This is a genomic window from Bacillus sp. ISL-55, from assembly GCF_018613155.1.
GTDB lineage: Bacteria > Bacillota > Bacilli > Bacillales > Cytobacillaceae > Mesobacillus.
This window is the reverse complement of the sequence record NZ_JAGGQU010000018.1, coordinates 57,554-172,896: the sequence shown is the minus strand read 5'-3', so window position 1 is coordinate 172,896 and position 115,343 is coordinate 57,554. Positions and strand designations below refer to the sequence as shown.

The following is a 115,343-nucleotide window of genomic DNA, read 5'->3' as shown; positions in this document are numbered from 1 at the left end:
GGACCTGGACATTCTTCTGGAATAACTCCCTCATCCAATCCTTTTTGCCGCGTTTGAATCCTCCACGAAATGGAACAGAAGTGATGCCATGCTGCTTCAAAAACCATTGAAGGTATAGCTGTGTGGCCCTGTATTCGGTAAAAATAATCACTTTGTCATCAATCTGCTTTATTAATTCAAGCGCTTTTTCAGCCTTAGAGTTTTTCGTAACCCCCTCGACGCGTTTTATCAGCTGGGCGATAGTATTCTGGAATCCCACTGATGGATTCTCCTGTCTTTGAAGCATGTTCCTGAGGGTGTAGAAAACAGCTTCCCTGCTGCTGCAAGCTTCCCGTTGAAGTGTCATTAACGAGAATTGACTGGAGCTGAGACCGGCTTCAGCACCTCTTAAGGTTTGAACCGAATCGTACAGTGCCCGCTCTTCTTCTGAGAAGTGGATAGGAATAGTCTCTACATGGCGTTTAGTCCATTCGATTCCGGTATCAGAGCGCCTGTTGCGGATCATTACTTTATTGACCAGTTCCCTAAGGTGTTCATCATCATTAACAGATCTGGCATCCTTCTTATACTTGTCATAGAATACCGATTCACTGCCCAGATGTCCTGGTTTTAAGAGTGAAACGAGATTGAAAATTTCTTCAATCCGGTTTTGTATCGGTGTTGCTGTAAGCAGAAGACAAAATCTCTTCTTAAGATTTTGGACAAATTCATAGTTTTTTGTTTTGTTATTTTTTAGCTTGTGAGCTTCATCAATAATGATAAGGTCATAATTTAAGTTGTTGATGATATCCTTGTGCGGCGCGCGTTTCGCCGTGTCAATTGAAGATACGACAACATCACACTGCTCCCAAACGTAGCTTTTCTTCTGGGCAATGGCAGGGATATGGAATTTGGTATTCAACTCCATGGCCCACTGAGAGACAAGGGAGGCAGGAACAAGGATCAATACTTTTTTGACCAGACCCCTGATCATGTATTCTTTTAAAATCAATCCAGCCTCGATTGTTTTCCCCAGACCAACTTCATCAGCCAGTATTGCTTTTCCGTTCATGTTCTCAACGACCTGCTTTGCTACCTCCAGCTGATGTGGCAAAGGAGTGAGTTCTGGCAAATGCGCCGGTGCCTGAAGTCCCTCGAATTCCGGGATAATGGTATGCTTTTCTATCTCAACGGCAAGCTTATAGAGCTCCCAATTTCCCCATGGGCCGTCATTCTCAATTCTTTCAGCCATTTCGTCCTGCCAGGAAGAATCAAAGTTAATTTGAACGGTCATTTTATCCACCTCTTTTAAAGTATAAATATATTGCCGAAATTGGCTCTCTAATGGTAGGATGAAGTTAGCTTTTGAATGTTTTGAAATTTGTCATTTTATAGCTTTAAATAGTCAGTTTACAGACATGTGTAATAACGTCTAGCATGCCCAATTGTGAAAATAATATAAATGCGGATGACAACAAGGGGAGAGACTACTTACGTAGCGCCGAAGGAGCAAGCAAACTTTGTGAATCTCTCAGGCAAAAGAACTCTTGTTTGACGCATCTCTGGAGAGCGCTTTATTAGTGGGAGCCACCCAAGGGGAAAGCCTAAACAGGTAAACTTTCAGGTGAAAGGACAGAGACCTTCTCAGATTCAGGGGGGGACTCTGTCCTTTTTTATGGTCCATTGACAGAGTATTTTGACTCACTAGAACGTGGGCGAAAACTGGTTTTTAGCTATAGGACGAAGGGGGATACATAATGAGTGAATTAAAACGAACACCGCTATTTGAAGTTTACAAGGAATACGGTGGGAAGACGGTTGATTTTGGAGGCTGGGAGCTTCCGGTCCAATTTTCAAGCATAAAGGAAGAGCATGAAGCAGTTAGGACAAAAGCTGGTCTATTCGATGTTTCTCATATGGGAGAAATCGAGGTGAAAGGCCCCGATAGTCTTGAATATCTACAAAAAATGATGACGAATGATGTTTCAAAGCTTAAAAACGGCGGAGCCCAATATACAGCAATGTGTTATGAGACCGGCGGCACTGTTGATGATTTGTTAATTTATAAACTCGAGGATGAGCATTATCTTCTTGTAGTGAATGCTTCCAATATCGAAAAAGATTTCGATTGGATGCAAGATCACCTTGAAGGCAATGTGCAAATTAAGAATCTGTCCGAAGGCATGGCGCAGCTTGCCCTGCAGGGACCGCTTGCTGAGGGAGTCCTTCAAAAGTTGGCAAAGGATCATGACTTAAGCACAATTGGTTTCTTCAAGTTCAGTGAGGAAGTTGACCTGAACGGCAAGAAAGCGCTTGTATCACGAACAGGATACACAGGCGAAGATGGATTCGAAATTTACTGCGATTCAAAGGATGCTGCAAACCTCTGGAAGGAAATCCTTGAAGCAGGCAAAGATGAGGGTGTCATTCCATGCGGCCTGGGTGCCAGGGATACACTTCGCTTTGAAGCTAATCTGGCTTTGTACGGCCAGGAGCTTTCATCTGAGATCAGCCCGCTTGAAGCTGGAATAGGCTTCGCGGTCAAGCTGAATAAAGAAGCTGATTTCATTGGAAAAGAAGCACTTAAGCAGCAAAAAGAAAATGGTCTGCCTAGGAAGCTTGTTGGTATTGAAATGATCGACAGGGGAATCCCGCGCCATGGTTATCCCGTTTTCAAAGGTGATACTCAGATTGGCGAAGTAACGACTGGCACGCAATCCCCGACGCTCAAGAAAAATATCGGGCTTGCACTGATTGATGCAAAAGAAACTGAGTTAGGTAACGAAGTGGAAGTTGAAATCCGCGGAAAACGCTTAAAAGCTGCTGTTTCAGCTACACCTTTTTATAAAAGAGATAAAAAGTAAAAGCCGGAGAGGGGAAAAAGTTATGAAGCATCGCTATTTACCGCTGACTGAAAGTGATAAAACCGCAATGTTGGAAAGCATCGGCGTTTCATCGATCGATGAACTGTTCAGCGATATTCCTGAAAAAGTCCGTTTTGCCGGAGAATACAACATCAAACCAGCCAAGTCTGAAACAGCTCTAATGAAAGAACTGACAAAGATGGCTGCAAAAAATGCCGATTTAAAAATGAATACTTCATTTATAGGCGCTGGTGTATATGATCACTACATTCCAGTAATTGTTGACCATGTTCTTTCACGCTCAGAGTTTTACACTGCTTATACACCTTACCAGCCAGAGATTTCCCAGGGTGAACTTCAGGCAATCTTTGAATTCCAGACGATGATCTGTGAATTGACTGGCATGGAAGTAGCAAATTCATCCATGTATGACGGTGGAACAGCTCTTGCTGAAGCAGCGATGCTTAGTGCAGGCCATACAAGACGTAAGAAAGTCTTGATTTCAAGTGCTGTCCATCCTGAATACAAGGATGTCGTAAAATCATACGCCAAAGGTCAATATATTGACGTTGTGGAAGTACCCCACAAGGATGGCGTAACGGACCTCGAAGCACTGAAGGATATGGCAAGTGAAGAAGTAGCTGCTGTCATCGTTCAGTATCCAAACTTCTTCGGCAGCATTGAATCAATGAAGGAAATTGAAGCAATCGCACATGAGAATAAATCATTGTTCGTTGTATCAAGTAACCCGCTTGCACTTGGAGCATTAACGCCTCCAGGGAAGTTCGGTGCTGATATCGTTACTGGAGACGCCCAGCCTTTCGGAATCCCGACAGCATTCGGCGGCCCTCACTGTGGATACTTCGCTGTATCAGGAAAGCTCATGAGAAAAGTTCCAGGCAGACTAGTCGGCCAGACAAAGGATGACCAGGGCCGCCGCGGATTCGTATTGACGCTTCAGGCGAGAGAACAGCATATCCGCCGTGACAAAGCGACTTCCAATATTTGTTCAAACCAGGCATTGAATGCACTTGCTGCCTCAGTAGCGATGACTGCTCTTGGCAAAAAAGGCGTTCGCGAAATGGCTGTGGCCAATATTCAAAAAGCTCATTATGCGAAGAAAGCTTTTAAAGAGAATGGCTTCGAAATCGCATTTGATGGACCTACTTTCAATGAGTTCGTTGTCAAGCTGAATAAGCCGGTAAAAGAAGTCAACCAAATGCTTCTTGAAAAAGGCATAATCGGCGGCTATGACCTTGGACGTGATGATTCCAATTTCGAAAACCACATGCTTGTTGCGATAACTGAATTAAGAACAAAAGAAGAAATCGATACATTTGTTAAGGAAATGGGGGATATCAATGCATAAGGAAGATCAGCCACTCATTTTTGAATTAAGTACACCGGGCCGTGTAGGATACAGCCTGCCGGAAATGGATATTCCAGAAGCCGACTTATCTGAGCTATTGCCAGAAGGATTCCTTCGCGAAGAAGAACCAGAACTTCCAGAGGCTTCCGAGCTTGATATCATGCGCCATTATACTGCACTATCCAAGCGCAACCACGGCGTTGATTCCGGGTTCTATCCGCTTGGATCATGTACGATGAAATATAATCCAAAGATGAATGAAAATGTTGCGCGCTTCAATGGTTTTGCACATTTGCATCCATTGCAGGATGAAAGTTCTGTCCAGGGTGCGCTTGAATTGATGTACGACTTGCAGGAACACCTGATTGAAATCACTGGCATGGACGAAGTGACTCTTCAGCCGGCAGCCGGTGCACACGGCGAGTGGACGGGCTTGATGATGATCCGCGCTTATCACGAAGCAAATGGTGACGACAAGCGTACGAAGGTAATCGTTCCTGACTCCGCTCACGGAACAAACCCAGCATCCGCAACAGTAGCTGGTTTTGAGACGATCACTGTAAAATCAGATGAAAACGGCCTTGTTGATTTGGAAGACCTGAAGAAGGTTGTCGGTGAAGATACAGCGGCATTAATGCTGACTAACCCGAACACTCTTGGTCTATTCGAAGAAAACATTCTTGAAATGGCTGAAATCGTCCATGGCGCAGGCGGAAAGCTTTACTATGATGGAGCGAACCTTAACGCTGTTATGTCGAAGGCACGTCCTGGCGACATGGGCTTCGACGTTGTTCACTTGAACCTTCATAAGACATTCACAGGCCCACACGGCGGCGGCGGTCCAGGTTCAGGACCAGTCGGTGTCAAAGCAGATTTGATTCCATTCCTGCCAAAGCCAATCTTGACAAAGCAGGATGGCGTTTATAAGTTCGACTACGACCGTCCGCAGTCAATCGGAAGGGTTAAGCCATACTTTGGCAACTTCGGCATCAATGTACGTGCATATACCTACATCCGCACAATGGGTCCTGATGGCTTGAAGGCCGTGACGGAGTATGCAGTGCTGAACGCGAACTATATGATGAGAAGACTTGCAGAGTACTATGACCTGCCATTCAACAGGCATTGCAAGCACGAATTCGTACTAAGCGGCAAGCGCCAGAAGAAGCTTGGCGTCCGTACATTGGATATCGCAAAACGCCTGCTTGACTTCGGCTATCACCCGCCGACAATCTACTTCCCATTGAATGTGGAAGAGGCAATCATGATCGAGCCGACAGAAACAGAATCTAAGGAAACCCTCGATGCCTTCATCGACGCGATGATCCAGATCGCCAAAGAAGCAGAAGAGAATCCAGAGATCGTTCAGGAAGCGCCACACTCCACAGTGGTCGGCAGAATGGATGAAACCACAGCTGCAAGGAAGCCGATTTTGCGCTACCAGAAAGCAGAATAGTATGATAAGAGTCCTGCCAGGTTTGTTATTGGCAGGACTTTTTTTATTGAACCTGTTGTGGTGATGTATCCTAGAGGCTTCGGACAAAGTTAGAAGAGGTAGCTGTGACTTTGTCCGAACCTAGTATGACTTCAGACAAAATGATGAGGAAACATTGAGATTTTGTTTGAAATTGGTGTCACTTCAGACAAAACAACGAGGAGAAGCTGAGATTATGTCCGAACCTAGTATGACTTCAGACAAAATGATGAGGGAACATGGAGATTATGTCTGAACTTGGTGTCACTTCAGACAAAACAACGAGGAGAAGCTGTGGTTTTGTCCGAACCTAGTATGACTTCGGACAAAATGATGAGGAAACATTGAGATTTTGTTTGAAATTGGTGTCACTTCAGACAAAACAACGAGGAGAAGCTGTGGTTTTGTCCGAACCTGGTATGTCTTCAGACAAAATTAAGAGGAAGCGCAGAGACTTTGTCTGAACTTGGTGTCACTTCAGACAAAACAACGAGGAGAAGCTGAGATTATGTCCGAACCTGGTATGAATTCAGACAAAATGATGAGGAAACATTGAGATTATGTCTGAACTTGGTGTCACTTCAGACAAAACAACGAGGAGAAGCTGTGGTTTTGTCTGAACCTAGTATGACTTCAGACAAAATGATGAGGAAACATTGAGATTATGTCTGAACTTGGTGTCACTTCAGACAAAACAATGAGGAGAAGCTGTGGTTTTGTCTGAACCTAGTATGACTTCAGACAAAATAAAGAGGGAAATCCGAGATATTGTCCGAACCAAGAGGAATTTTCCTTGGTCCGGTAAAAATTCAGTTTGATTATTTCCTGAATTAAAAAAGCTAAACCCCCCAGCATAGCTGAGGGGTAATTTTATGGGATTATTGCTTATTTAGCTTTGACTTTGCCGCCCCATTTTTTGAAGCCGCCTTGTAGCTGGTTGAGATCCTTATAGCCTTTTTTGTAAAGCATCTGTGCAGCACGTCCGCTGCGAGATCCGCTCTGGCAGTATAGGTAGACTGGCTTGTCCGGTCTGATTTCCTTCAGGCGTGTCTTAAGCTGGGTAAGCGGGATATTTCTTGCGCCTAAAATGTGTCCACCAGCGAATTCATTCGGTTCACGGACATCAATTAACTGCGCTTTACGGTAACCTGCAATAAATTCTTCCTCTGTCAGGGTCTTGAGGATTTTTTTCTGGCGGAAATACATAAACACAGAGTAAAGAATAACCGCAACTGTTAGGACGATTAAAAAGATAAGTGTATCCAAAACATATTTCTCCTTTCAAGCTTAGCTGAGCCACTTTTAATTATATAAGCCTTCATGGCAGAGAGCAAAGGAAATTAGTAAATTTCTTTAAATCAACTTGCTTTGCTTTTGAAATTTATTTTGTTAGACTAAAAAAATCTTAGCTTTAAACTATTTTAAATGGGGTAAAAATTTTATGAATAATGAGGTATGGGGATTTATTGATTCAGGAGACTGTTCACCTTCTTTTAATATGGCGCTGGATGAGGCCTTGCTTGATTGGCATGGTGCAGGGAAAATTCCTCCGGTGGTCCGTTTTTATGGATGGAACCCGGCGACACTATCCGTTGGCTATTTCCAAAGGATTGAAAGAGAAATTGATATGGAAGCGGTGAAGCAGCACGGTCTTGGTTTTGTAAGGAGACCTACTGGCGGCAGGGGCGTTTTGCATGAACATGAACTTACATACAGCGTGATCGTATCTGAAGAACACCCAGAAATGCCGAAAACAGTAACAGAAGCATACCGTGTGATATCGGAAGGGATTTTACAAGGGTTCCAGAAGTTAGGACTGGAAGCTTATTTTGCTGTACCGAAAACTTCTACTGAAAAAGAAGCATTGAAAAACCCGCGGTCGGCAGTTTGTTTCGATGCTCCAAGCTGGTATGAGCTTGTTGTTGAGGGACGAAAAGTGGCAGGCAGCGCACAGACCCGGCAAAAAGGGGTTATCCTTCAGCATGGCTCTATTTTGCTTGATTTAGATGAGGATAAGCTTTTCAGTTTATTCAAGTATCCGAATGACCGAGTTAAGGAGAGAATGCAGAAGGCCTTTAAGACAAAAGCTGTTGCCATTAATGAGATCAGCAACCGCAACATTAATCTTGAAGAAGCGAAGAAAGCATTCAAGGAAGGTTTTGAAGATGGTTTGGGAATTATTTTGGAGCCATACACCTTAAGTGACGAAGAATTGGATTATGTAAATGAACTGGCCAAAAATAAGTACGAATCTGATGAGTGGAATTTCAAAAGATAAAATATTTAAAAGCGGATTTTCCGCTTTTTTTGTTTGTATCCAGTATTTTCTAGGCTCTGAGGATTTATAAAAAAGTGCAACCCTCGAAATTTGTTGTTTTTTATCATTTACTGGAGAAATTCTATCTTTCTCTCTTTATATCTCTATTTTTTAATAGTTTTCATGTTTGACAAAAACACCATCCTTTGACCTTAACACCATATGTAGTGTTGTCGAAAATAAAAAATACACTATATATTGATTTTTGGTGTTTCGATATGATAACGTAAGGGTAATTCAAAAATGCAGCTAGAATTACATACTTCTAGTAATCCATTAGAGAAAAGATTTAAAACCGTAGAAGGAGTTGTAGAAATGTCTGTAACTATTGGACAAAAAATGAGCCTGGATGTAGAAAGTCTGAACAAGGATATTAAGCTGTTCCCGCAGGTTCACCCGATTACCTCTGACATGAAACTTACCCACAAAGGCGTCTCCCGACTAGTCATGCTGGACCGCTATACTTTTAAAGACACTGAAAAAATTACTCTATCAAATGGTGATTTCGTCGTCCTTACCATCAAAGAGGATCCAAAATTTCCGGCACGCGGACTTGGATTCATACAAGATATTGATTGGGAAAATAAAAAAGCCAAAGTGCTTGTAGACGAAGAATTCCGCGGTGTGCTGGATGACCCGGAAGAAGCAGCAACCGGCGTGATCACAAAGTCACTGGACGTCATCGAAAAGCCGCTGGAAATATTCTACGAGCAAATCGCAAAACGTAACGCCACAGGGCTGGCAGCTGTGGAAAAAACAGAAGAGAAGCGCCAGGAATGGTTTGAGAAGTTCTATCAAGAGCTTGTATCAATGAACTTCATCCCGGCAGGACGTGTTCTCTACGGAGCGGGCGCGGCAACAGACGTGACTTACTTCAACTGTTATGTAATGCCGTTTGTAAAAGATTCACGCGAAGGAATTTCCGAGCACCGTAAGCAGGTCATGGAAATCATGAGCCGCGGCGGCGGAGTCGGAACGAACGGTTCAACATTAAGACCGCGCAACACACTAGCCAAGGGCGTAAATGGAAAATCTTCCGGCTCGGTTTCATGGCTTGATGACATCGCCAAGCTGACGCATTTAGTAGAGCAGGGCGGGTCAAGACGCGGCGCACAGATGATCATGCTTTCTGACTGGCATCCTGACATTGTGGAATTCATAATTTCAAAAATGCAAAACCCAAGAATCCTTCGCTTCCTGATTGAAAGCACAAATGATGAATCAATCAAGAGAATGGCGAAAGAGAAATTAAAATTCACACCGCTGACTTTGCAGGAAGAAGCAATGTACCAGGGAATCGTGAACTATAAGAGCATCCCGGGTTACGGTGGATTCAGCGCAGATATCATTAAAGCGGCTGAAGAAAAGCTTGCAACAGGCGGAACCTATACAGTCCATAACTCCGAATTCCTTACAGGTGCAAACATTTCCGTCACATTGACGAAGGATTTCATGGACGCAGTCGATAACGATGCAGATTATGAACTTCGCTTCCCAGATGTCGAAAGCTATGATGCTGAGACAATGAAGGTTTATAACGAAGAATGGCATAAGATCGGCGACGTCCGCGAGTGGGAAAAGCTCGGATATAAAGTGCGCACTTATAGAAAAATCAAAGCAAAAGAACTATGGAACCTGATAAATATCTGTGCGACATACTCAGCTGAACCAGGCATTTTCTTCATCGACAATGCCAATGACATGACAAACGCACAGGCATATGGACAGAAAGTTGTAGCAACAAATCCGTGTGGTAGAGTAGCTTAGTTTGCCTCACGTTAAAAATTGCGGAATAAAGCGGGAACCCTGAGATGGGAATCCGAACCGAAGGCCTTGGTTAAAAACAAGGTCAGGGGCAACGCATAGATGGTGAACCTGCTTGAGCAGAATATAATCCATCCACGAGGCCGCAACATTACAACACAAAAAATAATGGAGAGGTTTTTATGAATAGAGGCTATGCAGGCTACTATAAAGGTTTCTATTTAAGAAGTTCCTATGAGTATGCATACGCCGTATATCTGGACTATTATAAGGTCAATTGGACTTACGAAGCTAAAACCTTTGATATAGGATATAAGATTTATAAACCTGATTTTTTCATCTTCGATCAAAACGGCTCTTTGTCAAAGATTGTTGAAATAAAATCTCGGAACAGAGAAGCTAAAAAATGCGCCAGGATGGCTTTAGAAAGAATAAAAACTCTATATGGAATAGATGGTGAATTGATTTCCTATGAAGAACTTTTAAACTTATATGAATACCTACCTTTCACTTTAAACTCTGTTATAACGAATTGGATTAAATCAAAAGATACTACTATTAACAAATCGTTATCAGGGTCATTGAATGGGCACTTTAATGTAAAACATTCTCCAGCTACTAAGAGAAAAATCGGGGAGCATACAAAACAATTATGGAATTCTAATAGTCCAGCAAAACAAAGAATGTTAGACGGGTTAAAAAAATCAGGTCTTTCACAAAAAGGCAAGATCAAAACTCCGAGGGAAAAAAGAAGATGCTTGATTTGTAACTCCGAGTTTATAACCCTTGTAAGTTCCCCTAAGAAGTTTTGTAATAAAGTATGTGCTGGAAAAAGTGCAATTCAAAATGCAACTAATATATATGTTAACAAGAGAAAGGTTCTTCATAGAGAAATTAAGCAATTCATTGTCGAATGGTCAATTGCCAATTCAAGTTTAGTTTTAAGTACTCCTTTAAATAAGGTTAGTACTACAATTAGTAGCATGATTGACCAAATTGAAAGTTCATTTGGAGTTAAGGATTTAAGAGTTATTTCTAAAGCTGTATTTGGAGAAGATCGAGGAAGAAAAGAGCTCCTGCTATTTATGAAAAGTGTTTGTAATGAAAAGATATGCTGAACTAACGGGAAACGAACCGTTAGAACTAAGGGATAAAAAGCCTTTAGGGTAACAAAATGGAACAGCCTCTCGCACCAAATTCTGTCTGCAACCTCGCTGCTGTGAACCTTGCAGAAATGGCGGACAAGGAAACAAAAACAGTTAACTTTGAAAAATTGAAGCGTACTGTAGAAGTTGGCGTGCGCATGCAGGACAATGTCATCGATGCGACTCCCTACTTCCTAGAAGATAATAAGAGACAAGCATTGGGTGAACGCCGTGTCGGTCTTGGTGTAATGGGACTTCACGATCTTCTGATCTACTGTGAAACAGAATACGGTTCTGAAGAAGGAAACCAGCTTGTCGATAAGGTATTTGAAACAATTGCGACTTCTGCCTACAGAGCATCTGTGGAATTGGGCAAGGAAAAAGGAAGCTTCCCATTCCTTCAAGGCGGTACAGAAGAAGAAACAAACAGGCTTCGTAAGGCATTCACGAACACTGGTTTCATGAAGAAAATGCCTGAGGATATTCGCGAGTCGATTCTTGAAAACGGAATTCGCAACTCACACTTGTTGACTGTGGCTCCCACGGGATCAACTGGAACAATGGTTGGCGTTTCAACTGGACTTGAGCCTTACTTCAGCTTCTCTTACTTCCGAAGCGGCCGTCTTGGCAAGTTCATTGAAGTGAAGGCTGATATCGTTCAGGAATATCTGGACCGCAATCCGGATGCTGATCCTGAGAACCTGCCGAACTGGTTCGTTTCCGCGATGGAATTGGCGCCTGAAGCACATGCTGATGTTCAATGTGTCATCCAGCGCTGGATTGACAGCTCAATCAGCAAGACGGTCAACGCGCCGAAGGGTTACAGTGTAGAGCAGGTTGAAAAGGTATATGAGCGCCTGTATAAAGGCGGAGCGAAGGGCGGAACCGTTTATGTAGACGGCTCCCGCGATTCTCAAGTATTGACGCTTAAAGCGGAAGAAAACACGATGGAAGAGGAAATCGACAAGAAAGAAAGACAAAAGCAGCATGTTGTCCTTGTCGACACGATCAATGAATTGCGTTCAACCAACGTAACAATCGGCTCTGAAGTCGGAAACACATGCCCAGTCTGCCGCAAAGGTGAAGTAAAAGAAATCGGCGGCTGCAACACATGTACAAACTGTAACGCACAGTTGAAATGCGGTTTATAATATGGTACCTAAGAGGATGGAAAAATTTTTCCCATCCTCTTTTTTCATTTCTGCCCATACTAACCATATTGACAATATGGAATGAAATGAGGAAATTGAAATGAAAGCTTTTGTACCACAGCTTGTATACATTGAGCCAAGGGCTTTGGAATACCCGCTTGGGCGGGAGCTAAAGGAAAAGTTCGAAAAGATGGGACTGGAAATCAGGGAGACTACTTCGCATAACCAGGTTCGCGGCATCCCTGGAGAGAATGAACTACAGCAATACCGGAATGCGAAATCAACTCTTGTTGTTGGTATCAGAAAGACATTGAAATTCGATACCTCCAAACCCTCTGCTGAATATGCGATCCCGCTTGCTACCGGGTGCATGGGCCATTGTCATTACTGTTATCTGCAGACGACGCTTGGAAGCAAGCCTTATATCCGCACATACGTAAACCTTGATGAAATTTTCGATCAGGCGCAAAAATACATGGACGAAAGAAAACCTGAAATCACAAGATTTGAAGCAGCATGTACATCAGATATTGTGGGTATTGACCATTTAACCCACGCTCTAAAGAAAACAATCGAATTTTTCGGGGAGTCGGAATATGGACAATTAAGGTTTGTGACCAAATACCATCATGTCGATCATCTGCTTGATGCAAAGCATAATGGTAAAACAAGATTCCGGTTCAGTGTCAATGCCCGTTATGTGATCAAAAACTTTGAACCAGGAACTTCTTCCTTTGATGAAAGATTGGAGGCAGCAAGAAAGGTGGCAAAGGCAGGTTACCCGCTTGGGTTCATCGTTGCGCCAATTTATATACATGAAGGCTGGAGAGAGGGCTATCACGAATTATTTGAAAGACTCAGCCATTCCCTTGAAGGAATCGATCTGACTGGCCTTAGCTTTGAACTTATCCAGCATCGTTTCACTAAGCCTGCAAAAAATGTGATTCAAAAACGATATCCTAAATCCAAGCTTCAAATGGATGAAGAGAAACGAAAATATAAGTGGGGACGTTACGGGATAGGGAAGTACGTCTACCAGAATGATGAAGCAAAGGACCTTGAGTCAACGATCCGGGGTTATATCCATTCTTTTTTCCCAGAAGCCGAGATCCAATATTTCACATAAAGCTGAAATTTTTAACCTGTACGCCGTACTATTTTGTAAATTGAGCGCTTAAAGATGTAAAGATGGGATTACATCGACGGGAGTGGCTCATATGTATATTGACGGCGTTTTTTCCGGCGGAGGAATTAAAGGATTAGCATTGGTGGGTGCCTGTGCCGCAATCGAAGAACGGGGATTCCGTTTTAAAAGGGTTGCCGGAACCAGTGCGGGTTCATTGATAGCTGGCCTGATCGCCGCTGGCTACACTAGCACAGAGATGGCCAATCTTTTGGATGAACTCGACCTGAAGAAATTTCTCGATTCAAGAAAAACGGTCATCCCATCCGCGTTGACCAAGTGGCTTTTTGTATACTGGCGGCTGGGACTTTATAAAGGTGATGAATTGGAGTGCTGGATAGCGGATGTATTGGCTGCCAGAGGGCTGCGCACTTTTGGGGATCTTGCTCCGGATGCATTAAGGATTATCGCGTCAGATCTTACGAATGGCCGGCTGCTAATCCTCCCAGATGATTTGCCAAAATACGGTGTTGATCCGAGAACCTTTCCTGTAGCAAAGGCAATCAGAATGAGCTGCAGTCTTCCGTTCTTCTTTGAGCCGGTAAAGCTGCGTGACCGGGTTGGCATAAATATCGTTGTGGATGGTGGAGTGTTAAGCAATTTTCCAATGTGGTTATTTGATAAAGATAACGTGAAAAAAGTCAGACCGGTACTTGGAGTCAAGCTGAGCCAAAATTTGATCCAGCAGCCTACCAACAAAATCAAGAACGCCTTGAATTTGTTCGAAGCTTTGTTCGAAACAATGAAAGATGCGCATGACTCCCGATATATTTCCAGGAAGCTTGAAAAGAATATCATTTTCATTCCGACAGAAGGCAATTTGACAACTGAATTTCAGCTTTCAGATGAAAAGAAACAGGAACTGATTGATCTTGGTAAAATGAACACAGAGAAGTTTTTTAAATCCTGGTGTTATTAGCTTATAAAACACAAAAAATCGAGCTTAAAACGAAGCCCGATTTTTTTTTCTGCTCTTTTTACCTTCTATGACCGTTAAATGTGACGCATCCTTCTTTTTGTTGCGCGCGGATGCGAGCGACTTTATTTTTGACCGTTTAGAGGAAGTATTTGCGTCTTTTGTCTGAAACCGCTTTTTGGAACGCTTTGCAGCCTTTTGGAATGCACGTTGCTGCTGTCTTCCCGAACTCGAAATTGTCAGGCGGGTAACAAGGAAATAAATTAACGCACCAACCAGGGCGATTGTTGCAAGCATAATTAGAATACTTAATGGATCGGTAAATAACTTAAAGGCGAAACCAAAGATTGCAAGAATGATCAGTCCTGAAACAATATACGTAGAAGCCCGATTCTTCAATGAAAGCCACCTCCCTACTAGCATCATGAGCAATTTTTCCAGCTTTTAAACTTGCCAACGATTACTTTATACAAATTCTCCGATTTTATACTCTTCTCCTGCTACTTTTTCCTTTTTAAAAGCGCTTTAAACGAGAGATTCTCATTTCATATTATGGCAGCCACTTGTTCTGTTACTCTTATTTTACTAAAAATTAGCACAAACCTCTATATAGTGGACAGCCTATGCAACAATTTTTCCAGTTGTGCAATTGATTGGTCTGTCCGGGACATACTAAGGTTGGAGGTGCAACTAATGGCAGAAAATCATGAAAACCTTGAACAGAATCAAAGGGAAAAACCAATGTCTTTCATCACGATGAGCATCGTCACCGGGTTGTTTGGAGGGATTTTTTGGAGTGCGCTTGCCTATTTAGCCTATATCTTTCACTTTACTGAAATCCGTCCGAATGTCATCCTCGAGCCATGGGCACTTGGAGAATGGAAGGAGCAATGGCTTGGTACTGTTATATCTATTGTAGTGATTGGTCTTTTTTCAACGGGCGCGGCTCTTGTGTATTATGCAGCAATGAGAAAGCTTAAGTCCTTATGGGCTGGTGCAGCATTCGGGCTGGCGCTGTTTTTCCTTGTTTTCTATGTGCTCAATCCGTTGTTTCCCGGTATTAAACCGTTCTGGGACTTGTCAAAGAACACGTTGGTCACATCAATTTGCATTTATGTTCTTTACGGTGTTTTTGTTGGTTATTCCATATCATATGAAGAAAATGAAAATCGCAACAGTGAGAATAATCAGCAGGAAGTTACCTCCTGAGCGTCTCATGGTAGTTTTAGCGAAATCAATTGTGATAGAATGTTCTTATTGAACATTCTTTTTTTACGGGAGCCTGTCATGAAAAAAATACTTATGCTCAATGGCCCAAACTTAAACCGTTTGGGGAAAAGAGAACCCGGAATATACGGTGTCAGATCTTTGGAGGATTTGGAAAAACGGATGGTCCAGCTGGGAGTGGAAAGCCAGATTGAGGTTGTTTGCTTCCAATCGAATCATGAAGGAGATCTGATAGACAAACTCCATGAGGCAGAAGACACTGGTATGGATGGCATTATTTTTAACCCAGGAGCCTTCACGCATTATAGCTACGCCATCAGGGATGCGATTGCAGGGATTAACTGTCCCGTGATCGAAGTACATATTTCCAATGTTTATCAAAGAGAGGAATTCAGGCACAAATCGGTGATTGCTCCAGTATCAAAGGGGCAAATTGCTGGTCTAGGCTTTCTTGGCTATGAACTGGCGCTTGAAGCATTCAAAAGAGAAGCAAAAGGGGAGGAATAGGTTATGGAAAAAATTCAAAAATTGCGTGAGAGCTTTCAAAGGCTCGGAATCGATGGCATGCTGGTCACAAGTGATTACAATCGAAGATATATGACAGGGTTCACTGGTTCTGCCGGCATGGTGTTGATCAGTGCAGAAAAAGCATTATTCATCACGGATTTCAGGTACACTGAGCAGGCTGCAAAACAATGCGAAGGGTACGATGTGGTCCTGCATAAAGGACTGATTCAGGATGAAGTGGCTTCACAAGCCAAAAACCTTGGAATAAAAAAGCTCGGCTTCGAAGAAAACCATGTTACATATTCAGCTTATAAAACTTTCGATAAGGTCGTGGAAGCTGAATTAGTGCCCGTATCAGGTGAAATCGAAAAGTTACGCTTGATTAAGACCGATTCAGAGATTAAGATATTAAAGGAAGCAGCAGCCATCGCAGATGCTGCGTTTACACATATAATTGAGTTTATCCGTCCGGGCAGAACAGAGCTGGAAGTATCAAATGAACTGGAATTCTTCATGAGAAAACAAGGAGCAACATCCTCTTCATTCGATATCATTGTAGCTTCCGGCTACCGTTCAGCACTTCCACACGGAGTAGCAAGTGACAAAGTGATCGAGGCAGGAGACTTTGTAACCCTGGATTATGGGGCATATTATAATGGATATGTATCCGATATTACCCGTACATTAGCAGTAGGCAGCCCTTCAGACAAGCTAAAGGAAATCTATGATATTGTACTTGAAGCTCAGCTCCGCGGAATGGCAGGCATCAAGCCGGGCATGACGGGCAAGGAAGCTGATGCGCTTACCCGCAACTTTATCACGGAAAAAGGATACGGAGAGTATTTTGGCCATTCTACAGGCCATGGAATTGGACTGGAAGTACATGAAGGACCTGGTCTTTCTTTCAGATCCGATACCGTCCTTGAAACTGGCATGGTTGTGACTGTTGAGCCAGGAATCTACATTGCTGGACTTGGCGGAGTAAGAATAGAGGATGATACTGTTATTACGAAAGACCATAATGAGTCACTGACACATTCTACTAAGGAACTCATCATACTATAGGACACATTAGGAGGACGAATAATGATTTCAGTTAACGATTTCCGTACCGGATTAACAATCGAAGTGGACAATGGCATTTGGCGTGTCCTTGATTTCCAACACGTAAAGCCAGGAAAAGGAGCGGCTTTTGTTCGCTCAAAGCTTCGCAACCTTCGTACAGGAGCGATCCAGGAAAAAACTTTCCGCGCTGGTGAGAAAGTAGCGAAAGCACAAATCGAAAACCGCAAAATGCAATACCTGTATGCTAGCGGCGACCAGCACGTATTCATGGATAATGAATCCTACGAGCAAATTGAATTGCCAGGTTCTTCTATTGAATATGAGTTGAAATTCCTTAAGGAAAACATGGAAGTATACATCATGCAATTTGGACACGAAACTCTTGGTGTCGAGCTTCCAAACTCTGTTGAACTTGAAGTAACAGAAACAGAACCTGGTATCAAAGGTGACACTTCTTCTGGCGGTACTAAGTCTGCTACATTGGAAACTGGCCTTACAGTACAGGTTCCTTTCTTCATCAACCAGGGCGACAAACTGATCATCAACACAACTGATGCATCTTATGTATCTCGTGCTTAATTCATAATCTAAAAACCTGCTGAAAAGCAGGTTTTTTTATATGCAAAAAGCATCTCTTCTTAACGAGATGCTGATTGATTTGCGTCGCCTGTCCCGGCTGCCAAGGTGCATTCACTTTTCTTATTGCTCAATCTCAAACTTCCACTCATTCATACCGCCGGTCATATTGTAAATATTCTTGAAGCCATTTTTCACCAGGATTCCGCTTGCCTCCGTAGAGCGGTTGCCGCTGCGGCAGACGACTAAATATTTTTGGTCTTTATCCAGCTCGGAAAGCATGCTCTCAATGACTTGCAATGGAACTAATTTCGCACCTGGAATATGTCCTGCTGCGAGTTCTTCAGGTGTACGTACATCCAAAACCTGTACATCTCCACTATCTATCAATTCTTTTGCCTCATCGACAGAAACATCAGTATAGGAACCGCCGCTCGAACAGCCGGTAATCAACAATAGTAACATAAATGCCGCAATTAATTTCTTCATGATCATCTCTCCTTGATAAATACATATAGAGGTATTTTAACCTAAAAATTTTTAAGTGGATATAGACAAATTGTGTCAGCTGAGCTTTGCATGTTCATCTTATACTGTCATACCACAAAAAAGCCAGGCAATAGGCCTGACTTTTGCAGAGTTATTAACCAATATATGTTCCTGTAACTGTTGCTTTGATTTCCAGTTGTCCTGGTTCAATCGGCGTCCCGCTTCCGCTGCTTGTATCTAATGAAGCAACCAGGAAGGGGCCTGGTGAACCTTTCTGTGTTTCTTCGGTAATCGTGAGAGGGGAAATGGCAGTTTGGATTCCGATTGTCCTGGCTACAGTTTGGGCTTTGGTGTATGAATCGACCACTGCCATGGAAAGTGCCCGATTGTACAATTCCTGAGGCTCTGCAACTGAAAATTGTATGTTCATGATCTCGTTTGCACCATTTTCAACAGCAGTGTCGATGATCAGGCCTGCCTGTGCAAGGTTTCTGATCGTGATACTGTACAGATGTGTGACGCGATATCCCTGAAAGAACTGCTTGCCGTCCTCATAGGTGTAAATCGGATCGATCCGGAAATCGGCCGTTTTAATATCATCCTTTGCAATCCCAAGTTTTTGTATGGCTGCTAACATTCCATTAGATTTTTCGGCATTTTCAGCCTGTGCAGTTTGCAGGTTTTGATTTTCTGTCCGAACGCCAACCGTTGCTGTCCCCCTGTTTGGCGCAGCGAACACAGAACCTTCTCCACTAACAGTGATCTTCTTTCCATTTCCGTTACTGTTGCCACGGTAGCCTGTATACAATCCATTACCCATCCATTATCCCTCCACACTACTTTTTCTATTACCTATTTCTATGTTGTTATTGAAAAACAAATAACGGTCATAGAAAAAAGCATGGACTGGATAAAAGGAACTGAATGTATTACTCTCCAGCTCCAGGTGATTTGTCAGTGTCATTCTTGTTGTTATATTTAGGGTCTGTCATCGGTGATTCCTTTGGACTTCTGCCACCCCCAAGATAGGAAGCACGGTCGTCTCTCTGGACTTTCTGGAACTTCTTGTGATCCTCATTCATAGTGATCAACTCCTTTCGATACTATTCTTTTCGTTTAAAAGAGATATTATTTCGTTTTGCGCGATGCAGCAAAAAGCTTTTCTGAAAAATAGCTCACCATCATATTTAATCAAATTCAATAAAATCTCTCTATCAACCATTCGCGAATCTGCCGGTCATAAAGTGGCCAAGCAGGCATACATATTAAGTAAGCGTATGTCAGGAGGATCGATGATGGACGATATCTTATCTTTTTTGCCGAAACGAATTGCGGAATTGCTGGATGCAGTGCCTCCTTATGACAAAGATGGAATGGAAGAAGTGCGGATACGGATTAACCGGCCGCTTGAAATAACGGTGAGAGGAAAGCCACAATTCCTGCCGTATATCATTCCGCCTGAGGATGCTGTCCAGCTATTGAACAAGCTAGGGCATTTTTCTATGTATACCTTGGAGGAAGAATTAAAGCGTGGCTATATCACTATTGCTGGAGGCCATCGTGTCGGTCTTGCAGGAAAGGTAATTCTTGAAAATGGCTTTGTCAAAGCAATCAGGGATATCTCCTCCTTTAATCTGAGGATAGCAAGAGAAAAAATCGGGATCGCAGAGCCGTTGCTTCCATACATTTACCAGAATGGCTGGAAACATACGATGATCATCGGGCCGCCACAGACAGGAAAAACCACGCTGCTCAGGGATATAGCAAGGATGATTTCCAGCGGAATTCCAGATAAAAAATTACCTCCTCTAAAAGCTGGCATTGTGGATGAAAGATCGGAAATAGCTGGGTGTGTAAAAGGAGTTCCTCAACTTACATTTGGACCAAGAGTTGATATCCTGGATTCTTGCCCCAAGGCCGAGGGGATGATGATGATGATCCGCTCAATGAGCCCCGATGTTCTGGTCGTTGATGAGATTGGCCGCAAAGAAGACGGAGAAGCAATTCTTGAAGCCGTTAATGCGGGAATAAAATTAATCATGACAACACATGGAGATTCACTCGAGGATATAAAAAAAAGGCCAACTTTGAAGCCAATTTTGGAGATGGGGATTTTTGATAGGTTTGTGGAGCTTGGAAGGATTTCTGGCCCGGGAACAATTACCTCGATCAGGGAAGCAAGCGGGAAAGAAATTCGCCAAAAAGTGAGAGTGACATAAATGGTAAAAATAATTGGCGCTATTTTAATTATCCTGGCCACGACTTGGACAGGTTTCGAGGCATCAAGGCATCTTAGCGAGCGTCCAAGACAGCTTCGGCTCCTGAAGTCGGCATTGCAATCTTTGGAAGCAGAGATCATGTATGGTCACACACCGCTGCATGATGCCTCAAGAAAACTCGCTGCCCAGATGTCTAAGCCTTTATCCTGGTTTTTTGAAGCCTTTTCTAAAAAGCTGACAGAATCAGATACAACGGTGAAAGCCGCATGGGAAGAAAGCTTGAAAGAAGTATGGAAACTGACAGCCTTCAAACAGGGAGAGTTTGAAATTATGAAGCAATTTGGTGAGACGCTCGGCAGGCATGACCGGCATTCTCAGCAAAAACAAATCCTGCTGACGATCTCGCATCTGGAAAGAGAAGAAGCAGATGCCTGCGAAAAACAAATGAAGTACGAAAAAATGGTGAAAAGTATCGGCTTTTTATCTGGCTTACTATTAATCATCTTACTGATATAGCGTATAGGAGGAGGACAAGATGGGTCTTGAAGTGGATATTATTTTTAAAATCGCAGGTGTAGGCATCGTCGTTGCATTTTTACACACTATTCTCGATCAGGTGGGAAAGAAGGAATATGCGCAGTGGGTAACCTTGTTTGGGTTCATCTACATCCTTTTCATGGTCGCTTCGATTGTCGACGACCTCTTTCAAAAAATTAAATCTGTTTTCCTATTTCAAGGGTAAGGGAGGGCTTTGCCATTGAGATCCTTCAAATAACAGGTGTAGCACTGATTGCGACTTTCCTGGCCTTGATTGTCAAGGAACAAAAGCCAAACTTTGCCTTCTTACTGATTGTGTTCACTGGTTCGGCCATTTTCCTTTTTCTGGTTGACCAAATCTACCAGATCATATCAATGATCCAGAAGCTGGCGGCGAATGCAAAAGTAAATCTCGTTTATGTTGAAACAATCCTGAAAATCATCGGAATCGCCTATATCGCCGAATTCGCGGCCCAAATCACAAAAGATGCAGGCCAGGGAGCTATTGCTTCCAAAATAGAATTAGGCGGGAAGATTCTTATTCTGGCAATGGCTATTCCGATTCTCACTGTAATGATCGAAACAATCATTCGCTTGATTCCGGGCTGACCCAGGCCTTTTCATAAGGCTGTTTTCGTAAAGATTGTTGTTAAAATCCTAAAGCCGATTTTAACCTAATATAAGGCCATTTTGCAGTTCGGAATAAAGTTTGCATGCTCTTTTCTCATAAAAAAGACAACTTTACCAGAAAAATGGTCATAAAATCCTGTTTTGTAGTCAAATAGCAACGAAATTTGAGAAAAGAGCCTTTCATAAAGAGGTGAAAAAGTTGAAGCAGCGTTTGCAGTTCATACTTGGCATTGTATTGATCCAGTTATTTTTTCTCACTCCGGGTGTACAAGCTGCTGGAGATGAAGAGAAAACCAGCTCTTTGATCAATCCGGATAAAATCGCCGGAGCCCAGCTTGAGGACTTGAATATCGATGAACTGAAAGCATTCTGGGAGGATATCATCAATAAATATGATGGCTATTTACCAGAAAGCCAGAAAGGCAGTCTATATGATTTCATCAGCGGTGAAAAAAAGTTTTCACTGAAAGAATGGTTCAAAGGCATACTGAACTTTGCATTCCATGAGTTTATCGTCAATGGGAAATTGTTAGGATCGCTGATATTGCTCACCGTATTCAGCATGTTTCTTCAAGCCCTGCAAAATTCCTTTGAAAAAAGCACCATAAGCAAAGTTGCCTATTCAATTGTGTTCATGGTTCTCATCATAATTGCGCTCAACAGTTTCCATGTTGTAGTAGATTACACAAATGACACGATAAGTACAATGATTCAATTCATCCTGGCTTTGATACCGCTGCTCCTGGCCCTGATGGCAACTTCTGGCGGCCTGATATCCGCAGCTTTTTTCCATCCAGTTATCCTTTTCATGATGAACACGAGCGGGCTATTCATCCAGTATGTGGTGCTGCCACTTTTGTTTCTCTCCACACTTTTAAGCATTGTCAGTGTCCTGTCGGAGCATTACAAGGTCACACAGCTGGCCAGTATGCTCAGGAACTGGAGTGTCGGACTGCTGGGAATTTTACTGACCGTATTCCTGGGAGTCATTTCTGTCCAGGGGGCGTCTGCGGCAGTGACAGATGGGGTGACAGTCAAGACGGCCAAATTCATTACCGGAAACTTTGTACCAGTAATTGGCAGAGTGTTCACGGATGCGACGGACACTGTCATTAGCGCCTCGATGCTGCTTAAGAATACAGTCGGTCTTGCGGGTGTGGCCATTTTGCTAATTATAGCTGCCTTTCCAGCAGTAAAAATCCTGATGGTCGCATTTATTTATAAATTCGCAGCCGCCATCCTGCAGCCTTTGGGAGGCGGGCCAGTCATTACCTGTCTGGATATTATCAGCAAAAGTATCATCTATGTATTTGCAGCGCTGGGGATTGTTTCATTGATGTTTTTCCTGACGATCACGGTCATTATTGCCGCTGGAAATCTAACGATGATGGTGAGGTAAGGGGGGAGAAGAAATGGATTTTATTAAAGAGTGGATTACCAATATTATTATCTTCATTCTCCTGGCGACTGTCCTTGACATGCTGCTGCCTAATTCCAGCTTCCAGAAATATACGAAAATTGTCACCGGATTGATTTTAATCGCCATCATCCTGTCTCCGGTCATGAAACTGTTTACTTCTGACTTTGAATCAGCCATCGCTTCAATGGGCCAATTCAATAGTTTGGAGGATGAAAATATAAAAAATTCAATAGAATTTCAGAAAAAAGAAATACAAGCATCCCAGCATGCATATATTTTAGAAACAATGGCTGTCCAATTGCAAACAGCCGCAGAGGAGGAGTTGATGGAACAGCAAGGAATGGAGATTGCTAAGATCGAACTTGAAGTAAATGATCAGGATCAGCGGCCTTTCCCTGAAAACCTGAAGTATGTCATCGTGCATGTAAAAAAAGCCGAAGATGAGGGAGAGACTGTGGCAGTAGTAAGAGAAGTAGAAATTGATACGGACGCACCCCTTCCATCAAAACAAACCTCTCAGAATACAGATCAAATATCTTCTCTTCTGTCAGAGAAATGGAATGTTCCTGAAAAGTCTATTCAAATAATGATAGAAGGGGGGAGTGACGAGCATGGACAATGAGAAGGGTCCACTAAGCTGGCTTAAGAAGCAATTGAGCGGCAAGGAAGGACCGCCAGAAAAGAAATCTGGCAAATACCAATACTTAATGATTGTCGTCCTGTTCGGGGCAGCAATCATGCTCATAGGCAATATCCTTGGAGATCAAAAGCCTGATATGGCAGTTACAGCCACTAAGGAGACAGAGACTGAAGAGGATGCGGCGGTATTCGGGCAAAAGAAATCGGCAGGAAATGACATCATTTCCGAGTATGAAGAGGCTTATGAAGCTCAGCTTACAGAAATGCTCGAAGGTATAAATGGCGTCGGGGATGTCACAGTCCTCGTAAACGTAGATGCCACTGAAAAAAAGGTTCTGGAGAAGAACACGGTGATCCAATCACAGACTACGGATGAAACCGACCGTGAAGGCGGCAAACGCAAGGTTCAGGACGCTTCACAGGATGAGCAGCTGGTCATTATCCGTAACGGTGAAAAAGAGGTTCCAATCGTTCTTGAGACAAAGAAGCCGGAAATCAGAGGAGTCCTCGTTGTAGCCAATGGTGCCGAAAATATACAAGTGAAAAAATGGATTATCGAGGCCGTCACAAGGGCTTTGGATGTACCGAACCATCGTGTGGCAGTCATGCCTAAAAAATCTAAGGGGGAATAATAGATGTTATTGAAAAAGCAAACAGTTTGGTTATTGACAATGTTAAGTCTTGTAGTGGTGCTGTCTGTGTATTATATTACTGCACCTGAACAGCAAAAAGCAGATTTGGCCGGTGTTGAAGAACAGAAGGCAGAAGGAACAGAAACGGCAGCAACTGAATCCAAGGATGGCAAAACAGTTATCTCTGGCGTTGCTAGCGATGAAAAGTTTGAGGCACTTCGCATGAAGCTTGAAGAACAGCGTACTAAAATGAAGGAAGATCTTCAGGCTATCGTGGCTTCCACTGATCTGCCGGCTCAAGACCGCAGCGATGCTATTGAAAAGATGAACGAGCTTGATGAAGTAGCACAAAAGGAAGGCGTACTTGAAACTTTAATCAAATCAATGGGCTATGAAGATGCCCTTGTCCGTGCAGACGGAGAGAATGTGAGAATCACAGTGAAGGCTCAGGAGCATTCAGCATCTGCAGCCAATGAAATCATTCAGATGGTGCGCACAGAGCTTGGGTCATTACAGCCTGTCGCTGTACAATTTGAGCCTGTAAAATAATAGAACAATAAGTAAAAGGGAAGGCGGTGGCCTTCCCTTTATTTTTGCTGCAACTTAATTAAGTTATCAAGTGATTGATGTGCTGCTTCAACGGATTTAAATAAATGTTCGTGATGTTCACTCTGCGAAATAGCTGCTGCTGAGATTTCCTCCAGCGCAGCGCTTGCCTGCTGGATGACGGAGCTGAAGCCGGTAATGGAACTTTCAATTGTCATCGAGGAATCCAAAATGGTATTTGTCAGTCCCTCCTGCTCAGAGATATCACTTTTCAAGACTTTGAAAGTTTGGTGTATTGTTTCAAATGCTTCCATTGTCTCTGCTGCTAATTCGAGGTTTTGGGTTAGTTTTTCAGCTGTCAGGTTGACTCCTTCTTTTGTTTTAGAAGTATCACTCATGACGCTTTTTAAGTTTTCGGTAATTTGGGTTGCTGTATTACTTGTGATGTCAGCGAGTTTCCTTACTTCTTCGGCAACGACAGCAAATCCTTTGCCGCTGTCTCCTGCACGGGCGGCCTCAATCGATGCGTTCAGTGCGAGCAAATTAGTTTGGGAAGCAATCCCCTGAATATCCGATGCAAAGCTGGTTGTTTCCTTGATCAGGGAGGAAAGAGACAAGATGTGTGTATTGACATTTTGCATATTTTCATAGGAAGCTGTCAATTCTGAAATAAGGCTGGACATTAGCTCATCGCCTTTATCGGAGACTTTCTCAGCCGCCATTGAGTCCTGATGCAGCTTTTTGACAAGTTGAGATGTCCTGGAGATGACCTGATTAGTTTTTTCAAGGGATTGGGTAATGTCCACAACTGAATCCGATTGGATATTGATCCCTGCAGAAATCTCTGTCACCGACTGGGTCATTTCAATGGAAGATTGATAATTTTCCTTACTCTTGAATCTAACATCATCAATCAGCTTTGCAATGCTCCTCGTATTGCTTTCGATTACTTTGCGTGTCTCTAAATCTTTCATCAATAGACTCTCTGTTTCCTTTTGTGCTGACTCAATCGTTTGAGCGAGTTTTTTGGAGATGGAAAACTGGAAGCCAAGCATGATCGTGACCAGCATATACAATAGATAAATGGTTACATAATTTTTCGCTTCCAAAGGCAGCTCGTGGTTATGCATCAATGTGAATGCCGTAATAATTACAAACCCAAGGCCGGAAGCCAGTATCAGTAATTTCCTGTCCATATAGATCGCTGCCGCTGCAAGAATAAAATAAAGAAGGGTATAGGCTGTAGGTGAAACGCTAGTTTCCATAATTAAAAACAGTACAGCGGAAACTATGACAACGGAAAGATAAGGGATGAAATTCGTCAGCTTTTTTGTATAGTGAAGCATTGCGACAACTCCGACTCCGGCTCCACCTCCAACAATGATTGAAAGAATCACTGCAAGTTCCTTCTGCATTGCAATATCAACAACTGTTGCCAAAATGACAGACACCAAAGTGGCTTTGACGATTAATGAATTTTTTCTTTCCAAATCATCTCTCTTAATTTCTTCAATACTTTTCATCGATTGTATTCTCCTCTAAATATCAAACTAATGTTATATTCGCTAGAAATTTCACGATTCCTGTCGTATGAATTCACTTTTTTTTCAGAAAATATTAAAATAGAGAAGGAAGACAAGAAACAGCGTTACATATTGAATTTTTACATGGTATTATCGTATAGTGTTAGTATCTAGTCTTAATTATGAAATGGACAAGGGGTGCCTAAAGATGTTAAAAGTACAGGAAATCAGAGAGTTAATCAAATTAGTGGACCAATCAAGCATTGACGAATTTTCATATGAATATGAAGGATCAAAAATCAAGATGAAGAAGCATGGAGAGGTCAAATCTGTAGTTGAGCACGTTCAGCCAGCTGCGCCAGCACCTGCGCCACAGCCAGTACCGGCAGTTCAGGAAGCGCCACGCACTGAGCCTAAGGTCGAAGCGGCAGCAGTGCAGGAAGTGAAGCAGGAAGAAGTCCAGGATACTTCCAATTTACATAAGATCGTTTCACCAATGGTTGGGACTTTCTATCAATCTTCTTCACCTGAAGCAGATGCGTATGTAAAAGCAGGTTCAAAGGTCAGCAAAGATTCAATTGTATGCATAGTAGAAGCCATGAAGCTCTTTAACGAAATCGAAGCAGAAGTGAATGGGGAAATTGTTGAAGTTCTTGTTAAAGACGGCCAGCTGGTTGAATACGGCCAAGCTTTATTCCTGGTCAAGCCCGAATAAGGAGCGATATTGATGATAAAAAAATTACTGATAGCCAATAGAGGAGAAATCGCAGTCCGGGTCATCCGTGCCTGCAGGGAATTGGGAGTCGAATCTGTAGCTGTATACTCTGAAGCTGACAAAGAATCACTCCATGTACAGCTTGCTGATGAAGCATATTGTATTGGTCCGAAAGCTTCAAAAGATAGCTACTTGAATTTCACTAATATTATCAGCGTAGCGAAATTGACTGGTTGTGACGCCATCCACCCTGGATATGGTTTCCTTGCTGAAAATGCAGATTTCGCTGAGCTTTGCAGAGAGTGCAACATCATTTTCGTCGGACCATCCCCTGAAGCAATTCAAAAGATGGGAACTAAAGATGTTGCAAGGGAAACAATGAAGCATGCAAATGTTCCAATCGTTCCGGGATCACAGGGGATCATAGAGAGCACAGAAGATGCTGTCAGCCTTGCTAACGAAATCGGTTATCCTGTCATCATCAAAGCGACTGCTGGAGGCGGAGGTAAAGGGATCCGCGTTGCCAGGACGGAACAGGAGATGATCAAAGGAATCAATATCACCCAGCAGGAAGCGATGACAGCGTTCGGGAACCCGGGTGTTTATATTGAAAAATATATCGAAGACTTCCGCCATGTTGAAATCCAAGTGCTTGCAGACAGCTATGGCCACACTATTCATCTCGGCGAGCGTGATTGTTCGATCCAGAGACGCCTTCAAAAGCTTCTTGAGGAAACACCATCACCCGCGCTTGACGGAGAAGTCAGGGCTGAAATGGGCGCTGCTGCAGTCAAAGCGGCAAAAGCAGTTGATTATACAGGAGCAGGCACGGTAGAATTTATTTATGATTATCGCAATCGAAAATTTTATTTCATGGAAATGAATACGCGGATACAGGTTGAACATCCTGTAACTGAAATGGTAACAGGCGTCGACTTAATCAAGGAACAGATCAAGATTGCCTCTGGTGAAAGGCTGAACCTTAAGCAGGAAGACGTACAGTTCAATGGATGGGCGATTGAATGCCGTATCAACGCAGAAAATCCTGCGAAAAACTTTATGCCATCAGCAGGTAAAATCAAAATGTATCTCCCTCCAGGCGGATTTGGTGTTAGAATAGACTCAGCGGCATATCCTGGTTATACAATCCCGCCTTACTATGATTCAATGATTGCGAAGGTCATTACTTATGGAAGCAGCCGGGAAGAAGCGATTGATCGCATGAAGAGAGCGCTTGGTGAGTTTGTGGTTGAAGGCATCCACACAACCATCCCGTTCCATCTCAAGCTGCTGAATCATGAGAAGTTCGTGGAAGGGCAGTTCAATACTAAATTTTTAGAAATGCATGATCTTATGACAGAAGAATAATAGGAGGTCTAGCCATGAGTGAACAGCAACATTTACTTGAAATGAGCCATGATGAGAACGGCTTAGGGAAAGTGGAAATTGCACCTGAAGTAATCGAAGTCATTGCAAGCATCGCTGCATCCGAAGTAGAAGGTGTCACGCAAATGCGCGGCAGCTTCGCGGCTGGAGTGGTTGAAAGACTAGGCAAGAAAAATCACGGCAAAGGTGTAAAAGTCGAGCTTGCCGAAGAAGGAATCAAGGTTGACGTTTATTGTGTCATGAAGTTTGGCGTTTCCATTCCTGTGGTTGCCCAAAAAATCCAGGATAATATCCGCCAGGCATTATTGAACATGACTGCACTCGATGCAACTGAAGTAAATATCCATGTAGTCGGCGTCCAGTTCGAAAACCAAAAAGTAGAACCTGAAGTAGAACAAGAAGTTTAACCACCGAACCAAAGGCATAATTATGCATGCCTTTGGTTTTTTTGTTGGTTGAGGAAATTTTCCTTCAAAGTTTAGGATTAAGTAATCGACAGTTAGCTAAAGTTCGGATAAAATCTCATGCTGTAGAGGGAAAGCTGTCTGAAGTAGGCCCATGTTCGGACAAAATCTCATGCTGTAGAGGAAAAGCTGTCTGAAGTAGGCCCAAGTTCGGACAGGATTTCGTGCTGTAGAGTGAAAGCTGTCCGAAGTAGGCTCAAGTTCGGACAAAATCTCATGCTGTAGAGGAAAAGCTGTCCGAAGTAGGCCCAGGTTCGGACAAAATCTCGGGGTGTAGAGGAAAAGTTGTCCGAAGTAGGCCCATGTTCGGACAAAATCTCATGCTGTAGAGGAAAAGCTGTCCGAAGTAGGTCCAGGTTCGGACAAAATCTCGTGCTGTAGAGGAAAAGCTGTCCGAAGTAGGCCCAAGTTCGGACAGGATTTCGTGCTGTAGAGTGAAAGCTGTCCGAAGTAGGCCCATGTTCGGACAAAATCTCATGCTGTAGAGGAAAAGCTGTCCGAAGTAGGCCCAGGTTCGGACAAAATCTCGGGGTGTAGAGGAAAAGTTGTCCGAAGCAGCCCCAAGTTCGGACAAAATCTCATGCTGTAGAGGGAAAGTTGTCCAAAGTAGACCCAGGTTCGGACAAAATCTCATGCTGTAGAGGGAAAGCTTTCCGCAGCAGACCCAGGTTCGGACAAAAAAACCGTGCTCACCTGCAAAAGCTGTCAAAACTACTCCCGGGACCTTATCTCACACCGAAATCCCTTAGCTTATAGGAGATATTTTCTTTTGTTTTGATTAACTTTTTTCTAAAAAGTGAAAAATAATAGGAAATCATGCGTAAAGAGATATGATATGCTATTATTTTGTTAGAATCAGACAAGCCGTAAAGGAGCTAAGGAATTAAATGAAAAGAAGAACAGCACGAGAAAAGGCATTACAAGCCTTATTCCAGATTGATATAAGCAAGGTGGAAATTTCAGACGCGATTGAACATGTGCTTGAAGAAGAAGCCGGGGATGATTATTTGAACAAGCTTGTAAACGGCACAGTGGAGCACCAGCAGGAAATTGACGAGGAGATCAAGGTCTACCTGGAAAAGTGGTCCCTCGACCGACTTGCAGCGGTTGACCGTAATCTCCTTCGTCTGGCCGTATACGAGTTGAAGTATTGCAACGAAGAGGTACCGATGAATGTCGTTCTTGATGAAGCGATCGAAATTGCTAAATTATATGGGGATGACCAATCAAGCCGATTTATTAATGGTGTTCTGTCTAAAGTAAAGCAGAGCATATCCTAAAACCATTGGAAGCAGGCAGGTTGGACCTTCCCTGAACACATAGGGGGAGAAAGTATGGCTGCTATTATTATTGATGGAAAAGAAATTGCTAAAAAGAAGAAACTTGAAATCGCCGACCAGGTCCAGGAGTTGAAAAAACAGGGAGTAACTCCAGGCCTGGCTGTGATTCTTGTCGGTGATAACCAGGCATCGAGAACGTATGTCAACAGCAAGCAAAAAACGGCAAGGGAACTTGGTATGCATAATGTCCTGATTGAGTATCCCGTCTCCATTACTGAGCAAGAGCTACTGGCCAAGATAGACGAACTCAATAAGGATGAAGATATTCACGGGATTTTAGTGCAGCTTCCGCTTCCGGATCATATCAGTGAAAAGAACCTGATTGAAGCTATTTCTCCTGAAAAAGATGTTGATGGCTTCCATCCAATCAATATCGGCAGGATGATGACTGGCCAGGATGCTTTTTTACCATGCACGCCATATGGTGTAATGGTCATGATGAATGAAATAGAGATGGATCTTTCCGGGAAGCATGTGGTTGTCGTAGGCAGGAGCAATATTGTCGGCAAGCCTGCAGGGCAACTCTTCTTAAATGAAAATGCAACCGTTACATATTGCCATTCGAGGACAAAAGATTTAAAAGAACATACGAAACAGGCAGATGTAGTCATTGCAGCAGTCGGGAAAGTGGACTTGATTACAGCTGACCATATCAAGCCGGGCGCTGTGGTCATCGATGTTGGCATGAACCGCAATCAGCATGGCAAGCTTTGCGGTGATGTAGCTTATGATGAAGTCAAAGAAAAAGCCGGGTATATCACTCCTGTGCCTGGCGGAGTCGGCCCTATGACCATCGCCATGTTGATGTACAATACATTAAAGTCTGCAAAGAACCATATGAACAGACTTCAAAACTCAAATCTATAAGGCGTGATTCTGTCCATATCTGTTATAAGTTAGAAACTGAAAATCCACTTATGTTAAGTGACGAATCGGGATTCTAAATTTATAATGGGTATGGGCAGTTTTTTTGAGATCAAAGCACCACAAAAGGAGTTTACCAATGGATAATCAGCGTTATCTAACCGTCAACGCGTTAACCAAATACATAAAACGAAAATTTGATGCCGATCCGCATCTTCAGGGCGTTTATATCAAAGGGGAAATTTCCAACTTCAAAAGGCATTCGAGCGGGCATATGTATTTTACCCTCAAGGATGAGAAAGCACGAATACTTGCTGTTATGTTCGCGGGTGCTGCCAGGTCCATGAAGTTCAAGCCTGAGAATGGCATGAAGGTTCTGGTCAGGGGAGATATCTCTGTGTACGAAGGCAGTGGCCAGTACCAGGTATACATAAAAGAAATGAAAACCGATGGTGTGGGCGATTTATTTGTTGCTTATGAGCAGCTGAAGAAGAAGCTTGAGCAAGAAGGGCTTTTTTCTCCAAAATATAAGCAGCCTATTCCGAAATATCCAAAAGCAGTCGGCATTGTTACATCTCCAACTGGGGCAGCAATCCGCGATATATTAACAACGATTAAAAGAAGATATCCTGTTACGAAAGTAATGATTTTCCCAGCCCTTGTTCAGGGAGACCAGGGAGGTCCATCGATTGTGAAGGCAATCGAGAAGGCGAATGCAAGAACAGATATTGATGTTCTGATCATCGGCCGCGGGGGCGGATCGATTGAGGAGCTATGGAATTTTAATGAGGAATCAGTTGCCAGGGCAATTTTCGCCTCGAAAATTCCTATTATTTCAGCAGTCGGCCATGAAACAGACTTCACGATCGCTGACTTTGTCGCAGACATGAGAGCGCCGACGCCAACTGGAGCTGCAGAGCTGGCCGTCCCTCATATCCAGGAGCTCATTGAGAGGGTTATGAACAGGGAAACAAGGCTGATGAGGGCGATGCGGGAAAAAGTATTCTTCCAGCAGGAGCGGTATCAGCGGCTGATCAGGTCATATGCCTTCCGTTATCCTAGGAAGCTTTATGAACAAAAACTTGAACAAGTGGACAAGCTGACGGAATCGCTGACCCGAGGAGCTGGAAAACTGTATTCTTCAAAAAATGATGCGCTTCTTCAGTTGAAACGGAGACTGGAACGAAGTCACCCAGAAGAACTGAGGAAAGTGTCTGCTGAAAGGCATATAAGGACTGCGAGGGCTTTAAACAGGGCCATGACGGCCGTCTTATCTGAAAAGCGAAAAGAGTTCAATGGAATCGTATCTACGCTTGAAGCCTTAAGCCCGTTAAAGATCATGGACCGTGGCTATAGCCTTGCATACACAGAAGATGGGGAACTAATCAAAACGGTCACCCAGGTAAAACCAGAACGGAAAATAAAGGTAAAGCTTTCTGATGGAAGCATTCAATGTGTCGTGACAGATATCAAGGAGAGTGAAAATGATGGCAGATGAAAAAAAACTAAGTTTTGAACAGGCGATGGAGCAACTGGAAACTATAGTTGAAAAACTTGAAGAAGGCGACGTGCCTTTGGAAGAAGCGATCTCTTTTTATAAAGACGGAATGGAATTATCCAAGCTTTGCCATGATAAGCTAAAGAATGTGGAAGAACAACTGGCCCAGATCATTACTGAAGATGGACGGACTGAAGGTTTCTCCATAAATGAGGAGGAATAGTATTGCATCCTGTATCACTTGATTCTTTTTCACAAAAATATAAGACACTCGTAGAGGAACGGCTAAAAGAGGCTGTTGATACCCTGGAGACACCGGAGAATCTTGCCAAGGCAATGCTTTATTCATTGCAGGCAGGCGGGAAAAGAATCCGTCCGCTACTCGTTTTCGCTGTATTGGAGGCATTCGGAAAAGACCCGCAGGATGGACTTGATGCTGCCGCGGCAATTGAAATGGTCCATACCTATTCACTTATTCACGATGATTTGCCGAGTATGGATGATGATGATTTGAGAAGAGGGAAGCCGACGAACCATAAAGTATTCGGTGAAGCGACTGCCATCCTTGCAGGGGACGCTTTACTAACCTTGAGTTTCAACATGCTGGCGGATATCCCTGAGACTGCCGCAACTGCAACGGTTAAGCTTGCCTTGATCAAGGGATTATCAGCTGCCGCTGGTGCTCCGGGTATGGTGGGCGGTCAGGTTGCGGATATGGAAGGGGAAAATAAAGAGCTGACTCTCGATCAGCTTGAATACATCCATATTAATAAAACTGGGAAATTGCTCGAGTACAGTATCATTGCCGGCGCAGAAATTGCCGGGGCAACTGCGGAGCAAAAGAAAGTACTGTCCAAGTTTGCCTATCATATTGGCCTTGCATTTCAGATACGTGATGATATCCTTGACCTTGAGGGTACTGAAGAAATGATCGGCAAGCCGGTGGGCAGCGATACAGCTAACGAAAAAAGTACGTATCCTGCTTTGCTTGGATTAGCAGGAGCTAAAGAAGCGCTTGATTACCATTTGCGAAGCGCGAAAGATTCACTTGCCAAAAGCGGACTTGAGGTAGGGATTCTTGACCAGATCACCGATTTGATTGGACTGCGCAACCATTAGAGCAGTCATTGAGAATAGTACAATAGTGTGCTATAATTGGCTGTTAGCACGGTAGTGTTGACAGTTTTTTTTATAAGATAGGAACGTATAGTTTTCACTTCGAGAATTGTCCAGCTCCAGCGCCTAGCCCCTCGAGTCGCTTGTCTAGTGTCGCCTCCTAGAAACTCCGAAACTTCAACTCCGCCGGCAGAAGCANNTATACATTTCTATTTCGGTCCGCCCGATAAAGTCAAAGAACGACTTCACTGTTCGGCCCTCCGAGGCACACGATGTGATAGACCCGCCAGCCACAGGACGTGGCGTTCTTTGGCGGGCAGCGCTTGTCGGGCTGAACAAGGCGCTTGCGCTTTTCTTATACATAAATCTGAAAATAGACGCCATATTTACAGCTAGTGCTTGAAAACCTTTCTTTACTTAATATATGTTATTACTAACAACTTTTTCAGAATATGATTAAACAACCCGGAATAATAAGTCAGAAATGAAAGTGAGTGGTCCGAAATGGATCTTTTATCAATAAAAGACCCTTCCTTCTTGAAAAATCTTTCGAACAAGGAATTGGAAGAGTTAAGCGGGGAGATTCGGCAGTTTTTAATTGAAAAACTATCAGTTACAGGCGGACACATAGGACCTAACCTCGGTGTTGTCGAATTAACGATTGCCCTTCATAAGTGTTTTGACAGCCCGAAGGATAAATTTCTTTGGGATGTTGGCCACCAATCATACGTACATAAAATCCTCACCGGAAGAGCGTGTCAATTTGATACATTAAGGCAGCATAAAGGACTGTGCGGTTTTCCAAAGATGATTGAAAGTGAGCATGATGTCTGGGAAACAGGCCATAGTTCAACTTCTCTATCAGCTGCTATGGGGATGGCGATTGCCCGAGACTTAAAGAGGGAAAATTCCCACATCGTTCCGATTATCGGTGATGGTGCCCTTACCGGTGGAATGGCTTTAGAGGCCTTGAATCACATCGGGCATGAAAAGAAGAAGCTGATTGTCATTTTGAATGATAACGAAATGTCGATTGCACCTAATGTTGGAGCTTTGCATAGTGTACTTGGCCGCCTACGGACTGCTGGGAAGTACCATTGGGTAAAAGATGAACTTGAATACTTGTTAAAAAAGGTGCCTGCTATTGGCGGTCAGCTCGCAGCGACTGCCGAAAGGATAAAGGACAGCTTAAAATATCTGTTTGTCTCAGGAATCTTTTTCGAGGAATTAGGATTCACCTATCTCGGACCAGTAGATGGTCATGATTACGACGACCTGTTTGAAAACCTTGCATATGCAAAAAAGCAGGAAGGTCCCGTGTTATTGCATGTCATTACGAAAAAGGGTAAGGGATATAACCCTGCGGAAAACGATAAAATTGGCACCTGGCATGGAACCGGACCTTATAAAATGGAGACCGGTGATTTTGTGAAGCCTGAATCGGCACCGCCGCCAGCCTGGAGCAAGCTGGTTAGTGAAACAGTAAGGAAAATCGCGAGGACCGATGAAAGGATCGTGGCTGTGACGCCAGCTATGCCTGTTGGTTCTAAGCTTGAGGGCTTTGCCAGCGAATTCCCTGACAGGATGATTGACGTCGGGATTGCTGAGCAGCATGCGGCTACGTTTGCAGCGGGCCTGGCAACGCAAAATATGAAACCATTCCTGGCGATCTATTCAACCTTCTTGCAGCGGGCTTATGATCAGGTGGTCCATGATATTTGCCGCCAGAACTTGAATGTCTTTATTGGCATTGACCGTGCGGGACTCGTTGGCGCAGATGGAGAAACGCATCAGGGTGTATTTGATATCGCCTTTTTAAGGCACTTGCCTAATATGGTATTGATGATGCCGAAAGATGAAAATGAAGGACAACACATGGTGTACACCGCTTTAAAGTATGACGAAGGCCCGATTGCGATGCGTTATCCACGAGGCAATGGGTTGGGTGTACCGATGGATGAAGAGTTAAAAGAAATCCCGATCGGAACCTGGGAAGTGCTTCGTGAAGGTGAAGATGCAGCCATCCTGACATTCGGAACAACGATTCCAATGGCTATGGAGGCAGCGGAGATTCTTGCTAAGCAGGGGATTTCAGTAAAAGTAGTCAATACCCGTTTTATCAAGCCTCTGGATGAAGAGATGCTCTCGGGCATCCTGAAAGATAACATTCCGATCCTTACCATTGAGGAAGCTGTCCTTCAAGGTGGATTCGGCAGCTTCGTGCTCGAAACATCACATGACCTTGGTTATCAGCATGTAGAAATCGACAGGATGGGTATCCCGGATCAATTCATTGAGCATGGCAGTGTTGATAAACTTCTTAAGGAAATTGGAATGACAACAGAAGATGTCGTCTTGCGAATGCAGAAGCTTGCGAGACAGAAACAAAAAAGGGCGTAGCAAATGAAAATCAAAAAAGAACGATTAGATGTACTGCTTGTTGAACGCGGCCTTGCCGAAACGAGGGAAAAGGCCAAACGGACAATCATGGCGGGGCTCGTCTACTCCAATGAAAACCGACTGGACAAGCCTGGTGAAAAGGTTAGCAGTGACATTCCCCTGACGGTAAAGGGAAATGTCCTGCCATATGTGAGTCGTGGGGGACTGAAGCTTGAAAAGGCATTAAAGGTTTTTAATCTTGATGTCCAAGGAAAAACGCTTCTGGATATCGGGTCTTCGACTGGCGGCTTTACTGATTGTGCCCTTCAAAATGGCGCTGAGATGTCTTATGCCCTGGATGTCGGCTATAACCAGCTTGCCTGGAAGCTGCGACAGGATGAACGTGTCGTCGTAATGGAGCGGACAAACTTCCGCTATGTGAAACCAGAGGACTTGATTAAAGGGATGCCAAATTTCGCAAGCATTGATGTATCTTTCATATCTCTGCGGCTGATCTTGCCTGTGTTAAAAACATTGCTGGTAACTGGCAGCGATGTTGTCGCACTCTTCAAGCCGCAATTTGAGGCCGGAAGAGAACAAGTCGGCAAAAAAGGTATCGTGCGTGACAGGAAAGTCCACGAACAAGTTTTGGACAGGATCATTTCTTTTTCGATAGAAGAGGGCTATGATGTTATGGATTTAAGCTTCTCGCCGATCACAGGCGGTGATGGCAATATCGAATTCCTGCTTCATCTGCAGTGGAATGGCACTGAAGAAGAAAAAGGGAGGCTGTTAATGAAGAACAAGCCTGAAGCAGTCGTGATCGAAGCGCATAATGAACTAAAATCAAAGCAAACCAGCGAAGAAGAATAGGCGGAATTAGCCTGTTCTTTTTTGTGTGATGGTAAAAGACACCTTAATTTTGAAATTTTCTTTTTTAAAATAGCAAGTTCACCACTTCGTCAATTCCAATGATATCTTTTGCCGAAAGTCCACGAATGATTGTACATTCTGTTGAAATCGGCTAACATATGAGTATATGAATGTTTCGGATATATCCAGGGGTGATATGAATGAATAAAGGACAGCGACATATAAAAATCCGTGAATTAATCGCGAGCAAAGATATCGAGACGCAGGATGAACTTGTCGATCGATTGAAAGCTGCCGGTTTTAATGTTACACAGGCGACAGTTTCACGTGACATCAAGGAGCTCCATCTTGTAAAGGTTCCTTTGATTGATGGGAGATACAAATACAGTCTTCCTGCAGATCAGCGTTTCAATCCATTGCAAAAATTAAAAAGGTCGTTAATGGATGCTTTTATCCGAATTGACCAGGCAGGCCATCTTTTAGTAATGAAAACTCTGCCGGGCAATGCCAATGCGATCGGAGCATTGATTGATAATCTCGATTGGGAAGATATTCTTGGGACGATTTGTGGAGATGATACCATCCTGATTATTTGCCGTACTCCAGAGGATACAGAGCAAGTCACAAATCGTTTTCTCGAAATGCTGTAAAAGAGGTGACGTTTCCTTGTTAAACGAATTATCAATACGAAACTTCGCAATAATTGAGTCATTATCCGTTTCTTTTAATAAAGGCCTTACCGTACTTACAGGTGAAACTGGTGCTGGGAAATCCATCATCATTGATGCCGTCCACTTGCTCGTTGGCGGGAGGGGCTCAGCAGAATTCGTCCGACATGGCGAAGATAAAGCTGAAATTGAAGGTTTATTCCATCTGGAAGGCGAAAACCATCCGAGCTATGGAAAAGCAGCTGAGTTTGGCATCGAGATTGAAGATGCGATGATTGTCTTAAGAAGAGATATTTCGGCGAGTGGAAAAAGCGTTTGCCGAATTAATGGCAAACTTGTCACAATCGCAACCCTGCGCGAAGTAGGTTCGACTTTGATTGATATTCATGGTCAGCATGAGCACCAGGAATTGATGGATGAGACAAAGCATATCAATCTGCTTGACCAATTTGGTGCAGATGAAATCCTGCCTGCCCTTCATGAATACCAGCAGGTTTTCCGTTCATATGAACAAACACAGAAAAAACTGAAAAGCTTAAGTGAAAATGAACAGCAAATGGCCCATAGACTTGATTTGATCCAGTTCCAACATGATGAAATCCTCACAGCGGACCTAAAGATGAATGAGGATGAGGAGCTTTTTGAAGAGAAGCGCAAGCTTGGCAACTTCGAAAAAATTTATGAGAGCATTCAGACCAGTTATTCCGCTTTGCAGGGTGAGCAAAAGGGACTTGACTGGGTTGGTTTAGCAATGGATAACCTTCAGAATGCGGCTGATCTGGATCAAGACTACAAAAATGTTGCGGACACTGTTGCGAACAGTTTTTATATGCTGGAAGACGCAGCAAGGACGATCAGGAATGAACTTGATTCTCTTGAATATGATCCGCAGCGGCTGATTGAAATCGATGACAGACTAAATGAAATCAATCAATTGAAGCGTAAATATGGGAAAACGATAGAAGAAATCCTGGAGTATTCCTCGAAAATCGAAGAAGAAATTGAGACGCTGCAAAATAAAGAAGTCCATATTGGCCAGATGGAAAAGGAGCTTGCATCGCTTAAGAAGGATTTGCGTATCGAGGCCAATAACCTGACTCAAACTCGCAGGAAATGGGCGAAAAAACTTACAAAGTTAATCCATAAAGAACTAAAAGAGCTGTATATGGAAAAGACAGTTTTCGACCTAAGAATCGACGCTAATGCTGACCATTTCCATAAGAAGGGTTCTGATAAGGTTGAATTTTATATCTCTACAAATCCAGGCGAACCACTGAAGCCTTTGTCAAAAATTGCATCCGGAGGAGAACTTTCGCGGATCATGCTCGCCCTGAAAAGTATCTTCTCAAAACATCAGGGTGTCACTTCGATTATTTTTGATGAAGTGGACACAGGAGTCAGCGGCCGGGTTGCACAATCGATTGCCGAAAAAATCTATAGTGTATCGGCTGGATCACAGGTTCTGTGCATTTCGCATTTGCCTCAAGTCGCCGCGATGGCAGATACACACCTGTATATCGCAAAAGTCATAAAGAGTGGAAGGACGAAAACATCTGTCACTCCACTTTCTTCCTCTGAAAAAGTAAAGGAAATTGTCAGGATGATCTCAGGGGTTGAAGTTACGGACCTGACGAAACAGCATGCTGAAGAATTGCTGAAGCTTGCCCAGAATATGAAGGCAGTTACATGAAAAGCTATCCATAATGGGTAGCTTTTTTATTTTTATACAGGTTATAAATGCGGGGAGTCGAGGCAAAATTAAAGATGTAGCCATTTTCGATGTGTGTGGACTAGAAGCGAGGAGAGTGAATGGATTTGAAAAAGGATTTTCTCAGAAAATTTATTGGTGGAATTCTCCTTGTTTCATTAATTGCTTTAGGATTTGCAAAACCAGTACATGAATATTTATCTATTCCAGGTGATATAACATTATTCGAGGGGCAAAAGCTTGATTTCCAGGCGAATGCAGTCCAAGTTTCAGCTCCCGTAAAAGACTCAAATATCGCAGTCGATCAAAACGGTGAAACCTTGTCTCTAGAGGCAAAAAGACATGGGAAGGATGAAATGGTCCTTGAACTAGCCGGATTCCCGGTTAAAAAAGTTGATGTCAATGTCTTGAAAGATTTCAAGGTCAGGCCAGGCGGTCAATCAATAGGAGTAAAGCTGAATACGGTTGGTGTCCTTGTGGTCGGGCATCACCAGGTACAGGCTAACGAAGGAAGAGTGTCACCAGGTGAAAAAGCAGGCATAAAAAAAGGCGACATTATTACAGAAATCAATGGACAGCAAATAGAAAAAATGGCCGACGTCGGCCCGTTTGTTAAGCAAGCAGGGGAAGACGGAAAGCCATTAGATGTTGTAATTAAAAGGGAAAATGAAAAAATCAAAACTCAACTACAGCCAGAAAAAGATGTTAATGAAAACACTTATAAGCTTGGGTTGTATATACGCGATTCAGCTGCAGGAATTGGGACGATGACTTTTTATCATCCTCAGACAAAAAAATATGGAGCACTGGGGCATGTCATTTCCGACATGGATACGAAGAAGCCGATCGTCGTTGGTGATGGGCAAATCGTAAGATCTACAGTTACTTCGATTGAAAAAGGCGGTAAAGGCAATCCGGGGGAAAAGCTGGCTCGCTTTTCATCTGACCGGGAAGTAATCGGGAATATCCGAAGGAACAGTCCTTTTGGAATCTTTGGCGAACTGAACAAAGATATTTCAAATGGCGTATTTGATAAACCCCTGCCAATTGCGCTTTCGCATCAAGTGAAAGAAGGTCCGGCGAAAATCCTGACGGTCGTGAATAATGACGAAGTAAACCTTTTTGATATAGAGATTGTCAGCACTATCCCACAGAAATTTCCAGCAACGAAAGGGATGGTCATTAAGGTAACCGACCCGGAACTGTTAGAAAAAACAGGTGGAATTGTCCAGGGAATGAGCGGCAGTCCGATCATCCAGGGAGATAAGCTAGTGGGAGCTGTCACCCACGTCTTTGTAAATGACCCAACAAGTGGATATGGTGTTCATATAGAATGGATGCTGAACGAAGCAGGAATAGACATTTACGAAAAACCAAGAGAGCAGGCAAGTTAATACCGGAATTCGGCGGCGGCAAATAGCCGCCTTTTCTTTGTGTGTGTGCATGATCAATAAAAGGAGACAGCCTGAAAACAAGATTATTCGACAAATTACCAGAAGCTTTTTTGTCAACTAGCGAAATAAGTCGAAAAACAAAGGAAAATGAAGCATTAATAAGAAAATATTACTTTTTTAAGAAAAAATTAAAAATAAGAGGAATTTCTGTTGCATTGTCGAATTAGTCATTTAGAATAGAATTTAGAGAAGATAATGTTTGTGATCATAATTGGATTGAGGAGGAACCAAGTAGTGAACAAAATAAAAGTATGCGTAGTTGATGACAACAGAGAATTAGTAGGTCTTCTTGAGGAATATATTTCCTCTCAGGATGATATGGAGATAGTTGGAGTTGCCCATAATGGCCAGGAATGTTTAGAAATGCTCGAAGATACAGATCCTGATGTCTTGCTTTTAGATATTATTATGCCTCACCTTGATGGTTTGGCGGTCCTGGAGAGACTTCGTGAAATGAAGAAGGGAATCATTCCAAATGTAATCATGCTGACTGCATTTGGCCAGGAAGATGTAACAAAGAAAGCAGTAGACCTTGGGGCATCCTATTTCATTCTCAAGCCGTTCGATATGGAGCAGCTGGCAGGCCATATCCGCCAGGTAAGCGGCAAGGCAAAATCAGTAGCGCGAAAACCATCGTCATCAATTAATTATGGCAGATCGAATGCGGAACAAAAGCCTAAAAACCTTGATGCAAGCATTACGAGCATCATTCATGAAATTGGCGTCCCTGCACATATTAAAGGTTATATGTACTTGCGTGAGGCCATTTCAATGGTATATAACGATATTGAACTACTTGGTTCGATCACAAAAGTCCTCTATCCAGATATCGCCAAGAAATTCAATACAACGGCAAGCCGTGTAGAACGTGCAATCCGCCATGCGATTGAAGTGGCATGGAGCAGAGGGAATATCGATTCCATTTCCTCGCTGTTTGGTTATACTGTTTCAATGACAAAAGCAAAGCCGACAAATTCCGAATTCATCGCAATGGTCGCTGACAAGCTTCGCCTTGAGCATAAAGCTTCTTGAAAGAGTTAGGAAAAAATTAGCTATTTATTCTTAATATTATATGGAACATCTTACTTTATCACGGTCTTACCGTACTAAAGTAAGATGTTTTTATATGCCTGGAAATTGGTAAACCATGAGTATGCATATTATCATGTATATGTAGCGAACGATTACATAAAAAAACGCCTAATAGGCGTTTTGAGAATTATTTTTCTTTTTCTTTTTCAAGTTCCGTTAATTTTTGAATAAGGATATGTTGGGGCATGTGCATGATTTGTTCAATAGGCACTCCGAGTTTTTCGGAAAGCTTAACAGCGGTCTCAGCGGAAATATGTAATGGTCTCATTGTTTATTTACCTCCAAATTGAAAAGATGGGTGTGATGGTTTATGACTCTTATTTTAGCACATCGCGGCTATGCAGCCGAATATCCTGAAAACACTTTGCTGGCATTTAAAGAAGCCGAAAAAGCGGGTGCTGAGGGGCTGGAACTTGATGTCCAGATGACAAGAGACGGTGAGCTAGTTGTGATCCATGATGAAAAGGTTGAACGAACAACCGATGGCTCTGGACTGGTAAAGGACTACAATTTAAAGGATTTAAGAAAATTGGATGCCCGTTTCAAATTCGAAGCTTTACCAAAAAAAGTACCGATTCCTACTTTAGATGAAGTACTGGAATGGCTATCAGCAACCAAAATGGTCTGCAATATTGAATTAAAAAATAGTATCATCCCTTATGAAGGCATGGAAGAAAAGGTCATAAATATGGTTAGGGCTTATGGCTTATCAGACAGGATCATCATTTCATCCTTCAATCATTACAGCATTGTCCACAGCTATTTGCTTGCGCCAGAGATTGAAATCGCACCTTTGCTTTCCGAAGGCTTATACATGCCCTGGATTTACGCACAGTCGATAAAAGCTAAAGGCTTTCATCCTCACTGGCGGGCTGCACCGGATCAAACCGTCAGAGCCTCCCTGGAGAGCGGGATTGAAGTGAGACCATATACTGTAAATAAAGAGACAGAGCTGGAAAGGTTGTTCAAGGTTGATTGCAGTGCGATCATAACAGATGACCCTGCAAAAGCAAGGAGAATAAGGGAAAAAATAAACAGGCCTGAATAAATCAAGGCCTGTTTTGCTTTTTATTGCTATCAGGTATTCGAAAAAATGCCTGGACTTTATTTCTTTTACGATCACGATGCAGGATAAAACCAGCGATGAACCCCAGTCCAGCCAGGAAAAAAAGAAGTCCCGCAAGGAATTGAAGCCACAAATACGGAAATGGCGCCTGCAAGATTCCAAACACCATGTCTCGCATAAGTTTTACCCCTAAAGCAGCAATGACGCCTGGTATCAACATAATGATTAATGCTATGATCCTGATCATTTGGTTTCCCCTCATTATTTGTCCTCTGTTAAAAAGTATACTTAACCCCGTGTTTTTCCGCAATATAAGTTATTCAAAGAGCATTACTTACAGAAGAGTTAGAATACAAAGAAATTTGTCAGCGCATACAAAAAGAATTACAATAATAGTGAAAGATTTTGCAGACTAGAAAATTGGACCCATGAAATATTTTTCCAGATATGTGGTGGATATTATGCAGAAAGTAATGATTGTAGGAGCGGGTAAGGGTGGAACTGCCATCCTGAACATTTTCAAACAGACTGCAGATGTGATAGCTGTGGTTGATCTTAATCCTGACGCCCCCGGAATTCTCGCGGCGCAAAATGCTGGCATCCAAACCGGAACAGATTGGCATCAATATATGTCAGATCATCTGGATATCATCATTGAAGTGACCGGTGAAGAGGAAGTCTTCAAGGAATTAAGGGAAGCCCGCGGTAAAAACACTGTACTGATTCCCGGCAGTGTCGCATTTCTATTGGCGACCCTTTTAGAGGAAAAGGAAGAGTTAATAAAAACTCTCAGAAAAATTACATATGAGCATGACTTGATTTTTAACTCTTCTGGAGATGGCATGGTAGTCATCAATACAGAAGGAATCATAACTTTGTTTAACAAAAGTGCTGAAAAAATTATCGGAACAACAAGAGAACAGGCAGAAGGGCATCATGTTTTAGAAATTATACCAACAAGCAAGCTTCTTAGAATTCTTAACACCAGAAAGACAGAGTCCAACCAGGAATTATTGCTTCCAAATGGGTCGAAAATCATCACTACCAGAATCCCAATTATTGATGAAAATGACCAACTGATTGGAGCGTTCTCTGTTTTTAAGGATATTACAGAAGTTGTGAATCTTGCGGAAGAGATAACAAATTTAAAAGAGATTCAAACAATGCTTCAGGCAATCATAAACTCCAGCGATGAAGCGATTTCTGTAGTAGATGAGGATGGCCGGGGGATTTTGATCAATCCTGCTTATACCAGGATAACCGGACTGAAGGAAGAGGAAGTAATCGGGCAGCCAGCCACCGCTGATATATCCGAAGGCGAGAGCATGCACATGAAAGTCCTAAAGACGAGAAGACCAGTTCGTGGAACAGCGATGAGGGTTGGCCCCAATAAAAAAGAAGTTGTTGTCAACGTAGCCCCGATCATAGTAGATGGGAAGCTAAAGGGAAGTGTCGGGGTTATCCATGATATGTCGGAAATCCAGAGCTTAAATCGGGAGCTGACACGCGCAAGGCAGATTATCAGGACCCTTGAAGCGAAATACTCGTTTGAGGATATTATCGGCCAAGCAGAAGAAATGACGATTCCGATTGAACAAGCGAAGCTCGGGGCGAAAACGCCTGCAACTGTCCTCCTTCGCGGGGAATCAGGAACAGGGAAAGAATTATTTGCACATGCGATTCACAATGCCAGCGACCGCAAGTTCAACAAGTTTATACGTGTCAATTGCGCGGCAATTTCTGAATCGCTGCTGGAAAGCGAACTTTTTGGCTACGAAGAAGGAGCGTTTTCAGGTGCCAAACGGGGCGGTAAACGCGGGTTTTTTGAAGAAGCCAATAACGGCAGTATTTTTCTTGATGAAATCGGTGAATTGCCTGCCAATACACAAGCCAAATTACTCCGGGTTTTACAGGAGAGAGAAATTGTCCGGGTGGGTGGAACGAAACCCCTACCAATCAATGTCAGGGTTATAGCCGCCACAAATATGAACCTTGAAAAAGCGATTGCGAACGGCAGTTTTAGAGAAGACTTATATTATCGTTTGAACAGAATGCCGATTCATATACCGCCTCTCAGAAGAAGGAAAGAAGATATTCCTCTCCTATGTGAAAGGTTGATCCGAAAAATTAATCAAGACTATGGACGTAACGTTGAAGGTGTTTCTGAGGATGCCATTAAAAAGTTGATAGATTATGATTGGCCCGGAAATGTAAGGGAGCTTGAAAATGTCCTTGGTCGCGCAATTATCTTCTTGAGTTATAGTGAAACGATCATCCGTATTGAGCATTTGCCTGAATTGCAGAACAGCCAACTAAAGGATAGTGATGATACGATAGGTCAGTCAATTCCGACTGAACCCCTTGCGCTCCAGTTGGACAAGTACGAAGCGAAGGTAATCAAATCAACTCTTAAGGCTGTAAAAGGGAATAAAACAGCTGCAGCCAAAGTTTTAGGTGTATCAGTCAGAAATTTATATTATAAGCTCGAAAAATATAATATTGAAGCAGATAGCATGCAATAATTTTCACACTCTGCAATTTTTTGCATAATATTTTTGGGCAAAAGTAAAGCGTTTTCAACATTTTAAGTTGGCACAGTTCTTGCATTAATTATTAGCGGTGATGCGAGAAGAACAGAAAGGGTTGAATCATTCATGAAATTAGACTCACTTATCAGCATGGCATCCCAAAATGACAGGAAAACAGTTGCTGTCGCTGCGGCTGAAGATGTTGAGGTATTAGAGGCAGTTGCTCAGGCTGTAAACCTGGAGCTTGCCGATTTTCTTTTATACGGAAACAAGGAAGAAATCAAAAGAATGATTACAGCTAAGCATCCAGAACTTACAGACAGCAAAGGGGTTAAGATCATTTCCGCGCCTAATAATAATACTGCCGCAGAAATGGCCGTGAAAGCAGTCAAATCGAAAGAAGCCAATGTCGTGATGAAAGGGAATATCCCGACTGCTGCGATTTTGAAGGCTGTCCTAAATAAAGAATATGGTCTGAGGACCGGCGCAGTGCTTTCCCACGTGGCTGTATTTGAAGTGCCTGGCTACGATCGATTTACCATCGTTACCGATGCAGCTATGAATATTGCACCAGATCTTGAGCAAAAAGCCCAAATCATCAAGAATGCTGTCAAGGTAGCTCATTCTATAGGGATTGAACTGCCAAAAGTGGCGCCACTCGCAGCGGTTGAAGTGATCAATCCGACCATGCAGGCCACGGTAGATGCAGCTTCATTAACGATGATGAACAAAAGAGGACAAATTCCCGGATGTATCGTGGATGGCCCGCTAGCCCTCGATAATGCGGTTTCACAGCTTGCCGCAGAGCATAAGGGGATAAAAAGTGAGGTCGCCGGCAGGGTTGATATCCTGTTAGTCCCAGCGATCGAGGTAGGAAATGTCCTTTATAAATCATTAATTTACTTTGCCAACGCAAAGGTTGGGGCAGTCATTGCCGGGGCAAAAGCACCAATCGTGTTAACATCCAGGGCGGACACTGCTGAGAGCAAGTTATACTCACTTGCATTGGCGTTATGCTCTGCTTCTAAATAAGTTACATAATCCAGGGGAGGAATTAGAAATGGAAATTTTCAAGTATCTAGAACAGTACGATTATGAGCAGGTTGTATTTTGCCAGGATAAACAGTCAGGATTGAAAGCAATCATTGCAATTCATGATACAACTCTTGGACCAGCTTTGGGCGGAACTCGTATGTGGACTTATGCATCTGAAGAAGCGGCAATCGAGGATGCACTTCGCCTTGCTAAAGGTATGACATACAAGAATGCTGCTGCTGGCCTGAATCTTGGCGGCGGAAAGACAGTTATTATCGGTGATCCGCGCAAGGATAAGAATGAAGAAATGTTCCGTGCTTTCGGCCGCTATATCCAGGGCTTGAATGGAAGATATATCACTGCAGAAGATGTGGGTACTACTGTGGCAGATATGGACTTAATCCATGAGGAAACTGATTATGTAACTGGTATCTCACCAGCATTCGGTTCATCTGGAAATCCTTCCCCGGTAACGGCTTACGGCGTATACAGAGGAATGAAGGCAGCTGCTAAGGAAGCTTTTGGCACTGATTCTCTAGAAGGAAAAACAATCGCAGTTCAAGGTGTGGGCAATGTGGCATATAATCTTTGCCGTCACCTCCATGAAGAAGGCGCACAGCTGATCGTTACTGATATTAACAAGGAAGCAGTACAAAGAGCTGTTGAGGAATTCGGTGCTAAAGCGGTTGAGCCGGATGAAATCTATAGCGTAGACTGTGACATTTACGCACCATGTGCATTAGGTGCTGTAATCAACGACGAAACAATTCCTCAGATCAAAGCGAAGGTTATTGCCGGAGCAGCGAACAACCAGCTTAAGGATACAAAACATGGAGATATCATACATGAAATGGGTATTGTGTACGCACCTGACTATGTCATCAATGCTGGCGGTGTAATCAATGTTGCTGATGAGCTTTACGGCTATAACGCTGAAAGAGCAATGAAAAAGGTTGAAACTATTTACAACAATATCGAAAAAGTAATTGAAATTGCTAAAAGGGATGGAATTCCTACTTATAAAGCGGCTGACCGTATGGCAGAAGAGCGGATTGAAAGAATGCGCAATTCCCGCAGCCAGTTCCTGCAAAACGGCCATCATATCCTTAGCCGCCGTTAATTTAGGCTCATATCGAGATAATTGTTGGTGTTAAACATGGTAACAAATGTTTATCAAGGGTAGGGCAAAGCCTCGAAGTCAATAATAATGGGGTTGAGTTATACAAATTGCAACAATGAATTCGAAAACAGCCTTTAAAAGGTTCCGCAGAGAGCGCTGAATATTTGTTTCGGCGCCTCTGCTGTTTCCTAAATGCTACTGACGTATTGCGGATTTTTGCATTCCGCGAGCAAATTGGAGGTTTAACTGTGCAACAAACAGAACATCGGATTCTAGTTATCAATCCAGGATCTACATCAACGAAAATTGGAGTATTTGACAATGAGGTTTCCGTTTTTGAAAAAACAATCCGTCATGATTCAGCTGTCATCAACTCCTATGAAACCATCATCGACCAATACGAATTCAGGAAGAATACGATACTTGAAACGCTTGATACTGAAGGGATCAACATTTCAAAATTGAGTGCTGTTTGTGGGCGCGGCGGGCTGTTACGGCCAATCGAAGGCGGAACATATGCAGTGAATAATAAGATGCTTGATGACCTGCGAGCAGGTTATTCAGGCCAGCATGCTTCAAATCTGGGAGGTATTCTAGCATATGAAATTGCATCAGGTTTGAATATCCCTTCCTTTATCGTCGACCCGGTCGTGGTCGATGAACTTGATCCGGTTGCGCGTGTATCGGGATTCTCGCTCATTGAACGAAAAAGCATTTTTCATGCATTGAACCAAAAGGCAGTCGCCCGCAGGGTTTCGAAAGAGTTGGGTAAAAAATATGAAGAGCTGAACTTGATTATTACCCATCTTGGAGGGGGTATCACTGTTGGTGCCCATAAAATGGGAAGAGTTGTTGATGTGAATAACGGTCTGCATGGCGATGGCCCATTCAGTCCAGAACGTGCAGGTACAGTACCAGCGGGTGACCTAGTTCAGCTATGTTTTTCCGGTGATTATTTCCGCGAAGAAATAATGAAAAAACTAGTCGGCCAGGGCGGCCTTGTAGGATACCTTGGCACGAATGATGCAGTTAAGGTCGAAAAAATGATCAAGCAAGGAAATGCTAAGGCAAAGCTTATATACGAAGCGATGGCTTACCAGGTAGCAAAGGAAATCGGTTCAGCTAGTGCTGTCCTTGCCGGGAAAGTGGACGCGATTGTACTGACGGGCGGCCTTGCTTACGGCAAAGAGTTCGTCGAGGAAATCTCTGAACGAATTAATTGGATCGCGGACGTTATTGTCCATCCGGGGGAAAACGAACTGCAGGCTCTTGCTGAAGGCGCCCTCCGCATCCTGCGCGATGAAGAAAAAGTAAAAGAATATCCGGGCAGATAAGAATGGCTGGGTTATAACACCAGCCAAAACTTGGAGTGGAAATCATCAATCAAATAAAAATATTAAACCATATATAGAGGAGGGATCCAGATGGCTCAAGAATATGATTTGGTCATTCTTGGAGGCGGTACAGGCGGATACGTAGCAGCAATCAGAGCTTCTCAGCTTGGCTTGAAAACTGCCATCGTTGAAAAAGGAAAGCTTGGTGGAACATGCCTGCATAAAGGCTGTATCCCAAGCAAGGCTTTGCTTCGGAGTGCTGAGGTTTATGCTACCGCAAAGAAAAGCGAAGACTTTGGTGTGACGACAGGTGAAGTTGGTGTCAATTTCGTAAAGGTACAGGAAAGAAAAGAGAAAATCGTCGAGCAGCTGCACCGTGGTGTACAGCACCTGATGAAACAAGGAAAAATCGATGTTTATGAAGGTTTGGGAAGAATCCTGGGTCCATCCATCTTCTCACCTATGCCAGGAACCATTTCTGTGGAGATGAACAATGGCGAAGAAAATGAAATGCTGATCCCTAAGAATGTCATCGTTGCAACAGGATCAAGACCAAGAACATTGCCTGGTCTTGAAGCAGATGGCCAATATGTAATGACTTCAGATGAAGCACTTGTGATGGAGGATCTTCCTAAGTCAATTATTATCGTCGGCGGTGGTGTAATTGGCATTGAATGGGCTTCCATGCTTGCTGACTTTGGATCTGCTGTCACTGTAATTGAGTATGCAGACCGTATTGTTCCAACCGAGGACAAGGAAGTTTCAAGAGAAATGCAGCGCGCAATGAAGAAAAAAGGCGTGAAGATTGTAACGAACGCAAAAGTCTTATCAGAGACCCTGCAAAAAGGCGATGGTGTCAAGATCAGCGCAGAGGTTAAAGGCGAAACGAAAGAATTCACTGCTGAAAAATTGCTTGTCTCTGTTGGGCGCCAGGCAAATGTAGAAGGAATTGGCCTTGAGAATACAGAAATTCAGCTGGAAAGAGGTTTCATCCAGACAAACGAATTTTTCCAGACAAAAGAATCTCATATCTATGCAATTGGCGATGTGATTGGCGGCTTGCAGCTTGCGCACGTGGCATCACATGAGGGGATAGTAGCTGTTGAGCACATTGACAATCAAAATCCACATCCAATCGACTATACGCTCGTCTCAAAATGTATTTACAGCTCTCCAGAGGCGGCCAGCGTTGGACTGACTGAAGATGAAGCAAAAGAAAAAGGTCACGATGTGAAGATAGGCAAATTCTCCTTCAAGGCAATCGGAAAAGCGCTTGTATATGGTGAATCAGATGGTTTTGTGAAAATCGTAGCTGACAAGGAAACCAATGATATTCTTGGTGTCCATATGATCGGCCCGCATGTCACGGATATGATTTCAGAAGCGGGACTTGCAAAGGTTTTAGACGCTACACCATGGGAAATTGCCCATACCATCCATCCTCACCCGACATTGTCCGAGGCAATTGGTGAAGCTGCCCTGGCAGTGGATGGCAAAGCAATCCATTCTTAATTTCTATTTTATAAACAAGAGCTCTTTTCCCTAGAAATGAGCCTTGTACGAACAATTGGGAGGTATAAAGATGGCAGAAAATCGTCACGCTGCACTTGGCTTAAGTGATGAAAAGGTTTTGGAAATGTATGAAACAATGCTGTTGGCACGCCGGCTGGATGAGCGGATGTGGCTATTGAACCGTGCCGGGAAAATTCCGTTTGTCATTTCCTGTCAAGGACAGGAAGCGGCACAGGTAGGAGCTGCTTTTGCTCTAGATCGTGAAAAGGATTATGTGCTTCCATACTACCGTGACATGGGAGTGGTCTTAACTTTTGGCATGACTGCAAAAGACCTGATGCTTTCCGGTTTTGCCAAAGCGGAAGACCCGAACTCTGGTGGCCGCCAGATGCCTGGACACTTCGGTCAAAAGAAGAATAGGATTGTTACAGGTTCTTCACCAGTAACAACACAGGTACCTCATGCTGTTGGAATCGCTCTTGCAGGTAAAATGGAGAAGAAGGACTTGGTAACATTCGTTACGTTTGGGGAAGGTTCATCCAACCAGGGTGATTTTCATGAGGGTGCAAACTTTGCGGGAGTCCATAAGCTTCCTGTCATTTTCATGGTTGAGAACAATAAATATGCGATTTCCATTCCTTACGAGAGGCAAGTTGCAGCCGAGAAGGTTTCCGACCGTGCAATCGGGTATGGCATGCCAGGTGTCACTGTTGATGGAAATGATCCATTAGAAGTTTATAAAGTTGTCAAGGAAGCGGCTGAGCGAGGACGCCGTGGTGAAGGGCCGACTCTTGTCGAGGCTGTATCCTATCGCCTGACCCCACACTCATCAGATGATGACGACAGAAGCTACCGTGCGCCAGATGAAGTTGCACAGGCAAAAACGAAGGACCCTATCATTACCTTCGGCGCTTATTTGAAGGAAAATGGCATCATGAATGATGAAAGTGAAAAGGAAATCAACGATCGAATCATGAAGCTGGTTAATGAAGCAACTGATTATGCTGAAAATGCACCGTATGCGGAGCCTGAACATGCTCTGAAATACGTATATGCTGAAGAGTAAGGGGGAACGAAAATGGCGGTAATTTCTTATATAGATGCAGTGACATTGGCAATCAAAGAAGAGATGGAAAGAGATCCGAGAGTTTTTGTCCTCGGTGAAGATGTTGGAAAAAAAGGCGGAGTATTTAAAGCGACACAAGGTTTGTTTGAGAAGTTTGGAGAAGATCGCGTTATTGATGCTCCGCTTGCAGAATCAGCGATCGCAGGGGTTGGAATTGGTGCTGCAATGTACGGCATGCGTCCAATCGCCGAAATGCAATTCGCAGATTTCATAATGCCGGCTGTAAACCAGATCATTTCTGAGGCAGCAAGAATCCGTTACCGTTCAAACAATGACTGGAGCTGTCCGATGGTCATCCGCGCTCCTTATGGCGGTGGTGTACACGGTGCCCTTTATCATTCTCAGTCTGTTGAGGCTGTGTTTGCGAATCAGCCTGGCTTGAAAATTGTCATGCCCTCCACTCCTTATGATGTAAAAGGATTATTGAAAGCAGCAATCAGAGATGAAGATCCAGTATTATTCTTTGAGCACAAGCGTGCTTACCGACTGATCAAGGGAGAAGTTCCTGAGGATGATTATGTTCTTCCGATTGGCAAAGCAGATGTAAAGCGAGAGGGAGAGGATATCACGGTTATTACTTATGGCCTTGCGGTCCACTTTGCTCTACAGGCTGCTGAAAGACTTGCGAAGGATGGTATTTCTGCTCATATTCTTGACCTTCGAACTGTATATCCATTGGATAAGGAAGCAATTATCGAGGCTGCTTCAAAAACAGGTAAGGTACTTCTTGTGACGGAAGACAACAAGGAAGGCAGCATCATGAGTGAAGTATCTGCAATCATCGCAGAACATTGCCTGTTTGAATTGGACGCACCAATCAAGAGATTGGCAGGACCGGATGTACCAGCAATGCCTTATGCACCAACAATGGAGAAATATTTCATGATCAATCCTGATAAAGTTGAAAAAGCAATGAGAGAACTTGCTGAATTTTAACATATTCATGTTGGAAATAGAATGATTGGAGAAGGAGGGTCAACCTGTGGCAATCGAACAAATCAAAATGCCTCAATTAGGTGAGAGTGTTACCGAGGGAACAATCAGTAAGTGGCTGGTTTCCGTTGGCGACAAAGTAAATAAGTATGATCCACTGGCAGAAGTCATGACCGATAAAGTTAATGCTGAAGTACCATCTTCATTTTCGGGTACAATCAAAGAATTGATTGCAGGTGAAGGGGATACATTGGCAGTTGGGGAAATAATCTGCACAATTGAAATCGAAGGCGGAGCTTCTGAAGAAGCACCAGCAGCTGATGCAGCTTCTTCAGATTCTGCATCTGCATCAAATGCAAGTGCAACTCCAGCACAGACACCTTCAGCGGATGAAGCCAGCAAGGCAAGGTATTCACCTGCAGTATTGAAGCTGGCTCAGGAAAATAACATTGATTTATCCCTGGTCAAGGGAAGTGGAGCTGGCGGAAGGATTACGCGAAAAGATCTTAAGCAAATGATTGAATCCGGTAATATACCTCAAGCCTCTGTTCAGACTAAAACTCCAAAAGAAGCGGCTAAGATTGAAACTACTTTAGCACAGCCTGCAGCACAAACACAGCCAGCAGCACAGGCACAAACAATTGCGCCTGCTCCGTCTGTCCCAGTTTCTGCCGGTGATATTGAAATTCCAGTGACTGGCGTGCGCAAGGCAATTGCAGCTAACATGCTGCGCAGCAAGCATGAAGCTCCGCACGCTTGGACGATGGTAGAAGTGGATGTTACGAATCTTGTAGAGTACAGGAATGGCTTAAAGGACGACTTCAAGAAAAAAGAAGGCTTCAATCTTACTTTCTTTGCTTTCTTCGTGAAGGCAGTTGCCCAGGCATTGAAGGAATTCCCGCAAATCAATTCAATGTGGGCCGGCGATAAGATCATCCAGAAAAAAGATATCAATATTTCCATTGCAGTCGCGACTGATGACGCACTTTTCGTACCCGTCATCAAGAATGCAGACGAAAAAACAATCAAAGGCATTGGCCGTGAAATCAATGAACTTGCTCAAAAGGTACGCGCAGGCAAGCTTCGTTCAGAAGATATGCAAGGCGGAACCTTCACTGTCAACAACACAGGTTCTTTCGGTTCCGTTCAATCAATGGGAATCATCAATTACCCGCAGGCAGCGATTCTCCAGGTAGAATCGATCGTTAAGCGCCCTGTTGTGATGAACAACGGCATGATCGCTGTTCGTGATATGGTGAACCTTTGTCTATCCCTTGATCACCGTGTACTGGATGGCCTGGTATGCGGCCGTTTCCTTGCAAGAGTTAAAGAGATCCTTGAGAATACGTCAAAAGAGACAACATCAATTTATTAATAACTGTAAAGCGTCCAGAAAATCTCTGGGCGTTTTCTTTTTGTTAAGGAAATTATAAAATTATTTAGGTAGGATAACTGCCTGTGGTTTTCTTAATCCAGCTCCAGCGCCTAGCCCCTCGAGTCGCTTGTCTAGTGTCGCCTCCTAGAAACTCCGAAACTTCAACTCCGCCGGCAGAAGCAAAAAGCGCTTCTTTGTCGGAGTCTCCAGTTTCTGCGTTTCTGGACAGTCGGCTATACATTTCTATTTCGAGCCGCCCATTGAAGTCAAAGAACGACTTCATTGGGCGGCTCTCCGAGGCACAGGACGTGCTAGACCCGCCAGCCACACGATGTGGCGTTTCAGGCGGGCAGCGCTTGTCGGGGCTGATCGAGGCGCTTACGCTTTTTGAACTTATACTGCCATCTTATGAAAATGTACTTCGTTGCTAGAAAAGCATTCGTATACTAAAATATAGTAGAGTATAAAAATTAGAATTTTACTACAATTATAGTGAAGGGGGGAAAGCTGTCTGAAATATGGACAGTAAGGTTTATGACGATTGAAAATATGAAAGCTACCTCGTTCAAAGATGCAACTTTTGAAGATTGGCAGGAAAAAGCTGCTGCTTCATTAAAAGGCAAGCCAATTGATTCTCTTTATACGAATACATATGAGGATATTACGCTTAAACCGCTTTATACAAAAGTGGATTTTCCAGATGGACTGGCAGGGGACCTGCCTGGTCAGCCAGATTTTAGAAGAGGCATCCATTCTCTTGGGTACCAGTCAAAATCCTGGCATATTGCAAACCGCGTCTTTTACTCTGATGTTGAAGACTTGAAAGGGAAACTTGATAACGCACTGTCAAAGGGACAAACAGCCATTTCCTTTGATGTAAAAACGGAGTTATTTTCGGATAATCGTTCATTGGTGTCAATTCTCTCTTCCTATAAAAATAAGTATCCTTTAAGCCTGAATGCTGGATTTCTTCAGGCGCCATTGCTTGCAGCTTTGGCTGCTGCCAGTAAGGATTCTGGTGGTGCAGAAAAGCTATCAGGTTTCGCTGCAGCGGATCCTGTTGCCGAAGCGAGTATGATTGGTGGACTGCCAACGGAGGAAAATGAATTTTTCACAGAATGGTCAAAGGTCCTTGAAGAAGCAGCACAGCAATTACCTGAAGTAAAGACAGTCCTGGTCAATACAGTCCCATACCATAACAGCGGCGCTAATGCCGTGCAGGAACTGGCTATTGCTGTTTCTACCGGAGTTTATCTTCTACAAAAGCTGCTTGACAATGGATGGGAATTAAAGAAAGCGTTATCAAAGGTCGTATTCCATTTTGCAATCGGTTCTAACTTCTTCATGGAAACGGCCAAGCTTAGAGCTGCCAGGCTCTTATGGAGTAAAACTGCAGAAGCTTTCGGCGCAGAAAAGGAAGACCGGAAAATGGTCCTATCTGCTGAAACCTCAAAGTTCACAAAAACTATTTTTGATCCTTACGTGAACATGCTTAGGGCTGGAAATGAGGCCTTTGCGGCTGTTTTAGGGGGAATCCAATACCTTCACACGGGAAGTTTTGACGAACCAGCTGGGACTGCGAATCCTTTTTCCGAAAGGGTTGCCCGAAATACACAACTGGTGCTTAAATCTGAAGCGCATCTTGAAAAAGTAGCCGACCCTGCAGGAGGTTCCTGGTATGTCGAGTCATTGACAAAGGAACTGGCAGAAAAAGCCTGGGAGCTATTCCTCGAGGTAGATCGCAGCGGCGGAATTTATGAAGCGCTGAAATCCGGCTGGCTCCAGGAGCAGATTGCGCAGACAGCTGAGGTTCGTGAACAGGATATTTCTACACGTAAAAAGAGCATGATAGGAACAAACGTTTATGCGAACCTTTCGGATGATATAAGTAATCCTGTTGACCAAGAGATACAAAGAGATTATATGATTGATTCTCTTGATGCTATCATAGGTAAAATTGCATCAGATAGCTCTCTCAAAGGTAGTTTTAAAGAGGTGAAACCTAGCTTTACACCGTTAAAATTAAAAAGGTTAGCTGAGCCTTATGAAGAAATGAGATTCAGGGCTAAGAAGCTGAAGAAAAAGGGTGTGCACCCTTCAGTCGGCTTAATTTGCCTGGGTGAGCTGAAGAAGCATAAAGTAAGAGCAGACTTCATTTCCGGTTTATTGTCAGCTGGTGGGATTCATGCTGAAAGAAGCGGGGAAGTGGACTCCAGTTCAGCAGCGATTCAATTTATTCAATCGTCGAATGCACGTCAGTTTGTTATTTGTGGCGATCAGTCTGCCTACAATTCTTTCGGGCCAGAGCTGGCGCAGGAGATTGCAAAGGAGCACAATGTTAAGCTTTACCTGGCAGGCATTCCAGACGAGAAACAAAGCGAATGGAAAACTTCGGGGATTATTGAGTTCCTGCATGTAAGAAGCAATGCAATACAGACTCTATCAGCTATGCTTCAGGAAATGGAGGTAGGCGCAAATGCAAAAGCCTGACTTTACCAAAGTACGTTTGTTTGCTGAGGAAAAGGAAGACAGCAAGGAAAAAGTGGATCAACATATTCAGCAAACCATCGATGATTTGTTATTTGAAACGAACGAGCAAATCAAAGTTAAACCAGTCTACACAAAAGAAGATATAACCTCTTCGGAACATATGGAAGGAATGCCTGGCCTCCCTCCTTTTACAAGGGGACCGTATCCAGCGATGTATGTGAACAGGCCTTGGACCGTAAGGCAATATGCAGGGTTTTCTACTGCGGAAGAAAGCAACGCATTCTACAGGCGAAACCTTGCGATGGGGCAAAAAGGTTTGTCTGTTGCCTTTGACCTGGCAACACACCGGGGCTATGATTCTGACCATCCTCGCGTCGAGGGTGACGTCGGAAAAGCTGGAGTCGCAATTGATTCTATATTAGATATGAAAATTCTTTTTGACGGGATCCCACTCGATCAGATGTCTGTGTCCATGACAATGAATGGTGCGGTCCTGCCAATCATGGCGTTTTTCATCGTGACGGCCGAGGAACAGGGTGTAACACAGGATCAATTATCCGGAACAATTCAGAATGACATCCTGAAGGAGTATATGGTCAGGAACACTTACATATATCCACCGGAAATGTCGATGAAAATCATTGCCGATATTTTCGAGTATACTTCCAAATATATGCCGAAATTCAATTCAATCAGTATTTCAGGCTATCATATGCAGGAAGCTGGTGCTCCCGCGGATATCGAATTGGCGTACACGCTCGCGGATGGTCTTGAATATGTGAGAACTGGCCTTAAGGCTGGCATCGATATTGATTCATTCGCACCACGCTTAAGTTTCTTCTGGGCGATCGGCATGAACTATTTCATGGAAGTAGCCAAAATGAGGGCTGCCCGCTTCATCTGGGCAAAAATGATTAAAACATTCAATCCGAAAAATGAAAAGTCGATGGCCTTGAGGACGCATTCTCAAACCTCAGGTTGGAGTCTTACTGAGCAGGATCCATACAATAATGTCATCCGCACATTAATTGAAGCACATGCAGCAGCCATGGGGCATACTCAATCATTGCACACGAATGCACTTGATGAAGCAATTGCGCTGCCAACTGATTTTTCAGCTCGCATCGCCCGTAATACACAACTATTTCTTCAGGAAGAAACCGGGATTACAAAGGTAATCGATCCATGGGCAGGCAGTTACTATGTTGAAAGCTTGACCAATTCACTCATCGAGCGTGCCTGGGAGCATATCGAAGAAATTGAAGGTCTTGGAGGGATGGCGAAAGCAATTGAAACCGGTCTTCCAAAAATGCGCATCGAAGAAGCTGCGGCAAGGAGACAGGCTCAGATTGACTCTGGAAAAGAAACAATCATCGGCGTAAATAAATTTAAGCTCGATCAGGAGGATCCTCTGGAAATCCTCGATATTGATAATACAGCCGTTCGTGCGAAACAGCTGGAAAGGCTAAAGCAGCTGAAAGAAAAGCGTGATGATGAAAAAGCTGAAGCAGCTTTAAATGATTTAGCCAGGGTCGCAGAAACAGGTGAAGGCAACCTGCTGGAATACGCAGTTAGGGCGGCTCGCGCAAGAGCGACACTTGGGGAAATTTCGGATGCAATCGAAAAAGCGGCTGGAAGGCACAAAGCAGTCATTCGGTCAGTCAGCGGAGTATACAGCACAGCCTTCACAAATGGTGAGGAAATTGCCGAAGTCCAACATATGACGCAGGAGTTTCTTGAAAATGAAGGACGCAGGCCGCGCATCATGATTGCGAAAATGGGACAGGATGGACATGACCGGGGAGCAAAGGTCATTTCAACCGCTTTTGCTGATTTAGGATTTGATGTGGATATTGGTCCACTTTTCCAAACACCTGAAGAAACAGCAATCCAGGCAGTTGAAAATGATGTCCATGCCATCGGAATCAGCTCTTTGGCAGCAGGACATAAAACATTGCTGCCACAACTAGTGAAAGAGCTGAAAAAATTAGGCCGTGAAGATATTGTTGTGATTGTCGGCGGTGTCATCCCGGCTCAGGATTATCAATTCTTGTATGATAATGGAGCAAGTGCGATTTTTGGTCCCGGAACGGTCATTCCTGTTGCGGCGCAGAAGGTTTTACGGACTATTTATGAGCGCCTGGGCTATGAGGAAGTGTCAGGCTAATGGCTGATGAGAAAAAGCCTGAATGGTTCGACCCCGAAAAGGCTGATTATTTTTCAAGTGTAGTGAAGCCTGGAGTGTCGGGCGGAAATGCCGAACAGCCGGCTGCAAAAGCCGGGCGTTTCGTTAAAAAAAAGAATTTACGCAAATGGGATCCAGCTTCCCTTGCTAAAGACATCAAATCAGGAGACAGGACAGCGCTGGCAAAAGGGATCACTTTGATTGAAAGCAATGCGGAGCATGACTTTCAGATGGCCCAGACTCTCTTACAGAAGCTGTTGCCTTACTCCGGACGTTCTATCCGGATTGGCATTACAGGTGTGCCGGGTGCTGGCAAGAGTACTTTTATCGAGAGCTTTGGCAGCTATTTATGCGACATGGGTCATAAAGTTGCTGTCCTTGCGGTGGACCCTACCTCCAGCTTGACTGGAGGCAGCATCCTTGGCGATAAGACGAGGATGGAAAGGTTAGCACGAAATCCAAGAGCATTCATCCGTCCATCACCTTCTGGAGGAAAGCTTGGCGGTGTCCATCGTAAAACACGCGAAACGATGCTATTATGTGAAGCTGCTGGCTTCGATATCATTCTTGTCGAAACGGTCGGCGTTGGGCAGAGTGAGGTCATCGTCAGGGATATGGTCGATTTCTTCATGCTCCTCGTCCTGACAGGTGCTGGCGATGAACTTCAGGGTATGAAGAAAGGAATCATGGAGCTTGCAGATGCAGTCATAGTGAATAAGGCAGATGGTCCAAATGAGCAAACAGCAAAAAAGACTAAAGAAGAGTACAATCGGATTCTCCATTTTCTGCAGCCTGCGACAAAAGGCTGGCAGACAGCAGCAATGACGAGTTCAGCATTACAGAACAAAGGAATTGATGAAATCTGGAATACTATTTCTGACTTTGAGAGTTTTACGAAACAAAGCGGAATCTTTGATGAGAGAAGGAGATTTCAGACAAAAGAGTGGCTGAATGATATGATAATCGATCAGCTTCAGGCAAATTTCTTTCATCACCCAGCAATAAAGAACTTGCTTCCTAAGGTGGAAAATGAAGTCATTTCGGGAAACAGGCCAGTAGCTTCAGGTGTCGAGGAGTTATTAAGAGCTTTTTTTGGAGATGAGAATTAATTTTGCCTGGAACGGAATGAGAATCAACGGACAATTATAACAAACAGCTAAAATAAGAAAGGGCGCACAAAAGTTTAATGTATTTTGGGTGCCCTCTTATTTTTCAAAATTGTATTCTAGAGATATTCATTATGATCAGAACTCAAAAAGCATTTACGTGATCAAGCAAAAAAAAGCGGACAACGGAATGTCCGTTGTCCTTCATCTAGGGAGTTTAGGGGTATGGATCTAGCTGTATTGTTAACTTTCCCGGAATCCATAAGAGTTAAACATACTTTGAAAAATTTATTTTAATTGGTATCATATATTTATGTACTAGTTACTATACAGCAGAGGAGAGATGTATCGATGAGCATGGATTTCAATTTTTTCATGAATGATGTAGTCCGCCAGGCTCGCCAGGAAATTGGTGCAGCTGGATATACAGAATTAACAACGAGCGAAGAAGTAGAACAAGCATTGGCCAAAGAAGGCACAACACTTGTAATGGTAAACTCAGTTTGCGGTTGCGCCGGAGGTATTGCCCGCCCTGCAGCAGCACATGCTGTTCACTATGATAAGCGTCCAGATCATCTTGTGACGGTTTTCGCCGGCCAGGATAAGGAAGCGACAGAAAAAGCACGAAGCTATTTCACTGGCTATCCGCCATCATCCCCATCTTTCGCATTGCTGAAGGACGGGAAACTTTGCACAATGGTCGAACGTCATGAAATCGAAGGCCACGATCCAATGCAAGTCGTAAACAAACTGCAAAATGCATTCGAAGAATATTGCGAAGAAATGTAAGTGCTGAAGAATCCCGTTTTGCCGGGGTTCTTTTTTTATGGATAAAATTCAGGCTATTTATATTTAAAAATATTATTGCATATTTATTAATATGTGTTAAAATACAATTTAGTTAATAAATATTAGTTAATATACAGATATTCAATAGGTTTATAGCTAATATATTAATAAAATTGTATAAAATTACAGAATAGACATTATAGGGGGAAAACAAAAGATGAAAAAGGCAATTTCAGTTTTATTGATGAGCATATTATTATTGGGAGTTCTCGCAGCATGCGGGACAAGCACTGAAAAAACTTCAGGCGAAGGTGGAGAAGAAAAGAAAGTCCTTAAAATGGGTACTTCAGCTGACTATCCGCCATTTGAATATGTAGAAACAGCTACAAGTGATGAAATTATTGGTTTTGATGTAGATCTGGCAAATCTGATTGCAAATGAACTGGGCTATGAAGTAGAAATCAAGGATATGGATTTCAACGGCCTTATTGGTGCGATCCAGGCAGACCGAGTTGACTTTGTCATGGCAGGCATGACTCCAACTCCAGAGCGTAAAGAGAATGTTGACTTCACTGATGTTTACTATACAGCGAAACATATGATCGTTTCTGCAAAAGATAGTAACATTAAATCAATCGAAGATCTAAATGGAAAGACTGTCGGTGTCCAACTTTCTTCTATTCAAGAAGAAGAAGCTGAAAAAATTGCTGAGACTGTGGAAATCAAGATTGAAAAACGCACAAGAATTCCTGAACTAGTCCAGGAAATCAAAGCTGGACGCATTGATGCAGCGATCATTGAGGATACGGTAGCAGTGGGGTATTTCAAGAATAATCCTGACCTTGCTGGATTTACGATTGAAGATGGGAACGAAGAAGAAGCCGGTTCAGCGATTGCCTTCCCTAAAGGAAGCAAGCTGACGGAAGAGTTTAACAAAGTACTTAAAGAAAAAATGGAAAATGGCGAAGTAGACAAATTGATCGTTAAATGGTTTGGCGGAGAAAAGTAAGAATCAAAACAGGCGTTCAGAATGCTTATGTCTTCTGGACGCCTTTCTCCTTCAAGAAATAGATAGAGAGGGCTGTTAAGACTATGAATCTTGATTTTACCGCCATCCTTCCTTCATTGCCATATATACTGAAGGGAATCGGCGTCACTTTAAAAATAGTACTTGTAGCAGGGCTGCTTGGCTTTGCTTTTGGGATTGTCCTGGCAATCTTCAAAATCAGTAAATCAAAGGCACTTAACTGGTTTGCGGATGCTTATACATCAGTTTTCCGCGGAACTCCGTTAATTCTCCAATTGATGATCATCTATTATGGACTGCCCCAGCTTATTGGATTCGAGATTGCCTCCTATACAGCTGCTGTAGCATCATTCTCTTTAAACTCGGCAGCCTATATTTCAGAAATCATCAGGGCAGGGATTTTAGCTGTCGATAAAGGGCAAAAAGAAGCCGCAATGGCACTGGGCGTTCCTGGAGAGAGAATGATGCGTGACATCATCCTGCCTCAGGCGATGAAAAACATCCTGCCGGCATTGATGAATGAATTCATCACTCTTACAAAGGAATCGGCGATAGTGACCGTCATTGCGGTGGATGATATTATGCGCAGGTCATATATTGTCGGCGGAGATCAGTACAGGTTTTTTGAACCGCTAATCTTTGCAGGGCTTATCTATTATGTAATGGTCATTACCTTGACAATGATTGGCAAGGCAGTGGAAAGGAGATTGAGACAAAGTGATTAAAGTACACGGCCTTCATAAATCATTTGGCAAACTAGAAGTCTTGAAAGGCATTTCTACAGAAATAGAAAATGGAGAAGTAGTCGCAATCATCGGCCCATCCGGTTCGGGTAAATCAACATTCCTCCGCTGCCTGAATTTACTCGAGCAGCCGACAAGCGGGCGGATTATGATTGATGGCGATGAAATTACTGATAAGAAAACCAATATCATGAAAGTTCGTGAAAACGTCGGTATGGTATTCCAGCACTTTCACCTCTTTCCGCATATGACCGTATTGCAAAACATCACATACGCGCCAATCAAGGTTAAAGGATTGGCGAAGGCTGAAGCTGAAAGTCACGGAATAGAGCTTCTTAAAAAGGTCGGTCTTTCCGAAAAAGCACATGAATATCCAAACAGACTGTCAGGCGGTCAAAAACAGCGTGTAGCAATTGCCAGAGCCCTTGCGATGGATCCAGAAGTGATGCTCTTTGATGAGCCAACCTCCGCCCTTGATCCTGAAATGGTCAAAGAAGTTCTTGAAGTCATGAAGTCGCTGGCTCACACAGGCATGACAATGGCAATCGTTACCCACGAAATGGGTTTTGCCCGTGAAGTAGCGGACCGTGTGCTGTTCCTTGATGGTGGAGTACTTGTTGAGGATGCACCTCCAGCAGAATTCTTCAGCAGCCCAAAAAGCAGCAGGGCAAAAGAGTTCCTCGAAAAAATGCTATAAGATGGATGCGGTGCTTTTATAAAGCATGACGTATCTGATAAACTAATGGATGATCATATCTTGAAGGTATGATCATCTTTTTATTTCCCGAGTGTAAGGCGGGATTTAAACGGTATAAGTTTTACTGATAGGAGAATAGAATGTGAAATTCAGAATTGGTTATCGGACGTTAAAAACAGCTTTGGGTACGGCGGTTTCAATCATTATTGCCCAGTACCTCGGCTTTGGAAATTATGTGTCTGCAGGTATTTTGACGATTCTTTGTATCCAGGTGACAAAGAAACGCTCACTGCAGGCCTCGTGGCATCGGTTCCTGGCCTGTATCATTGCGATGGCGTTCTCTGCGGTGTTTTTTGAGGGAATTGCTTACCATCCGATTGTCATCGGACTGTTATTGTTATTCTTCATTCCGACTGTAGTCATGTTTAGGGCAAAGGAAGGCGTTGTTTCTAGCAGTGTCATCATCATGCATATCTACTCGGCTGAAAAAGTAACTGGAGAACTTTTATTGAACGAACTGGGGATCATTACGATCGGGATTGGTGTTGCATTGATCATGAATCTATATATGCCAAGTGTCGATAACAAGCTGGAAGAGTACCAAAGAGGCATTGAAGCTCATTTCAAAAAGATTTTCGGTGAAATTGCCCTATACCTTAAAAATCAGGATTCAAGCTGGGATGGCCGGGAGCTTACCGAAACTGCGAGGCTGATTGAGAAGGCAAAGGCACTTGCCATCCAGGACGTAGAAAATCATTTTTTAAGAGATGAAAATTTATATTATCAATATTTTAAAATCAGAGAGAAGCAATTTGAAATCATTGAAAGAGTTCTTCCATCCATCACTTCTATTCCAAAACATGTGGAACAGGCTAATATTGTCGCTGAGTTTATCGAGTCGCTGTCGAAAGGGATTCATCCTGGCAATACAGTACTTATTTACCTGGATAAATTAATGAGGATGAAAACGGAGTTTGAGAATATGGAGCTTCCGAAAACAAGAGAAGAGTTCGAAGCGAGGGCCGCGCTGCTTCATTTTGTTAATGAAATGGAACAATTCCTATTGTTGAAACGGTCATTTAAAGGCTTGAAGACTAGGGAGGATAAAAGTGAGGCTGCCGTGACAAACTAACGGAAATAGACCACGGAGGGATTAACATGCCAGTGTTTATTTCTATGCTTCTAGCAGCGTTCATTTTTTCACCTATTTGGCCGCTGGGTACCAACCCGCTGCCTGGAGATCCATTTGTGATTGTGAATAAGCAGACAAATGAGGTCGCACTGATCAATGAAAACAGAGTCCAGACGGTGGTCAGCGCAGCAACTGGTAAATCAGAGGAGCTGACACCCGAAGGTTTATTTACCGTCACTGTCAAAGCTCCTGAACCATATTACCGGAAAAAGGATATTCCGGGCGGTGATCCCAACAATCCTCTTGGCAGCAGGTGGATTGGATTCGACGCTGAGGATACGGATGGCCGAATATACGGTATACATGGAACGAATGATCCCTCGAGCATCGGCAAAAAAATATCCCAGGGCTGCGTCCGCCTTCAAAATGAGGCGGTTGAGTCATTGTACGATTACATACCATTAGGAACAAAGATCCTGGTTACTTCAACTTCAAAGGATTTTACAGAGCTAGCAAAAGAATATGGAGCAATCAGGGAATGAAAAAGGGCTGTCAATTTAGTTGACAGCCCTTTGATTATTTAAAAGTTATTATAGGAATGTTGATAATCCCATAAGAAGGGTTGAAGCAAGCATAGTAAAGAGCATCACGTATACTACGACCTTCCTGATATTTGGCTTACGCATAATAGAAATCCCCCTTCCAAAGCTTACGCTATCTATCACTATTATTTTACAACCACTTATTGAATTCAACAACCCTTTTTAAGAGATGCATTTTTGTCAAATATTCTCTGATTTTTATGTTAGTGTAGTAGTATAAAACTGAACATGAATAGTATGTCAGCCCTTAATTCGATAATCAATATTTAAATAAGAAGGATTTGTGACATTTTTATAGAATATTAAAATGATTAAATATATTTAAATAGTATTTGGAGGGAATCACATGATTAAAAAGGTCGACCATATCGGCATTGCTGTCAAATCTATTGAGCATGCCCTCCCATTTTATACAGATGTGCTGAAGCTGCCGTTATTGGGGGTTGAGGAAGTAGAAAGTGAGAAGGTCAAAGTAGCTTTTTTAAAAGCCGGGGAAACGAAGCTTGAGCTCTTGGAACCTTTATCTGATGAAAGCGCTATCGCATCCTTTATTAAAAAACGTGGGGAAGGAATTCACCATGTCGCGCTTGGTGTAGAGTCAATCCAGGAAAGAATCAATGATATGAAGGAAAATGGCATCAAAATGATACAGGATGTTCCTAAAAAAGGTGCCGGGGGAGCGCTTGTCGCATTCATGCATCCAAAATCGACAGGAAGCGTTCTTTACGAACTTTGCGAGAAAAACGGGGAGGCTGAATAGAATGCCAGACATCTATGAGAAAATTAATGAACTATATGATCGCCGCAGGGAAATCGAACTAGGCGGCGGTGATGAGCGGATTGAAAAGCAGCATGAAAAAGGAAAGCTGACTGCTCGTGAAAGAATTGAGCTGCTTGTCGATCCAGGAAGTTTTGTTGAATTGAATCCTTTTATTCAGCATCGCAGCACGGATTTTGGGCTGGAAAACCAGAAGGGACCTGGGGATGGCGTTGTAACGGGTTACGGAAAGGTCAATGGCAGGCCGATTTATTTGTTTTCGCAGGATTTCACCGTGTTCGGAGGGGCATTAGGTGAAATGCATGCAAAGAAAATCGCCAATGTCATGGATCTGGCAGCCAAAAATGGTGCCCCATTTGTAGGGTTGAATGATTCCGGCGGAGCAAGGATTCAGGAGGGTGTCGTTTCGCTAGATGGCTACGGACATATTTTCTACCGCAACTCTATTTATTCTGGAGTAATTCCGCAAATTTCCGTGATTATGGGCCCGTGTGCCGGCGGGGCAGTATACTCCCCAGCTATTACGGATTTTGTTTTCATGGTCGAAAAAACGAGCCAGATGTTCATCACCGGTCCAAAAGTAATTGAAACGGTTACCGGGGAGAAGATTTCTGCAGAAGATCTAGGCGGTGCAATTGTCCATAATACGATCAGCGGCAATGCGCATTTCCATGGCCAGTCTGAGGAAGAAACTCTGGAGCAGGTCAGGCTGTTGTTAAGCTATCTGCCGCAAAACTATGAAGAAAAGCCTCCGCGCCTTGAAGCAGATGAAAAGGATGACTATCGTCCAGACTTGACGGATACCATTCCATTTGACGCGGTCCGTCCATATGATGTGCGCAAGGTAATTGAGCAGGTGGTCGACACCGATTCATTCCTTGAAATACAAAAGGATTTCGCAAAAAATATCGTCATCGGTCTTGCAAGGATTAAAGGAGAGGTCGTTGGCCTTGTCTGCAACCAGCCGAAGGTAATGGCAGGCGGACTTGATATCGATTCTTCCGATAAAGCATCACGCTTTATTAGATTCTGTGATTCCTTCAATATTCCGATTATTACATTTGAAGACGTGACTGGTTTCTTCCCAGGCATCAAACAGGAGCATGGAGGCATCATCCGTCATGGCGCGAAAATACTGTATGCTTATTCAGAAGCAACAGTGCCGAAACTAACTGTTATTTTACGAAAAGCATACGGAGGAGCATATGTTGCTTTGAACAGCAAGTCCATTGGTGCCGATCTTGTTTTTGCATGGCCGAATGCTGAGATTGCTGTAATGGGGCCTCAGGGAGCTGCCAATATTATTTTTGCGAAGGAAATCCAGAACAGCGACAATCCTGAACAGACAAGGCAGCAGAAGATCGATGAGTATCGTGAGAAATTTGCGAATCCATATGTCGCTGCAAGCCAGGGGATGGTCGATGATGTTATCGATCCGCGCGAAACGCGAATCAAATTGATTCAGTCGCTTGAAATGCTTCGGACAAAGAAGGAAGACAGACCGGGCAAGAAGCACGGCAACATCCCGCTATAGGATTTCGTATTTGGTGTTGAGATTCGATTAGCGTTATACTCTAATAGTATATACATAATTGGAGGTCGGCTAGGATGATTAATAACGAACGTTTATTGAATGAGTTTTTAGAGCTTGTCCAAATTGACTCTGAAACAAAGTATGAAACTGAAATTGCACGCGTCTTGAAGAAAAAATTCGAGGACCTGGGAGTAGAGGTTTTCGAGGACGATACAACTGCACAAACTGGTCATGGAGCAGGAAACCTGATCTGTACTTTGCAAGGTACAAAAGAAGGTGTAGATACAATCTACTTTACTTCTCATATGGATACTGTCATTCCTGCCAAGGGAGTTAAGCCATCGATTAAGGATGGGTATGTCGTGACTGATGGAACGACAATCCTTGGAGCTGATGATAAGACTGGACTAGCGGTCATGCTTGAGACAATTCGCGTCCTGAAGGAACAATCAATTCCGCATGGAACGATCCAATTCATCATTACTGTCGGAGAAGAATCAGGTCTCGTTGGCGCAAAAGCATTGGATTCTTCTTTAGTAAAAGCGAAATATGGTTATGCACTTGACAGTGATGGCAAGGTTGGAAATATTATTGTTGCAGCGCCAACGCAAGCAAAAGTTGCAGCCGTCATCCATGGTAAAACTGCTCACGCAGGTGTTGCTCCAGAAAAAGGTGTTTCCGCAATCACGATTGCTGCCAAGGCTGTTGCAAGAATGCCGCTTGGCCGCATTGATGAAGAAACTACTGCGAATATCGGCCGTTTTCAGGGTGGTACACAGACAAATATCGTCTGCGACCATGTAGAGATCCTTGCAGAAGCGCGTTCTCTTATCCCTGAAAAGATGGAAGCGCAAGTAGCAAAAATGAAAGAAGCATTCGAATCAGCTGCACAGGAAATGGGCGGAAAGGCAGATGTCGATGTCCAGGTAATGTACCCAGGCTTCAAATTCGGTGAAGGTGATCTGGTCGTTGAACTTGCTAAAAAAGCAGCCGCAAAAATCGGCAGAAGCTCAGAATTGCTGCACAGTGGCGGCGGAAGCGACGCAAATGTCATTGCAGGCTTCGGCATCCCAACCGTCAACCTTGCTGTAGGGTATGAAGAAATCCACACTACAAACGAAAGAATGCCTATCGAAGAGCTCAATAAGCTTGCCGAGATGGTCATCGCATTAATTGAAGAAGTAGCAGCACAATAAGAATTGAAGGGCTTCCTTGTCAGGGAGCCCTTTGTTTATTGGAATATGCACTATGTCTATGTCCAAGAGAAGAGGGATTATAGACATTTCCCAAAGTATGAGCCCTCAAAATGTCCAATGAACAGGGTTTAATAGACATTTTGAAAAGGGTGACTCCTGGAAATGTCCAATAAACGTGGTTTAATAGACATTTTGAAAAGAGTGATCCCTCGAAATGTCCAAAAAACAGGGTTTAATAGACATTTTGAAAAGAGTGATCCCTCGAAATGTCCAATAAACGTGGTTTAATAGACATTTTAAGAAGAGTGAGCTCTCGAAATGTCCAATAAACAGGTTTTAATAGACATTTCGGGAAGAGGAAGGCCGTGAAATGTCCAAGAAACAGGTTTTAATAGACATTTTGGGAAGAGAAAGGCCTCGAAATGTCCAAGAAACAGGTTTTAATAGACATTTTGAGAAGAGTGAGCCACCGAAATGTCCAAAAAACGTGGTTTCATAGACATTTTGAAAAGAATGAGCCATCAAAATGTCCAATAAAGATGCTTTAATAGACATTTTGGAAGATACACGAAATCAAAATGTCCATTAAAACATGCGCATGACTTAAAACTCCTAAAGTTGGACTTGTTGAAACCGATATAATACTTAGAATGGCTTGTATACCAACTACATCATTCATCAGCGAACCATTTAATCTACATACATAGAGTGATAGAAAAATTTTAAAAGGGTGTGGACTCACATGGCTGAGAGCAATAAGACTGTAGTCTTCGAAGCAGGGAATGAAGAATATGCATTTCCGATTCTTTATGTCGTTTCTATTGAAAAAATGGAAGGAATGACAGCAATCCCGCATATGCCTGATTATGTAACAGGAATCACAAAAGTAAGGGGAGAGTTGATTCCGGTCATTGACCTGGAAAAGGTGCTGTACAACCGGGATATTCAAGTTGAAGACAAAACCAGGCTGATTGTGATAGAGACAGCCGAAATTTCAATCGGCGTCCTTGTAAGGGATGCGAAGGAAATCCTTGAAATTCCGGCTGAGAATCTAAAACAGCCGGGCCTTCTCGCATATCAGAAGACAAGCTTCATTACGGGTGTAGCTAATTTTGATAAACGGATGATCATGTTGATCGACCCTGAAACATTGATCCAATCCCTTGAAGGCATCAAAGAAATAAAGGATTATATGCAAAACCAAAAGCAAGAGCTGCATAACTAGAGCAGTTATTTGGGAAAAAATTAAAAAACAAGCTGACCTCTAGGTCAGCTTGTTTTTGTCTATAACTTAAAACTGGAGAATGACTTTCTCAGGTCTTCGGCCATGCTTGACAGCTTGCTGGATGATTCCAAAAGCTCCTGCATCGTTGCATTCTGTTCTTCTGTTGTTGCTGCTACCTGCTCGAGGAATAGCGCGGATCTTGAGGATGCGGTAATCACTTCATTAGCAGATTGTGCCATGGATTCCATCTTTTCATTAGCATTGATGACTGCATGGCTTACCGTGTTGCCCTTTAGGCTTACTTCCTCAATTGATTCGGCGATCTCTGCGAAAATTGTGGCTACTTTCTCCACAAGCTCATTGCCTTTTAGTACGGTTGCCTGGCTTTCATCCATGACGCTTACAGCCTGGTTTGTTTCTTTGCCAGTCTGCTCAAGGATGGTGCGGATACTGTCTGCTGCACCAGCTGACTGTTCAGCGAGTTTGCGAACCTCCTGCGCGACGACACCAAACCCTTTTCCGTGCTCACCGGCCCTGGCTGCTTCAATTGCTGCATTCAAAGCCAGTAAATTAGTTTGATTTGAAATTTCAGTAATGATTTCAATAATTCTATGGATTTCCTGAGAATTGTTTTTCAAAGAGTGGATCACATTCGCTAACTCGGATACTTTGCCATTGATCTGATCCATTTGTTCAGTCACGTTAAACGCATACTGTTTGCCTTCTTCGATTTTATCCTTTGTGCTAGAGGTTGTATAAAGCGTCTCTTTTAAGGATCCGGTAACTTCGATTAATTGTGAAGAGACATTTTCTACCGCTTCATTTGTTCGTTCTGAGATTTTGACTTGTTCGTCAGATGAAGATGCCACCTGCATGATCGATGTTGTAATTTCATTGTTGGCCTCAGTTGTAGCTTCTGCATTAAGTTTTAGGTTCCGGGACATCTCAGTTACCTGGTCGGACGAGGACAGGATGTTTGAAATGGAAGTTTTCAGGTTTCCTGATAGCTGGTTCATGGCAATGATAATTTGTCCAACTTCATCCTTACTCTTTGCTTCCAATGCTTTAACATTTAATTCACCATTAGCGAGTCTTTTGCAATAAGCGACCACATTTTTGAGGTTCTTGCTGATGTTGCGTGACACAAAGTACATGGATACAGATGAAATAATGAATGCAAATATGATAAGGATAAAAGTGTTTCTGATCATCGAAGCTATCGAAGTATAGGTTTCCTTCATGATTTTTGTTCTGTCATCAAGGATCGTTAGCCTGATGGCACTTAACTTTTCGATGTTCATATCACGAATGGTTTCTGCTTTGTTCGTCAAGCTGATCTGGGTATAAATATCAACCTGTTCAAAGTTCTGTTGGAATTCTGAGACAGTCATCAAGATATCTTCTTCCCACACTTTATCCATATGCTGGTCTATTTTCATAATCGCATTAAGTAAAGTTTTTGCCTCTTTTGATTTCACATATTTTTGCAGCTTTTTTGATGAAGCACTAAATTGCTCAGCCTCTTTTTCATACGCCGTAAGCAGCTCCGGTTTTGGTTCAGTTATGTAGTCTGTAATAATAATATATTTCTGGCGGAAAGAAGATCCCATTTCACTTATCATAATCGCATAATCACTTTTTTCCTCGGCAAGGTTGATTGCATTCTGCAGGTTAGATAAAACAGTCGTCAAATAAATGAAGCTACCTAGAAAAATAACCATTATAAACGCGAAAACGGTTGCATACTTTCTGCCAATGGACCAATGCTGCATAAAAATTCCCCCATCTTTTCTATATCCTTATGATTATTTATCGGGTATTCCATCAAAATATTTAACGTTTTGCCGCTTTTCTTCACACAATGTTCAAAACTCGACTCTACCCTTAAAGAATCTCAATATAAGTAATGAGATCGTTTTTTTGATACACTAGAAGGGAACGTATATTTGGGAAGTGGGATCATGAAAGAAATGTATCCGAAAAACGGCAAAGTCATTTTGCATGTTGATATGAATAGCTTTTATGCCTCAGTAGAAATGGCTTACGATCCTGAATTGAAGGGCAAGCCATTGGCTATTGCCGGCAATCCAGAAGAAAGACGCGGAATAATTGTCACGTGCAGTTATGAAGCAAGGAAGTTCGGGGTCAAGACAACAATGCCTTTATGGGAAGCCAAGAAGCTATGCCCTGACTTAATCATAAAAAAACCCAATTTTGACAGATACCGTACAGCATCCGCTGCCATGTTCGATCTCTTGCGCCAGTACACAGATGTCGTCGAACCTGTTTCCATTGATGAAGGATATATGGATATAACGGAATGCTCCGACCTCGGAGCGCCTCTGGAAATAGCTGAAAGTATCCAAAAAAGAATCCTTGAACAGTTGGACCTGCCGTGCAGCATAGGTGTTGCCCCAAATAAATTTCTGGCTAAAACAGCTTCGGATATGAAGAAGCCAATGGGAATCACCGTCTTAAGAAAGCGTGACATCCCAAGGATCCTGTGGCCTCTCGAGGTCGGGGAAATGCATGGAGTAGGAACAAAAACAGCGGACAAACTAAAAAGTATTGGAATCCATACAATAGGCGGATTGGCGGCAGCAAATGAAATTCAGCTTAAAGGACTGCTGGGAATCAACGGATTAAGATTAAAAGAAAGAGCCAATGGCCAGGACAACCGCCAAGTGGATCCTGATTCTGTGTACGATTTTAAAAGCATCGGCAATTCGACTACACTGCCACGCGATATTTCGAATCAGCATGAGCTCCTGAAAGTTCTGGATAGACTGTCTGAGCAAGTAGCTGCCAGGATGAAGAGGAAGGAAGCGGTCGCCACAACCATTAGTGTAATGATCCGGTTCAAGGACAGGAAGACGATCACCCGAAGCCAGAAACTGCAGAATCCTGTATCTAAGCAGGAAGAAATAGCCACGGCAGCCAAAACGCTTTTTCTGAAGCACTGGAATGGAGATTCTATCCGGCTGCTAGGGATTACGGGCACCGACTTGCTTGAAGCGGACAAAGCAGTCAAGCAGCTCGACCTATTCTCCTATGAGCAGGATGCAAAAAAGGAACCTTTACTCAATACGATGAGCCAGTTGCGTGAGAAATACGGCAAAAATATCATTGAGAGTGCTGGCTCACAGGTGAAAAAGCCTCCGACTAAGGAGAATACTGGGGCAGGGACGAGTTTTAATAAGGATTTCCTCCAGGACCGCAGAAGAAGTAATGAGAGTGAGAAAAAAGATTTTTAATGGAGGTTTATCAGCTTCAGCTTAAGTCAAAATATAGAGGAACAAACCAGATTGTTTGCAACCTCATATGTCCATTGTTAAATTAATGAGTATGATTTAAAAAAACAGTTTCATAAAGGAGGAAGCAGAACTATGTCAAAACAGCAAATCGGTGTCATTGGTCTCGCTGTCATGGGGAAAAACCTGGCGATGAATATCGAAAGCAGAGGTTATTCTGTATCTGTATATAATCGATCGAGGGAAAAGACAGATGAAATGCTTGAGGAAACGAAAGGCACGAATATCGTCGGAACTTATACGATTGAGGAGTTTGTTCAATCGATTGAAAAACCACGAAAGATCCTTTTGATGGTCAAAGCTGGCGCAGCGACGGACGCGACCATCGAGCAATTGAAGCCTCATCTGGAAAAGGGAGATATCATCATTGACGGTGGTAATACATATTTTGCTGATACTCAGCGCCGAAACAAGGAATTGAGCGAGCTTGGGTTCCACTTCATCGGTACAGGTGTATCAGGAGGGGAGGAAGGTGCACTTCACGGACCTTCCATCATGCCTGGCGGACAAAAAGAAGCATATGACCTGGTTGCGCCGATTTTTCAGGATATATCTGCAAAAGTTAATGGTGAAGCATGCACGACTTACATTGGGCCGGATGGAGCAGGCCATTATGTAAAAATGGTTCATAACGGAATCGAATACGGCGACATGCAGCTGATTTCTGAATCCTACTTCATGTTGAAGCATGTTCTTGGATTAAGTGCCCAAGAGCTGCATGAAGTGTTTGCAGAATGGAATAAAGGTGAGCTTGACAGCTATTTGATCGAAATAACGGCTGATATTTTTACAAAGAAAGATGACGAGACAGGCAAGCCGCTTGTTGACATGATTCTAGATACTGCTGGCCAAAAGGGTACAGGAAAATGGACAAGCCAGAGTGCGCTTGATCTGGGAGTACCGCTGCCAATCATCACAGAATCGGTTTTCGCCCGCTTTATTTCTGCAATGAAGCAAGAGCGAGTGGAAGCTAGTAAAGTACTCTCTGGACCAGAAACATCGCCATTCAATGGTGACCGTGAGGCATTCATTGAATCAATCCGCAAGGCTCTTTACTTGAGCAAAATTTGTTCTTACGCGCAGGGGTTCGCGCAAATGAGAGCGGCGTCCGAAGAGTACGGATGGGATTTGAGTTATGGCGATATCGCGATGATCTTCCGTGGAGGCTGCATTATCAGAGCGCAGTTCCTGCAAAAAATCAAGGAAGCATATGACCGCGACCCTAATCTGAAAAACCTGCTGCTTGATCCATATTTCAAGGAAATTGCAGATAGCTACCAGCAGTCGTTACGTGAAATTATCTCAGCGGCTGTTATGAACGGAATTCCAGTGCCAAGCTTCTCTGCTGCCCTTTCATACTTTGACAGCTATAGAACAGAAACATTGCCGGCCAACCTGATTCAGGCCCAGCGCGATTATTTCGGAGCCCATACTTATCAGCGCATCGATAAAGAAGGTATTTTCCACACTGAATGGATGGAATAAGAACGCAGCACAGCGAATTCAATATTCGCTGTGTTTTTTTTACGCTCTTTTCTCAAAATTTGTTGCTATTGAATACAAAATCGTATATCTAGGTTAAAATCGGCTTTAGGATTTTAACAACAATCTTTACGAAGCCTTTTTTATTAGTAATTTTATTCATTCAGGGAGGGTTTTCAAAAGGCCCAGTCGAAACCTTTAAATGTGGTATTTAAGATTGGAGGGAAAGAGTATGGCAGAAAGTTATCGAGTTCTTGAAGGCGCAGAACCGTTTTATTTTGAGGGGAATTCGGTAGGTATATTGGTTTCCCATGGTTTTACCGGTTCTACACAGAGCATGCGGCCCCTGGGTGAGGCATATGCAGCTGCGGGTTATACCGTTTGCGGACCGCGATTAAGAGGTCATGGTACACATCATGAAGACATGGAACAAACAACATATCAAGATTGGATCGCATCGATTGAAGAAGGGTTTCAATGGTTAAAAGAGCGTTGTGATACGATCTTTGTGACTGGGCTGTCAATGGGCGGCAAGCTGACCTTGTATATGGCTGAAAACCATCAAGATATCAGAGGGATTGTCCTGATTAATGCGGCCATTGATATACCGGCAATGGAGCCAGTCCTCCAGCTGGAAGGAACACGATTCCTGGACGCTATCGGTTCTGACATCAAGAAGCCGGGAGTAACGGAGCTTGCATACGAAAAAACCCCGGTTCAATCAGTTAAAGAAATATTGCCATTTATGAAAACTGTAAAAGAAGATCTTTCGAAGGTTCTTTGTCCAGCCTTAATTTTTGTTTCCGACGAAGACCATGTTGTCCCGCCTGATAATTCACAAACCATTTATGATCTCATCAGCTCAGAAACAAAATTGATCCATCATATGAAAGAAAGCTACCATGTTGCTACATTGGATAACGACCAGCAAGTAATCATTGATAAAACGCTCGATTTCATTAAAAAACAACTTTAGAAGGTAAGTGAATGTAGTTGGCTTGCGGGCTCTGCCGCAAGCTTTTTTATTCTAAGTCCAGCTTTACAAATAATAAAAAACATTCATGAATCTGAATAAGAAGTTCTTTTATCTCCTTTTAGCCAGGTCCGCATGCAGAGCCAGGCAATTAAACTCCATAATACCAGTAAACTCTCCAATGAAAAAATGTACCATGGATAAGGTCCGAGTAAATCCATGAAGCTGGGACTTTGCGGTTTATGGCGTAAAAACCAGTAATTCCCGTCAGCTGCCTTATTGATGAACAGGATTGCTGGCAGCAGCAGATTAATAAAGAGAACAACTTTTATCACAGAACTGAAGGTTGGGTAATAACCTTTCGCCCATAGGAAATAAAGGGTCACCCAGACAATCATCAAATGGGCATAGAAAAAGTGAAAAAAACGGAAATGGGGAAAGTCATAGGTTAATGCAGGTGTGATGATGGCTTGTGTAGCTCCTAATAAAGCGATGAAAAACAAAAGCTCGAAAAATATTTTTTTCCTGGTCAGTAATAAACCTATTGCGAGCAAAAGGCCAATATTGCATAATTCAAGCGGCATTGACCGCCCTATTTTCCAGACAGCATGCTTGTACATCCAAAGATGATTGGTGATCTCAATTAAGATTAAGGACAATGCTGTTACCAGCTCCGCTTTCCTCCATCTTTCATCACTTAATTTTTTTCGGTTAGCAAAAATGATAGTATTAACCAAAACACAGATAACCAATATCGTATAATGACTCGCAGAAAACATATCGAAATTGAAGTCTTGATTACTGTGACCAAACCACTCCATGTTTTCACCTCTACTTTGAAAATAGAACAAACATAAGTTATCCCTTTTAGGTTTCTTTTATGTAGACTCTATTCGAAAAGCTTGCATCTTGCCCAACAAAAGTATGGCGAGATCAGAAGCTCCTTGGGCGAAAAAGTGAAACTAAATTTTACTTGATTCGTAAAAGTAACTATATCTTATAAAAGGGAGTTGGAATACATGAAAGGAAATGGTTGCATTAAGTGCGGAAGCACAGATGCAGGTCAGAAGGATGTGGCAATGACGGGAACGGGCTTGTCCAAGATGTTTGATATCCAGAATAACCAGTTCACTGTCGTGTACTGCAGGAATTGCGGATACTCGGAGTTTTACAACAAGGAAGCATCTGCCGGATCCAATCTCCTGGATTTCTTTTTCGGAGGCTGAGTAGTGCTTTACTTCAGCTAAAGAAATACAAAGAATCCCGCCTGGTTACCTGGCGGGATTTCTGGTTGTTAAGGAAATTATAAAATTATTTAGGTGTGGATAACTGCATGTAGTTTTCTTAATCCAGCTCCAGCGCCTAGCCCCTCGAGTCGCTTGTCCAGTGTCGCCTCCTAGAAACTCCNNATTTCTATTTCGAGCCGCCCATTGAAGTCAAAAAACGACTTCATTGGGCGGCTCTCCAGCGCTTGTCGGGGCTGAACGAGGCGCTTGCGCTTTTTGTTCTCGTATTAACAGTTTTCTACATCAATTTCAGTGATTGGCCACCAGAAGAATCCATCTTGCTCCAGAAGCTTGTCTGCAGCGTCGGGACCCATGGAGCCAGATGCATAGTTCGGGAATGATGGTTCCTTTGTGTTTTCCCAGACTTCTGAAATATTATCAACAAAGCTCCACGACAATGCGACTTCATCCCAGTGTGTAAAGTTCGTGGCGTCGCCGCGCAATGAATCAAATAGGAGTTTTTCATATGCTTCCGGTGTGTTCAGCCCGTCAATGCCTTTATTGGCATAATTCAATTTTACAGGTGTAGCGTCTGTACCCTGGCCAGATTTCTTGGCGTTCAAGTGAAGCGTGATTCCTTCTTCAGGCTGGATATGAATGACAAGAAGATTTGGATTGACCATTTTTTCTGGCCGATAATACAGATCCATCGGGATATCTTTGAATTGGATCACAATTTTAGTTGACTTGGCCTTCATTCTTTTTCCTGTACGGATATAGAATGGGACTCCAGCCCAGCGGAAATTATCAATCATCAGCTTACCAGCGACAAATGTCTCCGTATTGGATTCAGGATTGACCATTTCTTCCTGGCGGTATGCAGGGACATCTGTTTCGTTCATTCTGCCTTTATCATATTGGCCGCGAACAAAATATTCATTGACTTCCTCGCCTTTTACAGGACGAAGAGCACGGAACACTCTTACTTTTTCTGAACGGATTTCATATGTCGTCAGCTTGATAGGGGGTTCCATCGCAAGCAAGGAAACCATCTGCAGCATATGGTTCTGGACCATATCCCTTAGAGCGCCGCTTTTCTCGTAATATCGTCCTCGTTCTTCGACTCCAAGCGTTTCGCTTGATGTCACCTGAATATTGGAAATGTAACGGTTATTCCAGAGTGGTTCGAACATCGCATTTGCGAAACGGATTACCTCAATGTTTTGAACCATTTCCTTGCCTAGATAATGATCAATCCGATAGATTTCATCTTCAGAAAAAGCCTTGCGAATTTGCTTGTTCAACACTTTTGCAGATTCAAGGTCATGCCCGAATGGTTTTTCGATGACAAGGCGTTTGAACCCGGATACGTCAGTAAGCTTATCCTTCTTCAAATGTTCAGCAATCGTTCCAAAAAATTCAGGTGCCATCGCCAGGTAGAAAATTCTATTGCCATCAAGTCCATAATGGCTGTCCAGCTCTTCCGCAAGCTTTCCAAGAGCGAGATAGGAACTTGAATCAGTAACGTCATGGGAATGATAATAGAACTTGGAAACGAATTCGTCGATGTCAGCTTCTGTTTCCCCATTTTCCTTCACGGAATCTTTTACCCTCAGCTGGAACTCTTCATTTGAAAGGGAACGGCGGGCAACACCGACGACCGCGAATTTGTCCAGTTTTCCTTTTTCAAACAAATTATAGAGGGAAGGAAACAGTTTACGGTTTGCCAGGTCTCCCGTAGCCCCGAAGATCATGATTAAGGCTGTTGGTTTTTCGGTTTGTGCCACAATATAGAACCTCTCTTTTATGTGAATTTAAAAGTATGTATAAAAAACACTCTACAAATACAAAATTTTAGCCCTTTCGAGAACAATTAGCAACTGTTTAAACTGCACTTAGTGTTCTTCCAATTGCTTGGAACTATCCCCGATTGAGTTAAATCCAGCGTTTGGTTTAGATGAATAATGGCAGTTGTGATATATTGAAATGAATAATACCTGCCTGTAAGGATTGCAGGCATTTGGTACAGGAGGATATCAGGAATATGGATGTTTTTTTTCTTGGAACAGGGTCGGGCGTCCCAGCCAAGCTGAGGAATGTGACCTCAATCGCACTGAAATTGCTGGAGGAGCGGGGAGCTGTCTGGCTGTTTGACTGTGGAGAAGCAACCCAGCATCAAATTTTACATACAAGTATCAAGCCGCGGAGGATTGAAAAAATCTTCATTACACACTTGCACGGAGACCATATTTATGGCCTGCCTGGGTTGCTGTCGAGCCGTTCCTTCCAGGGAGGAGAGTCGCTGGTTACGGTGTATGGACCTCCTGGAATTAAAGAGTATATTGAGGTATCTTTGAAAATTAGTAAATCCTACTTGAAATATCCGATTGAAATCATCGAGCTGCAGGAAGGCATCATTTTTGAAGATAAGCAGTTTATCGTTGAAGCAAAACTTTTGGAGCATGGAATTCCCTCATATGGGTACAGAGTAAAGGAAAAAGATCGTCCCGGGACTCTTCTTGCCGACAAGCTTGAAGCAGCAGGGGTAAAACCAGGACCTGAATACAGGAAAATCAAGAACGGAGAAGAAGTCATCTTGGACGATGGAAGAGTCATCGATCCTGCTGAATTTGTCGGCCCCCCGCAGAAAGGAAGGATTGTCACGATTTTGGGTGACACAAGAATTTGTGAAAATGCTCAACTGCTTGCCCAAAATGCAAATCTTCTCGTCCATGAAGCGACTTTTTCAGCAGATGAAGGGACCCTTGCCTATGAGTATTTTCATTCGACCACTCTGCAGGCCGCAGAGACAGCATTGAATGCTGGTGTGAAAAAACTGTGCCTGACCCATATTAGCTCCAGGTATGACCGCAATGACTGGAAGGAGCTTGAAAAGGAAGCACGAACAGTATTTGCCAACACTGTTGTCTCAGAAGATTTTATGGAAATTACCGTACCTCATGAACATGACTGAAATAAGGGGTGTTTTGATTGAAAACAATCTATCTTGTACGTCATGCAAGTGCGGCTGGCCAGCCTGTAGACTCTCCACTGACTGAAAAGGGCAGGAAACAGGCGCTGGCACTAGTTGACTTTTTCAAACGAAAAGAAATAGATATCATCTATTGCAGCCCTTTTAAAAGAGCTGTCGATACAATTAAACCTCTTTCTGATTCAAGGAAGATAAAAGTTCTCGAAGATGACCGGCTCGGTGAAAGAGTGCTGAGTACAGTCAATTTTGAGGACTGGCGTGATAAGCTAAAGCAAACCTTTGAAGATTTTGAGCTTGTTTTTGAAGGAGGAGAATCCCATTCAGCTGCGATGAATCGTGCGAAATCACTGATTGAGGATTTATTATGTTCGGAACATGACCACATTTTGCTAGTCAGCCATGGTAACATGACCACATTGCTCATGCGGTATTTCAATGAAAGTTTCGGATACGACTGCCTGATGGAAATGACGAATCCGGATGTATTCGAACTTGTCGTTTCCAGTGAAAAAACGATGTTAAATAGGATATGGGATGACCGAATTTAGATTCTTTTAGTTTAAAAAAGAACCCAGAGGAAATTGGAAAGTGGTGGAACCATTTCCATTGAACCAACAACAGTAATACTGGGGGAATTATTTTGGAGTTTTTGCTTTTGTTCGGTCTTCATCTATTTATCATGGGATCACTTGTCCTATTGTTTAGTGGCATCATTACATTTCTTTTACCAAGGATGCATTTCCTCATCACGATTTCACTATTCGGAGCAGCTGGTTTTTTATATGCCGTCATCTTTGAAGTAATGGGTCTTGCGATATTCGCAGTTTTCTTCAATATGATTCTATCCTTGACCGCAGTTGGCCTTGTCAAATTAGGGTTTTACTTCAAGAAGGTTGCCGAACGCCAGGGTGAGAAAATAGCCTAACAGTAAAAACCAGGAGATTTCCTGGTTTTTTTTTATGGTTAAGGAATTTGTATAGTTATTGAGGTGTGGATAACTTCATGAAGATTTCTTAATCCAGCTCCAGCGCCTAGCCCCTCGAGTCGCTTCGGTCCGCCCATTGAAGTCAAAGAACGACTTCACTGGTCGGCCCTCCAGCGCTTGTCGGGGCTGAACGAGGCGCTTGCGCTTTTTGTTATTTTGTTTGACAATCAAACGGTCATTTGAATAAGATATAATCAAATGATCATTTGAATGAGTGGGGTGAGCAAATTGAAGGAGCAGGATGTCTGCCAGGTCAATTGCGTCCATGACGATAAAGTAGAGCAGGTGTCAGCAGAACTGAAAGAACAAAATACTTCTGCAGCAGCAAAAATTTTCAAAGCTTTATCAGATGAAACTAGGATTAAAATCGCATACTCACTATATGTAGGGAATGAGCTTTGTGTTTGTGATGTAGCTGCAGTCGTCAACTCTTCGACAGCAACTGCTTCACACCATTTGAGGTTGTTGAAAAATCTTGGGCTTGCTAAATACCGGAAGGAAGGCAAGCTTGTTTATTATTCACTGGTCGATGACCATGTAAAGCAATTGATTCACCTGGCGTTTGAACATCAAAAGGAGATGGAGTTTAATGACTGAAGCAGCGCAATCTGGCGAGAAAACAATCTATCGGGTACAAGGCTTCACCTGAGCAAGCTGTGCCGGAAAGTTCGAAGAGAACGTAAAGCACCTGGATGGTGTTTTTGATGCAAAAGTTAATTTTGGCGCTTCCAAGCTGACTGTTTTCGGTAAAGCCTCCATTGAAGAACTGGAGGAGGCTGGGGCATTTGAGAATCTGCGGCTCTACCATGATAAAGCAGAGATGATCCCTGAAAAAAAGAGGCCGTTCTGGCAGGAAAACGCAACGGTACTGATCAGCTTATTGATGATCGTTGCCGCTTATTTTTTCCAGTTTAATTATGGTGAAGAAAGCTTGCCCGCCATCCTATTATTTTTAGGAGCAATTATCGTAGGTGGCTTCTCCTTATTTAAAAGTGGGATAAAGAATCTTCTCAAACTCGATTTTGACATGAGGGCCCTGATGACTGTAGCCATCATCGGCGCTGCCATCATTGGTGAATGGAGCGAGGGTGCCGTCGTTGTCATTTTGTTTGCGATTAGTGAAGTGCTAGAGAGATATTCAATGGATAAGGCAAGAGCTTCTATTCGTTCGTTAATGGATATCGCACCAAAAGAAGCACTGGTCCGGCGTAATGGCAGGGAATACAGCGTTAATGTAAATGAAATAAAAGTCGGCGACATCATGATAGTAAAACCAGGCGAGAAAATTGCCATGGATGGGGAAGTGATCTCTGGATTCTCGGCTGTCAACCAGGCGGCGATTACAGGAGAATCTGTACCAGCTGATAAGAATGTTGGCGATGAGGTGTTTGCCGGTACTCTCAATGGAGAGGGTCTAATTGAGGTCGAAATCACTAAATTGGTCGATGATACCACAATCGCAAAAATCATTCACCTTGTCGAAGAGGCACAGGCGGAAAAGGCTCCTTCGCAGGCCTTCGTTGACCGCTTTGCCAAGTATTACACGCCAATAATTATCCTTGTCGCATTCTTGGTCGCTATTGTACCGCCACTTTTCTTCGGTGCAGGTTGGAGTGAGTGGATTTATCAAGGCTTGGCCGTCCTCGTTGTCGGCTGTCCGTGTGCACTGGTCATTTCAACGCCAGTTTCAATAGTCACTGCGATTGGCAATGCCGCAAAACATGGTGTGCTTGTAAAGGGTGGCATCCATCTTGAGGAAATGGGTGCACTGAAAGCAATCGCTTTTGATAAGACTGGGACGCTGACAAAAGGAGTGCCGGCTGTTACGGATTTCAAAATGGTATCAGGCGAAGATTCAAGCGGCCTTTATGCAGTAATTGCCGCCCTTGAAAATAAATCACAGCATCCACTTGCTTCTGCAATTGTCCGGAAGGCAGCAGCAGACTCAGTGCCATACATGGATATTGTAGTAGAAGATTTCACATCCGTAACCGGTAAAGGATTAAAAGGAACTGTTGCCGGAGTTACTTATTATATCGGCAGCCCTAAATACCTTGGGGAAATGGTTCAAGGCGGAATCCCGGTTGCGGTAGCTGAAGAAATTTCACGCCTGCAGACTGATGGCAAAACAGTGATGGTTGCCGGAGTTGATTCTAGAGTACTTGCTTTGATCGCGGTTGCCGACGAAGTAAGAGAGTCGAGCAGGGAAGTCGTTTCCCGTCTGCATGAGCTTGGTATTGAAAAGACCATCATGCTGACTGGTGACAACAAAGGAACAGCAGAAGCGATTGGCAGCCAGGCTGGTGTGTCGGATATAGAATCCGATATGCTTCCTGAAGATAAGCTTAATTTTATAAAAGACTTGCAGAAAAACCATGGAAAAGTCGCAATGGTCGGAGATGGCATTAATGATGCTCCTGCACTTGCCGCGGCGACAGTTGGAGTAGCGATGGGCGGAGCCGGTACCGATACGGCACTTGAAACGGCGGATATCGCCCTGATGGCAGATGACTTGAAAAAGCTGCCGTTCACGATTAAGTTAAGCCGAAAAACCCTCGCAATCATCAAACAAAATATCGGCTTCTCAATTGGCGTGAAATTGCTGGCACTGCTGTTGGTCATTCCAGGCTGGCTAACTCTGTGGATCGCGATTTTCGCCGACATGGGCGCAACCCTGATTGTCACTCTGAATGGCCTGAGGCTTTTGAGAGTAAAAGATAAATAAAGTTGCACATTACTGATTCAGGCTGGAGGATTCCCATGAATAATTCCTGGAATAAGCTCATTTACAAAGGCTGGGCCCCAATCTACGATAGATTCTTCAATGCTGGCCCATTTTCGAAAGCAAGAAACGTACTGTTCAACGACATCGAGTTTCGTCCGGGGGACAGAGTACTGGTCGTAGGGGTAGGCACTGGGGCAGACATCGAGAGATTACCCTATGACCAATTGGAGATTACGGCAATCGATTACTCAGAGGATATGCTGCAGAGAGCAAAAGACAAATTCAGGGACTCTTCGATAACCTTTTTAAAAATGGATGCCCAACAGCTTGAATTTGAACATGCATCATTCGATTATGTGATCGGAAGCTTGATATTATCAGTAGTCCCCGACAGCAAAAAGGCGTTCGCCGAAATGATCAGAGTTTGCCGCAGGGAAGGACTGGTGGTCGTGTTCGATAAATTTGCACAGCCTGGCAAAAGCCTCTCTTTTGTTAAAAAAGTGTTTAGAGATGTCATTAAACTGCTTGGCACCGACATCGGGGTATCATTTGAGGAAATCAGCTCAACAGAAAGAGCCAGAGTTAAGCTGATTTCAGATGAAGGAGTTATGTTCGGGGACATGTACCGCAGGATTTTGCTGGAGAAAGTCTGTTAAGAAGATGCTTCCATATTAGAAGAGGCTGTTTGCATAACAGCTTCTTTTTCTATGGTGTTAATATATTAAATCGCACAGGCTATGACGGACAGAAATTCACGGCAAACGCAAGAAAGTGTCCGTCATAAAGGCTATGACGGACAGAAATTCATGAAAAATACAAAAAAATGTCCGTCATTCATATTAAATTAAAAAGGTACAAAGCAAAAAAGAGGCCTCCCAAGCAATACTCTGGGAAACCTCTTTAGCAATCTTGATTGTTCAATCTTAAAAAATCCATCCTCGTTCATATTGCTTTGGTGATTCGATGCTTGTTCCAAGCTCCTTAGCTGCTGTCCTTGGCCAGTATGGATCTCGCAGGAGTTCGCGGGCGATGAAAATCAGATCGGCCCGATCATTCTGGAGGATTTCTTCTGCCTGGATTCCTGTTGTGATCAATCCCACCGCTCCGGTAGTAATATTAGCTTCATGCTTGATTCTTTCAGCAAATTTAACCTGGTAGCCTGGATAGGCATGGATTCTTGCTGGTACGACTGCGCCTGAACTGACATCAATCAAGTCAACTCCCAGTTCTTTTAGCGATGCGCCAATTGTTACATAATCATCAACAGTCAAGCCTTCTTCATGATAATCATATGCAGAAACCCGGACAAACAGAGGTCCATCCCACACTGTTTTTACCTCTTCAAGAACTTCCCTGAGGAAGCGGAAACGGTTTTCGGCTGAGCCGCCGTATTCGTCCTCACGTTTATTCGTAAGAGGGGAGAGGAACTGGTTGATCAAATATCCATGTGCAGCGTGAATTTCGATTACATCGAAGCCAGCACGCTTTGACCTTTCAGCAGCCATCCTGAACGCCTCGACAGTTTCCTTGATTTCTTCAACCGTCATAGCCTTCGGTTCTTTATACTTCTCGTCAAAAGCTATAGCAGAAGGAGCGATAATTTCATCACGCAATGCTGCTTTCCGGCCGGCATGTGCCAGTTGGATACCAGCTGCGGCACCGCTTTGCTTGATTTGTTGAGTCAATTTTGTCAGGCCGGATACATGCTCATCGCTCCAGATTCCCAAATCCTGATGGGATATCCTGCCCTGAGGTGTAACCGCAGTTGCTTCAAGGATGATCAGGCCCACTTGCCCGACAGCCCGGCTTACATAGTGGGTCATATGAAAGTCCGTGACAAGCCCATCTTCTTTTTCGCATGAGTACATACACATCGGAGCCATGACAATCCTATTTTTTAGTGTAAGATCTTTAATTTTATAAGGGGAAAATAATTTCTTTTCCAATCCAGAAGCCTCCTTTTATTTCGTTAACCAAAATATAATTCAAGTATAACAGGGCTTTCTGTGGAAAGGAAAAATTGTACTCACCGCAATGTGTTTTTTCTTAATTCCGCAAGCGTATATTTTGTTCCGCGCCAGATAATGCCGCCTCTTTTAAAAGTCAGGTAGCTTGCTCTCAGGATGGAGAAAATGAACAGCAGGGCCGTAAAGGGCAGGACAAGGAACAGCCATGGTGAAAATCGGGTCATTTTCCTTGTTACCATCACATACAGAAAAGCCAAGAATACGAGATTAACAGCACTTAAAATAGCTATTGCCTGATTTTTTGAAAAAAGAGTGAAAAAAGGCACGACCTGGGACACAAAGACACCGAACACCGAGAATAGCACCATGCTGATCCGGTAATGGAGGCCGGCAAATGTGTTCTTCTCAAGGCCTGCTAATGCATCTCTTAAGCTTTGATACCATTCCACTTCAATGAGCGTCATCGCTGTGACAATCCGCTGCTTGAGACCCATGCGCTTTACCAGCATTCCCAGCTGCAAATCATCATCAGGGCGCATCTTTATATATTCATGAGTGCCAACTTTTTCATAGGCCGACCTGGTGATCATATTGAATGCACCAATGCCGACCCCAGTTTTCGAACGCGGATTATTGCCGAGCCACGGTCTTTTATAATAGGAAAAGCCAAACAAGAAGAACGCAACGAAGGCCTTCAGCCAGAATGGCTTTGCACTAAGGTTAGGAGCCGCGGTCAAATGATCGAGGCTGTGTTTCTGAAAATAACCAATCGCTTTTGAAAAAGCCTCGGGACTATACAAAACATCAGCGTCTGTAAATAAAATCAGGTTGCCTGACGCGAGCTGGTAGCCTTTATGGAGAGCGTGGTTCTTGCCGAGCCAGCCTTCTGGCAAGCTATCGATATGAATCACTTTGATTCTTGAATCCAGCCTTACTAAGCTCTCCATCACTTTACCAGTACCATCCTCGGATCGGTCATTAACAAGAATCCACTCGGTATTTTTGTAGGTTTGGTTCAGCTGGGTACGAATGCTTTGTAAGATATGTTCTTCCTCATTCCTGGCAGCCACGATCACGCTGAGGAGTGGTCCCTGGCCGGCAGCTTCAGCTTTTTCGAGGGAGTCCAATTTCCTGAAACCAATCAAAGCGTCAATCGTCGCTGCAATCCAAATGACCAGAGTTAAAGAAAGTAAAATGATAAGCACCTTGCACACGTCCCTGCTGTTTTTCTCCATTGTAGAGAAACATAGGGCCAAAATGCAATTTTAGAGCGGGCGGTTTGCGGCTGCAAGTTCATTGCCAAGCAGTTGGCCAAGCCTTTTTGATTGGGCTGTGGCTTCTTTGATGCAGGATACGAAAGCAGTTTGGACGCCATGCTGCTCAAGGATGCTGATGCCTGCTTCAGTCGTACCGCCCGGGCTGGTCACCTCAAAGCGGAGCTGGGCAGGCTCCTTATCCGACTTTGTCAGCATTTCTGCTGCACCCAGCAGCGTCTGGATAATCAGCTGTTTCGCGGTTTGCTTTTCAAGACCGATTTCAGCGGCGCTTTTCTCCATCGCTTCGACAAGGTAATAAATATAGGCTGGTCCGCTTCCTGATAGGCCTGTGACGGCGTCAAGCTGAGATTCCTCAACGTTTGTTGTCAGGCCGATCGTGTTAAAAAGCTCCTGCACGATCATCTTTTGCGCTTCACTCACATGGGAATTCACTGCCAGGGCAGTTGCCGATTTGCCAATCGCGGCCGAGGTGTTCGGCATTGCCCTTACCACGGCCAATGATTTATCAGCAGCAGTTTCAATAGCGTCAATTGAAACCCCGGCGAGGACGGAAATCACAAGCATACCTTCAGACAGATAAGATTTGATCTCCTCGATCGCCACTGCTGCATCCTTTGGTTTCATCGCCAGGACGACTGCATCCGCGTCTTTAAAAAGCATTCCTAAGTCATATGTCGTTTTGATTCCATATTTCTGCTCCAGAGTTTTCAATCTGTCAGTATCCTGTTTATTTGTCACCCAAATTTGCTCTCCCGGAAGAAGCCCGCTTGCCCCTATCCCGGAAATCATTGCTTCCGCCATCGATCCTGCTCCAACAAAAACAAGCTTCTTCATCAAATTCGCCTCCATAAGTTTGTGTTTTCTGTTATTGAAATACAAAAAGGCCCTTCATCCATAAAAGGACGAAAGGCCATGCTCCCGTGGTACCACCTTCATTCACTTCTTCGGCCAACGCCAAAAAAGTGCAGCTCAACATCCGTTAACGCCGGTATACGTCCAGGTTTGCCTGGCAGCTCGCAAGGTAGGGTTCAACATGAAGAGGGCCGCGGAGCCTTTCAGCCGGTGGACTCCACTCTCTCACACCATTCCTGTCTACTCGTCTTGCTCAAATGCTTTTTAAGATTTTACGAAATTTTAATAGTGATTATGCAAGAAAGACAACCCTTATGTCAAGAGGAAGTTGATTAATTTTTAGTTTTTTCTGAAAATAAAATGTGAAAATAATGACATTTGCCCGCTTTAAAGGTAAACTTAATTTTATATTGAAAAAATACCAGGATCAATAAAGTTGAATGATTTCTTGAACGAATAATCACTTTACCTTATAGAAAAATAATGTTTTGGGGTGTATAGATACTATGACTGAATGGAAAGATGGAATTGCCAAACTGACTTTGCCGACTCCTTTCCCGGTCGGTGATGTGAATGCTTATTTGATTAAAGGAGACAGGTTGACACTTGTTGATGCCGGAACGAAAACAGAGGAGTCCTTGGAGTCGTTCAAGGCGCAGCTGGCCGATTTAAACCTGAAGCCGGAGGACATTGAGCAGGTGATCCTGACCCACGATCATCCTGATCACGTGGGAATGCTGGACTATTTATCACCAGGTCTTGATGTATATGGCCATCGCCTGAATGAAAGGTGGATCAACAGAACCCTGGAATTCGAGAAGGAGCATAAAGAATTTTATGAGAAATTCTTTTTACAACTGGCAATACCAGAGCAATATTTTGTGCCATCGATGAAAGTAATGAAGAAGACATTGGTATTTTCTTGTAATCGCTCATTGACAGGTACTATCAGGGAAAATGATATTCCGCCGGCACTGCCAGGGTGGAGAGTGATCGAGACACCGGGACATGCCCAGAGCCATATCGTGCTATTGCGTGAAAAAGACGGTACAATGATTGCCGGGGATACTATTCTTGCTGGAATCTCGCCCAATCCATTACTTGAGCCGCCGCTTCCTGGCGAAACTGACAGGCCGAAGCCATTGGTTCAATATAACTCGTCACTTAAAAAACTGCAGCAGTACCCGGTTGGACTGGTATACACCGGACATGGAACGGAGATAACAGAATTGCAAAGCCTGATTGAAAAAAGGCTTGCACGTCAGCATGATCGGGCCATGCAGGTAAGAGGAATGCTTGAGGGCAGGGAACTGACTGCATTTGAGGTTTGTAAAATGCTCTTCCCGACAGTCTATGAGCGTGAATTGAATTTAACTATTTCTGAAACCGTCGGACAGCTTGATTATTTACAATCCCTGGACTCCATTTCAGCCAGGGAAGAAGGAACCTCCTTCGTTTATACAGCAAAATGAGGTGAAAGTGGATGCCATCTTTAAAAGGTAAAAATATTATTATTACCGGTGCTTCCGGGGGAATCGGAGTCGAGATTGCCAAGCTTTGTGCGGCACGTGGCGCGAACCTTGTCATTCTCGCCCGGAGTATCGATAAACTTGAGAGTTTAAAAAAGGAATTACAATCAAAGTATGCCATCAATGTCCATGCCCAGCAGCTGGATGTGTCGGACCCTGAAGCAATCAAGCGGGTTTTCTCAGAAGTGCTTACTGACATCCGCTATGTTGATATATTGGTCAACAATGCTGGCTTTGGTATTTTTGATTATGCACACGAAGCGAAAATTGAAGATATCAAAACGATGTTCGACGTCAATGTCGTCGGCTTGATGGCATGCACCTCGATGGTACTGCCTGCTATGAAGCAGAGAAGAAGCGGCCATATCATTAACATTGCTTCCCAGGCAGGCAAGATTGCCACGCCGAAATCAAGTGTATATTCAGCGACAAAGCATGCGGTGCTTGGCTATACGAACAGCTTGCGAATGGAAGTTGCTGATGACAATATCTTAGTCACCGCAGTCAATCCCGGTCCAATCGCTACCAACTTCTTTGAGGTCGCAGATAAACAGGGAACCTACGTCAAAAATGTTAAACGTTTTATGCTGCAGCCTGAATACGTGGCAAAACAAGTAGTCAATCGCATGATGACGAGAACACGTGAAATCAATCTGCCCCGCTGGATGAGCCCAGGAAGCATTGTCTATACACTGTTTCCTCGCACATTCGAACTTTTTGGCAAAAGAGTTTTTAATCAGAAATAACTTTAGAATCAATTTTTTTAGTTACTCTCGAAATATCCTGGAAATATCTTCGTAGACCGCCTCGTAAATTTTTGGCGGTTTTTTTAATTTAGTAAAACTTTTTTCCAGCTTCAAGGTCTAATAGATAGATACAAAGTCAGGGGGAGACATTTTGGAGCTTCAAGAACTCGTACAGAGAGCTAAGAAAGGCGATGAAGCGGCTTTTTACGAATTGATGCAACTTCATAAAGTACGCCTATACCGAATTGCCCTCAGTTATCTGAGAAATAGTGAGGATGCAGTCGAAGCGCTGCAGGAGGTCACTTACAGGGCGTTCCGTTCGATTCAGAAGGTGAAGGAGCCGCATTATTTTACGACTTGGCTGACAAGGATCCTGATAAACTACTGCAATGATGAATTAAAGAAGAGGAAGAAAATGCTCGTCAGCGATGATCTCATCAGCCTGATGGGATTTGAGCACCAGTCCAGCTGGCTTGAGGTCGAGGAAGTCATCGGCAAACTTGATTCCAAAACGAGGCAGGTCATCGAACTGAAATACGTGCATGATTTTAAGATCAAAGAAATTGCCGAGATACTGGAATGCCCTGAAGGCACCGTGAAGACTTGGCTAAACAAAGGGCTGAAAGAGCTTCGCGGACAGCTCGAAGATAAGGGGGGATTAGGCTATGCTTAATGCCGAGGAGAAAAAGCTGAGCAAGGCACAGTCCGCGATTGAGAATATTGAAATTCCTGAACTCCAGCTGGATCAGGCTATCGCTGCCGGAATCAGCAAGGGAAAAAGGAAGCGGAAGAAAAACCTTTTGTACATGAGAACATTAGCGTCAGCAGCAATTCTGATTTTTGCTTTCACAGCGATGCTCCGGACGTCAGAGACATTTGCTTCGTTTGTCACCGCGATTCCGGGGATGGAGAAGATTGTGGAGCTGGTCCGGAATGATAAAGGACTGACTGCAGCCGTTGAAAATGATTTCGCTCAGAAAATCGGAGTATCTGATGAACATGACGGTCTTAAGGTTACATTGGATTCGGTGATTGTCGATGAGCAGATGATGGTGATTTTCTATAAAATTGATTCTTCAGGCGGGCACAAGGAGATTTCGGTTGAAAACCTGAGGCTGACGGACAGTACTGGAAATAACCTTGAAGAAACAGTATCTTCGTTCGGCGGCTGGGTAGAGGATTCACAGAATAACGATGAGCTGCTTCAGGCAACATACGAATTTTACGGGACGAAACTGCCTGAAAACCTGCAGCTGAGCATTGAACTCGCCGAAGGAAGGACAGAGGATGGCCAGCCCCTGGCCAAGCTTGCTGATACATGGGTGCTTCCATTCTCGATTGATAAAGATGCTTTCCTGGATAAAAAAGAAGTATTTGAGGTGAACGAAACAGTCGAGTTTGAAGGCCAGAAAATCACGATTGAAAAAGTGTCTATTTACCCAACGAGAATTGGGGTGACGGCCCATTTTGATGAAGGAAATTCAAAACAGATTTTTGGATTTGAAGACCTGACACTGGTTGATGAAACTGGTGAAGAATGGGCCGCGACCAATAATGGAACCACTGCCCGCCATATGGATGAGTATTCAAAGGAGTTTTTCTTGCAAAGTAACTTTTTCAAAAAACCAGAAGAGCTTCACTTGCGCTTCAATTCCCTGCGAGCAATGGATAAAGACGAGGCAGAAATCATTGTTGATCCCGATAAGATGGAAATCCTGAAGGCTCCAAGCGACGGCCGATTGCAGAAAGTGGGCAGGGAAGGGAACAACTTGTTGCTCAATTTCCGCAGAGGCTCTGAAGCAGGGCTTGGAAATCTATTACTTGATCAGGCAGTTGACCAAAGCGGCGATAAAATTGGTGATGGCTCACAAGCTGTCAGATGGAGCGGCGAAGGTGGATTTGTTGAAGTCTTGTTCCCTTATTTCGGTGAAGAAGCAGCACCAGGCCCGATTACCTTAAAGTTGAATGATTATCCCGCAACAATTAAAGGCGAGGCGAATATTAGATTAAAATAATCAAAGGCTGTCCCTGTTTAGCAGGGCAGCCTTTTCGCTCAACTAGTCCGAAGTTGGTCGATGTTCGGACAGCTTTCCTGGCACCTCCTCCAAAGCTGTCCGAAGTGGTTCGATGATCGGACAGCTTTTCTGGCTTTTCCCCCAAACCTGTCTGAAGTGGTTCGATGTTCTGACTTTTCGATTCTGTGTTTTTTTATGTAGCCAAAAATTCATACACCGCATCATTGATGATGTCATGCAAATCAGCTTCAGGCTCCTCATTTTTCTGTTTCACAATCCTTATATAGATTTCATCGAACTCTGCCTCGCCAAACGGCAGTGAATCATCATGCCGGTACTGCACGAAGCATTTCTGAACCATTTTGCGAATGAGTTTTTTATCCATGAAAAAGCACCTCTCCATCTGATTATACTGGGAATTCACCCTCAAAACACCATCCGGAAAAATCTCCAGACCTGGTATGAGTCGCCATTTTCGCCTTAATTAAGTCAGTCACCCGGAAAATTACCATTGAAACCGAACGCATATTCGCTTAACATAGTGGGTATAATGAAACGGAACAGATGTTCTTATTGTTAGTTGAGACTCACGCGGAAAGGAGAAAGGAAACATGGTCGATTACAGCGAAATGCCGCAAAGTAAAATTTTATGTGTGGATATGAAGAGCTTTTATGCGAGCTGTGCTGCCGTGATGCTTGGCCTTGATCCGCTTGACTGCTATCTGGCTGTCGTTGGGAACCTTGACCGGCCGGGAAGCGTCGTCCTCGCAGCCTCACCGCGTTTGAAAAAGGAGTTTGGCATCAAGACTGGATCACGAAAATTTGAAATTCCCGATGATCCGCGAATTATTGTCGTTGATCCGCAGATGTCCACCTACCTGCGAATCTCCACTGAAATCTCTCGCGTATTCAACCGCTATGTTCCAAAGGAAGCGATCCATACCTACAGTGTCGATGAAAGCTTCATAAAAGTGGATGGGGCCTCTAGGCTTTGGGGTGATGCAGCTTCAATCGCAAAAAAAATCAAGGATGATATCGAGCGCGAGTTCCAGCTTCCCTGCGCGATTGGAATTGGGCCGAACATGCTGATGTCGAAGCTCTGCCTTGATCTTGATGCCAAAAAGAAAGGCATTGCTGAATGGACCTATGACGATGTCCAGACGAAGCTATGGAACGTTTCGCCGCTCAGGGAGATGTGGGGAATTGGCCGCCGCGTCGAGAAAACACTGAACAGCATGGGGATTTTCACAGTCGGCCAGCTGGCCCGCTATGACCTTGAGAAACTGGAGAAAAAATTTGGTATAATGGGCAATCAGCTATACTGGCACGCATGGGGAATCGATTTTTCGGATATTGGTGCCCCGATCATGGAAGGGCAGGTCAGCTTTGGAAAAAGCCAGATTCTGCTTCGTGATTACAAGGAAGAAGAGGAAATCAAGCATGTCATCCTCGAAATGAGCGAGGAAGTCGCACGCAGGGCAAGGAGCCATGGGAAAGCAGGCCGGACCATCAGCTTCGGGATCGGCTATAGCCAGGATGAATTCGGCGGAGGCTTCCACCGCTCAAGGACAATTGAGGAGCCAACAAATATCACAATGGACCTGTATCGTGTCTGCCTCAAGCTTTTTGCCGAAAACTACACCGGAAAGACGGTGCGAAGCATTTCAATTTCACTCGGGAACCTTGTCACCGACAGCGAATTCCAATTGAATCTATTTGAAAAAAACGGCTGGAAAAAGAAAGAGCTTGGTTATGCAATGGACCGGATCCGCAGCCGCTACGGCTCGTCAGCGCTCTTAAGGGCGGTATCGTATACGGCAGCCGGAACAGCAAGGCATCGCGCTGCACTTGTTGGCGGGCATAAGGGTTGATAAAGGAGGAGAGCAAGATGATTCGCGACCGCGGAAGAATTAAATGGACGTCAATGATGCTTCCTGAGCATGTCAAGATGCTGCGAGACTGGGCACAGGAGGACGAATATGAAAAGGAAAAGCAGCTGGATGAACAGCAGCTTGAACTATTGAACGAAACAATCCTCGAAGCGATGGAGTATAACCGACCGCTCAGCATCACCTATTTCAGGCAAAGAAAATATGAATTGGTGATCGGGAAAATCCATTATTGGAATGAGCTTGGGCAGAAGCTCCATATTGTCGACAGATTCGAAGAAATCCATCGTATCGGGATTTCCCATATTGCTGATGTAAGGCTTGCGGATGAGTGGTAGTTGATTCACTGGAAAAATCCCTGTCACCCTGTTTAATAAAGGTCAACAGAAAGTTCCCCATAAAAAGAGCAATGGGATTGCCCATTGCCCTCAAAAAATTATTCCGTTTCATCAGCTTGCGGTGCACGCACGACTGATTCGAATTTCCCTTTATGCGAAGCATCGCAAAACGGCATGTTTTTGCTCATGCCACAGCGGCAAAGCGAGAACGCAGGCTTCGTTTCATATTTATTGCCGGCACCATCCAGCAGCTCAACATCACCGGAAATCCTTAATGAACCATTATCATTCACCTTTATTGTTACTTTTGACAAAATAAGCACCCCTTTCAAGTGTCACAATTATCTTTGATAGTAAAAGTTAATCGGGGAAATTGCAAGACTATTTTAAAATTGGCCAAGGGCTGTAAAACGAAAAAAACGTCTTCATATGGTAAAATGGGAAATCGGAAAGGGAGTGCAGTCATGAAAATTAAAATCACCGAAGCAGCGTTAAACAAACTGCAAGAAAAGGTTTCAGGAAAACAAGGGTATTTAAAATTGAAATATGATATAGATGGATGCGGCTGTGCAGTAAGTGGGGTAGCTGCCCTTTGGTTTGAAAGCGAACATTATGAGGAAGAAAACAAGATAGAGACAGGCGGAATTCCAATCTATATGGAAAAAGCCAAGGAAGTCTTTTTTGCTGAAGAAATGACGATCGATTTTAAGGATGCAGCAGGATGTTTCCAATTAAAGAGTCCGAATGAATACCTGAATCCAAGAATGAGCTTCCATGATAAAAGGAAGTTATGAGTTTACAAAAAATTGAAAAAAAGGTTAAATAAGAGAGAGGTATGTAGAAATACATAGAAGTTTGACGCGAAGGCAGGGGAGAAAGATGGGGAAATTGTGGAGGTCAGCCATATTGATATTGTGCATGCTCGTGCTGTCATCGTGCGCCTATAAGACTGCAGGAGAAGCAATCCAAAACGATATTCCGTTCAACATCAAACAAATCGTCCACAAGGAAAAAGTGGATGATGGATGGCTCATCTTATACACAACAGAGCAAAAAGAAGGCTCAAACACATTCGACGCACTGGCAGCAGCCTATATCAAAGGCAGCGAAAAAGAAGGCTGGGAAAATGCGGGACATAACCACTGGACTTATTATAAAAATGATTTCATAATCCTGTATGCCGACACTTTCACAACCTTTAAAGAAGACGGAACATTGGATACGAAGATTCCCGTGATTTTTGGGAAAGTCGTGAATCCTGATATCAAAACCATCGAAGCCGCAGGACCAGATGGCAAGTTTACCAAAATAGAAATCTTTGAAAAAGAAAACGAACGCTATTATTACGCAATAGGCGATTACAAAGAAGTCAGGGCACTGGACGCCGCAGACAAGGAAATCGATCGTCAGGGTAAAAAACAGTAAAAAGATTGGCTCGTCCGGGGATGAGCCAATCTTTTTTTTTGTCAAAGGACAAGTGACAAGGTCTATCGGACAAACAGAAGCGGGACCAGAAGGAAAGTGTCCGATAGAAAGGCTCTATCGGACAAACAGAAGCGGGACCAGAAGGAAAGTGTCCAATAGAAGGGCTCTATCGGACAAACAGAAGCGGGACCAAAAGGAAAGTGTCCGATAAAAGGGCTCTATCGGACAAACGGAAGCGGGACCAGAAGGAAAGTGTCCGATAGAAGGGCTCTATCGGACAAACAGAAGCGGGACCAAAAGGAAAGTGTCCGATAGAAGGGCTCTATCGGAAATACGGAAGCGGGATCAGAAGGAAAGTGTCCGATAGAAAACCTCTAACGGACAATCTCAAGCCCGGAAAGAAAAAAGTGTCCGATAGATTTATGCGTAATCATAAAAACAGTCACCAATAGCCTATTGGTGACATAACGTTACTGATCAACAACAACAGTATCGTCAACTGCATTCCGTTCCTGAACAAATCCGTATTCAACAAGAAATTCATCGAGCACTTTTTCATATTGTTCTCGGTTTTCGCTGTAGGATTGAGCATGGAGGCCATTTTCGGCCATGAATAATTTTTTCGCTCCTTTTTTTTGTTCGAACAAAGCTTCAGTCATCGATGGTAAAATGAAGTCGTCCTTGCGGCTATGGATGAAAAGGATCGGGTTTTTAATATTTTCGATAACTGCAATCGGAGATACCTGACTCAAAGAATATTTATCACGGATGCGGACGAACATACTGGCGACTGGCAGCAATAGTTTTGGCGGCAAAAATTTAACCTCTTCTTTGATGCGGTAAGCAAGCTGTTCGCTGAAGTCAGAGAATGGACAATCTGCAACATAAAAATCAGCTCCGTCTTCAATCATGCCGGCATAAAGGAGCAGGGTAGCGGCTCCCATTGACTCCCCGTGGATGCCAAGAAGTAGATCTAGACCTTTCACATCCCTCAGCCAGTCTACCACCGATTTCAGGTCGAATTTTTCATAATATCCGTAGCTGGTGGTCTTCCCGCCGGACTCCCCATGGCGGCGGTGGTCGTAGATAACCGCATTGAAGCCCCTGTTCAAAAACAAGTTCATATATTTCACGGAATTCGTCTTGCTCTGGGTAACCCCGTGGGCAATGATGATATAACGGTTTGTGTCATGCGGTTCAACCAAGACGGCCTTTAATGAGTAACCAAAGGACGAAGGAATGGTAACTTCCGTTTTGGGCAGTAAATCATATTCATCAGGCACGAGATGCCCAGCTTTCGTTTCCCGATTGAAGATTTCTTCGTCATCTTTCCTTCGTAAGAACATGACTTTATTGGATATAAAAACCCCGAGTGAGGTCAGGACAAACAAAAAAGAAAATAGCACGCGGAACGCTCTTCTCAAGCTCAACCCTCCGATAATTCGTTTTCTTTATTTTACCATTAGTCTTGGTAGTACAAACATTAAAAAGACCGCCGAATCAGGCGGTCCAACATCTTATTGCTGTGAATTTTGGCGCTTTGTTGGGTGAATCGCTTTTTCAAGATCCTCGGCGGCAATTTGCTGTTTTACTGTATCTGCGTTTGGCTTGCCTTGCTGGCTGTAGCCTTTGTCACGTTTTTGGCTCATGCAATATGCTCCCTTCTTCAAGATAACCTCATCTAATAAGATGGATTCAAGAGTGGAAGCTTATGCAAAAAGTTTAAACTGTAACAGAATTCAGCTTGAAATAGGTGCTCTCAATCGGCCTTGAGATATGAGGCTGGATCAGCTCGATGGCCTTGAGCATTTTTTTAAGGCTGACGCCGGTGTCAATTCCCATCCTGTGAAGCATATAGACGACATCCTCCGTAGCAGCGTTGCCTGCAGCACCTGGGGCGAACGGGCATCCGCCCAGACCGCCGGCAGAAGTGTCGAACCGGGTGATCCCTGCCTGGAGAGCGGCAAAAATATTCGACAGTGCCAGCTTTCTTGTATCATGGAAATGCGCAGTCAGCAGCACAACCGGGTAGGCATCCTTCAATTTGGAAAATAAAGAATAGGATTCATGGGGTGCCGCCATGCCGATCGTATCTGCGACGCTCAATTCATCGACCCCAGCCTCAACGAATTCACCGCATAGTGCAAGGACTTCACCTTCGTCAATCTTGCCTTCATAAGGACAATAAAAAGCAGTTGAGATGCATGCACGCACAAAATAATCCTTCGACTTAAGCTCTGCAATCAATGGCAGAACCTCAGCAAGGCTCTCGGCTGTCGATTTGTTGATATTCTTTTGGTTAAAGGTATTGCTGACTCCGACGAACACAGCGACCGCTTTGCAGTCAGTCATATAGACTCGTTCAACTCCCTTTTTATTGGGAGCAAGGACGATATTCCTGGTGGTGCTGTCAAGGCAGTCAGCAACGATCTCTGCGGCATCGCCCATTTGTGGCACCCATTTTGGGGATACGAAGGAAGTGAGTTCCATCTCTTTGACTCCGGCATCCTTCAAGGAACTGATAAAGGCTTTTTTTACATCCGTAGGAACAAAATTCTTTTCATTTTGAAGCCCGTCTCTCGGGCCAACTTCAATTATTTCAACCTTCTCGGGAAGTTGCAGCATTTGATATAACCCTCCTCTTAAGATATCTTAATTGTAAATAGAATATTTTTAAAAATGCAAGAATAAATAAAATTTTGATAAAATAAAAGGGATTTTATTAAAAGCAATAGAAGTAAATAAGATGTGAGAACCAGAGAAAGGGTGAGCAGTTTGAGCAAGAATGAAGCAGTAATCGTAGCTGCTGTAAGAACGGCAATTGGCAGCTTTAATGGCAGTTTGAAGAATATTTCCGCACCAGATCTAGGTGCCGCGGTAATTAAAGATGCATTGAAGCAGGCGGGCGTTGAGCCCGGTCAGGTAGATGAAATCATCATGGGCAATGTCCTTCAGGCTGGATTAGGGCAAAATCCTGCAAGACAGGCAGCGATTAAGGCGGGCATTCCTGAAAGCGCTTCCTCTATGACAATCAATAAGGTGTGCGGATCGGGCCTGAAGGCAGTACATCTGGCAGCGCAGGCCATCATAGCGGGTGATGCGGAAGTCGTCGTGGCTGGCGGAATGGAAAATATGAGCCAGGCTCCATACTTATTGAAAAACGCCCGTGACGGCTTTAAGATGGGTGACCAGAAGCTTGTCGACAGCATGACTTCCGACGGACTCACGTGTGCTTTCAATGACTATCATATGGGTGTCACAGCAGAAAACCTATGCTCACGTTATGATATCGGACGAGGAGAACAGGACGAATTTGCGGCAGCCAGCCAGGAAAAGGCAGCAAAAGCAATCGAAGAAGGCAAGTTCATGGATGAAATCGTTCCAATCGAAATTCCGCAGCGAAAAGGTGATCCGGTCGTTTTTGATACGGATGAGTATCCGAAAAAAGGGACAACAGCGGAGAAGCTTGGCGGCTTGCGTCCGGCATTCAAAAAGGATGGCAGTGTAACAGCGGGGAACGCGTCAGGAATCAATGATGGAGCTGCAGCCCTTGTTGTCATGAGCCGGGCAAAGGCGGAAGAACTTGGCCTGAAACCACTCGTGGTTATCAGGGCGAACGCAAGTGCTGGTGTTGATCCGAGCGTCATGGGCATTGGTCCAGTTGACGCAGTCAAGAAAGCCTTGAATAAAGCAGGCATGACTATGGACGAGATGGAACTGATCGAGGCAAATGAAGCTTTTGCAGCACAGTCACTAGCTGTTGATCGTGAACTGAAATTCAACAAGGATATCCTGAACGTGAATGGCGGTGCGATTGCGCTGGGCCATCCAATCGGGGCAAGTGGAGCCAGGATCCTTGTTACACTGATCCATGAAATGAAGCGCCGTAATGCGAAGACCGGTCTTGCTACCCTATGCATAGGCGGAGGACAGGGTGTTGCGACAGTTGTCGAGCTCGCTTAAACCTAGTAATCTTTTAACTTTTTTTTGAAATCTTGCACTGGCATTAGCCCGTGCTACCTATAGTCAAAGGGGGATTAATGATGAAAACAATTTGCACATCCTTTCAAGATGCCGTTACTGGGATCCATGATGGTGCAACCTTGATGGTTGGCGGCTTTGGTCTCTGCGGAATCCCGGAAAATGCCATACTGGCACTTGTTGAAAAAGGGGTAAAAGACCTGACAGTCATTTCAAATAACTGTGGTGTCGACGATTGGGGACTTGGACTGCTGCTAAAGAACAAGCAGATTAAGAAAATGGTAGGTTCCTATGTTGGGGAAAATAAAGAGTTCGAAAGACAGGTATTATCTGGTGAAATCGAAGTCGAATTGATTCCACAAGGAACCCTGGCTGAAAAAATCAGGGCAGGCGGTGCAGGAATCCCAGCTTTCTACACGCCGGCAGGAGTGGGAACACCGATCGCGGAAGGAAAAGAAACCCGCATGTTCAATGGCAAAGAGTATCTCCTTGAAGAGTCGCTGACTGCGGATTTTAGCATCGTCCGTGCCTGGAAAGGCGATAAAATGGGGAACCTTGTTTATCATAAAACGGCGAGGAACTTCAATCCAATGATTGCAGCGGCCGGCAGGGTAACGATTGCCGAAGTCGAGAATTTATATGAAGTAGGAGAATTAGATCCGAAAAGTATCCATACTCCAAGCATTTATGTCCAGACACTGATTGAGGGCAATCAGGAGAAACGGATTGAAAGGCTGACAGTGAGAAGTTAACTCTGGCTGATCATGAAAGGAGAAGGCATATGATAAAAAATAAAGGGAATGTCCGGGAAAAAATCGCGCGCCGGGCGGAAAAAGAAATCGAAAATGGTTTTTACGTTAACCTTGGCATCGGGATGCCGACATTGGTGGCAAATTTCATTTCCGACGATAAGCAGGTTGTCCTTCAGTCCGAAAACGGCTTGCTTGGGATTGGACCTTATCCAGCCGAGGACAGCGTCGATCCAGATTTGATCAACGCAGGCAAAGAAACAGTTACGGCAATTCCAGGTGCTGCGTATTTTGATTCGGCTGAGTCTTTCGCAATGATCCGCGGAGGACACATCAATATCGCCATCCTTGGCGGAATGGAAGTCTCTGAAGCCGGCGATCTTGCTAACTGGATGATTCCAGGAAAGATGATCAAAGGTATGGGCGGTGCAATGGACCTTGTCCACGGAGCACAAAAAATCATCGTCATCATGGAGCATGTGAACAAGAGTGGTGATGCGAAAATCCTTAAAGAATGCAGCCTTCCATTGACAGGAAAAGGTGTTGTCAACCGGATCATCACAGATATGGCTGTCATAGACGTAACACCTTTCGGGCTGAAGCTGGTTGAAGTAGCTTCCGGTTACACAGTCGACGATGTCATCAAATCAACGGAACCTGAACTCCAGGTAGACGACTCAGTCGTCTTAGACGCATATTGATAAAACGGGAACGTCCTTAAAAAGGCGTTCCTTTTGCTTTAAAGAGCAGCAAACTCAGAAAAATTTTAATTGTTAGCATCCGATGGTATAATTTCATCACAAGTGTTTGTAGTAAATTTAATTTATATTTTATAAGCCCTGTTGATTGGAGTGGAAGGCGCGTAGACTCCTGCGGGCTTAGCTGGTCAGGTGAGACCCCGCAGGAGCAAAGCGACGAGGAGGCTCAGCGCCAGCCCCGCGGAAAGCGAAGCGACTGGAACGGAAATCAACAGACTAGTTTAACCATCCAAAATAGGGCTCTGAGAATTTAAATCAAGTTATCAAAAACATAGAACCGAGGGATCGACAATGAAAAAGAAACAAAAACGCCAGCAGAAACAAGTAAAGAAGGAGGAAAAGCCAGCAACACTGGGCGATCTCCTGAACCAGGATATCATGCAAAAGCTAAAAGATCAGCAACAACAATTAAAGGAAGAAGAAGAGAAGAAAAAGCAGGCTGAATTGGAGCGCAAGAAGGAAGAGAAGCGTTTGAGGGAGAAAAACAAATCGTTTGAAGAATTGCTCACCGAAAGCGACATGGATTGGAAGAAATTCAAATGATCCGTAGAAGAGTGGAAGTAGTTCCATATAATCCTGAGTGGAAAACGCTTTTTGAATATGAGAAGCAGCTTCTTGAGTCCATCTTTTTACCGATAGAAGTTGAAGTCTACCATATCGGCAGTACATCTGTCCCCGGCCTTAGCGCCAAGCCGATCATAGACATCATGTTAGCAGCTGACAGACTTGAGCAAGTTGAAAAGGCAACACCTGCCATAGAGGCTGCTGGCTATGAGGCGAAGGGGGAGAATGGCATCCCGGGGCGGCGCTATTTTCAAAAACATGATGAAAACGGGATACGCAAAGTCCATTTGCACTCTTTTGAAAAAGGCAGCCGCCAATTATACAGGCATCTTGTATTCCGTGATTACTTAAGGTCTCATCCTCAGGAAGCCAGCAAATACGCTGATGTAAAAGAAAAAGCTGCCCGGAAATATGAATTCGACATCGATTCCTACATAGCTGAAAAATCTCCGACTGTGAAAGAGATTGAACAAAAAGCGATGGAATGGAGGCCGGTCAAATAACAAATGTTTTGCTTCTTGTGCTAAAGGGCAATTAGGTAAAAAAAGCAAAGGAGCAAAGCATTGTTACTTATTACTTTCATATTGGCGGCCGGATTCGTTTCAATCCATTTATTTTCAAGATATTTACCTTTCCTCGATAATGTACCTCGAAGCAGACTGCTTTCAGCTGCAGGAGGTATTTCTGTATCATATGTATTCATCCACCTGCTACCTGAGCTGAATAAACATAACCAGGTCCTCGACAGGAATTTCCAATCTGGTGCACTGGAGTTCTTCGAAAACCATACATATATTGTAGCGATGATTGGTTTGGCTATTTTTTATGGGCTAGAACGGATGGTAAAAACCTCAAAGAAAAAACAGCAAGAGGAAAATAACCTGGATCGGGCTTCCAAGGGTGTGTTTTGGATTCATATCTTCTCATTTTTCCTTTATAACAGTTTGATAGGATATTTGCTGCTTCATGGAGAACAGGAAACGGTAACGGGGCTGGTCTTTTATTTTATCGCACTTGCCGTCCATTTCATCACCAGCGATCATGCGCTTAGGGAGGCGCACAAGGAATTATATGATCGAACAGGAAGGTGGCTTCTTGCTGCCGCCATATTGGCAGGCTGGGCAATCGGCATCACCTGGAAAGTGAGTGAAAACATTATTGCCGTGCTTTTTGCCCTGCTGGCAGGAGGCGTCATTTTAAATGTAATGAAAGAGGAGCTCCCGGAGGAAAGGGAGAGTAACTTTTGGGCCTTTGCCGCTGGACTCGCAGGTTATACACTCTTGTTGATGCTGGGATAAATTTAAAGTGGAATCGTCTGGGTTAAATAGTCATACGAAAAAAAGGAACACATTCGCATGAATAGCGAATGTGTTCCTTTTTTGGCTCTTATCTGTGCTGGTCGTATTTATTTGCTTTCGTAATAGCTTTTATTAAATCGATTTCCTCTGGAGGCAGGAAAGCGGAACTCGCAGCTCTGGCATTTTCCCTGATTTGTTCAGGTGTGCTAGCCCCTGCTACAACAGAAGCTACTGCAGGGTGTGCTAAATTATACTGGATAGCAACTTCTGCAAGGGATCTAGTTAAAGCAAGCTTCTCTTTCAATAAAGGAAGGACCTCTTCCAAATCTTCATAGCTGTAATCTAGATACCCTTTAGGAGATGCTTTCTCGAGCATTTTGTCACTAAGCAGGCCTTTAGCTACCGTGCCTCTCGTTACTACACTGATATTTTTATCATGAAGGAGCGGCAGCACCTCTTCTTCAGGACGGCGGTCAAGTATGCTGTATTGCATCATAACAGAAACAATGTTTGATTTTTGCGCATATTCACGAATGACATTCGGCCTGATGGACGAGATTCCATAATATTTGATATAGCCTTCATCTTTTAATTCTTCAAAGGCGTCGATTGTTTCATCAATATTATCTTCGATTGTGCCGCCATGCAGCTGATAAAGGTCAATGTAATCGGTATTCAGTCTTTTCAAGCTTTGCTTGACAGCTTCTTTTATATAAGCCTTTGAAGGATCCCAGGTCCAGCTGTCTTTGGCAGCTGTCCAGCGGTTGCCAGCCTTTGTAGCGATGACGACATCCTCCCTGACGTTCTTCAGGACTTGTCCGACTATCTTTTCATTCTCCCCGAAGTCATACAAATCAGCAGTATCAAAGTAGTTGATCCCTTCTTCGAGGGCAGCTTCGACCACATCTTGTGCCTTTGAATAATCTGTACCAAGCGACATGCAGCCAAGGCCAATTTCACTGACCAACAAATCAGATGTACCCAGTTTCCGTTTTTTCATTAAAATCACTCCGTTCCAATGTTGATTCCATCTTAACGGAAAAAAAGAAGAGTATTCAACTATTCTGGACGGCGTATCGGCTGATTGACTGTCTCAACCCAATCTTTTACAAGCTCATGCTTTTTGCCATACTCCTTTAAAATACGCTTGACTTCCCACGCCTTGCCGGCAAGAGTGAATCCACGGCCATGAACGTATATTTTCATGCGTCTGCTCCTTTCAGATAAGTATGATAAAATGTATGAGAATCTAATATGTGATTAGAACAGGAGTGGACATGTATGAAATCTCTTGAAGAAAAAACGTTGAAATCGGAGAAGATTTTTACAGGTAAGGTCATCAGCCTGCAGGTAGACGATGTAGAATTGCCGAATGGAAAAACGTCAAAAAGGGAGATCGTCAAGCACCCAGGAGCGGTCGCGGTCATTCCGGTAACAGCTGATCATAAAATCGTCATGGTCGAACAATATCGGAAGGCTCTAGAAAGGACGATTGTCGAAATCCCGGCAGGAAAGCTTGAGGCAGGCGAGAAGCCAGAAATTTGTGCTGCCCGCGAGCTTGAGGAAGAGACAGGCTATGAATGCGCTAAATTGGAATGGCTGATTTCCTTCTACACGTCCCCAGGTTTCGCAGATGAAATCATTCATGTATATAAAGCAACAGGATTAACTAAAAAAGCTAACCCGGCAGCAGCAGATGAGGATGAATTTGTTAACCTGATGGAGATTACTCTAGAAGAGGCGATCCAGCTTGTGAAAGAACAAAAGATTCTCGACGCAAAAACAGCATATGCAGTACAGCATATGCAATTGCATGAGGTATTGGGTAAGTAGATGCAGGAATACTTCGTAGATCTTCACATTCATATAGGCAGGACGAAATCAGGCCGAGCTGTTAAAATCACCGGAGCAAAATCTCTGACATTCAGCAATATCATCCGGCACGCAAGGGACTATAAAGGGTTGAATATGATTGGGGTCATTGACAGCCATTCACCTGAAGTTCTTGAAGAAATGGAAGATTTGCTTACTGCGGGTGAGTTAGTGGAACATCCTGAAGGTGGTTTGAATTATGGCGGGATGAGTGTCATCCTTGGCTCAGAGCTTGAAATCAATGATGAAAGCACCCGGGGTCCCATCCATGTGCTATGCTATCTTCCAAGTTTGCAAAGAATGAGGATTTTTTCAAGCTGGCTGGAGAACCATTTGAAAAATATTCACCTAAGCTCCCAGAGAGTTTATGTTTCTGGCCGTGTCTTGCAAAAGAAGGTTAAAGAACTGGGGGGTATCTTTATTCCTGCTCATGTATTTACACCCTTCAAAAGCTTATACGGAAAAGGAGTCAAAGATTCTCTTTCAGAAGTTTTTGATGCAGACCTGATTGATGGGATTGAATTAGGCTTAAGCTCGGATACGAATATGGCAGACCAGCTGGCAGAGCTTCACCGTTTTCCGTTTGTTACAAATTCCGATGCCCACTCCCTTGCAAAAATTGCGAGAGAATACCAGAAAATTGAAATGGCTGAGCCATCTTTTCGTGAGCTGGGACTTGCGTTAAAACAAATAGAAGGCCGGGGTATCAAAGCGAATTATGGCCTGGATCCGCAGCTTGGAAAGTATCACCGTACAGTCTGTGCAGAATGCATGGCATATAATCCAGCATATGATCAAGCGTGCTCTGAATGCGGATCTTTCAAAAAGGTAAAAGGTGTTGCTGACAGAATCCAGGAATTAAAGTCCTCAGAAGGAAATCTGGAAGAAAGGCCGCCTTATATCCACCAGGTGCCCCTCGAGTTCATTCCAGGCCTTGGACCGAAAATGCTAGAAAAGCTGATGGATCATTTCGGTACAGAAATGGCCGTCCTACATTCCGTGCCGCTCGATTCTTTGAAACAGGTCATTCCTGAAAAAACAGCTCTAACCATAGATAGAGCAAGAACAGGGCAACTCTCCTTTTACGCAGGCGGGGGCGGCAAATACGGTAAAATATCAGATTAAATTAATCCGGTCCATGAGGCCGGATTTTTGTTTTCTTTTAGGAAATTATTATAAAATTTTTAGTTGTGGATAATTAGATGTAGTCTTTCTAATCTAGCTTCAGCGCCTAGCCCCTCGAGTCGCTTCGGTCCGCCCAATGAAGTCAAAGAACGACTTCACCGGTCGGCCCTCCAGCGCTTGTCGGGGCTGAACGAGGCGCTTACGCTTTTTGTTCCTATTAAGTTAGAAATAGAAGGTTTGCAGTCATAGACTCCTTGTCCCTGCATATGATGATAGTAACCAATATGCAGGAGGAAAAGAGATGAAGAAACGAAGGTACCAGGACGTCGCAGTAACCCATTTAAGAGAATATTCCTCAATCTATCTTTTTGTCATTGTCCTGTTTTTGATGGGGGTCATTTTTGGGGCCGTAATCGTGAACAGCCTCAGCTTCACTCAAAAAGAGGATTTATTCTATTATTTATCGCAGTTTTTTGGCCAGGCTGCTTCCGGAAAAGTAGCAGACGGAAAGGATTTGTTTTTGCAAAGCTTTTTGCACAATGGAAAATTCATCGGGCTAATCTGGATTCTCGGAGTTTCCATCATAGGACTGCCCGTCATACTGATTCTCCTTTTCATGAAAGGAATGGTTGTTGGCTTCACAGTAGGCTTTCTTGTCAACCAAATGCAATGGGACGGATTTCTGTTATCCTTTGTTTCCATCCTGCCGCAAAACTTCATCATTATACCAGTATTCATTATTACAGCAGCAATGGCGGTGACTTTTTCAATGAAAATGATCAGAAATCAGTTCATGAAGAAAATCAACCAGCCAATTATGCCGCAGTTCTTTAGATATATTTTTTCTTTTGTCGCTGCACTCGTATTTCTGGCGGTAGCTGCGGGGGTCGAGGCATATTTATCACCGGCCCTTTTGAAGGCGGTAATTAACTCAATTAATTAAAAATATTTTTAAATGATAATGACTATTGTTTCTTATTTGTAATAATTTTATTTTGAATCTCATTACCCTTCTGGTATAATATAAGAACAGTGGCGGGGGAGTGAGAGTTATCGAAATGGAAAACAGAATTGAGAGAATCAAGAAACAGCTGCATTCGTCCAGCTATAAATTAACGCCGCAGCGTGAAGCTACCGTTCGCGTCTTGCTTGAACATGAAGAAGACCACTTGAGTGCGGAAGATGTTTATTTGCTTGTCAAAGAGAAATCTCCTGAAATCGGTTTGGCAACAGTATACCGGACACTTGAACTGCTGACTGAACTGAAAATTGTTGATAAAATCAACTTTGGAGATGGTGTATCCCGTTACGATCTCCGCCAGGAAGGCGCTGCCCATTTCCACCACCATCTAGTCTGCATCGAATGCGGAGCAGTGGATGAAATCCAGGACGACCTTCTTGAAGATGTTGAAGAGATCGTTGAAAGAGACTGGAAATTTAAAATTAAGGACCACCGTTTGACTTTCCATGGTATTTGCCATAGATGCCAGGAAAAAGAACCGGCTGAAACTGAATGATCCCAAGACCCTTTTTCCAATGGAGAAAGGGTTTTTTATTTTTCTATTAGATTTGCACCAGGATCAGGTATAATTCTTGTCCAAATTGGCATACAGATTAGTAATTAAGTAAAGTCGAATAGAACATGAGACAACTTTGATTATGGCTCTGTTATAAATTAATTTTAAAAATCTACAGCCTTGTTAACTGAGCCTTTAAAAAAAGACGGAATCGATTGTTCTACGTGTCGAGTTGGAGGCAAGAAAAATGAAATCTTGGTTCGGTTTGGTCATGCACACCTTTAAGGTGTTTATATTATTCACTGGATGCACAATCTTATTTTATTATGGTATCATGTGGATTAACGAAGAGTATGAAAGCTATCATCGATATGACGCGCCAGAGGGAGCAGCCATAAAGGTGTCAGGTACTTTTGACGAAGAAAAAGGAAGTATGCTTGAAAGGCTGATACTGTTTTATCTGAATGGGGAGTAATAAACATGGAAGATAGGCTCGATGACTTTATCCACTTTTTAGTTGTTGAAAAGGGACTTTCAAAGAACACAATTGTGTCCTATAAACGAGATTTGAATAGTTATATCACATATCTGAAGAATGTTGAACAGCTTGGAGACTTAAATGGCGTGCAGCGTCCGCAGATTGTTCATTTTCTGGGTCATTTGAAAGACGCCGGCAAATCATCAAAAACATTGGCAAGACATATTGCCTCGATCAGGGCTTTCCATCATTTCCTGCTGCGAGAAAAGGCCGTTGACCATGATCCAACTGTGCACATTGAGAGTCCACAGCATGAACGATCCTTGCCAAAGGTGTTGAGCATGGAAGAGGTCGAGACCCTTCTCGACAGCCCGAAGCTGACAGACCATTTTGGCTATCGTGATAAGGCAATGCTGGAAATGATGTATGCTACGGGTATCCGGGTGAGTGAGCTGATTGGCCTAACGTTATCTGATGTCCATCTGACAATGGGGTTTGTCCGCTGCATGGGAAAAGGCAGCAAGGAAAGGATCATCCCTATTGGCAAGACAGCTTCTGATGCAATCGAGCAATACCTGGAAAAGGGCAGGCCAAAACTGGTATCCAAAAAACATAAGGATGACTCTTTGTTTTTGAATCACCATGGAAAAGGTCTATCACGGCAGGGCTTTTGGAAGATCCTCAAGCGCCTTGCGACAGAAGCGGGTATTGAAAAAGAATTGACTCCGCACACAATGCGCCATTCATTTGCCACCCATCTGCTTGAAAATGGGGCCGACCTTCGCGCTGTGCAAGAAATGCTCGGCCATGCGGACATCTCGACGACCCAAATTTATACGCATGTAACGAAGACGAGGTTAAAGGACGTTTATACAAAGTTCCATCCTCGTGCATAACTGTCTGCTTCTATGCACCTGGGGGTTACATAGCAGCATGTTTTCTCAATAGGTTAGTAGTTTCATAGAATTGTCATAAAAGGCCGGCTAAAAGTCGGCTTTTTTTCTTGTGTTTTTATTTTTATTTAGTACAATGGAGATGTCAGACTTCTGACAAATGTAAACGCAAGCATTCGATTAACTGAAATAAAAAAGGGTATCATAAAATTGTAAAAAAGGTTGTAACGCATTCACACTTTTAAGGAGGAGAAGGAATGTCGAATACATATAAAAGAGTATTTTTAGTCGTTATGGATTCAGTCGGGATTGGAGAAGCCCCAGACGCGGAAAAGTTTGGAGATAAAGGTTCCAATACATTAGGGCATATCGGAGAAAAAATGAACGGATTGAATATGCCTAACATGGGAAAGCTCGGTCTCAGCAATATTGAGGAAATCAAAGGTATCGCACCTGCAGAAAAGCCAATGGCCTTTTATACAAAGATGGAAGAAGCTTCTAATGGCAAAGATACAATGACTGGCCACTGGGAGATTATGGGCTTGAATATCCAAACGCCATTCCAGGTGTTTCCTGATGGGTTCCCGGATGAGTTGATATCTGAGCTAGAATCACGTACTGGCAGGAAGGTCATCGGCAACAAACCGGCAAGCGGAACAGAAATCCTTGTCGAGCTTGGCGAAGAGCATATGAAGACAGGGGCGTTAATCGTCTATACATCTGCTGACTCGGTTCTGCAAATCGCTGCGCATGAAGAAATCGTTCCTATTGAAGAGCTTTATGATATTTGTAAAATTGCAAGGGAATTGACACTTGATGAAAAATACATGGTCGGAAGAGTCATCGCAAGACCATTTACCGGTGAACCAGGGGACTTCAAACGTACATCCAACCGCCATGACTATGCGCTGAAGCCATTTGGCAGAACAGTTATGAATGAATTGAAGGATTCAGGCCTTGATGTACTGGCGATCGGTAAAATCTCGGATATCTATGACGGTGAAGGCGTGACAGAATCTCTTCGTACAGTGTCAAATATGGACGGAATGGATAAATTGCTCCAAACGTTGGATCAGGATTTTACAGGATTAAGCTTCCTGAATCTTGTTGATTTTGATGCTTTATTCGGACATCGTCGCGATCCGGAAGGCTATGGTAAGGCACTGGAAGAATATGATGCCCGCCTTCCTGAGGTATTTGAGAAATTGAAAGAGGATGACCTTCTCATCATTACGGCTGACCACGGAAATGATCCGGTTCATTACGGAACAGACCATACACGTGAATACGTGCCGCTCCTCGTTTACTCAAAGGGAATGAATGAAGGAAAAGAACTGCCTGTCCGTAAAACATTTGCTGACATTGGTGCTACTGTTGCGGAAAACTTTAATGTGAAAATGCCTGAACACGGAACAAGCTTCCTGAAGGAATTAAAATAAGGAGAGGATTTTATGGATTACAATCAAATTCAAAATGCAGTATCTTTTATCAATGACAAGCTTAAGGAGCAGCCGAAAATCGGATTGATTCTCGGTTCTGGGCTTGGTGTTCTTGCTGAAGATATTGAAAACCAGGTTAAGATTCCTTATAACGAAATCCCGGGATTCCCGGTTTCCACTGTAGAAGGCCACGCAGGTCAGCTGGTTTGCGGACAGCTCAGCGGTGTGGAAGTAATCGTGATGCAAGGGCGTTTCCATTATTATGAAGGCTACAGTATGGATAAAGTTACCTTCCCGGTTCGAGTTATGAAAGAACTTGGAATTGCTAAACTGATCGTTACGAACGCAGCCGGCGGTGTGAATGAAAGCTTTGAGCCAGGCGACTTGATGATCATTACAGACCATATCAACAATATGGGAACAAATCCGCTTATTGGGCCAAACGATTCACGTTTCGGCGTGCGCTTCCCGGATATGAGTGAAGCATATTCAAAGAATTTAAGAGGGATTGCGAAAGAGGTTGCTGACAAGAACAAATTGACGATTAAAGAGGGAGTATATGTCGGAAATCCTGGACCAGTTTACGAAACACCTGCAGAAGTAAGGATGATCCGTACAATGGGCGGAGATGCAGTCGGAATGTCCACAGTACCAGAAGTCATCGTTGCGAGACATTCAGGACTTGAAGTGCTCGGTATTTCTTGTATCTCAAATATGGCAGCTGGGATCCTGGACCAGCCGTTAAGCCATGATGAGGTAATCGAAACGACTGAAAAGGTGAAGTCTAGCTTCCTTTTACTAGTAAATGAAATTGTAAAAACGTTAGGAAATCAGTAATCAATAGCTTCTTGGCTAAATAATGATAAGTGGTGATAATGATGAGAATGGTTGACGTTATTGAAAAAAAACGTGACGGGCATGAATTATCAACTGAAGAAATTCAATTTTTTGTTGATGGATATACAGATGGCTCAATTCCTGATTACCAGGTAAGTGCGCTGACAATGGCGATTTTCTTCAAGGGAATGACGGAAAAAGAACGTGCTGACCTTACGATGGCGATGGTGAAGTCTGGTGACCAGATTGACCTTTCTGCCATTGAAGGAGTTAAGGTCGACAAGCATTCTACCGGCGGTGTAGGCGACACGACAACTCTTGTATTAGGGCCATTAGTTGCAGCTGTAGGTGTTCCGGTCGCAAAAATGTCTGGGCGCGGCCTAGGCCATACGGGCGGAACAATCGACAAGCTGGAATCCGTTGAAGGCTTCCATGTCGAAATCGACAATGACGAATTCATCAATCTCGTAAATAAAAATAAAATTGCAGTAATCGGCCAAAGCGGAAATTTAACTCCGGCTGATAAAAAGCTGTATTCATTGCGTGATGTAACAGCTACTGTTGACAGCATCCCATTGATTGCAAGCTCCATCATGAGCAAGAAAATCGCTGCTGGAGCTGATGCGATCGTTCTGGATGTTAAAACAGGTGCAGGTGCATTCATGAAAACACTCGATGATTCCCGCGAACTGGCAAAGGCAATGGTGCGCATTGGAAATAATGTCGGCCGCAGGACAATGGCTGTTATTTCAGACATGAGCCAGCCATTGGGATATGCAATCGGTAATGCTTTAGAGGTTAAGGAAGCAATCGATACATTGAAAGGTGAAGGTCCAGAAGACCTGACAGAACTTTGCTTGACACTCGGAAGCCACATGGTATTCCTGGCTGGAAAAGCTGAGTCCCTTGGAGAAGCACGCAGCAAATTAGAAGAAGTGATCAAAAACGGATCTGCTCTTGAAACGTTCAAGGTATTCCTGGAATCTCAGGGTGGCGATGCTTCTGTTGTTGATGATCCAAGCAGGCTTCCACAAGCAAAATACACCTTCGAACTTGAAGCAAAAGAAGCAGGCTATGTTGCTGAAATCGTTGCTGACGAAGTGGGAACTGCCGCAATGCTGCTTGGTGCAGGAAGAGCTACAAAGGAATCAGAAATCGATTTGGCCGTAGGTTTGGTATTGCGCAAGAAAATCGGCGACAAAGTCGAAAAAGGCGACTCTCTTTTAACTATTTACAGCAACTTCGAGGATGTAAACGAAGTGAAAGAAATGCTGTATGAAAATATTAAGGTTTCAAGTGAACATGTTGATGCACCGATTTTGGTTCATGAAGAAATTACAGAATAAATAGTGTAGACAAAAGCGAAGAGGGGACTCTTCGCTTTTTTTGTGTGCAAAAATATCGGTTTTATATACCTTGTTTGTATAAAAATGGATTCATTGGAAAAAATAGACCTTATAAAGATAGGAGGGTTATGGCCATGAAGCTGAGAAAGTTAACGAGTTTACTGCTTGTTTTTATGATGGGCGCAGCAATTATCTCCCCAAAAGGATATGCGAATGAAGGAGACACTGGACTCGCCAATGATGCCAGTTCGGCTATTTTGATTGAACGGGATACAGGTCAGGTACTATTTGATAAAAACAGTCATGAAAAGCTGCCGCCAGCCAGCATGACTAAAATCATGACGATGCTTTTAATCATGGAAGCGCTCGATGAAGGAAGGCTAAAAATGGACGAAAAGGTCCGTGCCAGTGAATATGCCGCATCAATGGGTGGATCTCAAATCTTCCTTGAGCCAGGAGAAGAAATGACAGTTGAGCAGTTGCTGAAAGGAATAGCAATTGGATCTGGAAACGATGCGTCAGTTGCAATGGCTGAGCGTATTGGCGGCTCAGAAGAGGCATTCGTAAAAATGATGAATGATAAATTAAAGGAACTTGGCCTGAAAAATACAGTGTTCAAAAATACCACTGGATTGCCTGTCGATGGCCATTACAGCTCGGCATATGATATGGCAATGATGGCAAAAGAATTGTTGAAATACGAAAAAATCACCAAGTTTACTGGAACATATGAAGATTATCTCCGTGAGGATTCTGATAAGAAATTCTGGCTAGTCAATACGAATAAGCTTGTTCGTTTTTACCCTGGGGTAGATGGCCTGAAAACAGGCTTTACGAATGAAGCGAAATATTGCCTTACTGCTACTGCAGAAAAGGATGGCATGCGTGCGATTGCTGTTGTGTTTGGAGCACCTACCTCCAAGGCCAGGAATGCACAGGTAACGAAGATGCTGGACTATGCGTTCAGTCAATACCAGACCCATCCTATGTTCAAGAAAGGTCATCCACTAGGAAAGGCAGCAATCAGCAAAGGTGATAAGAAGACAATAAATGCCGTTACATCTGAAAGTGTCTCTCTCCTAACCAAAAAAGGAGCAGACATAAAAGACGTAAAGCAGAAAATCACTATGAATAAAAGTCTTAAAGCGCCAGTCGAAAAAGGAGACCGAGTTGGCACTTTGAAGCTGGTAAAAGACGGCAAGACCCTTGCGGAAACGCCTCTGGTTGCAGATGCAAAGGTGGAAAAAGCAAGCTGGTGGGTACTGTATAAACGCTCATTCGGGATGTTTACGAGGGCTGGAAACCAGCAATAGTGAAAATTCCCTCGCGGAATTGTCGAAAACACTGCTATTCCATCTAGTTTTAGCGAATAGACACTAGTTTTGTTCTTTAGAAGGATTTGGCTTAGTCAATGGAGAAATTGACTCACTATACCAGATAAGGAGGCTTTGGATAGTGAGTCTTAACATTGATATTGAAGTGAAGCATGACGTCTTATTGATTCGAGTTAGTGGTGAATTAGATCACCATACTGCAGACCAGCTTCGCGAGCAGGCAACAAAAGCCCTTGAAAACGAAGAAGTCCGCCATATTGTCTTGAACCTCGAACACCTCACCTTTATGGATAGTTCGGGTCTAGGGGTAGTTTTAGGAAGGTATAAACAAATCAAGCAGCTTCATGGAGAGATGGTAGTATGCGCAATTTCTCCGCCAATCAAGAGGTTATTTGACATGTCGGGTTTATTCAAGATTATCCGTCTTGATCCGTCAGAAGAATATGCATTAGAGAGATTGGGGGTTGCTTGATACATGAAGAATGAAATGAATATTCATTTTAGCGCATTAAGCCAAAATGAATCTTTTGCCCGCGTGACGGTCGCTGCATTCATTGCACAGCTGGACCCAACGATGGATGAACTGACCGAAATAAAGACGGTAGTCTCGGAAGCGGTAACGAATGCTATCATTCACGGATACGAAAGTAATCCAGACGGAAAAGTGTTTATTTCTGTGATGATTCAGGATGGAACGGTGGAAATGCTGATTAAAGACGAAGGAATAGGGATTCCAGATATCGATGAAGCCATGCAGCCACTTTATACATCCAAGCCTGAACTCGAAAGGTCCGGTATGGGTTTTACAATTATGGAAAATTTCATGGACGAAGTACAAGTGAGATCAGAGCCCGGCTTTGGGACAGAGATTCGTTTGAAAAAGCACCTGTCAAAGAGCAAAGCGCTGTGCAATTAAGGGAGTTCTGCCTATGGATGTGGAGGTAAAAAAGGATAATAGCCAAACGTATCTTAAGGACCATGAAGTCAAAGAACTGATTTTGAGAAGCCAGCAAGGGGACCAGGCCGCAAGGGACCTAATCGTCCAGAAAAACATGCGACTCGTATGGTCTGTCGTCCAACGGTTCCTCAACAGGGGATATGAACCTGACGACCTATTCCAGATAGGCAGCATCGGCCTCTTGAAGTCAGTTGATAAATTTGACCTCTCGTATGATGTGAAGTTTTCGACGTATGCCGTTCCAATGATCATTGGTGAAATTCAGCGTTTCATCAGGGATGACGGTACCGTGAAAGTAAGCAGGTCACTAAAAGAAACAGGCAATAAAATCAGGAAAGCGAAGGATGAGCTTTCCAAAACATTGGGCAGGGTCCCAACTGTCAATGAAATTGCCGAGTTTCTGGAAATTTCGCCTGAAGATGTGATCATGGCACAGGAAGCAAGCCGCACTCCTGCGTCCATCCATGAAACGGTTTACGAAAACGACGGCGACCCAATCACTCTTCTTGATCAAATTGACAATGGGGAAGAGGGCCGCTGGTTTGATAAAATCGCATTAAAAGAGGCAATAAACGAACTGGACGAACGGGAAAGACTGATCGTGTATTTGAGATATTATAAGGATCAAACCCAATCCGAGGTTGCAGTCCGACTGGGAATCTCCCAGGTCCAGGTCTCACGTCTCGAAAAGAAAATACTGCAGCAAATGAAAGGCCGTATGGATCTTTGAATCCATATGGCTTTTTTGCGTTTTTCTACTCGTTCTAGGATATTGGCACCCGGAATGCTGGGATTCTGGAAAAAGAGGTCACCAATAAAGCGTATTGGCGCCCTAAAAACCTGAGATTCCAGAAAAGAGGTCACCAATGGAGCGTATTGGCGCCCTAAAAACCTGAGGTTTCAGAAAAGAGGTCACCAATGGAGCGTATTGGTGCCCTAAAAACCTAAGATTCCAGAAAAGAGGTCACCAATGAAGCGTATTGGTGACCTAAAAACCTAAGATTCCAGAAAAGAGGTCACCAATAAAGCGTATTGGTGACCTAAAAACCTAAGATTCCAGAAAAGAGGTCACCAATAAAGCATATTGGCGCCCTAAAAAACCAAAATCTCGAAAAAAGAGGTCACCAATAACTTAGAGGTCTCTAAAAATAAGGATTATGAAAAATGAAGTCTTAAATGTGGCTTGCCACCTTAACCAAT

117 protein-coding genes, 3 pseudogenes and 1 riboswitch (1 of these 121 cut by a window edge) are annotated in these 115,343 nt (G+C 43.6%); of the genes and pseudogenes, 94 read left to right on the top strand and 26 right to left on the bottom strand.

Annotated elements, in window-relative coordinates; translation table 11 throughout:
* Window positions 1–1,273 carry the 5' portion of a DEAD/DEAH box helicase gene (locus J7E32_RS10390; RefSeq protein ID WP_214907026.1) on the bottom strand. It extends 416 nt beyond the left edge of the window, so 1,273 of the gene's 1,689 nt are visible here — the first part of the coding sequence; it begins with the start codon at window positions 1,271–1,273; its stop codon lies beyond the left edge, outside the window.
* A 174-nt stretch (window positions 1,274–1,447) separates the two neighbouring features.
* Window positions 1,448–1,536: riboswitch (glycine riboswitch) on the top strand.
* A gap of 200 nt (window positions 1,537–1,736) precedes the next feature.
* Between J7E32_RS10390 and gcvT the strand changes: the two genes are divergently transcribed.
* From gcvT to gcvPB, 3 genes are read left to right on the top strand one after another with little or no spacing between them, the layout of a single operon-like run.
* A complete protein-coding gene (gene gcvT / locus J7E32_RS10385) occupies window positions 1,737–2,843 on the top strand; it encodes a glycine cleavage system aminomethyltransferase GcvT (protein ID WP_214907025.1) in 1,107 nt (368 codons plus the stop codon).
* Window positions 2,844–2,865: 22 nt separating this feature from the next.
* Window positions 2,866–4,212, top strand: coding sequence for an aminomethyl-transferring glycine dehydrogenase subunit GcvPA (gene gcvPA, locus J7E32_RS10380; protein WP_214907024.1), 1,347 nt, complete (start codon window positions 2,866–2,868; stop codon window positions 4,210–4,212).
* Entirely contained in the window at window positions 4,205–5,668 is a 1,464-nt protein-coding gene (gene gcvPB / locus J7E32_RS10375) for an aminomethyl-transferring glycine dehydrogenase subunit GcvPB (protein WP_214907022.1), read from the top strand. Before gcvPA ends, gcvPB begins: the two co-directional genes overlap by 8 nt.
* Window positions 5,669–6,571: 903 nt before the next feature.
* Here the strand turns inward: gcvPB and J7E32_RS10370 are convergent.
* Window positions 6,572–6,952 (bottom strand): rhodanese-like domain-containing protein, encoded by a 381-nt coding sequence (locus tag J7E32_RS10370; RefSeq protein ID WP_214907021.1) that lies wholly within the window; start codon window positions 6,950–6,952, stop codon window positions 6,572–6,574.
* Window positions 6,953–7,127: 175 nt separating this feature from the next.
* On the opposite strand from J7E32_RS10370, the gene J7E32_RS10365 reads away from it, so the two are divergent.
* The 6 genes and pseudogenes from J7E32_RS10365 (at window position 7,128) to J7E32_RS10340 (ending at window position 14,165) form a co-directional block, all read left to right on the top strand.
* A complete protein-coding gene (locus tag J7E32_RS10365) occupies window positions 7,128–7,964 on the top strand; it encodes a lipoate--protein ligase family protein (protein ID WP_214907019.1) in 837 nt (278 codons plus the stop codon).
* A 354-nt stretch (window positions 7,965–8,318) separates the two neighbouring features.
* Window positions 8,319–9,758: pseudogene (locus J7E32_RS10360) on the top strand (vitamin B12-dependent ribonucleotide reductase); the annotation flags it as partial.
* A 191-nt stretch (window positions 9,759–9,949) separates the two neighbouring features.
* Window positions 9,950–10,885 carry a PDDEXK family nuclease gene (locus J7E32_RS10355; RefSeq protein ID WP_214907014.1) on the top strand — a complete coding sequence of 312 codons (936 nt, stop codon included), beginning with the start codon at window positions 9,950–9,952 and terminating at the stop codon, window positions 10,883–10,885.
* A gap of 59 nt (window positions 10,886–10,944) precedes the next feature.
* Window positions 10,945–12,063: pseudogene (locus tag J7E32_RS10350) on the top strand (vitamin B12-dependent ribonucleotide reductase); the annotation flags it as partial.
* Window positions 12,064–12,163: 100 nt separating this feature from the next.
* On the top strand, window positions 12,164–13,189 hold the full coding sequence (gene splB / locus J7E32_RS10345; RefSeq protein ID WP_214907011.1) for a spore photoproduct lyase: 1,026 nt from the start codon (window positions 12,164–12,166) through the stop codon (window positions 13,187–13,189).
* Window positions 13,190–13,280: 91 nt separating this feature from the next.
* On the top strand, window positions 13,281–14,165 hold the full coding sequence (locus J7E32_RS10340) for a patatin-like phospholipase family protein (RefSeq protein WP_214907008.1): 885 nt from the start codon (window positions 13,281–13,283) through the stop codon (window positions 14,163–14,165).
* A gap of 24 nt (window positions 14,166–14,189) precedes the next feature.
* Here J7E32_RS10340 and J7E32_RS10335 read toward each other — a convergent pair whose 3' ends face one another.
* Entirely contained in the window at window positions 14,190–14,561 is a 372-nt protein-coding gene (locus J7E32_RS10335; protein WP_214907006.1) for an SA1362 family protein, read from the bottom strand.
* Between the two features lie 294 nt (window positions 14,562–14,855).
* Between J7E32_RS10335 and J7E32_RS10330 the strand changes: the two genes are divergently transcribed.
* The 4 genes from J7E32_RS10330 (at window position 14,856) to efp (ending at window position 17,540) form a co-directional block, all read left to right on the top strand.
* Window positions 14,856–15,371, top strand: a complete 516-nt coding sequence (locus J7E32_RS10330) for a YqhR family membrane protein (RefSeq protein ID WP_214907004.1) — start codon at window positions 14,856–14,858, stop codon at window positions 15,369–15,371.
* Window positions 15,372–15,449: 78 nt separating this feature from the next.
* A complete protein-coding gene (gene aroQ, locus J7E32_RS10325; RefSeq protein WP_214907002.1) occupies window positions 15,450–15,896 on the top strand; it encodes a type II 3-dehydroquinate dehydratase in 447 nt (148 codons plus the stop codon).
* A 3-nt stretch (window positions 15,897–15,899) separates the two neighbouring features.
* Window positions 15,900–16,961, top strand: coding sequence for a M24 family metallopeptidase (locus J7E32_RS10320; protein WP_214907000.1), 1,062 nt, complete (start codon window positions 15,900–15,902; stop codon window positions 16,959–16,961).
* 21 nt (window positions 16,962–16,982) lie between these two features.
* The gene (gene efp, locus J7E32_RS10315) at window positions 16,983–17,540 is read left to right on the top strand and encodes an elongation factor P (protein ID WP_214906998.1); all 558 of its coding nucleotides are present in this window, start codon (window positions 16,983–16,985) and stop codon (window positions 17,538–17,540) included.
* Between the two features lie 120 nt (window positions 17,541–17,660).
* Here the strand turns inward: efp and J7E32_RS10310 are convergent, their stop codons facing one another.
* From J7E32_RS10310 to J7E32_RS10300, 3 genes are all read right to left on the bottom strand, one after another.
* Window positions 17,661–18,026 (bottom strand): rhodanese-like domain-containing protein, encoded by a 366-nt coding sequence (locus J7E32_RS10310; protein WP_214906997.1) that lies wholly within the window; start codon window positions 18,024–18,026, stop codon window positions 17,661–17,663.
* Window positions 18,027–18,180: 154 nt separating this feature from the next.
* The gene (locus J7E32_RS10305) at window positions 18,181–18,846 is read right to left on the bottom strand and encodes an SIMPL domain-containing protein (protein ID WP_214906996.1); all 666 of its coding nucleotides are present in this window, start codon (window positions 18,844–18,846) and stop codon (window positions 18,181–18,183) included.
* 109 nt (window positions 18,847–18,955) lie between these two features.
* On the bottom strand, window positions 18,956–19,108 hold the full coding sequence (locus tag J7E32_RS10300; RefSeq protein ID WP_214906995.1) for a hypothetical protein: 153 nt from the start codon (window positions 19,106–19,108) through the stop codon (window positions 18,956–18,958).
* 213 nt (window positions 19,109–19,321) lie between these two features.
* Here J7E32_RS10300 and spoIIIAA point away from each other — a divergent pair, with 213 nt between their 5' ends.
* The 8 genes from spoIIIAA to J7E32_RS10260 all read left to right on the top strand — a co-directional run bounded on the left by spoIIIAA (window position 19,322) and on the right by J7E32_RS10260 (window position 24,652).
* Window positions 19,322–20,245 (top strand): stage III sporulation protein AA, encoded by a 924-nt coding sequence (gene spoIIIAA / locus J7E32_RS10295; protein ID WP_214907123.1) that lies wholly within the window; start codon window positions 19,322–19,324, stop codon window positions 20,243–20,245.
* Entirely contained in the window at window positions 20,246–20,761 is a 516-nt protein-coding gene (spoIIIAB, locus tag J7E32_RS10290; protein ID WP_214906994.1) for a stage III sporulation protein SpoIIIAB, read from the top strand. It abuts the gene before it with no gap.
* Between the two features lie 19 nt (window positions 20,762–20,780).
* Window positions 20,781–20,987 carry a stage III sporulation protein AC gene (gene spoIIIAC / locus J7E32_RS10285; protein ID WP_009794945.1) on the top strand — a complete coding sequence of 69 codons (207 nt, stop codon included), beginning with the start codon at window positions 20,781–20,783 and terminating at the stop codon, window positions 20,985–20,987.
* A gap of 14 nt (window positions 20,988–21,001) precedes the next feature.
* Window positions 21,002–21,391 carry a stage III sporulation protein AD gene (spoIIIAD, locus tag J7E32_RS10280; protein WP_173401223.1) on the top strand — a complete coding sequence of 130 codons (390 nt, stop codon included), beginning with the start codon at window positions 21,002–21,004 and terminating at the stop codon, window positions 21,389–21,391.
* A gap of 220 nt (window positions 21,392–21,611) precedes the next feature.
* Window positions 21,612–22,811, top strand: a complete 1,200-nt coding sequence (spoIIIAE, locus tag J7E32_RS10275) for a stage III sporulation protein AE (RefSeq protein ID WP_214907121.1) — start codon at window positions 21,612–21,614, stop codon at window positions 22,809–22,811.
* 13 nt (window positions 22,812–22,824) lie between these two features.
* The gene (gene spoIIIAF, locus J7E32_RS10270; RefSeq protein WP_214906993.1) at window positions 22,825–23,454 is read left to right on the top strand and encodes a stage III sporulation protein AF; all 630 of its coding nucleotides are present in this window, start codon (window positions 22,825–22,827) and stop codon (window positions 23,452–23,454) included.
* Complete coding sequence (spoIIIAG, locus tag J7E32_RS10265) at window positions 23,444–24,103, top strand: stage III sporulation protein AG (RefSeq protein WP_214906992.1); 660 nt, start codon at window positions 23,444–23,446, stop codon at window positions 24,101–24,103. Before spoIIIAF ends, spoIIIAG begins: the two co-directional genes overlap by 11 nt.
* Window positions 24,104–24,106: 3 nt before the next feature.
* Window positions 24,107–24,652 (top strand): SpoIIIAH-like family protein, encoded by a 546-nt coding sequence (locus tag J7E32_RS10260; RefSeq protein ID WP_214906991.1) that lies wholly within the window; start codon window positions 24,107–24,109, stop codon window positions 24,650–24,652.
* A gap of 38 nt (window positions 24,653–24,690) precedes the next feature.
* Here the strand turns inward: J7E32_RS10260 and J7E32_RS23315 are convergent, their stop codons facing one another.
* Window positions 24,691–25,290: a methyl-accepting chemotaxis protein gene (locus J7E32_RS23315; protein ID WP_483297604.1), complete on the bottom strand. Its 600-nt coding sequence runs from the start codon at window positions 25,288–25,290 to the stop codon at window positions 24,691–24,693.
* A gap of 1,090 nt (window positions 25,291–26,380) precedes the next feature.
* Between J7E32_RS23315 and accB the strand changes: the two genes are divergently transcribed.
* The 14 genes from accB to spo0A all read left to right on the top strand — a co-directional run bounded on the left by accB (window position 26,381) and on the right by spo0A (window position 41,669).
* Window positions 26,381–26,887, top strand: coding sequence for an acetyl-CoA carboxylase biotin carboxyl carrier protein (gene accB / locus J7E32_RS10250; protein WP_214906987.1), 507 nt, complete (start codon window positions 26,381–26,383; stop codon window positions 26,885–26,887).
* A 12-nt stretch (window positions 26,888–26,899) separates the two neighbouring features.
* On the top strand, window positions 26,900–28,255 hold the full coding sequence (gene accC / locus J7E32_RS10245; protein ID WP_214906985.1) for an acetyl-CoA carboxylase biotin carboxylase subunit: 1,356 nt from the start codon (window positions 26,900–26,902) through the stop codon (window positions 28,253–28,255).
* 14 nt (window positions 28,256–28,269) lie between these two features.
* Window positions 28,270–28,680 carry an Asp23/Gls24 family envelope stress response protein gene (locus J7E32_RS10240; RefSeq protein WP_023627378.1) on the top strand — a complete coding sequence of 137 codons (411 nt, stop codon included), beginning with the start codon at window positions 28,270–28,272 and terminating at the stop codon, window positions 28,678–28,680.
* A gap of 944 nt (window positions 28,681–29,624) precedes the next feature.
* A complete protein-coding gene (gene nusB / locus J7E32_RS10235; protein WP_214906983.1) occupies window positions 29,625–30,017 on the top strand; it encodes a transcription antitermination factor NusB in 393 nt (130 codons plus the stop codon).
* A gap of 54 nt (window positions 30,018–30,071) precedes the next feature.
* Window positions 30,072–30,944, top strand: coding sequence for a bifunctional methylenetetrahydrofolate dehydrogenase/methenyltetrahydrofolate cyclohydrolase FolD (folD, locus tag J7E32_RS10230; RefSeq protein ID WP_214906981.1), 873 nt, complete (start codon window positions 30,072–30,074; stop codon window positions 30,942–30,944).
* Window positions 30,945–31,080: 136 nt separating this feature from the next.
* A complete protein-coding gene (xseA, locus tag J7E32_RS10225) occupies window positions 31,081–32,439 on the top strand; it encodes an exodeoxyribonuclease VII large subunit (protein WP_214906979.1) in 1,359 nt (452 codons plus the stop codon).
* Window positions 32,429–32,662 (top strand): exodeoxyribonuclease VII small subunit, encoded by a 234-nt coding sequence (locus tag J7E32_RS10220; RefSeq protein WP_214907119.1) that lies wholly within the window; start codon window positions 32,429–32,431, stop codon window positions 32,660–32,662. The genes xseA and J7E32_RS10220 overlap by 11 nt, the downstream gene beginning before the upstream one ends.
* Before the next feature lie 2 nt (window positions 32,663–32,664).
* Entirely contained in the window at window positions 32,665–33,558 is an 894-nt protein-coding gene (locus J7E32_RS10215) for a polyprenyl synthetase family protein (protein WP_214906977.1), read from the top strand.
* A gap of 501 nt (window positions 33,559–34,059) precedes the next feature.
* The gene (gene dxs, locus J7E32_RS10210; protein WP_214906975.1) at window positions 34,060–35,955 is read left to right on the top strand and encodes a 1-deoxy-D-xylulose-5-phosphate synthase; all 1,896 of its coding nucleotides are present in this window, start codon (window positions 34,060–34,062) and stop codon (window positions 35,953–35,955) included.
* Window positions 35,956–35,958: 3 nt separating this feature from the next.
* Window positions 35,959–36,807: a TlyA family RNA methyltransferase gene (locus J7E32_RS10205; protein WP_214906973.1), complete on the top strand. Its 849-nt coding sequence runs from the start codon at window positions 35,959–35,961 to the stop codon at window positions 36,805–36,807.
* Between the two features lie 200 nt (window positions 36,808–37,007).
* A complete protein-coding gene (gene ahrC / locus J7E32_RS10200) occupies window positions 37,008–37,457 on the top strand; it encodes a transcriptional regulator AhrC/ArgR (RefSeq protein WP_041967930.1) in 450 nt (149 codons plus the stop codon).
* A gap of 16 nt (window positions 37,458–37,473) precedes the next feature.
* On the top strand, window positions 37,474–39,165 hold the full coding sequence (gene recN, locus J7E32_RS10195) for a DNA repair protein RecN (protein WP_214906971.1): 1,692 nt from the start codon (window positions 37,474–37,476) through the stop codon (window positions 39,163–39,165).
* A 119-nt stretch (window positions 39,166–39,284) separates the two neighbouring features.
* On the top strand, window positions 39,285–40,577 hold the full coding sequence (gene spoIVB / locus J7E32_RS10190) for a SpoIVB peptidase (protein WP_214906969.1): 1,293 nt from the start codon (window positions 39,285–39,287) through the stop codon (window positions 40,575–40,577).
* A 294-nt stretch (window positions 40,578–40,871) separates the two neighbouring features.
* Window positions 40,872–41,669, top strand: coding sequence for a sporulation transcription factor Spo0A (gene spo0A, locus J7E32_RS10185; RefSeq protein WP_214906967.1), 798 nt, complete (start codon window positions 40,872–40,874; stop codon window positions 41,667–41,669).
* Window positions 41,670–41,856: 187 nt separating this feature from the next.
* Here the strand turns inward: spo0A and J7E32_RS10180 are convergent, their stop codons facing one another.
* Window positions 41,857–41,997, bottom strand: coding sequence for a YycC family protein (locus J7E32_RS10180; RefSeq protein WP_023627393.1), 141 nt, complete (start codon window positions 41,995–41,997; stop codon window positions 41,857–41,859).
* Window positions 41,998–42,039: 42 nt separating this feature from the next.
* On the opposite strand from J7E32_RS10180, the gene J7E32_RS10175 reads away from it, so the two are divergent.
* Window positions 42,040–42,777, top strand: a complete 738-nt coding sequence (locus J7E32_RS10175) for a glycerophosphodiester phosphodiesterase (RefSeq protein WP_214906965.1) — start codon at window positions 42,040–42,042, stop codon at window positions 42,775–42,777.
* 1 nt (window position 42,778) lies between these two features.
* On the opposite strand, the gene J7E32_RS10170 is transcribed toward J7E32_RS10175, so the two are convergent.
* A complete protein-coding gene (locus J7E32_RS10170) occupies window positions 42,779–43,042 on the bottom strand; it encodes a DUF2627 domain-containing protein (RefSeq protein WP_041967925.1) in 264 nt (87 codons plus the stop codon).
* A 214-nt stretch (window positions 43,043–43,256) separates the two neighbouring features.
* On the opposite strand from J7E32_RS10170, the gene J7E32_RS10165 reads away from it, so the two are divergent.
* The 8 genes from J7E32_RS10165 to J7E32_RS10130 all read left to right on the top strand — a co-directional run bounded on the left by J7E32_RS10165 (window position 43,257) and on the right by J7E32_RS10130 (window position 53,758).
* Window positions 43,257–45,317: a sigma-54 interaction domain-containing protein gene (locus tag J7E32_RS10165; protein WP_214906963.1), complete on the top strand. Its 2,061-nt coding sequence runs from the start codon at window positions 43,257–43,259 to the stop codon at window positions 45,315–45,317.
* Window positions 45,318–45,449: 132 nt separating this feature from the next.
* Complete coding sequence (gene yqiS, locus J7E32_RS10160) at window positions 45,450–46,355, top strand: phosphate butyryltransferase (RefSeq protein ID WP_214906961.1); 906 nt, start codon at window positions 45,450–45,452, stop codon at window positions 46,353–46,355.
* Window positions 46,356–46,383: 28 nt separating this feature from the next.
* Window positions 46,384–47,478, top strand: coding sequence for a branched-chain amino acid dehydrogenase (bcd, locus tag J7E32_RS10155; RefSeq protein WP_041967922.1), 1,095 nt, complete (start codon window positions 46,384–46,386; stop codon window positions 47,476–47,478).
* Window positions 47,479–47,726: 248 nt separating this feature from the next.
* Window positions 47,727–48,812: a butyrate kinase gene (gene buk / locus J7E32_RS10150; RefSeq protein WP_214906959.1), complete on the top strand. Its 1,086-nt coding sequence runs from the start codon at window positions 47,727–47,729 to the stop codon at window positions 48,810–48,812.
* A 90-nt stretch (window positions 48,813–48,902) separates the two neighbouring features.
* A complete protein-coding gene (gene lpdA, locus J7E32_RS10145; protein WP_214906957.1) occupies window positions 48,903–50,324 on the top strand; it encodes a dihydrolipoyl dehydrogenase in 1,422 nt (473 codons plus the stop codon).
* Window positions 50,325–50,394: 70 nt separating this feature from the next.
* Window positions 50,395–51,390, top strand: a complete 996-nt coding sequence (locus J7E32_RS10140) for a thiamine pyrophosphate-dependent dehydrogenase E1 component subunit alpha (RefSeq protein ID WP_214906955.1) — start codon at window positions 50,395–50,397, stop codon at window positions 51,388–51,390.
* Window positions 51,391–51,402: 12 nt separating this feature from the next.
* Window positions 51,403–52,386, top strand: coding sequence for an alpha-ketoacid dehydrogenase subunit beta (locus J7E32_RS10135; RefSeq protein ID WP_214906953.1), 984 nt, complete (start codon window positions 51,403–51,405; stop codon window positions 52,384–52,386).
* A 46-nt stretch (window positions 52,387–52,432) separates the two neighbouring features.
* Window positions 52,433–53,758 (top strand): dihydrolipoamide acetyltransferase family protein, encoded by a 1,326-nt coding sequence (locus J7E32_RS10130; protein WP_214906951.1) that lies wholly within the window; start codon window positions 52,433–52,435, stop codon window positions 53,756–53,758.
* A gap of 64 nt (window positions 53,759–53,822) precedes the next feature.
* Here the strand turns inward: J7E32_RS10130 and J7E32_RS10125 are convergent, their stop codons facing one another.
* On the bottom strand, window positions 53,823–54,041 hold the full coding sequence (locus J7E32_RS10125) for a hypothetical protein (protein ID WP_214906949.1): 219 nt from the start codon (window positions 54,039–54,041) through the stop codon (window positions 53,823–53,825).
* Window positions 54,042–54,292: 251 nt separating this feature from the next.
* Here J7E32_RS10125 and J7E32_RS10120 point away from each other — a divergent pair, with 251 nt between their 5' ends.
* The 9 genes from J7E32_RS10120 (at window position 54,293) to J7E32_RS10080 (ending at window position 64,469) form a co-directional block, all read left to right on the top strand.
* On the top strand, window positions 54,293–56,248 hold the full coding sequence (locus tag J7E32_RS10120) for a methylmalonyl-CoA mutase subunit beta (RefSeq protein ID WP_214906947.1): 1,956 nt from the start codon (window positions 54,293–54,295) through the stop codon (window positions 56,246–56,248).
* Window positions 56,235–58,415, top strand: a complete 2,181-nt coding sequence (scpA, locus tag J7E32_RS10115) for a methylmalonyl-CoA mutase (protein WP_214906945.1) — start codon at window positions 56,235–56,237, stop codon at window positions 58,413–58,415. The genes J7E32_RS10120 and scpA overlap by 14 nt, the downstream gene beginning before the upstream one ends.
* Window positions 58,415–59,542 carry a methylmalonyl Co-A mutase-associated GTPase MeaB gene (gene meaB / locus J7E32_RS10110; protein ID WP_214906943.1) on the top strand — a complete coding sequence of 376 codons (1,128 nt, stop codon included), beginning with the start codon at window positions 58,415–58,417 and terminating at the stop codon, window positions 59,540–59,542. Before scpA ends, meaB begins: the two co-directional genes overlap by 1 nt.
* A gap of 348 nt (window positions 59,543–59,890) precedes the next feature.
* The gene (locus J7E32_RS10105; RefSeq protein WP_214906942.1) at window positions 59,891–60,328 is read left to right on the top strand and encodes a BrxA/BrxB family bacilliredoxin; all 438 of its coding nucleotides are present in this window, start codon (window positions 59,891–59,893) and stop codon (window positions 60,326–60,328) included.
* A gap of 217 nt (window positions 60,329–60,545) precedes the next feature.
* Window positions 60,546–61,337: a transporter substrate-binding domain-containing protein gene (locus tag J7E32_RS10100; RefSeq protein ID WP_214906940.1), complete on the top strand. Its 792-nt coding sequence runs from the start codon at window positions 60,546–60,548 to the stop codon at window positions 61,335–61,337.
* An 83-nt stretch (window positions 61,338–61,420) separates the two neighbouring features.
* Window positions 61,421–62,080 (top strand): amino acid ABC transporter permease, encoded by a 660-nt coding sequence (locus J7E32_RS10095; RefSeq protein WP_214906938.1) that lies wholly within the window; start codon window positions 61,421–61,423, stop codon window positions 62,078–62,080.
* Window positions 62,073–62,795 (top strand): amino acid ABC transporter ATP-binding protein, encoded by a 723-nt coding sequence (locus J7E32_RS10090; RefSeq protein ID WP_214906936.1) that lies wholly within the window; start codon window positions 62,073–62,075, stop codon window positions 62,793–62,795. Before J7E32_RS10095 ends, J7E32_RS10090 begins: the two co-directional genes overlap by 8 nt.
* A gap of 142 nt (window positions 62,796–62,937) precedes the next feature.
* Window positions 62,938–63,927 carry an aromatic acid exporter family protein gene (locus tag J7E32_RS10085; protein WP_214906935.1) on the top strand — a complete coding sequence of 330 codons (990 nt, stop codon included), beginning with the start codon at window positions 62,938–62,940 and terminating at the stop codon, window positions 63,925–63,927.
* Window positions 63,928–63,953: 26 nt separating this feature from the next.
* Entirely contained in the window at window positions 63,954–64,469 is a 516-nt protein-coding gene (locus tag J7E32_RS10080; protein ID WP_214906934.1) for a L,D-transpeptidase, read from the top strand.
* Between the two features lie 48 nt (window positions 64,470–64,517).
* Here the strand turns inward: J7E32_RS10080 and prli42 are convergent, their stop codons facing one another.
* Window positions 64,518–64,613 (bottom strand): stressosome-associated protein Prli42, encoded by a 96-nt coding sequence (gene prli42 / locus J7E32_RS10075; RefSeq protein ID WP_158651567.1) that lies wholly within the window; start codon window positions 64,611–64,613, stop codon window positions 64,518–64,520.
* A 262-nt stretch (window positions 64,614–64,875) separates the two neighbouring features.
* Here prli42 and mce point away from each other — a divergent pair, with 262 nt between their 5' ends.
* From mce to J7E32_RS10055, 4 genes are all read left to right on the top strand, one after another.
* Window positions 64,876–65,289, top strand: coding sequence for a methylmalonyl-CoA epimerase (gene mce / locus J7E32_RS10070; RefSeq protein WP_214906933.1), 414 nt, complete (start codon window positions 64,876–64,878; stop codon window positions 65,287–65,289).
* 1 nt (window position 65,290) lies between these two features.
* Entirely contained in the window at window positions 65,291–66,841 is a 1,551-nt protein-coding gene (locus J7E32_RS10065; protein WP_214906932.1) for an acyl-CoA carboxylase subunit beta, read from the top strand.
* A 74-nt stretch (window positions 66,842–66,915) separates the two neighbouring features.
* Window positions 66,916–68,037: a tripeptidase T gene (locus tag J7E32_RS10060; protein WP_214906931.1), complete on the top strand. Its 1,122-nt coding sequence runs from the start codon at window positions 66,916–66,918 to the stop codon at window positions 68,035–68,037.
* A 742-nt stretch (window positions 68,038–68,779) separates the two neighbouring features.
* A complete protein-coding gene (locus J7E32_RS10055) occupies window positions 68,780–69,262 on the top strand; it encodes a chemotaxis protein CheW (protein WP_214906929.1) in 483 nt (160 codons plus the stop codon).
* A gap of 59 nt (window positions 69,263–69,321) precedes the next feature.
* Here J7E32_RS10055 and J7E32_RS23310 read toward each other — a convergent pair whose 3' ends face one another.
* Both J7E32_RS23310 and J7E32_RS23305 read right to left on the bottom strand, forming a co-directional pair.
* Window positions 69,322–70,137 (bottom strand): methyl-accepting chemotaxis protein, encoded by an 816-nt coding sequence (locus tag J7E32_RS23310; protein ID WP_483297603.1) that lies wholly within the window; start codon window positions 70,135–70,137, stop codon window positions 69,322–69,324.
* A gap of 126 nt (window positions 70,138–70,263) precedes the next feature.
* A pseudogene (locus J7E32_RS23305) lies at window positions 70,264–70,416 on the bottom strand (HAMP domain-containing protein); the annotation flags it as partial.
* Window positions 70,417–71,223: 807 nt separating this feature from the next.
* Between J7E32_RS23305 and J7E32_RS10045 the strand changes: the two are divergent.
* The 3 genes from J7E32_RS10045 to J7E32_RS10035 all read left to right on the top strand — a co-directional run bounded on the left by J7E32_RS10045 (window position 71,224) and on the right by J7E32_RS10035 (window position 75,031).
* The gene (locus tag J7E32_RS10045; protein ID WP_214906925.1) at window positions 71,224–72,516 is read left to right on the top strand and encodes a DNA polymerase IV; all 1,293 of its coding nucleotides are present in this window, start codon (window positions 71,224–71,226) and stop codon (window positions 72,514–72,516) included.
* A gap of 132 nt (window positions 72,517–72,648) precedes the next feature.
* Window positions 72,649–74,058 carry an NADP-dependent phosphogluconate dehydrogenase gene (gene gndA, locus J7E32_RS10040; protein WP_214906922.1) on the top strand — a complete coding sequence of 470 codons (1,410 nt, stop codon included), beginning with the start codon at window positions 72,649–72,651 and terminating at the stop codon, window positions 74,056–74,058.
* 229 nt (window positions 74,059–74,287) lie between these two features.
* Entirely contained in the window at window positions 74,288–75,031 is a 744-nt protein-coding gene (locus J7E32_RS10035) for an alpha/beta hydrolase (RefSeq protein ID WP_214906920.1), read from the top strand.
* An 83-nt stretch (window positions 75,032–75,114) separates the two neighbouring features.
* Here the strand turns inward: J7E32_RS10035 and J7E32_RS10030 are convergent, their stop codons facing one another.
* Window positions 75,115–75,849 carry a YwaF family protein gene (locus J7E32_RS10030; RefSeq protein ID WP_214906918.1) on the bottom strand — a complete coding sequence of 245 codons (735 nt, stop codon included), beginning with the start codon at window positions 75,847–75,849 and terminating at the stop codon, window positions 75,115–75,117.
* 198 nt (window positions 75,850–76,047) lie between these two features.
* Between J7E32_RS10030 and J7E32_RS10025 the strand changes: the two genes are divergently transcribed.
* Window positions 76,048–76,254: a zinc ribbon domain-containing protein gene (locus tag J7E32_RS10025; RefSeq protein WP_214906916.1), complete on the top strand. Its 207-nt coding sequence runs from the start codon at window positions 76,048–76,050 to the stop codon at window positions 76,252–76,254.
* Window positions 76,255–76,541: 287 nt separating this feature from the next.
* Here J7E32_RS10025 and zwf read toward each other — a convergent pair whose 3' ends face one another.
* Window positions 76,542–78,041, bottom strand: coding sequence for a glucose-6-phosphate dehydrogenase (gene zwf / locus J7E32_RS10020; RefSeq protein ID WP_214906914.1), 1,500 nt, complete (start codon window positions 78,039–78,041; stop codon window positions 76,542–76,544).
* Between the two features lie 257 nt (window positions 78,042–78,298).
* On the opposite strand from zwf, the gene rnz reads away from it, so the two are divergent.
* The 3 genes from rnz to J7E32_RS10005 all read left to right on the top strand — a co-directional run bounded on the left by rnz (window position 78,299) and on the right by J7E32_RS10005 (window position 80,171).
* Window positions 78,299–79,228: a ribonuclease Z gene (rnz, locus tag J7E32_RS10015; protein ID WP_214906912.1), complete on the top strand. Its 930-nt coding sequence runs from the start codon at window positions 78,299–78,301 to the stop codon at window positions 79,226–79,228.
* Window positions 79,229–79,245: 17 nt separating this feature from the next.
* A complete protein-coding gene (locus J7E32_RS10010) occupies window positions 79,246–79,794 on the top strand; it encodes a histidine phosphatase family protein (protein WP_214906910.1) in 549 nt (182 codons plus the stop codon).
* Window positions 79,795–79,886: 92 nt separating this feature from the next.
* Window positions 79,887–80,171: a hypothetical protein gene (locus J7E32_RS10005; RefSeq protein WP_214906907.1), complete on the top strand. Its 285-nt coding sequence runs from the start codon at window positions 79,887–79,889 to the stop codon at window positions 80,169–80,171.
* Between the two features lie 75 nt (window positions 80,172–80,246).
* Here the strand turns inward: J7E32_RS10005 and J7E32_RS10000 are convergent, their stop codons facing one another.
* Window positions 80,247–80,402 carry a hypothetical protein gene (locus tag J7E32_RS10000; RefSeq protein ID WP_214906905.1) on the bottom strand — a complete coding sequence of 52 codons (156 nt, stop codon included), beginning with the start codon at window positions 80,400–80,402 and terminating at the stop codon, window positions 80,247–80,249.
* Window positions 80,403–80,459: 57 nt separating this feature from the next.
* Between J7E32_RS10000 and J7E32_RS09995 the strand changes: the two genes are divergently transcribed.
* Genes J7E32_RS09995 through J7E32_RS09985 form a run of 3 tightly spaced genes read left to right on the top strand, consistent with a single transcriptional unit; the run spans window position 80,460 to window position 83,612 of the window.
* Window positions 80,460–80,828: an ArsR/SmtB family transcription factor gene (locus J7E32_RS09995; protein WP_286182980.1), complete on the top strand. Its 369-nt coding sequence runs from the start codon at window positions 80,460–80,462 to the stop codon at window positions 80,826–80,828.
* On the top strand, window positions 80,821–82,956 hold the full coding sequence (locus J7E32_RS09990) for a heavy metal translocating P-type ATPase (RefSeq protein WP_214906900.1): 2,136 nt from the start codon (window positions 80,821–80,823) through the stop codon (window positions 82,954–82,956). The genes J7E32_RS09995 and J7E32_RS09990 overlap by 8 nt, the downstream gene beginning before the upstream one ends.
* Window positions 82,957–82,991: 35 nt before the next feature.
* A complete protein-coding gene (locus tag J7E32_RS09985) occupies window positions 82,992–83,612 on the top strand; it encodes a class I SAM-dependent methyltransferase (protein WP_214906898.1) in 621 nt (206 codons plus the stop codon).
* 267 nt (window positions 83,613–83,879) lie between these two features.
* Here the strand turns inward: J7E32_RS09985 and namA are convergent, their stop codons facing one another.
* From namA to proC, 3 genes are all read right to left on the bottom strand, one after another.
* Window positions 83,880–84,902: an NADPH dehydrogenase NamA gene (gene namA, locus J7E32_RS09980; protein WP_214906896.1), complete on the bottom strand. Its 1,023-nt coding sequence runs from the start codon at window positions 84,900–84,902 to the stop codon at window positions 83,880–83,882.
* Between the two features lie 80 nt (window positions 84,903–84,982).
* Window positions 84,983–86,128 carry a glycosyltransferase family 2 protein gene (locus tag J7E32_RS09975; RefSeq protein WP_214906893.1) on the bottom strand — a complete coding sequence of 382 codons (1,146 nt, stop codon included), beginning with the start codon at window positions 86,126–86,128 and terminating at the stop codon, window positions 84,983–84,985.
* Between the two features lie 60 nt (window positions 86,129–86,188).
* The gene (gene proC / locus J7E32_RS09970; RefSeq protein ID WP_214906891.1) at window positions 86,189–87,034 is read right to left on the bottom strand and encodes a pyrroline-5-carboxylate reductase; all 846 of its coding nucleotides are present in this window, start codon (window positions 87,032–87,034) and stop codon (window positions 86,189–86,191) included.
* 524 nt (window positions 87,035–87,558) lie between these two features.
* Here proC and J7E32_RS09965 point away from each other — a divergent pair.
* From J7E32_RS09965 to J7E32_RS09950, 4 genes are all read left to right on the top strand, one after another.
* Complete coding sequence (locus J7E32_RS09965) at window positions 87,559–88,524, top strand: MBL fold metallo-hydrolase (RefSeq protein WP_214906890.1); 966 nt, start codon at window positions 87,559–87,561, stop codon at window positions 88,522–88,524.
* Between the two features lie 11 nt (window positions 88,525–88,535).
* On the top strand, window positions 88,536–89,327 hold the full coding sequence (locus J7E32_RS09960) for an SDR family NAD(P)-dependent oxidoreductase (protein ID WP_214906889.1): 792 nt from the start codon (window positions 88,536–88,538) through the stop codon (window positions 89,325–89,327).
* 151 nt (window positions 89,328–89,478) lie between these two features.
* Window positions 89,479–90,000 (top strand): sigma-70 family RNA polymerase sigma factor, encoded by a 522-nt coding sequence (locus J7E32_RS09955; RefSeq protein ID WP_214906888.1) that lies wholly within the window; start codon window positions 89,479–89,481, stop codon window positions 89,998–90,000.
* Window positions 89,993–91,342, top strand: coding sequence for a DUF4179 domain-containing protein (locus J7E32_RS09950; protein ID WP_214906887.1), 1,350 nt, complete (start codon window positions 89,993–89,995; stop codon window positions 91,340–91,342). Before J7E32_RS09955 ends, J7E32_RS09950 begins: the two co-directional genes overlap by 8 nt.
* 193 nt (window positions 91,343–91,535) lie before the next feature.
* Here the strand turns inward: J7E32_RS09950 and J7E32_RS09945 are convergent, their stop codons facing one another.
* Window positions 91,536–91,727 carry a YqzH family protein gene (locus J7E32_RS09945; RefSeq protein ID WP_214906886.1) on the bottom strand — a complete coding sequence of 64 codons (192 nt, stop codon included), beginning with the start codon at window positions 91,725–91,727 and terminating at the stop codon, window positions 91,536–91,538.
* A gap of 226 nt (window positions 91,728–91,953) precedes the next feature.
* On the opposite strand from J7E32_RS09945, the gene J7E32_RS09940 reads away from it, so the two are divergent.
* Entirely contained in the window at window positions 91,954–93,213 is a 1,260-nt protein-coding gene (locus J7E32_RS09940; RefSeq protein WP_214906884.1) for a Y-family DNA polymerase, read from the top strand.
* A gap of 17 nt (window positions 93,214–93,230) precedes the next feature.
* A complete protein-coding gene (locus tag J7E32_RS09935) occupies window positions 93,231–93,569 on the top strand; it encodes a YolD-like family protein (RefSeq protein ID WP_214906881.1) in 339 nt (112 codons plus the stop codon).
* A gap of 98 nt (window positions 93,570–93,667) precedes the next feature.
* On the opposite strand, the gene J7E32_RS09930 is transcribed toward J7E32_RS09935, so the two are convergent.
* Window positions 93,668–93,892 (bottom strand): CDGSH iron-sulfur domain-containing protein, encoded by a 225-nt coding sequence (locus J7E32_RS09930; protein WP_404809850.1) that lies wholly within the window; start codon window positions 93,890–93,892, stop codon window positions 93,668–93,670.
* 141 nt (window positions 93,893–94,033) lie between these two features.
* On the opposite strand from J7E32_RS09930, the gene J7E32_RS09925 reads away from it, so the two are divergent.
* Both J7E32_RS09925 and J7E32_RS09920 read left to right on the top strand, forming a co-directional pair.
* On the top strand, window positions 94,034–94,363 hold the full coding sequence (locus tag J7E32_RS09925; protein WP_214906877.1) for an iron-sulfur cluster biosynthesis family protein: 330 nt from the start codon (window positions 94,034–94,036) through the stop codon (window positions 94,361–94,363).
* Window positions 94,364–94,448: 85 nt separating this feature from the next.
* Window positions 94,449–94,994 (top strand): hypothetical protein, encoded by a 546-nt coding sequence (locus J7E32_RS09920; protein ID WP_214906875.1) that lies wholly within the window; start codon window positions 94,449–94,451, stop codon window positions 94,992–94,994.
* Between the two features lie 470 nt (window positions 94,995–95,464).
* Here J7E32_RS09920 and J7E32_RS09915 read toward each other — a convergent pair whose 3' ends face one another.
* From J7E32_RS09915 to J7E32_RS09910, 3 genes are all read right to left on the bottom strand, one after another.
* Window positions 95,465–96,418 carry an alpha/beta hydrolase gene (locus J7E32_RS09915; protein ID WP_214906873.1) on the bottom strand — a complete coding sequence of 318 codons (954 nt, stop codon included), beginning with the start codon at window positions 96,416–96,418 and terminating at the stop codon, window positions 95,465–95,467.
* Between the two features lie 93 nt (window positions 96,419–96,511).
* A complete protein-coding gene (locus tag J7E32_RS22850) occupies window positions 96,512–96,643 on the bottom strand; it encodes a hypothetical protein (protein WP_264190911.1) in 132 nt (43 codons plus the stop codon).
* 73 nt (window positions 96,644–96,716) lie between these two features.
* Entirely contained in the window at window positions 96,717–97,619 is a 903-nt protein-coding gene (locus tag J7E32_RS09910) for a hydroxymethylglutaryl-CoA lyase (RefSeq protein WP_214906871.1), read from the bottom strand.
* Between the two features lie 150 nt (window positions 97,620–97,769).
* Here J7E32_RS09910 and J7E32_RS09905 point away from each other — a divergent pair, with 150 nt between their 5' ends.
* The 6 genes from J7E32_RS09905 to J7E32_RS09880 all read left to right on the top strand — a co-directional run bounded on the left by J7E32_RS09905 (window position 97,770) and on the right by J7E32_RS09880 (window position 102,344).
* A complete protein-coding gene (locus J7E32_RS09905; protein ID WP_214906869.1) occupies window positions 97,770–98,957 on the top strand; it encodes an acetyl-CoA C-acetyltransferase in 1,188 nt (395 codons plus the stop codon).
* A gap of 80 nt (window positions 98,958–99,037) precedes the next feature.
* Window positions 99,038–99,727, top strand: coding sequence for a CoA transferase subunit A (locus tag J7E32_RS09900; protein ID WP_214907117.1), 690 nt, complete (start codon window positions 99,038–99,040; stop codon window positions 99,725–99,727).
* A 29-nt stretch (window positions 99,728–99,756) separates the two neighbouring features.
* Window positions 99,757–100,425 carry a 3-oxoacid CoA-transferase subunit B gene (locus J7E32_RS09895; protein WP_214906867.1) on the top strand — a complete coding sequence of 223 codons (669 nt, stop codon included), beginning with the start codon at window positions 99,757–99,759 and terminating at the stop codon, window positions 100,423–100,425.
* Window positions 100,426–100,773: 348 nt separating this feature from the next.
* Entirely contained in the window at window positions 100,774–101,025 is a 252-nt protein-coding gene (locus J7E32_RS09890; RefSeq protein WP_214906864.1) for a YqkE family protein, read from the top strand.
* The gene (locus J7E32_RS09885) at window positions 101,022–101,549 is read left to right on the top strand and encodes a GrpB family protein (RefSeq protein WP_214906862.1); all 528 of its coding nucleotides are present in this window, start codon (window positions 101,022–101,024) and stop codon (window positions 101,547–101,549) included. The genes J7E32_RS09890 and J7E32_RS09885 overlap by 4 nt, the downstream gene beginning before the upstream one ends.
* Window positions 101,550–101,609: 60 nt before the next feature.
* The gene (locus J7E32_RS09880) at window positions 101,610–102,344 is read left to right on the top strand and encodes a hypothetical protein (protein ID WP_214906860.1); all 735 of its coding nucleotides are present in this window, start codon (window positions 101,610–101,612) and stop codon (window positions 102,342–102,344) included.
* A gap of 88 nt (window positions 102,345–102,432) precedes the next feature.
* On the opposite strand, the gene J7E32_RS09875 is transcribed toward J7E32_RS09880, so the two are convergent.
* Both J7E32_RS09875 and mciZ read right to left on the bottom strand, forming a co-directional pair.
* Window positions 102,433–103,344, bottom strand: a complete 912-nt coding sequence (locus tag J7E32_RS09875) for an aldo/keto reductase (RefSeq protein ID WP_214906858.1) — start codon at window positions 103,342–103,344, stop codon at window positions 102,433–102,435.
* Between the two features lie 59 nt (window positions 103,345–103,403).
* Window positions 103,404–103,550: a Z-ring formation inhibitor MciZ gene (mciZ, locus tag J7E32_RS09870; RefSeq protein WP_214906856.1), complete on the bottom strand. Its 147-nt coding sequence runs from the start codon at window positions 103,548–103,550 to the stop codon at window positions 103,404–103,406.
* 75 nt (window positions 103,551–103,625) lie between these two features.
* Between mciZ and J7E32_RS09865 the strand changes: the two genes are divergently transcribed.
* The 13 genes from J7E32_RS09865 (at window position 103,626) to sigF (ending at window position 114,873) form a co-directional block, all read left to right on the top strand.
* Window positions 103,626–104,177, top strand: coding sequence for an NUDIX hydrolase (locus J7E32_RS09865; protein ID WP_214906854.1), 552 nt, complete (start codon window positions 103,626–103,628; stop codon window positions 104,175–104,177).
* Window positions 104,178–105,341, top strand: a complete 1,164-nt coding sequence (locus tag J7E32_RS09860; protein WP_214906852.1) for an endonuclease Q family protein — start codon at window positions 104,178–104,180, stop codon at window positions 105,339–105,341.
* Window positions 105,342–105,642: 301 nt separating this feature from the next.
* Window positions 105,643–106,284, top strand: coding sequence for a stage II sporulation protein M (spoIIM, locus tag J7E32_RS09855; RefSeq protein WP_214906850.1), 642 nt, complete (start codon window positions 105,643–105,645; stop codon window positions 106,282–106,284).
* Between the two features lie 115 nt (window positions 106,285–106,399).
* The gene (gene fur / locus J7E32_RS09850; protein ID WP_041965288.1) at window positions 106,400–106,858 is read left to right on the top strand and encodes a ferric iron uptake transcriptional regulator; all 459 of its coding nucleotides are present in this window, start codon (window positions 106,400–106,402) and stop codon (window positions 106,856–106,858) included.
* Window positions 106,859–107,105: 247 nt separating this feature from the next.
* Window positions 107,106–107,333: a YqzK family protein gene (locus tag J7E32_RS09845; protein ID WP_214906848.1), complete on the top strand. Its 228-nt coding sequence runs from the start codon at window positions 107,106–107,108 to the stop codon at window positions 107,331–107,333.
* Window positions 107,334–107,338: 5 nt separating this feature from the next.
* The gene (gene xerD, locus J7E32_RS09840; protein WP_214906846.1) at window positions 107,339–108,232 is read left to right on the top strand and encodes a site-specific tyrosine recombinase XerD; all 894 of its coding nucleotides are present in this window, start codon (window positions 107,339–107,341) and stop codon (window positions 108,230–108,232) included.
* Window positions 108,233–108,486: 254 nt separating this feature from the next.
* A complete protein-coding gene (gene deoB / locus J7E32_RS09835) occupies window positions 108,487–109,668 on the top strand; it encodes a phosphopentomutase (RefSeq protein WP_214906844.1) in 1,182 nt (393 codons plus the stop codon).
* 12 nt (window positions 109,669–109,680) lie between these two features.
* Entirely contained in the window at window positions 109,681–110,505 is an 825-nt protein-coding gene (locus tag J7E32_RS09830; RefSeq protein WP_214906842.1) for a purine-nucleoside phosphorylase, read from the top strand.
* 41 nt (window positions 110,506–110,546) lie between these two features.
* Window positions 110,547–111,851, top strand: coding sequence for a pyrimidine-nucleoside phosphorylase (locus J7E32_RS09825; RefSeq protein WP_214907116.1), 1,305 nt, complete (start codon window positions 110,547–110,549; stop codon window positions 111,849–111,851).
* A gap of 140 nt (window positions 111,852–111,991) precedes the next feature.
* Window positions 111,992–113,164 carry a D-alanyl-D-alanine carboxypeptidase family protein gene (locus J7E32_RS09820; protein WP_286182979.1) on the top strand — a complete coding sequence of 391 codons (1,173 nt, stop codon included), beginning with the start codon at window positions 111,992–111,994 and terminating at the stop codon, window positions 113,162–113,164.
* A 142-nt stretch (window positions 113,165–113,306) separates the two neighbouring features.
* Window positions 113,307–113,657 carry an anti-sigma F factor antagonist gene (gene spoIIAA, locus J7E32_RS09815; protein WP_214906838.1) on the top strand — a complete coding sequence of 117 codons (351 nt, stop codon included), beginning with the start codon at window positions 113,307–113,309 and terminating at the stop codon, window positions 113,655–113,657.
* A gap of 3 nt (window positions 113,658–113,660) precedes the next feature.
* On the top strand, window positions 113,661–114,101 hold the full coding sequence (gene spoIIAB, locus J7E32_RS09810; protein WP_214906836.1) for an anti-sigma F factor: 441 nt from the start codon (window positions 113,661–113,663) through the stop codon (window positions 114,099–114,101).
* 13 nt (window positions 114,102–114,114) lie between these two features.
* Complete coding sequence (gene sigF / locus J7E32_RS09805; protein ID WP_214906834.1) at window positions 114,115–114,873, top strand: RNA polymerase sporulation sigma factor SigF; 759 nt, start codon at window positions 114,115–114,117, stop codon at window positions 114,871–114,873.
* The last annotated feature ends 470 nt before the right edge of the window (window positions 114,874–115,343 follow it).

Coding starts and splice junctions, on each gene's coding strand:
- spoIIIAB (WP_214906994.1), top strand. CDS start 20,246: ATGGTAAAAATAATTGGCGCTATTTTAATTATCCTGGCCACGACTTGG.
- J7E32_RS09900 (WP_214907117.1), top strand. CDS start 99,038: ATGAAAACAATTTGCACATCCTTTCAAGATGCCGTTACTGGGATCCAT.
- J7E32_RS10135 (WP_214906953.1), top strand. CDS start 51,403: ATGGCGGTAATTTCTTATATAGATGCAGTGACATTGGCAATCAAAGAA.
- J7E32_RS23310 (WP_483297603.1), bottom strand. CDS start 70,137: ATGCAGGTGGCATCTTCATCTGACGAACAAGTCAAAATCTCAGAACGA.
- fur (WP_041965288.1), top strand. CDS start 106,400: ATGGAAAACAGAATTGAGAGAATCAAGAAACAGCTGCATTCGTCCAGC.
- J7E32_RS10330 (WP_214907004.1), top strand. CDS start 14,856: ATGGCAGAAAATCATGAAAACCTTGAACAGAATCAAAGGGAAAAACCA.
- aroQ (WP_214907002.1), top strand. CDS start 15,450: ATGAAAAAAATACTTATGCTCAATGGCCCAAACTTAAACCGTTTGGGG.
- J7E32_RS09845 (WP_214906848.1), top strand. CDS start 107,106: ATGAAATCTTGGTTCGGTTTGGTCATGCACACCTTTAAGGTGTTTATA.
- J7E32_RS09895 (WP_214906867.1), top strand. CDS start 99,757: ATGATAAAAAATAAAGGGAATGTCCGGGAAAAAATCGCGCGCCGGGCG.
- accB (WP_214906987.1), top strand. CDS start 26,381: ATGTTAAAAGTACAGGAAATCAGAGAGTTAATCAAATTAGTGGACCAA.
- J7E32_RS09890 (WP_214906864.1), top strand. CDS start 100,774: ATGAAAAAGAAACAAAAACGCCAGCAGAAACAAGTAAAGAAGGAGGAA.
- yqiS (WP_214906961.1), top strand. CDS start 45,450: ATGAAATTAGACTCACTTATCAGCATGGCATCCCAAAATGACAGGAAA.
- J7E32_RS10055 (WP_214906929.1), top strand. CDS start 68,780: ATGGCTGAGAGCAATAAGACTGTAGTCTTCGAAGCAGGGAATGAAGAA.
- J7E32_RS22850 (WP_264190911.1), bottom strand. CDS start 96,643: ATGAGCCAAAAACGTGACAAAGGCTACAGCCAGCAAGGCAAGCCAAAC.
- J7E32_RS10220 (WP_214907119.1), top strand. CDS start 32,429: ATGGCAGATGAAAAAAAACTAAGTTTTGAACAGGCGATGGAGCAACTG.
- splB (WP_214907011.1), top strand. CDS start 12,164: ATGAAAGCTTTTGTACCACAGCTTGTATACATTGAGCCAAGGGCTTTG.
- J7E32_RS10140 (WP_214906955.1), top strand. CDS start 50,395: ATGGCAGAAAATCGTCACGCTGCACTTGGCTTAAGTGATGAAAAGGTT.
- J7E32_RS10205 (WP_214906973.1), top strand. CDS start 35,959: ATGAAAATCAAAAAAGAACGATTAGATGTACTGCTTGTTGAACGCGGC.
- J7E32_RS10165 (WP_214906963.1), top strand. CDS start 43,257: ATGCAGAAAGTAATGATTGTAGGAGCGGGTAAGGGTGGAACTGCCATC.
- gcvT (WP_214907025.1), top strand. CDS start 1,737: ATGAGTGAATTAAAACGAACACCGCTATTTGAAGTTTACAAGGAATAC.
- proC (WP_214906891.1), bottom strand. CDS start 87,034: ATGAAGAAGCTTGTTTTTGTTGGAGCAGGATCGATGGCGGAAGCAATG.
- J7E32_RS10060 (WP_214906931.1), top strand. CDS start 66,916: ATGATTAATAACGAACGTTTATTGAATGAGTTTTTAGAGCTTGTCCAA.
- J7E32_RS09920 (WP_214906875.1), top strand. CDS start 94,449: ATGGGGAAATTGTGGAGGTCAGCCATATTGATATTGTGCATGCTCGTG.
- xseA (WP_214906979.1), top strand. CDS start 31,081: ATGGATAATCAGCGTTATCTAACCGTCAACGCGTTAACCAAATACATA.
- J7E32_RS10125 (WP_214906949.1), bottom strand. CDS start 54,041: ATGAAGTCGTTCTTTGACTTCAATGGGCGGCTCGAAATAGAAATGTAT.
- J7E32_RS09965 (WP_214906890.1), top strand. CDS start 87,559: ATGACTGAATGGAAAGATGGAATTGCCAAACTGACTTTGCCGACTCCT.
- folD (WP_214906981.1), top strand. CDS start 30,072: ATGGCTGCTATTATTATTGATGGAAAAGAAATTGCTAAAAAGAAGAAA.
- J7E32_RS10100 (WP_214906940.1), top strand. CDS start 60,546: ATGAAAAAGGCAATTTCAGTTTTATTGATGAGCATATTATTATTGGGA.
- J7E32_RS10175 (WP_214906965.1), top strand. CDS start 42,040: ATGACTCTTATTTTAGCACATCGCGGCTATGCAGCCGAATATCCTGAA.
- spoIIM (WP_214906850.1), top strand. CDS start 105,643: ATGAAGAAACGAAGGTACCAGGACGTCGCAGTAACCCATTTAAGAGAA.
- sigF (WP_214906834.1), top strand. CDS start 114,115: ATGGATGTGGAGGTAAAAAAGGATAATAGCCAAACGTATCTTAAGGAC.
- J7E32_RS09825 (WP_214907116.1), top strand. CDS start 110,547: ATGAGAATGGTTGACGTTATTGAAAAAAAACGTGACGGGCATGAATTA.
- J7E32_RS10320 (WP_214907000.1), top strand. CDS start 15,900: ATGGAAAAAATTCAAAAATTGCGTGAGAGCTTTCAAAGGCTCGGAATC.
- mciZ (WP_214906856.1), bottom strand. CDS start 103,550: ATGAAAATATACGTTCATGGCCGTGGATTCACTCTTGCCGGCAAGGCG.
- J7E32_RS10260 (WP_214906991.1), top strand. CDS start 24,107: ATGTTATTGAAAAAGCAAACAGTTTGGTTATTGACAATGTTAAGTCTT.
- J7E32_RS10365 (WP_214907019.1), top strand. CDS start 7,128: ATGAATAATGAGGTATGGGGATTTATTGATTCAGGAGACTGTTCACCT.
- J7E32_RS10080 (WP_214906934.1), top strand. CDS start 63,954: ATGCCAGTGTTTATTTCTATGCTTCTAGCAGCGTTCATTTTTTCACCT.
- J7E32_RS09935 (WP_214906881.1), top strand. CDS start 93,231: ATGATTCGCGACCGCGGAAGAATTAAATGGACGTCAATGATGCTTCCT.
- J7E32_RS09945 (WP_214906886.1), bottom strand. CDS start 91,727: ATGGATAAAAAACTCATTCGCAAAATGGTTCAGAAATGCTTCGTGCAG.
- J7E32_RS09865 (WP_214906854.1), top strand. CDS start 103,626: ATGAAATCTCTTGAAGAAAAAACGTTGAAATCGGAGAAGATTTTTACA.
- gcvPB (WP_214907022.1), top strand. CDS start 4,205: ATGCATAAGGAAGATCAGCCACTCATTTTTGAATTAAGTACACCGGGC.
- J7E32_RS10025 (WP_214906916.1), top strand. CDS start 76,048: ATGAAAGGAAATGGTTGCATTAAGTGCGGAAGCACAGATGCAGGTCAG.
- accC (WP_214906985.1), top strand. CDS start 26,900: ATGATAAAAAAATTACTGATAGCCAATAGAGGAGAAATCGCAGTCCGG.
- spoIIAB (WP_214906836.1), top strand. CDS start 113,661: ATGAAGAATGAAATGAATATTCATTTTAGCGCATTAAGCCAAAATGAA.
- prli42 (WP_158651567.1), bottom strand. CDS start 64,613: ATGCGTAAGCCAAATATCAGGAAGGTCGTAGTATACGTGATGCTCTTT.
- J7E32_RS10240 (WP_023627378.1), top strand. CDS start 28,270: ATGAGTGAACAGCAACATTTACTTGAAATGAGCCATGATGAGAACGGC.
- spoIIIAF (WP_214906993.1), top strand. CDS start 22,825: ATGGATTTTATTAAAGAGTGGATTACCAATATTATTATCTTCATTCTC.
- J7E32_RS10030 (WP_214906918.1), bottom strand. CDS start 75,849: ATGGAGTGGTTTGGTCACAGTAATCAAGACTTCAATTTCGATATGTTT.
- J7E32_RS09960 (WP_214906889.1), top strand. CDS start 88,536: ATGCCATCTTTAAAAGGTAAAAATATTATTATTACCGGTGCTTCCGGG.
- lpdA (WP_214906957.1), top strand. CDS start 48,903: ATGGCTCAAGAATATGATTTGGTCATTCTTGGAGGCGGTACAGGCGGA.
- nusB (WP_214906983.1), top strand. CDS start 29,625: ATGAAAAGAAGAACAGCACGAGAAAAGGCATTACAAGCCTTATTCCAG.
- ahrC (WP_041967930.1), top strand. CDS start 37,008: ATGAATAAAGGACAGCGACATATAAAAATCCGTGAATTAATCGCGAGC.
- J7E32_RS09925 (WP_214906877.1), top strand. CDS start 94,034: ATGAAAATTAAAATCACCGAAGCAGCGTTAAACAAACTGCAAGAAAAG.
- J7E32_RS10300 (WP_214906995.1), bottom strand. CDS start 19,108: ATGAATGAGGATCACAAGAAGTTCCAGAAAGTCCAGAGAGACGACCGT.
- J7E32_RS09885 (WP_214906862.1), top strand. CDS start 101,022: ATGATCCGTAGAAGAGTGGAAGTAGTTCCATATAATCCTGAGTGGAAA.
- J7E32_RS10105 (WP_214906942.1), top strand. CDS start 59,891: ATGAGCATGGATTTCAATTTTTTCATGAATGATGTAGTCCGCCAGGCT.
- J7E32_RS09950 (WP_214906887.1), top strand. CDS start 89,993: ATGCTTAATGCCGAGGAGAAAAAGCTGAGCAAGGCACAGTCCGCGATT.
- gcvPA (WP_214907024.1), top strand. CDS start 2,866: ATGAAGCATCGCTATTTACCGCTGACTGAAAGTGATAAAACCGCAATG.
- J7E32_RS10170 (WP_041967925.1), bottom strand. CDS start 43,042: ATGATCAGGATCATAGCATTAATCATTATGTTGATACCAGGCGTCATT.
- deoB (WP_214906844.1), top strand. CDS start 108,487: ATGTCGAATACATATAAAAGAGTATTTTTAGTCGTTATGGATTCAGTC.
- spoIIIAG (WP_214906992.1), top strand. CDS start 23,444: ATGGACAATGAGAAGGGTCCACTAAGCTGGCTTAAGAAGCAATTGAGC.
- spoIVB (WP_214906969.1), top strand. CDS start 39,285: ATGGATTTGAAAAAGGATTTTCTCAGAAAATTTATTGGTGGAATTCTC.
- J7E32_RS09875 (WP_214906858.1), bottom strand. CDS start 103,344: ATGAAAAAACGGAAACTGGGTACATCTGATTTGTTGGTCAGTGAAATT.
- meaB (WP_214906943.1), top strand. CDS start 58,415: ATGGCTGATGAGAAAAAGCCTGAATGGTTCGACCCCGAAAAGGCTGAT.
- J7E32_RS09985 (WP_214906898.1), top strand. CDS start 82,992: ATGAATAATTCCTGGAATAAGCTCATTTACAAAGGCTGGGCCCCAATC.
- J7E32_RS09830 (WP_214906842.1), top strand. CDS start 109,681: ATGGATTACAATCAAATTCAAAATGCAGTATCTTTTATCAATGACAAG.
- J7E32_RS10340 (WP_214907008.1), top strand. CDS start 13,281: ATGTATATTGACGGCGTTTTTTCCGGCGGAGGAATTAAAGGATTAGCA.
- J7E32_RS10095 (WP_214906938.1), top strand. CDS start 61,421: ATGAATCTTGATTTTACCGCCATCCTTCCTTCATTGCCATATATACTG.
- J7E32_RS10045 (WP_214906925.1), top strand. CDS start 71,224: ATGAAAGAAATGTATCCGAAAAACGGCAAAGTCATTTTGCATGTTGAT.
- J7E32_RS10310 (WP_214906997.1), bottom strand. CDS start 18,026: ATGAAGAAATTAATTGCGGCATTTATGTTACTATTGTTGATTACCGGC.
- J7E32_RS10355 (WP_214907014.1), top strand. CDS start 9,950: ATGAATAGAGGCTATGCAGGCTACTATAAAGGTTTCTATTTAAGAAGT.
- J7E32_RS09940 (WP_214906884.1), top strand. CDS start 91,954: ATGGTCGATTACAGCGAAATGCCGCAAAGTAAAATTTTATGTGTGGAT.
- J7E32_RS09860 (WP_214906852.1), top strand. CDS start 104,178: ATGCAGGAATACTTCGTAGATCTTCACATTCATATAGGCAGGACGAAA.
- J7E32_RS10180 (WP_023627393.1), bottom strand. CDS start 41,997: ATGAGACCATTACATATTTCCGCTGAGACCGCTGTTAAGCTTTCCGAA.
- J7E32_RS23315 (WP_483297604.1), bottom strand. CDS start 25,290: ATGCAAAATGTCAATACACACATCTTGTCTCTTTCCTCCCTGATCAAG.
- mce (WP_214906933.1), top strand. CDS start 64,876: ATGATTAAAAAGGTCGACCATATCGGCATTGCTGTCAAATCTATTGAG.
- xerD (WP_214906846.1), top strand. CDS start 107,339: ATGGAAGATAGGCTCGATGACTTTATCCACTTTTTAGTTGTTGAAAAG.
- spoIIIAA (WP_214907123.1), top strand. CDS start 19,322: ATGGACGATATCTTATCTTTTTTGCCGAAACGAATTGCGGAATTGCTG.
- efp (WP_214906998.1), top strand. CDS start 16,983: ATGATTTCAGTTAACGATTTCCGTACCGGATTAACAATCGAAGTGGAC.
- J7E32_RS10305 (WP_214906996.1), bottom strand. CDS start 18,846: ATGGGTAATGGATTGTATACAGGCTACCGTGGCAACAGTAACGGAAAT.
- J7E32_RS10035 (WP_214906920.1), top strand. CDS start 74,288: ATGGCAGAAAGTTATCGAGTTCTTGAAGGCGCAGAACCGTTTTATTTT.
- scpA (WP_214906945.1), top strand. CDS start 56,235: ATGCAAAAGCCTGACTTTACCAAAGTACGTTTGTTTGCTGAGGAAAAG.
- J7E32_RS10120 (WP_214906947.1), top strand. CDS start 54,293: ATGACGATTGAAAATATGAAAGCTACCTCGTTCAAAGATGCAACTTTT.
- J7E32_RS10065 (WP_214906932.1), top strand. CDS start 65,291: ATGCCAGACATCTATGAGAAAATTAATGAACTATATGATCGCCGCAGG.
- dxs (WP_214906975.1), top strand. CDS start 34,060: ATGGATCTTTTATCAATAAAAGACCCTTCCTTCTTGAAAAATCTTTCG.
- spoIIIAC (WP_009794945.1), top strand. CDS start 20,781: ATGGGTCTTGAAGTGGATATTATTTTTAAAATCGCAGGTGTAGGCATC.
- gndA (WP_214906922.1), top strand. CDS start 72,649: ATGTCAAAACAGCAAATCGGTGTCATTGGTCTCGCTGTCATGGGGAAA.
- rnz (WP_214906912.1), top strand. CDS start 78,299: ATGGATGTTTTTTTTCTTGGAACAGGGTCGGGCGTCCCAGCCAAGCTG.
- bcd (WP_041967922.1), top strand. CDS start 46,384: ATGGAAATTTTCAAGTATCTAGAACAGTACGATTATGAGCAGGTTGTA.
- J7E32_RS09910 (WP_214906871.1), bottom strand. CDS start 97,619: ATGCTGCAACTTCCCGAGAAGGTTGAAATAATTGAAGTTGGCCCGAGA.